We start from the raw sequence: 115343 nt of genomic DNA, 5'->3' as shown, positions 1-115343 counted from the left end.
GCCTCCAGATTGCTCGCCGTCTTGTCCTGCAAGATTGCCGTGGTAATCGCCCCGGAGAGCTTTTCGATTTCTTCCATCACTTTCGCGATGAACTGGTCAAGCGCCGCCTTTGCGTCCGCCTTGAACGCCCGCACGATTGAGTCGGTAAGTCCGTCCAGCTCCGTGTTTTTCAGACTGTAGGTAAGCCTGTTCATGTTTTTGTATTCCTCCTTGTTTTGTGCAATACCCGCCAGCGTCGTGGGAGCGCTGCGTATTTTGTGCAACCGTCGCCCGCTGTAGGTGAGCGCTGCACATTTTGTGCAAAGCCCGCCCGTGCCAACGGCGGCCTTGCATATGTTGTGCAGCCCCCGCCCGAAACGGGCAAGCCTTGCTTGTTTTGTGCAAACCAGCCCCCGCCGCAGGGAAGCCCTGCACATTTTGTGCAAGCACTGCCCGCACTGTGGCACGCCTGCACATTTTGTGCAGACACGCCGGTATTGTACGACATAAAGGCTGTGAAAAATCACATAAAAAACAATGAAATTTTCACAGGAAATGTGTGAAAATTTCACAGGTTTGAGGAGAAAGCGGTGTGAAAAGAAATCTTACATTTTTTTCGGGGCTGAAACTGGGCAAAAATTACATTTTTTCGGGGCTGAACTATCTGCCCCCTAGCTTCCGAAGCGCAGCATCAGCTCCTCGTGGTTCTTGCAGCCGGTCTTTGCGTAGATGCGGCTCAGGTAGTTTTCGAGCGAGCGCGGCACGATGTTCAGCGCCTTGGCTATCTTTTCGTTCGGCTCGCGCTCCAAAATCCGCTTAAAGATGTTCTGCTCCTGCTTGGTAAGCCCGTCGAACACCGTTCGGTAGGTAAGCAGCTGCGGAACAAGGCTCTGCTGCACGTAGCGCTCGCCTGCTAGAATGCGCTCGATTGCGGTTAGCAGCTCCGACTCGCTTGCGGATTTGGACACAAAGCCGTCCGCGCCATTTTCGAGCGCGAGCGTTACAATGCCGGGCTTTGCGTACATCGAGTACAGCAGAATCTTTGCGACGGGGGACTGTTCGCGTACTGTGCGGATAATGTCGATGCCGCTTTCTTCGCCCAAGAACAAGTCCAAAAGCACAAGGTCGGGAAACGGCTGCTGCTCGGAACGCTGGGCGAGTTTTGTAAGCGCTTCTTCCCGCGTGCACGCAGAGCCAGCGCACGAAAAGCCCGCTTGCGCCGAAAGCAGCTCCCGTATGCCTAAGTTTGTAAGCGTGTGGTCTTCAACCACGAAAAACGTGACCATGTTTTACCCCCCACTCTTATATAGTGGTTTGCACCAAATTTGGCATGAAAACGCTCACGAGCGTTCCTTCGCCGCGGGAAGACCGCACGGTAAGGAGCGCCCCAATCAGCTGTGCGCGGTTCTGCATCCCTTTCAGCCCGTAATGCTTGGTAAAGCCCGTCCGTGCGCGGGCGGTGTCGAACCCTACGCCGTCGTCGCTTATGAACAGGTAGAGTCCTTTTTCCTCGGCGGCGGTTTCGTTCCGCACGAGCACGGCAATCTCGGCGCTCTTTGAATGCTTTATGCTGTTGGTGCAGGCTTCCTGCGCGATTCGGTACAGGTGCAGCGCTTCGTCCGCCGTCAGAAAGGAAGCGTCCGTGCCGTCAATTATCGAAAGCCGCACGGAAACGCCGTTTTTTCCGTTACATTCGGCGCACAAGTCCTTGATGTTTTCGATGATGTCGTCCTTGGTGATGTCGGGCGGGGCAAGGTTGTAGCTTAACGAGCGCACCTCCAAAAGCGAGCCTTTGAGGAGCTGCGCAATCTCGGCAAGGTGATGCTGCGCGTCCTTGCGCTCGGAAAGCGAAAGGGCGTAGCGCACGTCCTGCGCAATCGTGTCGTGCAGCTCGCGCGAAATGCGGCTTCGCTCCTCTTCCTGCCCGCGAATCGTGTAGAAAAGGTACTCGTCCGACTCTTTAAGCTTTTTCAGCGTCGCAACAAATTTGATGATAGCTATCGCCAAAAGCACCCCGACGACAGGAAAGAGCACGTCAATGACAAGGAAAAACTGTATGTAGCTGTGCACCATCGCCTGCAGCGCGGCGATTTCGCTTGCGGGGTCTTGCATGGCGGCTACCTATTCTGCGAAATGCGCGAGGCAAGACGGTACACGCCGTAGCCTGCAAAGGTGGTGAGCAGGCGGTCGGTGAACGAAACGGGAATCTGCGCGAGGATGCACGCGGCAAGGAGATGGAATCGCTCGCGCACAAAGCTGTCGGTAAAGTGCTTGATAGGGTTCATCATGTCGGGCACGTTGTAATATTTTAGGTGAAAGAAGTCGATGACGCCGCTTACAATGATGGTGCAGGCAGAGGAAAGCATGGCAATCAGCACAAGGTAGAGCACTGTGACGAGCGGGCCGAGCGCAAAGTCGTCCTTGCGGCGGGCGATGAGCCAGGTGGAAAGCACGATGAGCACGCCGCAGATTGTGTAGAGCATGAAAATCGGGTCGAACGCGCCCTGCTCCAAAAACCAGAGCAGCGAGTTCACAAGGTTGTAGCTTACGGAAACGGCGAGCGCGGGGAAAAGCCCGCAGTAAAAAACGACCGCCACGGTAAAAATAGTGTCGAAAAAGAGCGGAATGTGCAGAGTGTGGTAAAAGACGTGCGCCGAAAGCATATTCAGCGCGACGGCGGCGGCGCAGATAAGCGCGGTGCGGGGGGGTTTGTTCATGCGGTAAGTATAGCAGATTGGCGCGGGCGCGAGTAGCGCAGGCACGGCGGCGGCACGGCGATGTGCCGCAAGGCGCGAGTCCCGCAGTATGCGAAACGGCGGCAGCGCGGAAAACACGCTTCCGCCGTGATGTCAATCACGCATTTGTGAATGTTCGGGTCGAACTGGGCGTTTATGTCCTCAAATACTCCGTTTACGCGCGGTGTCATCTGCTCCACCTCGTTCGAGTAGTTGTAGCCTGCGAGTGCGTAAGCCATCACTTTTTTGTTGCGGAGAGAGAGGATATTGAGAATCGTCTCCTTTTTGATTTCAGACTCCTCAGCCACGATTTCATCGGCGATGTCCTCGTCCTTCTTTGTTCCCGCGGGGACTACATCGGCGAGCTGGTCGCGGTCGTTGTCAGGGGTGAATGCGTTGGGGCGAAGCGTTATGCTCCAATTGAATTTTTTAGCCATAAAAAGCCCCCGCCACTCCACAATGGCAGAGGATTTTTATGAAACGCTCAAGGACAGAGCGTCAATCAGGCTTACGCTCTCTTCAAGTGGATTGCGAATCCGCCGACCTCTTTGTCGAGGTAGACGGCCTTGATCGGAGAGGCGTTCTCTTTGCCCATCCACTTCTCTGTTCCCTATTCCTCGCCGCGAGCCACCTTTATGGCGTGGGCGATGAACTGGTGCGTCGTCCAGTCATTGTCGAAGGGCTTGCCCTGCTCGCTGAAATAGTCGCGCAGCAAGTCCTTCTGGTTGCCGACCGCAAGAATCGGGTTCGAGTCCTTGCTGAACTCACCCTGCGCATAAAGCTCGAACGGATTTCCGGTGGATACATGATTTCTATCGACATTTTAAGAGAGTGTCGCACGGATTTGAGATTCCTAACGGAATCTCTTTTGAATGAAAACGAGGGATGATGAATTCGATTTCCATATGACAAAATCTAAATCAACCGTTTTTTCAGACAGAGCCTTTTCTCAATGCAAAAAACAACAACGGCAACCACCCCAATAAAGAGGAAGCCGCCGCGTTTGCCGAAATCGACGTGGGGCTTTTGCAATAAACGAGCTTATCGTTGAGCGAAATCGCCGCCTTATAACACAACGCGCCTTGCCACAAAAAAAAGCGGGTTGCCGTTTCAACAACCCGCTTGGCGTTACAGCCTGCCCTTATTTCCGCTTCCAGTCGTCGTGGGTGTCGGTGCTGACAGAGGTGTCAAACCTGCCGTTCCTCAGCTTTTCGGCGTAGTAGCGTTTGAACGTTACATCGTCGCTGTCGTCGCTGTAGACGAACTTGTGCCATACGCCCTTGTCGCGGTGGTTGTAGAGCACGATGTTGTCCTCGTCGCTTGCGATGTACGAGCCTGTGCCCGTGTCGCCGTCCGAGAACTTGACCGTTGCCGTGCCGTCCGCGCCGAACGTTATATCCGCCGTGAACTTGTCGCTCCACTTGCCGCTGAACGTCTTTCCGATGACCTCCGTTGCCTGCGCCGCGTTGAACTGCGCCCCCTCTTTGGGGCGCACAAAGCCCACCGAGCCGTCATCGTTGAAACCGTAGTATGCGCTGCCGTCGGGGAAGTAGGCGTAGCGGTACTTTTTGCCGTCGCGGGTTTCGGAATCGACCGTGTGGGCGGCGGTGTCTACCGTGTACAGCGCGTTGCCGTAGGCAAAACCATCTTTGGCGAACGGCACTTGGGTCTTGACGCTTATTTCGCCGCTTGACGAGTTCACGCTGTTGTATGTGAACGTCTGCCCCACGATAGCGTCTGCCTCGCTCGTGTACCAGCTGTCAAAGTTCTTCTGCGCCTTTTTTGCAAAGCGCGCCTCGCCGCCCATCGCATACTTGATGAGGAACACAAGCGCAAGACAGGCGAGAATGATGATTGCCCGCTTCTTTGCCTTGCGTGAGAAGAACTTTTCCTGCAATTTTTCGGAAGTGCTTTTCGGTCCCTCATACTTCTTGTTTTTCTTAGAGCGACCGCCTGACAAAGGGAGTTCTTTGAGCATATGGCAGCTCTGAAAAGAACCTGTGCCATCGTAGTAACCGCTAGAATAATCATCATTGAGTTTGGTGCTGCTCGGTACGGTAACTGAAGTCAACTTGTCGCAGTATTTGAACGCGCATATCCCTATTTCCTTGACGCCTTCCTCTATAACCAGCGTTTTAAGTTCATCGCAGGAATAGAACGCTTCCTTGCCGATTGTTTTTACGCTGCCCGGTATGGTAAGCGACCGCAAGTTCTTGCAGAAAGAGAACGCACGTTCGCCGATTGTGTTTATGCTCCCCGTGATTGAAAGCGTCTTAAGCTGCTCGCAGTAAGTGAACGCTTCCTCGCCGATTGTGTTTATGCTCCCCGTGATTGAAAGCGTTTTAAGTTCATCGTAGAAAGAGAACGCACGTTCGCCGATTGTGTTTATGTTGCCCGCTATGGTAAGGGATTCCAACGCCTTGCAGTTCGAAAACGCTTCCTCGCCGATTGTGTTTATGTTGCCCGCTATGGTAAGGGATTCCAACGCCTTGCAGTTCGAAAACGCATTTTCGCCGATTATTTCGACCGCGTTCCCCAAATCAATCTTCGCTATGTTATAGCAGTCTCTAAATGCTCTTTCGCCGATTTTCTTGACGCTGCCCGAAATGGAAACGGATTTCAGATTCTTACAGTCGTAGAACATCTCCCCGACGAGTTCCGTAACGCTGCCCGAAATGGAAACGGATTCCAACGCTTCACAGTGGGCGAAACAGCCGTCGCAAATACCTCTACTAGAACCGAACAGTCCGACTTTTCCTGTGATGGAAACGGATTTCAGATTCTTACATCCGGCGAACGCAGACCTGCTGATTTTCTCGATTTCCCCTGCTATGACGAGGCTTGAAAATCCGCATTTTTCGAACGCCTCATAGTCTATTTCTGAAACTTTTCCCCCAAGCGTGAGCGTACCGCCGTTGAAGCTTTCCTTAAAAGCCTTATTGCCGATTGTCTGCAAACTATCGGGCAGGGAAAGCTGGCCGCCATCCAAAGCCGTGCAGCCGCAAAACGCCTCTTCGCCGATTGTCTTAACCCCTTCGGGCAGCGTGACAGAGGTCAACGCCGTGCAGTTTTTGAATAAATATGAAGGGATGTGCTCAACGCCTTCTTTTACCACAAGCGTTTTCAGGTTCTTGCATTTGCCAAACGCATTTATGGCTATCTTTTCTATGCTGGCAGGAAGCGTAAGTTCGGTAAGCCCCGAATTGAAGAACGCGCCGTCGCCGAGAACATCAATCTTGCACAGCATATCGTCCACATTTTTGAGCTTGGCGCAGCCTCTGAACGCATCTTCGGGGAGTTCCCTGACCTTTATGCCGTCGGGAAAGTTGATTTCCTCAATGCCGCTGTCCATAAAGGCTTCCTTGCCGATTTTGCGCAGGCTCTTGGGGAAGTTGATGTCGTACAACGCGGCACAGCCCTCGAACGAGCCGTCGCCGATTGTCTCCAGCCCTTCGGGAAGCGTGACGGATTTGAGGTCGTTGTGGTTCAGGCACGCGCCGTCGCTGATGTCCTTGACATAATCAGGCACGACAAGGCGGGTCACGGCTTTTGACACTTCCACAATCGCGGTCTTGTCGGGGCTGTAGTACACGCCGTCTTCAAGAATGCACTTGGCAAGCTTTGCCTCGTGCGCCCGCCGCCTCGCCTCGCGAGCAGCCATTTGCTTTTCATGCTCAAGCTTGTCCTGCTGCGCAAGACGCGCCTGCCGCGCCGCCTCATACTGCGTGTCCGCCACGCGTTGAGCCGCTTCCGCAGCTTCCTTCTGTGCTTCCGACTCCCTCATCGCGGCTTCTTGCCTGGCTTGCACCTCTGCTATCGCGTTTTCGTGCCGGACTTCTTCCTGTTCCTCGGCATAGGCGCGTTCATTATACGCCTGGTTTGAACACGACTCGCTGCAGTATTTGCCGTAATTGTCGTACCAATACTGCTCGTCGTCAGACACATACTTGCCGCATTTCGCACATCTAAATCCCATATAAGTCTCCTTACGCGGTTTTCCCGCGCTATTTTACACTCTCTGCTCTACCTTAAAGATGTAGAGGAATTCGTTTTCGCCGCATTCATGGCTGAACAGGCGGGTGACGGAAATATCTTGCTCGAACGCAAATCTGCCGTCATCGGTCGCGCCATTGTAAAAGGTGCCGCAGCCGTCCTTGTCTTTGAGTTCCCGCACGGCTTTTGCGCTGATGACAGCCGTCGTTTCGCACTCCAAGGGCAGCGTTGCCACCGATTTTCCCCACTGGGTGTTTCCGCCTGAAAAGTAGTTTTTCATACGAGCTTCCGTCACATACACGAAAAGCCGCTCCTTGGCGGGGGAAGAAAGGCTCGCGAGGCGGTTCAAGTCCTTGTAGATTTTGCCCGCGTTGCGTGTTTTCGCTTCGCTGTCCGTGTTTTCGCCGAGTCTGTCATACTTGAACTCTATGGCGACCGGCTTTCTGCCGTCCTCCGGCTGTATCAGCGCGTCAAGCTCCAGATTTTTCCGGCTTTCCTCCTTGCCGAAAAAATGCCCCTCAAGCCAGAAATCGCTCGCCTTTAGGCCGCCTTTCTGCACCGCCGCGTCAAAAAAGAAGTAGCGGATGGTGTCCTCCGCCACGCGGAAGTCGCCGCCGCGCTTTTTCTGCTCGGCAAACCTTTTAGTAAGCGCGTCTGCGAATGTTTCGTACACTCCCGTAAAATCAATGCTCTCCATACAAAAAACTCCTTTGCGCGTTTTACGCCCGCGCATGGCGATATGTGTTGCCCTTAAATCAGCCGAACAGCCCGAACTTTACCATTCCGTCAGAACACTCCACGCCCTTTGCGGGAACGCCCTCGTGCCAGTCATCGCCTTTCTCCACGGCTTTCCATTCCTTTTTTGTGCCGCCGAATGTTATTGATGAAAGCGACTCGCAGTCCTTGAAAGCATCAATGCCGATTTCCTCAACGTCCGCAGGGATTACCACCGACGCAAGCGCCGTGCAGCCCCTGAACGCCCACAAGCCGATTTCCGTAACGCTTTCGGGAATAACCACGGAGGCAAGAGCCTTGCAGTCTCGGAACGTCCCTTCGTCAATTTCCGTAACACTTGCGGGAATAACCACAGAGGTAATTTTTTTGCACTCCCGGAACGCCCCCACACCGATAAACGTCACCCCCTCTGGTATAACCACCGACGCAAGTGCCGTGCAGCCCTCGAACGCATCCGCGCTGATTTCCGTAACGCTTGCGGGAATGACCACGGAGGCAAGTGCCTTGCACTCACTGAATGCATCCTGGTCGATGACCGTCACTCCCTCTGGAATAACTACAGAGGTAATTTTTTCGCAATTCTGGAACGCCCCCACATCGATATACGTCACCCCCTCGGGAATGATGACCACGCCTTCTGCCTCTCTATCGCATTTTTGAAGAACTCTTTGAACAGGAAGGACTTCTTCGTCGAGATGCTCAGAATACTCGTCCGTGTCCTCAATCGTGAGCCACTTGCTGCTGCCGTTGTCCTTTGGGGAACTTTCTTTTTGCGCTTCCGCTTTGGGTGCGCTCTCCGCTTTGGGGTCGGGAGTTGCCGCCGCACCCACTTTCGTGCCGCATTCAGGGCAGAACTTTGCGCCCGCCGCGAGTTTTGTGCCGCACTGTGCGCAGAACACCTCGCGCACAACCTTCGTTCCGCACTCCGCGCAGAACTTCGCGCTGTCAGCCAAGTCAGCGCCGCAATTTGTACATTTCATTGTAATCTCCTTTTGCCGTTCTCCTCGTCCATAAAAATGCTGTTTGTAATCGTATTAGCCATTGTGCTTACTCCTTTGCGCCTTCTGTCGCGCCGCCCTACAGCTGCACCTCGCCGTCCGCGCACTTCACCGCCGTCGCGGGACCGAAAGCGTGCCAGTCATCGCCTTTCTTCACGGCTTTCCATTCCTTTTTTGTGCCGCCGAATCTTATTGATGAAAGCGACTCGCATTCACAGAACGCCCTCTCGCCGATTTTCGCAACGCTGTCGGGAATTTCCATCGACGCAAGCGACGTGCACCCACCGAACGCCAATTTGCCGATTTCCGTAACGCTGTCGGGAATTTCCACCGACGCAAGTGCCTCGCAGCCGCTGAACGCCCCCTCGCCGATTTCCGTAACGCTTTCGGGAATAACCACGGAGGCAAGCGACGAGCAGCTATAGAACGCATAACCGCCGATTGCCGTAACGCCCTCTAGAATAACCACGGACGCAAGTGCAAAGCAGGCTTGGAACGCCCACTCGCCGATTTCCGTAACGCTTTCGGGAATTTCCACCGACGCAAGTGCCGTGCAGTCACTGAACGCATACGCGCCGATTTTCGTAACACCGTCGGGGATTTCCACGGAGGTAAGCGACTCGCAGTTAGCGAACGCCAATTTGCCGATTTCCGTAACGCTTGCGGGAATAACCACAGAGGTAATTTTTTTGCACTCCCGGAACGCCCCATCATAGATAAACGTCACCCCCTCGGGAATGATGACCACGCCTTCTGCCTCTCTATCGCATTTTTGAAGAACTCTCTGAACAGGAAGGACATACTTGCTCGTGTCCCTAATCGTGAGCCACTTGCTGCTGCCGTTGTCCTTTGGGGAACTTTCTTTTTGCACTTTGGGTGCGCTCTCCGCCGCCGCTTCTGCTTTGGGTGCGCTTTCCGCTTTGGGTTCGGAATTTGCCACCGCACCCACTTTCGTGCCGCATTCAGGGCAGAACTTTGCGCCCGCCGCGAGTTTTGTGCCGCACTGTGCGCAGAACACCTCGCGCACAACCTTTGTGCCACATTCGGCACAGAATTTCGCGTCGTCAGCAATCGACGCACCGCAATTTGTACATTTCATAAAACAATCTCCTTCTAGCCTAAAAGCCCGCACGGCTGTTGTATCTCTACGCGGATAAGCAGTCTATCTCTATGCGGATAGAGTCCTTATCCCTACCGAGATAGAGTGTCTATCCGTATGCAGATAGGGGTCGTATCCGCATACGGATTTGCTCCCAATCTCTACGCGACAGTCACCGACTTCTCGAAACTGCCTTTTTTCACGGTCTTTGTCGGATTGCCGTTCGTGTTAGACCTTGTGCGAACCTCAAGCGTGTAGCTTCCTGCCGCGGTGTCTTTTGGCAGAACGAAGAGAACCTTTGACGGCTTGTTTTCCACCACCTGCGTGCAGCGGATTTCGCCAGCCTCTCCGATGAAGAACACGCCCTGCTCGCTGTCCGCATTGTCGAACTTGAGCTTCGCGCCCGTAATCTCGATGACGCTCCCCGCCTTGAGGTTTCCGCTCTTGTCCTCCGCGTCCGCCAGAGTGTCGCGAACGCCCGTAATCCACGGAGCAGAAGCCGTTCCCTGCACCTTGGTCAGCTTCACTTTGCCCGCAGCTTCCTTCAAGACAGAGCCAGCAGTTGCATTGACCTTGAGCGTGTGGCGACGCAAATCGAAAACATCATCGCCGTTGTCGAACTTGCCCTGAATCGCAAGCGACGTGTTGAAAAGAGGCGTGTTTATCGCGTTGCCTTCCTCGGTGATAATCGCGCACTCCTCCTCGTAGGCGTTGATTGCCGCGAGCAGGTCGGTCTTCGTCATAGTGTTGCCACGCTTCAGAATGCGGTCGATAATCTCTTCTTTCGTGACGCTCTTCACGTCCTCAAGAGTCGCCAGCTTGTCGTTCGGGTCTTCCGTCAGCGGATTGTCCCTAAGCGAATACTTAGCCATATTGTTTTCTCCTCCAAAATTGATATAAAAAAGCCTATATCGTTACGACTAAAGTCATACCAATATAGGCTTTTATTTGAGAATTGATAAACTGAGTTGATATTTTTTACAAAGGAAACTATGCCTTCTTTGTTCTTTGTTCTTTGTTCTTTGTTCTTTGTTCTTTGTTCTTTGTTCTTTGTTCTTTGTTCTTTGTTCTTTGTTCTTTGTTCTTTGTTCTTTGTTCTTTGTTCTTTGTTCTTTGTTCTTTGTTCTTTGTTGAGATTGTGGATGCGGCGTTCTGCGTGTCAAGTACTTTTTTCATGCCGGAATTGTAGTGCGCCGAAGGCAAAGCGTCAAACAGAATCTCAGAAACACGTGCCGGCGAACGCCCGATACAACGCACAAAGCCTAGGACGCGCAAAGGCTCACGGGGCGCGCCACAAACAAGCCGAACTCGGAACGAGAAAATCCCCGCCAACACGCGCACCCCCACCGCCACGGTAGGCACGCGCCCCGCGCGTGCCGGCGAACGCCCGATACAACGCATAAAAGCCTAGGACGAGCAAAAGTCCACGGGGCGCGCGTGCCGGCGAACGCCCGATACAACGCATAAAGCAAAAGACGCGCAAAGGTCCACGGGGCGCGATTTTTTCCCGTCCTCCGTGGACTTTCCGATTGATTCCATTCTATAATTCCGCATCCTATTCTATATCAGAGGTTAAAAATGGCTCTCACACTTGCCGAGAAAATCATTCAGGAGCACATCGTTCCCGAAGCTTGTCCAAACATCGATTTCAGGAAGGGGAACCCCATCCCGCGCGGGGAGGACATCGCGCTGAAAATCGACCAGACGCTCACCCAGGACGCGACGGGTACGATGGCGTACCTCCAGTTCGAGACAATCGGGATTCCGCGCGTGAAGACGGAGCTTTCCGTCTCGTACATCGACCACAACACGCTCCAGACTGACTTCAAGAACATGGACGACCACCGCTACCTCCAGTCGGTCGCGGCGAAGTACGGGCTTTACTTCTCCCGCCCGGGCAACGGAATCTGCCACCAGGTCCATCTCGAATGCTTCGGCAAGCCGGGAAAGACGCTCCTCGGCTCTGACAGCCATACGCCCACGGGAGGCGGAATCGGAATGATAGCAATCGGCGCGGGCGGACTTGACGTCGCCGTGGCGATGGGCGGCGGAGCGTTCCACACGCCGATGCCGAAAATCTTCGGCGTGAAGCTGACAGGAAAGCTCAGGAAAGGCGTCGGCGCGAAGGACATCATCCTCGAAGTCCTAAGGCGCGAGACCGTCAAGGGCGGAACGGGCGCAATCTACGAGTATTTCGGCGACGGGGCCGCATCCCTCACAGTGCCGCAGCGCGCGACGATAACGAACATGGGCGCGGAGCTCGGGGCAACGTGCTCCATCTTCCCGTCCGACGAGAAGACGAAGAAATTCCTCGAGTCGATGGGACGCGGAGGCGACTGGACGCGGCAGGAGGCTGACGAGGGCGCTCAGTACGACAAGCTCATCGAAATCGACCTCGGCTCGCTCCACGCGCTTGCCGCCTGCCCGCACAACCCGGACGTCATCGACAGCGTGAAGAACCTCGCGGGAAAGAAGGTCACGCAGGTCGTCATCGGAAGCTGCACGAACTCGTCGCTCGACGACCTCGAAAGCGTCGCGGCAATCGTGAAGGGAAAGCACATCGCGCCGGGAGTCGAGGCGGGAATCGCGCCGGGAAGCCGCACGACGCTCCTGATGGCGAGCAAGGCGGGAATCCTCGGCGACCTCATCGAGGCGGGATTCCGCATACTCGAATCCGCCTGCGGCCCGTGCATCGGGCAGGGATTCGCGCCGAACTCGGAGGGCGTCACGCTCCGCACGTTCAACAGGAACTTCAAGGGCAGGAGCGGCACCGCGGACGCGAACGTCTACCTCGTCTCGCCGGAGACTGCCGCGGCAGCAGCGGTCACGGGCGTGTTCACCGAGGCGGAGACGATGGAATACGACGACCCCGCGTACGCAACGGGATTCCGAGTGTCCATGCTCGACGGCGAGGACGCGCGGCTGTCAAGCGCCGACGTGCTCAAGGCGGCGCAGGACCGCGGAATGGTAATCGCGCCGCTCGACGCCGACAAGGCGAAGGACGTGGAGATTCTCCGCGGGCCGAACATCAAGCCGTGCCCGCCGTGCCGCGAGTACAAGCCGAGCCTCTCACTCCCCGTGCGCCTCAAGGCGGCGGACAACGTCTCAACCGACGACATCATGCCGGCGGGCGCCAAGGTGCTCCCGCTCCGCTCGAACATCCCGGAAATCTCCAAGTTCACGCTCACGCGCCTCGACGAGACGTTCTACAAGAGGAGCGAGGAGGCTTCGTTCGCGGACTGCTGCGTGGTCGGCGGAGAGAACTACGGGCAGGGCTCAAGCCGCGAGCACGCCGCGCTCGGGCCGATGTACCTCGGAGTGCGCGCCGTCATCACGAAGAGCTTCGCGCGCATCCACAAGGCGAACCTCATCAACTACGGAATCATCCCGATGACGTTCAAGAACCCCGCGGACTACGACAAAATCGCGCAGGGCGACACGCTCGAGCTTGTGGACATAGACTCGTCGCTCAAGAACGGCACGCCGTTCCGCGTCGTCATCAACGGGAAGACGGAAATCGAGTGCGTTAACGACATCGCCGCGCGCTCCGCATCAATCCTCATGGCGGGCGGGCTTGCCGCATACACGAGGAAGGGCGGAAACTGACGGCATAAGCCGGGCAGCAAAACGGCCTCAAACGCGTTCTTGGGAAAATATTCGTTTGTAATGTCGCGTTTTTGATGTATAATTTAAGACGGTTTGAATGTTGGATGGCGAATCCGCGTTCAGACCGTCTTTTTATTTCATCGGAACCCTGTTGGGCGTATGCCAGCGGGAGCGGATTGCGGTGAATCATTCAAAAAAATGGAGAAGACAATAGAAAATGAACGTACACAACATAATGGAAGACATCGTTCTGCAGCATGTGAACACGATTTACGACTTGCTCAAGGAATCGAATTCCGCGTGGCTCTCGTGCGACTGCAAGAACTGCCGTCTTGACACGACAAGTTATGTGCTGAACAGGATTCCTCCAAAATACGTCGTATCGGGCAGGGGGCTGACGCACAGCCTGAACGCGCTCGAGAGCGACATGCAGCTCAAGGCGGACATAGACGCGCTCACGAACGAGGGAATACGGCTCATAAGCGAGACGAAAAGGCCGTTCCACTCGCTCCCGAGAAAGGACTGCGAGATGGAAAAAACCGAGATTCCGGTATTCAACTTCCCGACGTTCACGGGGACGGTCCTCGACGGGACGACGTTCGAGCCGATTGCTGGGGCAAGCGTCCTCCTAAAATGCAACGGAATGGAAGTCCAGATGGTCGACAAGACATGGGCGAACCCCGCGATGACGTACAAATCGACGAAGGGAACATACTCGTTCTGGATTAAGCCGTTCCAGACGAACACTGTCGGCGTGACGCAGAAATTCACCTTCTCGCTCGAAATATCGGCGGACGGATATACGCCGATAATCTACTCGTTCGACCTTTCGCTCACGAGCGAGAACCTCGTCAAGAACGAGCTGGACTCGACGTATTCGGTGAAGATAAAGGACATGGTGCTATTCCACGCCGACATCCAGAACGAAATGGAATGAAGCCTACAGGATTACAACGGCCCGCTTCGATATGAACCCCATATCCTCAAGGCTCCTTATCGTCCTGTAAACCGTAGCGCGTCCTATCCTGCATCCGCGCTCCCTGGCAAGGTAATAAAGCTCCTTGCAGGTGCAGCCAGGATTCATGAGGATGACGGAAATCAGCCTCTTGCGCTGCTCCGTCACACGTCCGCCGTTCACCTTGAACGCGTTCACAATCTCCACGAATTTCTCTTCCATAAAGCAAGCCTCCTTCCATACTTTTTGAATTTCATCCGGTATTTTCCGCCACAAAAGTTAGCATAAACTAACTTTTGTATCAAGAACGGGCGGAAAAAAACACAAGAAAACGCGCGGAAAAAGTTGACAAACGCAAAAAAATGCCTACATTCACAACGCATAACCGGAGGCTTGATATGGAAAAGAATTTCGAAACGGACGGCAAGGAAGGCGGAAAAAAGAGGCTCGGATGGAACGCGATGGATGAACTCTACTGCGCGTGCGAGGTTCTCAAAAATTCCGGGCTGGAGCCCATCAACACGGACGGAAAAAACGTCGAGGACGAGGACGAAGAATGCACGGCCGACATCTCCCCGCTCCGGCTGAGCAGGCTCCGCCGTATGAGGAAGGCCGAGGAGAAGCGCAGGGAGCTTTCCGCGACGTTCCCGGAAACGCTGGAAAGGCTCTCCGCCTATTTCGGGACGACTGAAATGCAGACGACCATCCTCTGCGCGTACATATCAAACTATTTCGAGGACGACTCAAACGGAAGCACGTTCGAGGAGATATCGCAGTTCTTCTCCTGCCAGACGATGAAGCTCCTCACCCACAAGGACGACATCGACGCGCTCATCGAAAAGAAGCTGCTCGTCGAGAACAAATCGATTGTACGGAGGCGGAGGCGGCGCGTTTTCCTCAGGGGCTCGAAGACGTTCACGGTCGCCGACAACGTCATCGACGCAATCCTCGCGAACGAGGAGATACAATTCGACCAGAGAAAAGACGACGAAGCCGAAAGCGAAATCGACTCGGTCGAATTCACGACGCAGGTCGCCGATATAACGGCGAGCAGAATCGACGAGGGGGAGTCGATAATGGTGATGCGCTCGAAGCTCAAGGCGCTCGAGGAGGACTATTCCGACAGCAGCTTCGTCCAGGACGCGCTGACGCTCCTGCCAGACTTCGACGACAGGATGATGCTCTACGTCGTCTGCGGCGACTCGATGGAATCCGACAAGGGGACGAGCCTCAACATCACGGTGCGCGACCTCTACGAGCCGAGCAGGAAATTCAAAATCGCGCGGAAATACCTCGACGAGGACACGCCGCTGTTCAAGAAGGGGCTCATCGAATTCTCGAAGAAGGGAAACATGAGCGACGCGACGATTGTCCCCACCGAAAAGGCGCTCAAGCTGCTCCTCGGGGAGGACGCGGTGCTGTTCGAGAAGAAGATGACGGGAATCGAGCTTGTCGAGCCGAAAAAAATCAAGGCGAAGAAGCTTTTCTACAGCGAGGAGAACGAGAAGGACATATCGCGACTCCGCCGCGCGCTTTCGAAGAAGACGTTCAAGATGATTCAGAAAAGGCTCGCCGAGCAGAACCTTCCGTCGGGCGTCGCCATCCTCCTTTACGGGGCGGCGGGAACGGGAAAGACGGAGAGCGTCAGGCAGATAGCGAAGGCAACGGGACGAGAGATTTACCACGTCGACATCTCGAACACGAAATCGTGCTGGTTCGGGGAAAGCGAGAAAATCGTGAAGAAAATCTTCAAGAACTACCGGTCGATGTGCGAGTCGCACAGGCACAACGGGAAGCCCGCACCGATACTCCTGTTCAACGAGGCGGACGCCGTCTTCTCGGAGCGGAAGAACCCGAAATCGTCAAACGTCGCGCAGACGGAGAACGCAATCCAGAACATCATCCTCGAGGAGCTCGAGACGCTAGACGGAATCCTCGTCGCGACGACGAACATGGCGGACAACCTCGACAGCGCGTTCGAGCGGCGGTTCCTCTTCAAGATAAAATTCGACAGGCCGGACGAGAACGCCAAGAAGAACATCTGGATGAGCAAGCTCGGCTGGCTCGACGAGGAGACGTGCCTCTCGTTCGCGCGGAAATTCGACCTTTCCGGCGGGGAAATCGACAACATATGCAGGAAAATCTCCATGGAGGAGGTGATAACGGGGGAGCGGCCGACAACGGCGCAGATAGAGGAATTCTGCAGGCGCGAAAAGCTCAGCCTGGCGGAAGGCGGGAACAGGATGGGCTTCTCGCTCTGAAAAAAACGCCGGAACCATGCGATTTTGGTTCCGGCGTTCCCGTCAGCGCAGCGCCTCGATGTTCGCCTGGCCGCCCTTCACGAACGGGAGGACCGTCTCGTAGCGGGAAATCCTGACGCGCACGAGGCATGGCCCATTCTCGGCGAACGCGCTCCGCGCCCATTCCCCGTCGCAGTCGGCATCGACGGCGCGGATTCCGAATCCCTCCGCGATTTTCACGAGGTCGGGGCGGTTGAGGAACGTGCTCGCGCTGTAGTTCCTGTCGAAAAGATACTCCTGCTGCTGCCTGACCATCCCGAGGCATCCGTTGTCGAGGACGATGACCGTGACGTCGAGGTTCAGCTCGCCGAGCGTCGCAAGCTCCTGTATGTTCATCATTATCGAGCCGTCGCCAGAGACGCAGACCACCCTTTTTCCCGGGGAAGCGAGGGACGCGCCAATCGCGGCGGGAAGCCCGAACCCCATCGTGCCGAGCGAGCCTGACGTGAGGAGCTGTCTCGGACGGCGGACGGGATAGAACTGGGCAGTCCACATCTGATGCTGTCCGACGTCCGTCGTCACGACAATATCATCCGCTCCGACCCCGAAAGCAGACGCGGCAGCCGGAATGTTCCGGATGAATTCCCGCGGGTTCCTGAACGAGCAGCCATCCTTGACGCCGCAGCCGCGCCTTCCGCAGCAGTCCGACTCGTCGCAGCTCATCGGGTGCGTAACCCCGTCGTCGCCCTTCATGCCGGCGCAGAGCGAGAGCCACGCGCGGCGCTCGTCGGAACGAAGGACGCCGGAAATCGCATCGTTAAGGCACGAGAAGGCGAAGGCGCAGTCCTCGACAAGCGAGCATCGCGACGGAAGAATCTTGTTCACCTCGGCGGCATCGATGTCTATGTGGAGAATCCGGGCGCCCGGGCAGAACTTCGACACAACGCCGGTCGCCCTGTCGTCGAAGCGGGCGCCCGCGGCGAGGACGACATCGGCATCGTGCATCGCCCTGTTCGCGGCGACGCTTCCGTGCATTCCGACCATGCCGAGGAAATTCTCCGACTCCACGGGAACGACGCCGATTCCCATAAGCGACGACACCACGGGCGCGTCATAGAGCGAGAGGAACGTCCGAATCTGCTCGGCGCTCCTCGGATTGTTCGCGCCGCCCCCGACATACAGGACGGGGCGCGACGCGGAGGAAAGGACGGACGCGAATTCCTCGATGACGGAAGAGACCTTGCTGTCGTCCGTCTTGAATTTTATGCCTTTGTGGTTTCGCGCGTACTCGTCGTAAATCCGCCTGAAGCAGGTGTCGAAATCATCGGGAACCTCGGCAAGCTCCGCCTGCACGTTCCGCGGGACGTCGACAAGGACAGGCCCGGGGCGGCCGCTTTCGGCGATGGCGAACGCGAGCGGGATTGCGTGGACAAGCTCCGAGGCGCTCTTCACCATCATAGAATGTTTCGTTATCGGGAATGAAAGCCCGAACGTGTCCGCCTCCTGGAACGCGTCCGTACCGATGAGGCTGAGGTTCACCTGCCCCGTTATCGCGACGACGGGAATCGAGTCGCACCGGGCATCGGCAATCGCCGTCAGCAGGTTCATCGCGCCGGGACCACTCGTCGCCATGCATACGGCGGCCTTTCCCGTGACGCGCGCCATCCCCTGCGCTATGAAACCGGCAGCCTGCTCCTGGCGCACGAGCACGTGGTTGATGCCGGAACGGGCAAGCTCATCGTAAAGAGGAAGAATCGAGCCGCCGGGAATTCCTGACACGGTGCCGATTCCGTTCTGCTTCAAAAGCCCGATTATTATCTCCGAGCCGGTAAGTCTTCTCAATTTTTCACCCCTGAAAACAAAGATTGGAACAGCCCGCAAGCGGGAACGCCAACCGAGCCGCAAGCGAGAGCCGTATTTTCAGATTCTACAAAATAACGTGACAAATTGGAACGGAATCAAAAAAAGGAAGCGCACAAAACGCGGGAGCGCCATCACTGGAAAAGGTCGATGTTGCGCCTGTTCCAGGTGAACGGGTTGTACTTCTCAAGCTCGGAAATCTCCTTCCAGCGGAAATTCACCTTGCTCGGCGGGAAAAGCGGCTTCGGAAGCGGGCGCCGGCGCGCGTTGTTCTCGTCCACGGCGGCGAGCAGCTCATCCCGCGTCCCCTCCCCCGGAACCTTCACGAGGTACGGCACCCCCAAAGCGCATATCGTCCTGTCGGAATCGAAAACCGCGCCCGACGGCATCGAGACGGTCTTCTCTATGTTGCGGATTTTCGTGCTCCGCCCCGTCGTGCATTGGTAGACGTCATTCCCGATTCTGAGGAATTTCCCTACGGAAAAAACGCTCTCCCCGTCGGAAAAGCTCGCGGCATCACCCGAGAATTCCATCCCGCTCTTCCAGTAGCGGAGCCTGTAGACATCCTCGCTCCCGTCAGCGCGTTTGTTGACGAAGAACGAGCGCACCTCCTTCTTGAACCGCGGCGGCGAAATCGTTATGCCGTCCGCATTCGAGGCGCACCGCCAGAATTCGCCGCGCTCCCCCTTCCCGTCCGTCCAGACGCCGCCGGAAGAGCCACCTTCAACGGGCGTGCTTACGAGAAAGTCGAGGTACAGCTTCCCGTCAATCACCGCGACGGGGACGACAGCCGATTCGCCGCGGAACGTTTTTCCGCTCCCGCCGGAAACCGACGGGTACGAGAGCGTAAGCTCGTAGACGCCTGCCGTTTTTGACGGATTCTCGAAAACGGTCCTGCATGAGACGGAAATATCCTCGGGAAGAGCAGATTCGGCGTCGTTCGTGTCCCTCGTCCGTATCTCGGAGAATCCGGCGCCCTCCGCGGCCCTGTCATCGTACCATCCGTAGAAAACCCTGAGCACGACGGCAAAATCGAACGAGCCGCCGTCACCATCCTCGAACATGACGAGCCTGTCGTCGCCCTGCCATATCCCGCCAAGGATGCCGCCCGAAAAAGCGAACGCATTCATAAATGCGAGCGCGAGCAGAAAAAACGTCCTTTTCATAGAAAGATTATCGGAATGCTCGGGGAGATTTTTCTATGAATTCTCAAAAACAAAAAACCGATAATGAAACCATGAAAAAATTACCATTTGTTTTGCTTTTGTTGCTCACGGCAGCATCCGCCACGTTCGCGGAGGAGCTGTTCAAGTCAAATGTCACCGCCTCATACTATGCTGATAAATTCCACGGCAAGAAAACGTCGAGCGGAGAGACCTTCAACATGTACGCATTCACGGCGGCGCACAAAACGCTTCCGTTCAACACAATCGTCAAAGTCACGAACCTGGAGAACGGCAAATCCGTCAACGTGCGCATAAACGACCGAGGGCCGTTCGCGGAGGGGCGCGAAATCGACGTCTCACGCGCCGCGGCCGAGAAGCTCAACATGCTCTCCACGGGAACCGCGCAGGTCTCCATCGAGATTGTCCAGCTCGGCGAGGCTGAGTCGACGGAGACGAGCGTCGCGCCTTCCGCACCTGCCGCGAGCAAGGCGCGCTTCGCCAACGCCCCGAACAAGAAGTGGGACATCCAGCTCGGCGCGTTCGCGAAGCGGGAGAACGCCGAGGCGCTCGGGCAGAAGCTCGTCGACGCGGGCTTCCAGAACGTCGTGTTCCAGAAGACGAGCCAGGTCACGCGCGTCGTCATAAAGGACATCGCGACGGCGAACGTCCAGGACGTCCTCACGGAGCTTGAGCGCAAGGGCTTCACGGACTACTTCGTGCGCGAGCGCAAGGCCGATTCGGTCGTCACGCCACCGTCGTCAAGCTCGGACACATCGGTCGACGCGAAATAAAAAGCATTCGGAAAAATGAGGGCCTGCTCTATTAGATGCAGGCCTTTCTTTTTTGCTTTGCCCGTGATAACACGGAGGAATCCTGTCATGCCGCAAAAAACTGCAACTTGCAGTAGATTGCGGACGGGGGAAGTTAGTCGAACAGCGACGGATTCAGCTTTTCCCACTCGTCCCAAGTGAGGTACCAGTCTGAGTCCGTGTCGTTTACAGGGCGGTAGTCGACGCCGAGCGACAAAAAGTGCTTGCGGGCGCAGAGGATTTTCCGCTTTTCGTTTGAGTGCCAGAGCTTGTCCAAATCTTCCGTTCCTTTTGTCTCGCGGACGGTCTTCTTTTTCTCGTGATTCGGCATTCGTAAAATCGCCCAGTCGGGGTTTGTAGTTCTGAATCATCTTGGGCATCCGGATTTTGTATTTCGGAGGGAACTTGAAATACAAAATCACATCGCCGTGGTTTTCTCCTGCCGTGTTCAAGCGTTCGACAAAGTGCCGCTCGACATTTGAATCGACCTGAACATAATCGTAGATGGTTCTGGATTCATCTGCCGGAACAAGTTCTTTTGACGGGAACTCTTTCTCTTCGGGGAAGAGCTCGTCTTTTTTGTCGTGGATGTCCATGTAGCCGCCGGTCGGGGTATATTCGATTTCTTCGACAATGTGGTTGGCAAGAACTTCTTTGAGCGTAGTGATGAATAGCCTTGAAAAACCTTCCGGGTTCTTGATGAATTCCATCTGGACTTTCTCATCGCATCTTTTGAAGATTTCGATGATTGTTTTTCGGGTCAAGTTTGTCGCGTCCGATGCGCGCTGGAAGAGATTGAACTTTGGAATGTCGATGTCTTCCAGTTCCTTTTCACTCGCCTTTTTGCCGCTGCCAGTCTGGGCTTCGAGCGTCCATTCGTCCCCAACAGTGAAAACATCATCGCCGTCGTCGAATTTGATTTTGGAATACTCAAGGTGTCTGGTGTTCAAATCGACCTTGCTCACTTTTATCCTCTTCAACACAGAATCTTCAGAACTCAACGACATTCCTTCTGAAAGCTGAATCGGGGATTTTTCTTCGTTGCCCTCTGTGTCTTCTTTTGAGAACAGGCAGTCTACCTTTCCGCTCGGCTGGAAAGCCGTGATTTCGATTTTATACTTTGTGCGGATGAATTTTCCGTGCGTTGTTACGATTTGAACGATTTCCTGGAATTTCAGCTTGTTGATTTCTTCGACAGCCTTGGCAATCAGTTTTTCCGTGTCGATTTTGATTGTGTAGTCCGTTTCCTGGCTCAGTTCGTTCCAGAGATTGTTGAAGTCAGCGGATTTGAACTTGTCGTTGCGTTTTGCCGTCTTGTTGTCGCGGGCGTTTCCAATCTGTTTCTTGGTGATGCCGTCAGCTTCGCCGTATTCAGTCTGCAATTTTTCCGCATACCGCTCGTAGCTTTCGTTTGCGATTACGGTGAGGACGTTCAAATCGTGGTTGTGGATGCGCTCGCCCTTCTGGTTCACAGGAAGTCGCAAACCACGTCCGATTGTCTGTCTGCGGTTGTTCTCTGTTGTAATTTCGCGTAAAGCGCAAATCTGGAAGACATTCGGATTGTCCCAGCCTTCTCTTAATGCAGAGTGCGCAAAGATGAAGCAGACTTTTTCTTTTAACGAAAGAAGCTGTTCCTTTTTCTTCATGATGAGGTTGTAGGCAGCCTTTTTCGCCTCTTCCAGATTTTTCTTTTCCGCTTCCTTCAATTTTTCGTTTTCATCGATTTCGAGAAGCTCTTCCTTTTTTGTTTTGGAATTCTTGTATGAAGCAAAATAGGCGGCGCGCACTTCTTCGGCTTTCAAATCTTTCCAGTCAGGGTCGCGTCCTTTGATTTTGTCGAATTCTTCGTCAAAAAGATTCTTGATTATCGGGTCGTCTCCCTCGTAGCTTGCGACCCTGTCCACGAAGAAGAGCGAAAGGACTTTCACGTCGCCGTAGCCTTCTCTCTGCAGCTTTCTCTTCTGCTTTAGATGCGCTTCGAGGGTGTTCCTTATCATCTCGCGGAAGACTTCTTTTTTTGTGAGGGAAGCGCAAGAAGTTTCGTTCACCGCATACGGAAGGCCGTTTGAAAGGACAACGCATTCCTTATTCTTGTCGCCGTCTTTTGGAACACAGCGGATGTCTTCAATATAGATTTCTTTGTAGGCGGGATTCTTCGTCGCTTTTTGGAGCTGGTCGCCCACGGAGAATTCCTTTTGCTCAAGCTTCAATCCTCCGCCGCTCATCACCTGCACTTCGAGGACGCATTTGATTTTCTTTGAGACATTGCTCACGCTCACGACTTTGATGTAGTCCTCTTGGGCGACACCGGACTGCACTTCGTCGGTTCCGTAGATTTCGATTCGCTTTACGAGATTTTTCTGCAGGGAATCGAACGAGCTCAAACGGTAGAGTTCGTTCGGTGAATCCTTGCCGGGCGTTGCGGAATAGCGGATGGCGCACAGGGGCCGCAGCGTTCTCAAAGCGGCGCGGCTCGTGTCGCTTGAGTAGTTCTGGGATTCGTCCAGAATCAGGATTGGGCGCGTCATCTGGATGTAGTTCACTGGAAGCAAATCGCTTCCGGGCAGTTTGTCCGTTGACTTGTAGATGTTGTTGGACGCTTTGTTGAAAGAGTCGATTGTCATCAGCAGAATCGAATTGTCGGTTAGGGAAGCGAAATTCTTGCAGATTTCCGGGTGGTTTCCGTCGTATTCGATGATTTTGCTCGGTACGGTTCCCGCGCTGAACATGTTCTGGAAGTGCTTCCGTGTTGCGCTGAATGTGTTCAGCACTCCTTCGTAGATTGCCACGCTCGGAACGATGATGATGAATTTCGTGAATCCGTATTCTTCATGCAGCTTGTAGATTGTTTTGAGGTAGACGTAGGTCTTTCCGGTTCCGGTCTCCATGTTGATTGTGAACTCGTCGTATTCATGGAAGTCGAATCCTTTTATCATGTCGCCGCTGTTCTTTTCCGCCAGCTCGGAAAGCCGCGCTTTGTCAGCCGGAAAAAACTTGCTCCGCACATTGTTCACGTTCTCCAAGAGTTCGTACGGCTCAAAAACTGTGTCCGTCTCGCAGTTGGGAACGCAATCGACTTCCTCCCCGTTCGTGAGGGAATAATCGACGCTCTCCCTCCTTGAAAGCCCCTCGAAAACACCGCAGACCGCATCCACCGCGTCCCTCTGGTAGTCCTGGTTGGGGTCAAACTGAATCTTTACAGTTGAGAATTGAGAATTGATAGTTGATGATTTGTTTTCCATTTCGCTCATATTTCTTCTTCCATAATTTTCAATTTTCCATTTTCAATTATCAATTACTTTAAGTTTTGAACTTTTAACGATGGAAGTCAGAATCTTGATGATTTCCGTGTTCTCTTCGTAAAGGTCTTTCACTTGCGTTTCTTTTACGATTTCGCTTTCTGTCAAAAGCTCAATCCAATATGCAGTTTCGTCCGCTTCCTTGAGTGCAATGCTCATTTTGCTGATGAAATCCGCCTTGCTTTGGGCATTCTTGCTCTCACGAACATTCGCCCCAATGCTCGTCCCGCTTCGCAAGACTTGTTTTGAAAGCACGAACTCTTTCTTTTCGTCACAGAGATATTTATAAAACTTCACAATCCGCACCGCAAAAGCCTTCGACTTCTCCTGAATCACACCTTTTTTAGTTGAGAATTGAGAGCTGACAGTTGATGATTTGTTTTCCATTTTGTTCATATTCCTCCTACATAATTCTCCCTTCTCCCTTCCCAATTTTCAATTCTTCATCCTCAATTCTCAATTTTCCACTCTCCATTTTCCATTATCTAAATCGTCTCAATCCTTCCTTTGTCCGAAAGCTGTAGTTTGAGCTGGTCGTCGATTGCGCTGTCCAGGCAGATGAACTTTTCTCCGTCGTCCAGATGCAGGTTCTTCGCCGTTTCCCCGCTGATTTTTTCGTCGAGGCAGACGAACATCGTTTTCTCTTCGTCCTGGTCCACAATCTTGAGGACTTCGTTCTGTGTGTATTCTGTGCATTTTGTGATTGCGGAGTCGAGCACGAAGCCGTGGCGCAGGCAGAGTTCCGTGATTACCGACGACTTCCTTTCTCTCCAGCCTTCCGTGAGAGGCTCCTTCTCCGCCTGCGCGAACAAGTCTTCGAGCGCCGACCTGTCCGTTCCGCTCACGTTCTCGAATTCCGTGAAATTGGACTTCGCGAGACGGTAGACTTTGAAACCAACGTCGATAGTTGAGAGTTGAGAATTGTCAGTGGAAAGTTGAGAGTTGACAGTTGATGATTCTTTTTTTGAACCGTCATTCTGAACTTGATTCAGAATCTGTTGACCAGCACGTCGAATTCTTTCTTTTCCGATTTCGCAGATGTTATAGGGCTTTTTTAGTTTTTCTAGAAGGTTTATTGCATTTTGGGCAACTTTTTTTGATTTTTCAGATTTTGAGCCATCAACTTCAATTTTAACTGGCAATTGAACCAGTATGAATTGTCGATTCATGTTTTGCGCAATATTTGCTAGAAAGACAGAATGAGCGGTTGTTCCCGAGCCTGAAAAGAAATCAAGAACAATATCATTGTCTTTAAGACCTGCAAATCCAATCATTCGTTGAATTATCTCTTCATCTTTTGGATTTTCAAATATTTTGTCGTCCATTAAGGTTGCTAGTCTCTTTGAAGCAGCCCTACCATCTTTATAAAAAACACTATAAGGAACTGAATATTCTCTATCCTTCAAATATGATTTTAAAGTTGGAACTCCATTTTCATCTTCTCCAAATTGAACACGACCTTGCTTTATCCATTCTTTCATGTTTTCTTCACTTGTAAGCCAACCGCGAGAAGGAACCTTGACGGGCTTGTTTGTTATGGGATGTAAAATTTCGTACTTAGGTCCGCCACCACCGGGCCATGAGATATTGTCAGGGAAAAAAATTCCTTTTTCATCAACATGATTATAATGTGCATGGTCTTTCGCAGGATGCCCGTTTGGTAAATTTTTATACCAATCTTTCAACCCTTTTTCAATTTTTTTTATATCTGTTCCATATTCTTTTTTCAGTTTTTCATATTCTGCATAAATATCGTCAAGACCATTTTTCTTTTCTCGCCAAATTATGTTATTTTCTGCTATATATGAACTACTTTTAAAATAGCAAAGAATATACTCATGAGAAACTGAAATATGCTTTGAGTCGTTTTTCCGTCCTGCCGACCATATCAAAGAACTTACAAAATTCCCTTCCCCGAACACATCATCGCAAAGCAATTTCAGATTTGCCTGCTCGTTGTCGTCAATCGAGATGAAAATCACGCCGTCATCCGTCAAAAGCTCCCTTGCCAGCTGCAACCTTGGGTACATCATGTTGAGCCATCTTCGGTGGAACTTTCCGCTGCTCTTTGGGTTGGCAACGAGCATTCTTCCCTCGTCGTCCATCTGTCCTGTAAAGCGAAGGTAGTCTTCCACAGGTTCCAGATAGTTATCGGGGTAGATGAAGTCGTTTCCTGTGTTGTAGGGCGGATCGATGTAAATCATCTTCACGCGGTTCTGGTAGCTCTTTTTGAGAGTCCGCAAGACTTCAAGGTTGTCGCCTTCGATGTAGATGTTGTGGGTGGTGTCCTCGTTTACGCCGTCGCCTTCCACAGGTTCAAGTGTTCCGGTCGCTTCTTTTCTGGCAAGCCTCTTCGCCTCGTTCTTTCCCGGCCAGTAGAGACCGTAGTAGCCGTCCTCTTCCGTTTCAAGTCCGCAGGCTTCTTTCAATGCCTCCACATTCAAGTTACCGTCACTGAAAAGTTCCGGGTAAAGCTGCTTCAACTTTTCAAACCGTTCGTCCTGGCAGTCTGCCCTGAGGTTCAATTTTTCTATCGCCATTTTCTTCTTCTCCTTACTGTTCCTGTAAATTGCCGTCGATGAAGTCTTCGTTTTCGTCTTTGAGCGGAAGCATGTACTCGAACATCTCTCCGCGTTTTTTGATTCCGTTAGCTTTTCTCACATATTCCGAGTAGCTGTCGCAGCTGAACCGGGCGTCGCAGTTGCGGCAGACGTGGACAGCAAAGGGATATTTAAAGCCCTTCTTCTTTTCTTCCAGCGTTTTTAGTGGTGGAGGGCTGAACTGGTGCGTCTCAATCTTTTCAACGACTTCGCCAAAACCCTGAATCATCCGGGCGACTTCCTCTTCCTCGTATCCGATTGGAATGAGTGGCTCCCATTTTTCCAGTTCCTTTTCCACCACAGGACTTTGCGAAAGACCGTTCTCTTCCATGTCTTTGATTGCGTTGGTCAAATCCTTTGGAAGCGGAGTCGCGATGATTGCGGTGTCGTCCACCCGGTTACCCATCAGGTTCTTCCAGATGTAGGCGTAGACATAGAGCTGCTCGCGGTATGGCTCAGTATCCGCCTTGATTCTCTCCGGGTCGTGCGTCTTCAGGTCGTAGAGAATCGTCCTGTCACTCTCTTCCACGATGTCCACAACGCCTTCAATACTGAAAGGAAGCGACAGGTTCGGAGTCTTCTGCTCCGGCAGCGTGAGCTTCACTTCGCTGTCGGTGATGCGTTCCATGAGGGCGCGGTTCTTCTTCCAGTAATAGAGCACTTGATTGAGAGCCTGCCGCCTCAATTTTCCGTCGATGGCGTGGCCGCCGTTCTCTTTTAGGTAATTGTAGTTCTCGTAGAATGCCCTCGTGATTTCCGCCGAGACTTCTTTCGGGTCGGCGTTCAGCATGTCGAAAACGTCTTCTTTTGTAACAGTCATCTTTTACATCCCCCTCGCCACGTTGAACATCTGCTGCAAATCGTCAATCGATTCATGGACGAGAGAGCCGAAGAACATCGTCTGGCTTCTGGACGGAACAAAACCGAATCTGTGGAAGACCATGTAGTTTCTGGGACAGTTCAGATACGGAAGATAATCCGCCGTGTAGCTGTAGATTTTCGGCATGGCATCGTCAGTTGGCTTTGCTTCTGGAATTGATTCAACTTCAAGGTCTTCCGGTTTTGAAAGCTTTGAGTTTTCGAACAATTGAACGAAACTCGTGTGGTTGTCTGCCCTTGCAGAGCCGTCTTTTTTTGTTTCCTGACAGATGACCATCAGGTTTTTCGCTCGGCTCAAGGCAACGTAGAACATTCGAAGGTTGTCGTAGTTGCTTATCATGTCCAACGGCTCTGCGTTCTCGCTTTTTCGGAGCTTTCGAACCAGTTTGTCCATTATGCGGGCGTCTCCGTCTTTCTTGTTCACGCTGCCCAAAACGACCATCGGGAATTCCAATCCCTTTGACTGGTGAATCGTGATGAACGGCACGCGGCCTTTTGGAAACGGGTCTTCTTCGTCTTCGTATTCCGTTTCGCCGCGGTTGAAGAGGGCGTAGAGGTAGCTGTCGAAGAAAATGTGGTTGAAAGACTCGCGCACAAAACTTCCTCCGCTCAAAATGGAAAGGTTGTTTTCCATGAACGTGGAAAGATACTGCGTTATCAATGCCAAGTTGTACATCGGGCCTTCGTCTTCTCCCGACTCCGCCTTCTTGAACATCTCTTTAAAATGGTCAAAGCATGTGAAGCGGTAGAACAAGTCGAGCACAGTCCAGTCCAGAGAACTGCATCGGGCAAGGACGTAGTTGACTGTGAGGGGCGTTCCTTCCTTCTTCTTCTGGATGATAAATTGATTCAGCCTTTTTCCGGTGAGGAGCCGTGCGACGGCCGTAGGAAGCCCCCTCGTCTTTGCCAGCTTCGCCGTTATTGCAGGTGTCGCCTCTGTTGTGCCGTCAAACGTTCCCCCGGAAGTTGCCTCTCCAGAGCCGACTCCGTAGAAGAATTGATTTTCGCTTGAGAGAGCGTCCAAAAGCATCTTGTACACTGCAAGGGAATTCTCTTTTTGTTTTTTGAGGTCATCGATGAATTTTTCAAGCAGCGGGTCGCCGTCAATCATCTTCTCCGCAAAATTTTCGCAGTTTGAAAGCCACACATGGAATTTTTCTTTGCGGTTCTTGTTCTTCTTGTCCTCATCGATTTCGTCAATCTTTGGCTCGAAGACCTTTATCATCAAGCCGAAAACTGCAAGACACTCTTCTGTATAAAGAAAGTTGTATGCGCGTGGAGCGTAATGCGGGATTCCGAGTGATTTCAACGCTTCGGCGAATTCTCGGACGCTCGTGTTTGCTTCTCCGTTCGACCTCAGGCTTGGAAAGAGAATCGCGCACTGGTTGTAGTCCGTAATCTTTCCCTTTGTCTTCATCTCTTTGATGAGATCCGCGACTTCTTCCGCCAGAGTCTTCTTGTTTCCACAAATGTGCACTACGGATGTTCCCGCGTCTTTGCTGTGGGCGACAATGTTCTTGTCCAAGCGGTAGCTCGTCTTCTTCTTTCCCGGCTTCCAGTCTCCGCCTTCGATGTAGTGGGTGTAAGTATCGACGATTTCTTTTCTGGAGCGGTAGTTGATGTTCAAGTCGATTCTCTTCGGTTCAACGCCCAGATAGTTTTTTGTCTTTTCTTCAAAGAAGACGAGATTCTCGACCGTCGCGCCGCGGAAGCGGTAAAGTGCCTGGTCGTCATCGCCCACGACGCAGATGTTGTGCGTCTTTTCCGCCAGTTTGAAGTAAATCATCTCCTGAATCGTGTTCGTGTCCTGATACTCGTCCACAACCACATACTTGATGTACTGTTCGATTGTCGTCGATTCGCAGAGATAGTCATAGGCCGCCTGCTGTAGAGTTGAAAAATCCACCCGAGCAGAGCCGTTCTCGCCCAGCATCTCCCTGTACTCCAGATACATTCTGAACATCGCCTGCTCAAGTTCGTCATCTGAATTCAGTTCTTCCGCCGCAAAATTTTCTTCTGTCAGTCTTCCGAAAAACGAAATCAGGTTTGCCGCACAGTCGGAGCGGGACCAGGTAACGCCATACGCAGTTGAAGAAAAATATCCGTTGATTCTGTGATACAAATCAGTTCCGCTTTCGCCCAACTGTCCCGCGGCCAAGATTCTTTCAAAATTGCTATGATTGTAGACAAAGAGGAACTGGTTCAAATCATCCATCAAAGCTAGAGCGCGCTGCCGTGTCCTTTTGGAATTCAAGTGCCTGTCGACAAGAAGTTTCTGGCAAAGAGAATGAAGCGTTCCGATGTACATCCTGCCCAAATCGTAAGGCTTTCCCGTATGTGTCGAAGCCAGCGACAAAAGACTCTGCAATCCCTGCTTCAATTGAAGGGCTGCCTTTTCCGTAAACGTCGCCAAAAAGATTTCTTCCGGCTTGATGTTGTGGAAGACTATCAGGTTCACAGTCCGCCACAGTATGACGCGTGTTTTGCCGGAACCCGGACCCGCCGTCAAAAACAGAGGACCTTCCAGCGTCATTATCGCGTCTTTTTGGCTTTCATTGGGTGTGAAGCCGTATTCTGTGAACAATGTTTCAATCGTAAAGTGCTCAGACACGTTTTGTCTCCAAAATGTGATAAAAATTACTAACTTTTTAATGCAAAAGATAACAGATTTTAATCATATCATAAAATTGGTAACTGTGAGTAATCAGATTGAAATTTTTCTCAATTAAAATAAGCGTATGAAAACATACGCGTCTGATTTTATATCTAACTTAATCTATTACCGTGAATTACGCGGCTATACGCAATCGGTTCTTGCAGGATTATGCGATAGAACAAAGGGAAATATCGGCGTCATCGAATCTGGAAAATCGGCTCCGTCGTTCGAGATGATTCTGAAAATCGCCGATGCTCTTGAAATCCACCCCGCCGACCTGTTCCTCCGCAACGCAAGTGCAACTCGTGACGATGTGCGAAAATTCTTCGACGAAGAACTTTCCGTAAAGATGAAGGAAATGGTTGAAAAGAAATTTCCTGTGGCGGAATGCGAGGAGTAAAAAGAGTATTTGCCGTGGGAAATCGGCCAGTTTACCCCATAGAGCTCGCCGCCGTTTTCTTTAAGCGCAAGGAGCTTGTTTTTTTCGATAATCTGATTTTTAGCGTCGGAAAATTCATTCGGGATTTTTCTTTGATTATTGGAAAGCCTATGTCCGGATTTCCGGTTCAATGTGACAAATCAAAGATTAGCAAAGTCTCGTAGCGGATGCCGTAAGTCTTCTTTGCGACCTTATTTTATTTACGGGCAATTTTTCCGCCTGAGAAAGCGCTTTGAAGCCTGAAAAAAGACGGGCATCGGTCTTTTCTGCCCTATAGCGCACGCATCCCCAAAAACAGCCACCACGAAAAAAAACGCGCCCAAAAAATCCCAAGCGGATTGACCGGGCGCGCATCAGTCAGTTCAAGTAAAATCTATTTATGATAGTGAGTGCCGCATTGCACAATTTTCGCATCAATCGGCCTCAATCAACTCATGTTCGGTAAGCCGCCCTTCCCTTGCCTGCCTTATCGAATCCCTGAGCCAAGCCTGATTTTCCTCGCTCCAAAACGGGTCAGAACGGGAGTCGTCAAGCGCGACATCGAACGGAATCCGCCTTTCCCTTATCACTTTCTTCGCAAAAATCTTGAACGCGCTTGTGATTGAGATTCCAAGCTGCTCGCATATTTCCTCAAGAGAACGCTTCTCTTCGCTGTCCATTCTGAAATTTATCATCGCCTGTGCCATATCATGTCCTTTTGCCTGCAAATATACGATTTTTGCCAGTGCCTGTAAAGCAAACATCTTATCACGCATATAAAAAACAGGCACGCGGCAAAAAAAACGCGCCCGAAAAAATCCCAAGCGGATTGACCGGGCGCGGCATTTTTCAACAAACTGCGAATTTCAGAACGAGAACTTGTCGATTTCCTTCGTGATGTTCTTGACGGAATCCTTGTTCCGCTCGGCCTTGTCCTTGACGATTTCCACAGTCTCGGAGAAGTTCCGTATCACGGCCTCGGATTCGTTCATCGATTCGGAGATTTTCCTTGAGAAATCGAAGACCTTATTCACGTTCTCCATCATGAGCTTTGAATATTCGGCCTGCTTCTGGACGAGCGTCGTCACGCTGTCAATCTGGCGGCTGATTTCGTCGGTGGCGTTCTTCGTCTGCTTGACGCTTTCAGACTGCATGTCCATCGACTCGGAGATTGTGGAGACGACATTCTTCTGCTGGTCGATTTCCTCCTCGATTTTTCCGAATATCTCCATCGTTGAAGCCATCGATTTTGAAGAGCTGTCCACGGCGTTCACGATTTCCGTTATCAAGTCCTTGATGTCCTTCGCGGATTTCGACGACGACTCGGCGAGCTTCCTGATTTCCTCGGCGACGACCGCGAATCCAGAACCGGCTTCTCCCGCATGGGCCGCCTCTATCGAAGCGTTCATGGCGAGGAGGTTCGTCTGGCTCGCAACTGTCTGGATTACCCTTATGACATCGCCCATCATCCTTGACTTCTCGCTCACGGTGTTGACGATGCTCATCGTCTTGTTCACTTCCTCGTTTCCCTGCTTTGAAATCTCGGAAAGCCTCAGGGAGCTGGACTCGGCCTTGTCTATCATCTCGTCGATTGAACGGAGGTTCTCGCTCGTCTTGTTCATGAGGCTGACGTTCACCTTCGCGGCATCGAATTCCTTCTTCACCGCCACGTCGATTTTGTCCGCGTCCGAAGAAAGATAGACGATTCCGTCCTTGAGCTGGGCCAGAATCTGCCCTTCCTCGTCGATTTCAGAATTGAGGTTCTTTATCGTGCTGAAAACCTGAGTGACGCCGGCCGCGGACGAATCGGCAACGTTCTTCAACTCGTTCGCGCCCACGTCCACGTTCGAGGCCTCGGACGTGAGGTTCTTCAAATGCACCTGCAGCAAGTCCATCAAGGCGTTTATCTCGCTCTCGACAACACCGAAGTCGTCGAAGGCACCTATCGAAAGCCGCTTCTGGATGTTTCCGGTCTCGGTGAGGGTCTTCACCTGGTCCACGGTTATCTCGAACCTCGCGCGGAGCTGCTTCAATATGAGAATGAGAAGCGGAAGCGTCATTCCAAGCGAAATCGTTATGGAAATCGCGGCGTTCGAGAAGAACTGTTCTGTAGAAAGTCCGTTGCGGACGGCTCCATAGCCTGAGCAGAATATGTGCCAGCCGGTCGCGAAAATGCAGGTCGCCACCGTCCTGAAAAGAGAGCTTGTGAAGGCGGAAGTCTTTATTCCGTCGGTGCTCGTGATTCCGAGTTTTGAAAGCTCGCTCCTGGCGCACGCGTTGAAGCAGTCCACCGCGTATTCCCTCGCCATGAACGCGTAGACCGAAGTGAGCACGAGCATGATGACCATCTCTGTCGTCGTGTAGTGGAGGATTCCGAGGCTGACCTTTATCAAGACCGAAAGTCCGTTCCCCGTGAAGAAGCCGAGCAGGAGCGAAACCGTGGAGATTCTGTTCACCACACGCATTATGGCGGCCGCCCTCGTTTTCTCTTCGAGAGTCAGCGGACGCTCCTCAACGTCCTTGAGCATTTTCATGAGGTGCTTCATCTTGCTGTAGACAAGAGCTACGATAATTATGGAGAGTCCCGCGGCAGGAATCAAAGTCGTGCCGATTCCTGAAATCCATTCCTGAAAAGAGCTTCCTTTTATCTGCATGATTTGCAGGTACGAAAGAAGCGGAATGCCGATTACTGTCGAAATGCAAAAGAATATTGAATAAAGCGAAAAAATGTTCATAGATTAATCATCTCATTTATTCACATTTTTTTACATAGAATGTAAATAATTTTTTCCGTCACGCTGAGCAAAAAGTGTCATGCTGAACTGTATTTCGGGTCAATCGCTATATCGGATTTGTAAAGTTTTTTGGTTCGACATTTTATTACCTCTTTATTCTATCACATTCTTCCAGAAAGAATTTTGCATATATCAGCCATATTCTTTGCTGCAGACATTGTATTTATTAGAGAAATCCAATTCTGCTTTTGCACAGGCGATAAAGTCATATCTTCTAAAATAGCTTGCTTCACAAGTTCAGCAGATGCTGTTTCTAAGCATTTGTTTGATATATATTTGTATAAGTCGGTCATAAGACTTCACTCCCTATTTATTCAGAATCTCTTCTGGAGATGCCACAGAATTGTTTTTTATGATATTCCTAATTTTTTCAACTTTTATATACTGATTAAGTATAAAATTATTAATAGATTTTTCGTTTGGCATATTCGCAATCAAATCTCTAAGAAATACTGTAGTAACAAATTGTAATTTTGAAATATAAAAATTAAGTAATGTTGTATCGTACGAAGCCTTATGAACTATCTGATTTCTTTGACGATATATCATAAGTAATTCATTTTTTATTGTAGGCTCAATCGCATTTATTGCATTTGTGAAAGTTTTATTGCTTTTGTAAAACTCAATAGTTTTATTTAGTTCTTCATTAAAGATACAATTGTCAGTACATTTTCCAAATTTATTCAAAAGATTGATGAAATCAAACAATGAAAACCCATTTTTTGAAGATGTTACAATATTTATTTCTTTTGAATCTTCTGCTGATAACAAAATTCGGGAAACTCTTCTCGAATTAACAACATTTACTGATGTAAAATAATGCTGAAAACTATCGTATATACTCCAGCCACATGAATAAAAATAGCGAAAAATAAGATAATGTTTCAAACAATCAGAAATTTTTGAGAATTTTGTTTTGTCTTCATTTTCCTTAGAAATTTTTATAGAGACTCCAGAAAAAACATTTTCTAAACTAATCCAAAGGTTTAATAGTTTTTCTTCCTGATTATCAGACTCAATTCCTTTTCTATAAAAGTGCAATGCATCTTTTATTGCCTTATTGTCTGAGCCTGAAATATTATCAAATAAGTTTTTATAGATAACCGAAACGTCTTTTTGGCTATTATTTCGTATTCTATCTATACTTAAATCATAAAGAGATTTTGTATCATTTGACCCAGAATGAGAAACAATGTTCATTGATTCATCACAAATAAAATATTCATCGGAAAAAATTTTATAATCAGCCTCTGTTCTGTATAAAAGTTTTAAGTAATCACAAATTTCGGAAACCTGTTTTTTTGCAATATTAACTCCAAATAAGGTATCCTTACAAAATACTTTCACAAGTACATTTGAACCTATTTCATAATTTGCATTATGAAAGCATTCTTCATTTGAAGTAAAACCTTTGAGTTTTTTAGATACAAGCGGATTATAAAATGTTACATCATCGAAGGTTTCTTCTTGCGAAAGGTGTAACCCACTAACATAAAAAACAACATATTGATATTTTTCTTTTTGTGTTAATATTTCAAAAAGCCGAGAAAGTCTATCATCAAAAGTTAGGTTTTCCATCTCATCTTTTAGAATTTTATTATGTTCCTCTGGATTTTTTATAACAGATTTGTATGGATATGATGTAACTAAATGCTTACCATTCGGATAATCAATTTCAGAATAGGACGAGAAAATCTTATCACACAAATTTGAAATTGTTTTTATTTCAAATTGCCTATATATAAATTCAAAAATAATAACTGCTGCGCTTTTTTTTATTTTTTCTTTATCTTTCTTATCAAAAATAACCTGTTTTGTTTTTCCTTCCAAATAAGATACGAATTCATCTTGCATAAATTTTTCTTTGATTTCATATGCGATTTTTAATAGAACATCTTTATTTGGATTTTTGAGTTCATTTACAAGCATATTCCATAAAGCCTGCAACTCCGCCGTGAATAAAAAATAAAAAGATTTATGTGTATTTGCAGATTCTTTAAAATAGTTCAAATGTTTAGAATTATCTTTCTCATTTATACTAAACTCTATAATTATTTCATTTATAAGAAAATGAGGAGAAGTTAATGTATCATAAATAGTTGGATTTGATAATTTTGAACAAAAATACTCCCAGCAATCTGTAAAGTAAATTAATTCCTCTGAAGGATTTTCAGAAATAAAAAAAGACCAATCTATCATTTCTCTTACCTCGCTAGCATAGTCTTTATCTGGCACAATTTTTGGTGGCGAATAAAAAAAGCATCATTAGCTTCTCTCAAAGTTGTATTATATCACGAATTTTAAGTATTTTTTATGGAGACTATTATGACATACGGCTATATCAGGGTTTCAAGCGACAAGCAAACGGTCGAAAATCAGCGGTTTGAAATCAACAAATTCTGCAAAAACGAGAACATTAATATTGATGACTGGATTGAAGAGACCATTAGTGGAACTAAAAATTATGATAAGCGAAAACTCGGAGAGCTTTTGAATAAAGTACAAAAGGATGACTTAATTATCTGTGCAGAACTTTCACGGCTTGGAAGGAATCTATTTATGATTATGGAAATTCTGCATATCTGTATGAATAAAGAATGTAAAGTCTGGACTATAAAAGACAATTACAGGCTCGGAGATGATATACAGAGCAAGGTTTTAGCGTTTGCATTCGGACTTAGTGCAGAAATTGAGCGAAATCTGATTAGCCAGCGAACAAAGGAAGCGTTGGCTTTGCGAAAGGCTCAAGGAATCCACATAGGGCGAATAAAAGGAAGTCACAACAAAAACAAGAAACTCACTTGCTATGAGGATATTATCCAAGAATTTTTGATTCTGGGAATTCCCAAAACTGAAATTGCACGAAAATTAAATATTGATAGAACGACATTGTGGCGTTTCTTAAAGATGGTGAAATAAACCGACCGAATGGCTGCAACGGGTTTGACATTGTGATTGGGAACCCGCCGTATATCAGACGAACTTCAATCAATGAAAACGATAAAAAGTATTATGACAGACAATATAAAAGTGCTACTAAGCAATATGATATGTACCTTTTGTTTATTGAGCAAGGAATGAATATTCTTAATAAAAAAGGGCATCTATGCTTTATAAATCCGATTCGTTTTTTTAATGCCGATTATGGTTTTGGTTGTAGAAAATTACTTGCAGAGAACTATACTTTAAAATATGTTTTGGATATTTCTCAACTTCCAGTTTTTCAAAATGCAATGACATATCCTTGTATTCTCCTTGTACAGAAAATAAAAGGAAGTGAAATTGTTTATCAGAAACTGCAAAATCTTTCTGAAATTGAAGATGTCCAATGTGTTAAAAAGATTTTTACAAACTATGCTGATATTTTGTCAGACCCAGATTTTAAATTCATAGTTGATGTAACGCAGGAACTTCGGTCTTTGATAAAGAAGATTAATTCTCATAGTGAGAACATCTCATCTTTGTTTGATATTGCCAGAGGGTTGCCGAATACAAAGGTAGATTTTGCTGGGAACAAATACAGAGCAGTAAAATCAACAAATGTCAGAAAATATTTTATTGAAGGTGAGCTGAAAACTATTAATACAGATTTTGCTGATATATTCAGTCAAGAAATGATTATTATGCCTCGCACTGTAGAATATCTGCAATCTATGATAAAGGAAAAAGATATTGTCTGCCTTGATAGAATTTATTATCTAATTCCAACTCAGAAAGTTAATTTGAAATTCGTATTGGGAATTTTGAATTCACGACTAACGAATTTTTGGTTTGAGTTTTATTACAAAACAACAAAAGTTCAAGGAAACTATTTTGATTTGAATGGAAATCAAATAGGTTCTATTCCTCTTCCGAACACAAGTGCAGAACAGCAAAAGCCAATCATCGACTTGGTGGACAAGATACTCGCTGCAAAGAAAGCGGACAGCACGGCGGACACAGCTGAGATGGAGCGGGAGATAGACGAGAAAGTCTATGCGCTCTATGGGCTAACGGCAGAAGAGATTGCGGTTGTGAAGGGGAAGACAGATTGTGCCCTTTAAAGCAGGCTGTGCCTATAGTATAATGAACACGGGAGGTTCGGCATGAGTGATATAGCATTTATGACAACAAGAAAAACATATTCATCATTTGAAAATATGGCGAGTATGTATGCTTCTCTTAATGCAGAAAAACAGAAAGAAGCGTATGATTTTATTTCTTTTTTGGTATCGCAAATGCCAACGAAGAAAAAAGCTTCGTCCCCGAAAGATTCCTATTCAAAAGGCTTTTTTGATTTATTTGGCAGTTGCACAGATGATTCGTTTGAAGAGCCTAAAGATTGCGTTGCAGAATTGAGAGAGGACGAACTGTTTTGAAATATTTTTTGGATACGAACGTTATAATCGACGCAATAAAAAATAAAAGTCCTTGCTTGAAACATCATTTTGAGGAAACTTATACAACCGATATTTTTGTTTCTTCAGTAGTTGTGGCAGAACTTGAGTTCGGGGCGGCACACAGCAATTATTATTCAAGAAACAAGGCTCTTTATGAACAGTTTATAAAGGATTTTACGATAGTTCCGTTTGAAAAGCGTTATTGTGAATCGTACGGAGAACTTAGACAGTATCTGACAAAATCTGGGCAAGTCATAGGTTGGAATGATATGCTCATTGCTGCAACAGCAATCGCAAATAGTGGAATTTTGGTTACGCACAATACGGCAGAATTTGAACGAATCCCTAATATTCAGCTAGAAGATTGGACAAAATGAATGGATGTGGGATTTATAGAGAAAAATGCAAGAAATATGAAGTAAAGGGGAATAGAATATCTTATGGAACAAAATTGCATGACTGTAAAATTTCCCAATGGGGAAGATGTTTTCTTTGATTATGGAAAACCTGTCGTCTTGCTTGGCGCAAATGGTGCAGGTAAAACCCGCTTTAGCGTAAGAATAGAAGAAATGAATGATTCTATGTTCAATAATTCGCAAATTGAGAGCGAAAAACTATTAGTACATAGAATCTCTGCTCAAAAATCATTGACCATTTCTAATAGTATTTCAATATTAGACAATGAAAGCGCAGAAAGAAATCTGTTTTATGGTAACTCAGATTCATATGTCCCTAAAAATGGTTTTAGATTTCAAGGGCATCCTGCAACTTATTTGCTAGATGATTATTCTAAGGCACTCTCACTTCTTTTTTCGAAAAAAAACTTGCAATTAGAAATTGCTCATGAGGAGGATCGGAAAGCTGTCGATGCACACAGAACAAGACCTGAACTTATTACTACTGTTGTAGAAAGGGCAACTAGTATTTGGAACGAAATCCTTCCACACAGAAAAATTGATTTATCAGGTAATGGAGTTCATGTAATTTATAATGAAAAAAAATATCACGGAAAAGAAATGAGTGACGGTGAGCGTGTAATGCTTTATATGATTTGTCAGGCTCTTGTTGTTCGTGAAAATAGTTTACTAATCATAGATGAACCAGAATTACATATTCATAAGGCTATTGTTAATAAACTCTGGACTCGATTGGAACAAGAAAGACCCGATTGTGTTTTTATGTATATCACTCATGATTTGCATTTTGCTTTAACTAGAAATGCAGATAAAGTACTATGGATAAAAGCTTTTGATGGAGAAAAATGGGATTATGAATTTATAAAAGCAAGCGACTATTCTGATATTCCTACTGAATTACTATATGAAATTATTGGAAGTCGTCAAAAAATTTTATTTGTTGAAGGTACAAAAGATAGTTATGATTCTGCATTATATCGTGAACTTTACAACGATTATTATGTTATTCCGTGTGGAAGTTGTCAAAATGTAATACGATTTGTAAAGTCGAAGAATGGATATGCAAATTTAAATTCAATCGATGTAAAAGGTGTAATCGACAGGGATTATCGACCTGAAAGAGAAATATCTGCATTAGAGCAAGATGGTATATATTGTCTAAATGTTGCTGAGGTGGAGAATCTTTTTGTTGTTCCAGAATTGCTCGATGTTATGGAATCGGTTTTGCTTGCTGAGGATGGAAGTGCGCGAAGTGCTAAAGAAAAAATAATTTCGCTATATAATTCTAACAAAGAAAATCAGATAGCCGCTTCTGTGAATCAAGAAATAAAACATCAACTATCTCTTTTTGATATAGGAACTAAAAAATATACTGCAAATGAAATTAAGCAGTATATAGATGAAAAATATTCGTTAGAAAAATTAGAAGCTGTTGTTAGTGAAAAAAGAGATTTGTTTGATAATGCTAGTACACTTGAAGAAATTTTACGAGTGTTTAATTTCAAAACTATTGCAAATAAAATTGTTGGAGAGTTCTTTGGCTTGAAAATAAAAGAAGATTATCCGAAACGTGTATTGCGTGCGCTTAGAAAAGATAAAGAGGCAGAGATACGTAAAGCAATAAAACCTTATATTCCTAATCTTACTATTTAAATTTCATTATAGATTGTAAAATTATGAATGAAAATTTCAAATATCGCCTCCACATTATCCAAAATCTGAAACTGACAGATTGGTTCTAACAGTCGCGGCGAAGAAGGCGGACAGCTCGGCGAACACGAGCGAGATGGAACACAAAATAGATGAACTTGTCTACAAGCTATATGGGCTAACACCTGAAGAAATTGCCATCGTTGAGGGAAGGTAAGTTATGGGCGCATTTTTTGACTCAAATTCATTTTCCGGAAGCCGAAAATGTAAGAGTGGAGTCTTTTTGTCTAAAAAACATAGGTGCGTTTCCCTATAGCTATGAGCAGTTTTCTCAATTTTATAACCAGACTAAAGACATGTTTTTTGAACATATATCTGTTCAGTTGTGCGAATGGTTTGGTGCTAATATGAGTGCTGTTCTTGGTGCTATTTTAGATAAACTTTCTACAAACTCCATTACAATAACGTCTGACAATTCTAAAATTATCGAAATTTTGCGGAAAAATACTTTTTTAGCAAATTATGGCTACCCAGTTTTTCCCGATACAAATCATACGACTATCAAATACTTGAAACTGAAAGCTTCGGATTCCCGCTATTTTGGTGATTATGTGATGAATGAATTACTTTCAAAGCAAGATTTCCCCAATATGAGCGAAGGACTTAAACAAAAGATATTTGAGTCAATATATGAAATTTTTGTAAATGCGCAAATGCACAGTCGGACGGAATTTATTTATACCTGCGGTCAATTTTTTCCTAACAAAAATGAAATAGAGTTTACCATTGTGGATTCAGGTATTGGATTTAAGAAAAAAATTGTTGAACAGTTCGGGCTTCCTGTAAATTCAATACAGGCAATCCGCTGGGCACTTGTAAACGGAAATACAACCAAGCAAGATGCGCCAGGCGGCATAGGTCTTGCTATATTGACAGATTTCATAAAAATGAACAAAGGAAAATTCCAGATTGTCAGTGACGATGGTTTCTATGAAGTTGGAGAAACGGTGTCTTCTAAAATTTTACAATATTCTTTTCCAGGAACGGTTGTGAATATGAAATTTCGAACAGATGACACAAACTCATACAGGCTTGATTCAGAGAATGATGATTTTGATATATTTTAAGGTGGTACAAATATGAAAGAAACTATAAAGAAAAGCGTTTATCAAATTGTAGGAAATTCTCTCTGCGTTGAGGCTGACGATGGACTGAAAGTGAGTGCGATTGTTTCCGAATTCATAAAGAACAAGCAGCCCATCGACCTTTCATTTCTCAATGTGCAGATGCTTACATCCGCATTCCTAAATACTGCGATAGGTATTCTTTACAGAGATTTTTCTGAAAATGATATAAAAGAGTATCTTTCTGTATCCGACATAGATGCTACGGATGCGGTGTTGTTAAAAAGAGTCGTTTCTACAGCAAAGATTTTTTATTCAGACCCAGACAGAATCAGAAATTCTTTGAAAGAAGTTTTGGAGGAGTCCAAATGAAAATGAGATACACAGCTTCAAGTATCCCAAGCCTGAAAAACAGAACCGTTTTCTTTGATGCAAACTCTCTCATATATATTTTCTGGCCGACAAGTCCTGATTCACAGGCTGTCACCGATTACGGCTCTATGCTGTCAACGCTGATAAAAAACAATGTAAATCTAGTGGTAAATGAAACGGTAATTTCTGAAATAATCAACAGAGTTATGAGACTTGAGTTTAATAAGTCTAATCTGCCAAGAGACCAGTTTAAGAAATATCGGAATTCTCCAGATGGTCAGTCTGTACAGGAAGATATTTATAAAATCATACAGAACCGTATTTTAAGCAGATTTCAAATTACTAATGAGTTATTCTCAAAAGAAGAATTGAATTCTGCTCTTACAGTATCAACCTTAGACTTCAACGACAAGTTGATTGAATTACTCTGCAAGAAAAAAGGTATGATCCTGTTAACGCATGATTTCGATTTTTCTTCGTCAGATGTTGATATTTTGAGCGCAAACAGCAAATTTCTGAACAGATAAAAAAAAGACCCGCCAATTTGAAGATGGTAGAAACATTAACCTTGGCGGGTTCTGTTGTCTGTACAGCATGAGGAAATCCGATTGCTGTCAATCCTTACTTTCCCTCCACAATCTTTATCTCATCTTCGGAAAGCCCGTACAACTGATACACAAGGCGGTCGATTTCTGCTTCTTCTTTGCTGGTGTCAGCCTGCGGATTGGCTTTTTTTGCGGCGAGGATTTTGTCTACCAAAGCGATGATGGGCTTTTGCTGGGCGGGTGTGGCAGCTGGAATCGGAATTTCTGATAAAGTTGTTTTATTATAGGCATAATATCCGCCTTGAAATGGAGAAGCATACTTATGAATAAACCATTCTAACAAAGTGGAATTCATTAATCCCAAATAATAAAGACTTTGTTTTTCATCCTTCAATATAATTGTATAACCACCTGCGGTTCCTCCCCCCACAAAGCAATAATCCCCATTTGTATCAAAGGTTAAAGACGAATGCAATGATAAAACCTGTGTTAGAATTTTTCTTTTAGGCATTAAAGCGATATTCTGATTTCTACTATAAGCATAGAAGTTTGTATCATCCATCCAGCCTTCCCTTAAAATCAAGGATTTTTTACAACTCATTAGATAATCAGCAACTTCTGGATCTATTTTTCTTATTTCCCTCAAAGAAAGTAATCTTACAGTATCATCATTTGTTAATTCATAAGGATAAATAATACAATAAGAGTTTGATGGAGTTGTATATCTATTAATTTCTTTTCCCTTCAAAAGAGGTTTGAATATTTTAGATTGCTTAAAGTTAAAAGTTTTATCAAGAAATTTAGAATAATATCCATTTTCATTTTTTTGCAAAACAAAAACCTTGTCCATACCGGTCACTAACCCTTGTGAAATATTCTTGGTAACGGTTGATAATCGTGGACCTTGTTCTTGAATTTTTTTGAAAACTTCTTGTTTTTTCTCATCTTCAAAAATCCATTTGTCAGTACTTAATCGATCAAAAGAAAAAACAGATAGGTCATTTACATCTGGTAAAGGTTTGTCTTGAGTTGCCAGATAATAGTTGAAAAATTTTTGAACAACCTTTTCTAGTTCAAAAATGCCGACATAATTTGTTGCATTTTCAAAAACTTGAATTAAATCGAAATCTATATATTTTTTTAAGCATCGATTCTTGTATATAAATTCTTTCAATAACTTTCCATATTCTGTGGTTATAAATTTTTTAGGCATTATATATGACATAAATCCATGTGTTTTTAATAAATTATAACCAAGTTCTGTAAAAATTATATATAAGTCATAATTCTTATATGCCACTGAATAATTATTGTTGTAATAATATGTAGCTTCCGCAGAAATATTTTGTTTCTTTACATACGGTGGATTCCCAATCACAATGTCAAACCCGTTGCGGTCATTCGGTCGGTTGAAAACGTCACCGAACCAAGTGTGCCAGAGGAAAAATTCGCTGTTCTCGTGCAAATCGAGTTCCGAAAGCGCATCAAACGATTCCCCGGAAAAATGGCGGTTCCTGAGCAAATCAAGGACGGAGGCTTTTATTGCATCGCGGATTGCACCCTTCTCTTCGTGCTTGTCGAAATACGAATTCAGATAGCCGAGCAGCGCCTTCACGTCATCCGTGTCGTCAAACAGATTGGGCGCGTCGTCGCTCCTGCACAAATTGCTCAAGTCTATTCCGTTGAAACTCTCAAGCAGGCTGTTTCCCTGCATGATTTTGTAGTCCAGGTTCGGGAGCGGAAGAGGCTCTTCCTCGTCAACGATAATCGCAAGCCAGAAACGCAGGCGGGCTATGTCCACCGCGCCTTTTTCGATGTCCACGCCGTAGATGTTGTTCTTGACGATGTGCTTCTTGAGGTCGGAGCGGCTCTTCGCGTTTCCTGTGAGGACTTGCGTGCATGACAAAAGCTCGTTCATCATTCCCATCGGGAACGCACCTGAGCCGACCGCCGGGTCGCAGATTTTCACGTCGAGCAGGGAATGAAGAAGCGTAGATTTTTCGCCCTCGTTGAATTGTGAAGAATCGTGACTAAGAACAAAGTTCCTGATTTTCGATTCTCCGCTCTCAATTTTCAACTTTTCGTTCAGATACGCAATCAGGCTCTCCCGGCACATGTACTGGACGATTTCTTTCGGTGTGTAGAATGCGCCCTTGTCCTTGTTGTCTTCAAGGAGGTTCTCGAAAATCTTTCCGAGCATTTCCGGGTCCACGCCGATTTCCTGGTCGTCGCCGTCGGTCTCGTCAATCGTGAAGTTGTACTGGTTGAAGAATGTGAGCAATTGTTCGAAATGCTCTTTCTTGAATTTGACTTTTTTCTTGTCGAGTTCGTCTTCCTCGAAAAGTCCGCCGTTCAGATACGGGATTCTGATTTTTGAGCCGTAAATAGTGCAAAGTTCTTCCGGCGCAATCGCTTTTTCGTCCCGCTTTTGATTCAAGCTCTTGAAGAACAGCGGTTCCAATGCTTTTTCCAAAAAGTCATTCTGCACGTCTTTGCTTGCGTTCCTGAAAAGGTTGTAGATGAAATTCTTGTCGCCGCTTCCCCATTCTGCGTTTTCCTGAACGCCAAGCCAGCCTTTCTTCTGCAAAAACTGAAGGAAGACCAATCGTCCCATCATTTTTTTCACAAAGTCGCGGACTTTCTTGTCGTCGCCCTCGAATGCTTCCCTGAACGCACCGGCAGCGTTTTTTATCTTTTCTTCAACAAACTTGCCGCCCTTTTTGACAAATCGTTTTCCGCTGATGTATTCGACGAGGTCGGCATAATGCTCGCGGTACTCGTCAAAGAATTCCTTGCTCAACGGCTCCACGCTGAACGCTTCAAGCAAGTCCTCGTCTTTTATTGTGGAAAGACCTTTGAGCGTTTCGAATCTTTCCGCGATAGTCCTGCAGGCGTGTTCCGTTCCGCAAAGATATGTGAAGCGTTTTGCGTCCGTGCTTTCCTTGAGTTTGTCGGCTCTGTGGCAGAAACTCACGCGCCATTCGCTTTTGTCGTCCGAAAAATGAAAGAAGATAATCGCGTTTGAGTCGTTCTCCATCATCTTGCGGACACAATTCTGAATTGTGACGCGGCTTCGCTTCAATGCGACGGAATCCTGCACTTCAACATCCGCAAACGCAATCGGGAAGCCTCCCCGAACTTGTGCGATTATGCTGAACGACTTTATCTGCTTCTTGTCGCCTTCGGTGATGTCGATTTCGTTTGAAAGAGTCGTGTCCTTCGCTTTCTTGAAAATCGGCTGAATCAGTTTTTCAAAAATCGCCTTTTTTCCCGGATATTCGCTTTCAAACAATGTTCTCAATTCGCCTTTTTCCATTTTTCAAATTCCTTTTATTTCACGATGAATTCTATTGCAACGTCGGCATTCGTATCAATAGAGCGGACTTGCGTAAACTTGTACAGATAATCGATGTCCAATTCAATGGACATATTTCCAAGACCCTCGTTTTCAAAATTCATTTCCAGAACTTTATTGATGATTCCGAAATTCTTGTCGCTTATTGAATTTGCAATCTCATCAAGCTTGTTTTCGTATTCCTCTGAAAGCCCCATTGAATACAGTTTCTTGATTTTGCCCGCGGCTTTTCTTATTTCGGCTTCTCCTTTCCTCAGTTTGCTCCTCATGGAAATAGTTGCGTTTTGTTTGTCAGCCGCATAACAATTCAAAACGGAAGTCTTGTACTTTTCGACAAGTTCATTATCGGCGTCAGTTTCCGCATTGTCTGAAAGCGGCTTCAATTTTTCAAAGAATTCAAGCTGGCTTGCATTTTTTGCGCTTCCGTCCTCAGCAGAAACATAAAGGAATGAATGCAGAAGATTGCCACTCTTGTCGGTTTCGTGCAATGCAGAGAATCCGGCTTTTTCATCAGACTCAACAGTGGTTACGATTTTTCCGGAAATTGCAGAAAGCCTTTCGTACTCGGAAGGATTGCTTTTCTTGAACTCGCGAAGCTCGGAAATGTACGGCATGATTGGAGTCTCCGTTTCATCCATCTCGTCGCGCACAACTTTGTCGAAGTGCTTCACTTCTTCCTCGGTCGAAAAAATCTGGCTGTCTTCCCCGAACAACTCGTGGAAAGACTGGAGCTTCACATAAGTCCTGTTCTTGAGGTTTATCTGTTTGTCTCCAAGTGTCGAAGGATAGAAGTTGTAGTTCCAGATTTTCTTTGCGTCAGTTCCGATACGGTTTATGCGGCCAAGACGCTGCATGAGCCGTGTCGCATTCCATGGCGAATCGTAATTCAGAATGGAATTTGCACGGTGAAGGTTTACGCCTTCTGCAAGAACGTCTGTTGTAATCAAAATCTGATAGTCGTCTTTTTTCTCTCCCTTGTAGTTTGCATCAAAATTTGCAGCAATTACATCTTTCATGTCATCTCTGTTTGCAGCAGTGATTGAAAGGACTTTGTAATCAGCCATTGAAATTTCACCCAATCTTTGCACAAGAGCCTTTTGCGTTGCTATGCATTCAGTAAAAATAACAAGCTTCTTGTTTTTATTCCTTGCAGGGTTCAAAAAATCAGAAGCAATCTTAAAAATAAATGTACTCATCTTTGGGTCGCTTGTCTGGACATCCCATTTTGAGCACAAGGAATTTATAAGCTCCAAATCATTCTTGAGTTTTTCAATATAATTCTCATAGAAATCCTTCCGCTTGTATTCTTGATTCGGTCCGTCTGTTTCACTGCCGGAATTGCGTTTGTTTGCCTTTTTCGCTTTTTGGGCAATAACATCAAGACAGTTTTCAAAGCTGCCGTTTTTAGCCATTGCCTCATCGCTTAATTCTTTATTTACATCAATGTCCGGGCAGATAAAAATGCGGTCTGCATCCCACATCTTTATCATGTTTTCGCTGTATCTGTGCAGATTGTGCAGGGATTCTTTAAATGCTGCCTGAGAACTTTCAAGGCGCTTTACCAAAAGCAGTTCCATAATCTGGGCAAGTCGCTGAGAAGTAGCGCTTACCGTTAAGTTGTTAACCTCGTGCTTTTTGCGCGCTTCTTTTGTTTTTAGGAATTCTATTGCCCTGTACCTGTAATAGCCGAGTGCGTCTTTGCCCGCAACTGCTCCAAAGTCTAAAACCGGTTCGCCGTCTTCGTCGCTGTCAACGTGGCTTACCTGCGGAGCAATTATATTGACTGTATCGTTGAACAATGCTCCAAGCTCTCCGCTCATCTCATACGGAATTGCAACCGGCTTTTGAATCTTAGGAAAAGTTAACCCCTGGCTGCTCATGTCATCAGCATAGAATTTTTCTATATCAGTTCTTGTCCTGCGGATTACCAGAGGCTCAACTATGCGTTTGCGGATATCTTCGCTGTCTTCGATAAGTTTTTCTTTGTCTGCGGCAAGTTCTTCTTTTGTTTTTGGAACTTTCTTGCCGTTTATTGTCTTGTCTTTTTTAATGCACTGCTCATAATTATTCTGCTTTTCCGCAAAATAGTTTTCGAGCTTTTTTCCATATTTTCCGAGCGTGTTCAATGTGCTTTCATTGTGGGCACGTTGGAAAAGATAAATCTGATTTCGTAAATCATAAGGCGCGTTGTTTTGTGGAGTCGCGGAAAGAAGCACGACATCCGGCTGAGGAGAGATTGAGCCTATCAAATCGTCAAGTTTCTGGTACATTCTAGTCGAGTTGTTTCTGAACCTGTGGCTTTCATCAACGACAATCATGCTGAATTCGTCTTTTCTGAAAAAAGAATCAAAGTCGTTTTCGGCTACAAATTCTTCGCTTTCGATTTTTTCATCCAGGCAGCCGATTGTTGTGAGAGTTATAAGCGGCTTGATTTTCTTTTCTGGGATTTCGTCCTTGTCAAAATATTCAATGGAATCAATCCAACTCTGCTTTATTGCGGGAGGAGTGATAATCAACACAGGATGCGAAAATCCGCTTTCAAGCAAATGCCTCTTTACTACCATGAGGGCGGTGAATGTCTTCCCCAATCCAACCACATCCGCAAGAATGAAGCCATGATGCTCTCTCAAAATCGCGAATCCCTGATTGACAGCTTCTTTTTGGTAAGTAAGCTGCTTGAAGTTTTTGTCATGCGGCATGTAATCGTCAGGCGTAATTTTCCCGTCAAAATTAATTATATCGCCAAACTGGTCAATCAATAACTTTAGATAGGTTTCGCGAGGCGAAAGGAATGTACAAGAGTCTATAACTGGCGGTAAGCTCGATTTTACAGGAACAGTTTTTCCAATTGGGGAACTGTTAAGTGCCAGTAAAAACTCTTTTGTCCAGTCTTCAGAGTTTTTCCATTTATCTTTGAACCATTCCAAATATCCCTTTGAATCAGGCATACTTGAAGATGAGGCGTTGATTACAAAGTCATTTGATTCTAGAAAATTCAATTCAGAATTTCCTTCAAGCCCCTTTTGAGTAAAGTTTGAACTGCCAATTATTGCATATAAACCATAGTCTTCCGTTTCCGCAAAAATCCAGCATTTAGAATGAAAGAATTGCGAAGTATCATCAGGATTATCAAAAATATGGATACAGAATTTCGGGTGTTCCCCATCGCAATAGTGTTTTAGTAATTTAACTGCAAGGTCATATTTTGGCTGTGGTTGCAATTCCGAAAGGCAAATTTTGATAGCATCACTCGTCTTTTTTAGGTCTTGCCTGTTTAATTCTTTCAATTGATAGGCAAAAACTGTCGGGTCTTTTCCGATAAGAAGTTTGATTGATTTACCATCTCGCTTGAGAAAGTCATCCAATTCCTCTGAAATCAGCATTGTCCCAGGAATATCCCAGAAACCAGTTGCAATAAGGATTTGGTTGACATCGCTCTCTTTTATTAGCTGCTTTATTTTTTCTACAACCTTAAAGTGTTCTGTATTATCAAGCAAAGTGCTTTTTATTTTCGCCATTTACGTCTCACCTTTCGCCTTTGTTGAGTTTTGCCAGAATATTAGTTGAAATCCCCGCCAGAGGGATTAAACCTGTTTCGTTCTTATGTCCCGTTACTTTATAACGAATCCAAAGATTGCTGTAATCAACTTGCATATTAGCGGAATATTATACCACCATCTCAATTTTTTAGAGTGAACAAAAATCACAGCTTCGAAAAACAGTTTGCATACGAGCGAAGCATCGGACAGAACAAGAATGCAAAAGAACGGCACTGTATCAAAAACGTACAAAAAACGCGCCGTTCTTTTTGAAATTCTCGGCGAGAAATTTTTAAAACTCGGCGTATTTTTTACCGATTCTCGGCATAAAATGGTAATTATTACCACTTATGCTTATTTTTGAACACTTCATCTTGACATATTGGTTAAGTTATTATAACTTATAGTCAACAAACAAGGAACAGGGGAGTTTCTGGAATGAGGGAATCAATGAGACGCAGAATCGAATTTGAGCTCAAACGCAATAATATGAGCCAGAAGGATTTAGCGACAAGGCTTGGAGTTTCAGAAGTTACGGTGAGCCGTTGGCTTAACGGTGAGCGTGACCCGTCTATAGAGACTTTGAACAGGATTGCTGATGAACTTGGTTGTGCGACTTCCGCTTTCTTTGTTACTGATGATGCAACGGACGAAAAAAAGGCTGCAGGAGAAAAAAACGGAATGAGTACCGGCCTAAAGGTCACATTCGGTGTAATCCTGGGGCTCGTAATTGCAGCAGTTGCGGCCGGTCTTCTTTCCAAAGACGAAAAAGACCAGCTCGTAGACATTCTTAAAAAAGATGACGGAGGTAACTGAACGTGAATCAACTGACCTTTGCAAAATCTTCGTCGAAGAAAAGCAAGGCTGAAAACTCAGAATGGAGGTGAACGGATGAACAATTTAAAAAATTCGTTTTCTTTTTCACTATCTGACAAAACAGATGAAAAAGGAACGTCAATCGAATTTTCAGGAACGTCTTCAGTTCTTGGAATCGCATTGATTGCTTTCGGACTTGCATATGTTTATGCAAGCGCGAAAAAAAGGGCCTTTTAATCAGTACCAGTGATTAAAAAGCCCTTCAAGCAAACAGCGAAAAACCGTTGCCGTACAGCCAATAACACTGTAACGGTTTTTCCTGTTTCTCTCAAGTTACCGTAAAGTCCGGCGTTGCCAAAAGCTTTCGGAACTTACTTTTACTTAACAAGGAGTCGCCTATGAAAGCGAAATACCTTGAGCAGGCGGCGATCGCCTTAACGTATCGCAAGGAAAAACAGTATGAAATACAGAGTCGTAAAGAGGATAAATCCTCTTAACAAGGATGAAGCAAAATTTTACGCTGCCCCGCAGTATATGGAAGAACTGACAGTAATGGACCTAGCAAAGGACATTTCTGATTCTTGCACGCTGAACATAACCGACGTTGAAGCCGTCCTTACATCGCTTGTAAGAAAACTTCCGCTGTATCTAAAAAACGGCTTCAAAATCCAGCTCGGAAATTTCGGCCGCGTAAAGCTTTCTTTCTCATCAAAAGGATGCGAAAAAGCCGAAGATGTGGACTCTTCAAGCATCACAAGCAAACGAATCTTGTTTACACCAAGTACAGAACTGAAAAGCGAAATAGAATCGGTTTCGTTTTCAAGAATGTAAGGCTGTAAAGTAAGTATGCACTGCCCCGCCTGAGTTGCAGGCGGGGCTTATCTGCATATGAAAATTCCCCGACCTTGTCTAGAATCAGCTGGTCTCCGATAGCCGCCGTATCTGCGCTCAGTTGCGAAGATTTTTTTGTGGCTATGCAGCATAAAATGAGGAACTCAGGAAAAGGACCAGGGCTATACCATCTCCTTAAACTGCGACGCATTTTCAGCCACATTCCATTTCGGATGGCTATCAGCCCGAACGCCGAGTTTCAGTAATGAAGTAATCCAGCGCCTCATAATCGAAAAAAAGGGGAAACGGTCATTTCGGCAAGCTCAATGGCCGTTTTCACTTTCGCCACATTTCCCGTCATGCGATTGCAGCCCGAGCCCGTGCGGTCGCTTCCTTTGTCAAATCCTTCACGATTTCGCTTGCGATAATAAGACCTGCCACGGAGGGGACGAACGCGTTGCTTCCGGGGATGTCGCGGCGCTCCGTGCATTTGTGCTTTGTTCCCGGCGGGCAGATGCAGTGAGTGCGGCAGCTGATTGCCATGTCCTCAATGGGACGGAGGACTTTTTCCGTTGAATAGACGACCTTCACGTCCTTGATTTTGCGTTTCTTGCATTCCTGCCTCATCACGCGGGCAAGCGGGCAGACCGAAGTCTGAGAGATGTCCGCGACCTTGAACTGTGTCGGATCCATTTTGTTCCCTGCTCCCATGCTGGAGATGATTTTCGTTCCGGCTTCCTTTGCCTGCTGAATCAGATTGATTTTCGCGGTGACCGTATCAACGGCATCGACGACATAATCATATTTCGTGAAATCGAACTGACCGCGGGTCTCTGGAAGGTAGAAGCACTTGTGGACGTTCACTTCGGCATTCGGGTTGATGTCGAGGATTCTCTCCCTCATCACGTCAACCTTGTATTTTCCGACGCTTGAGCGGGTGGCGATAATCTGCCGGTTCAGGTTCGTAAGGCAGACCTTGTCATCATCGATAATATCGATATGCTGAATCCCCGAGCGCACCAGCGCCTCGACCGTGAATCCGCCTACCCCGCCGATTCCAAAGACTGCGACGCGGGCATTGTTCAAAATCCCCATAGCCTCCTTTCCTACAATTAGTTCCGTTCTTGAAAACTGGTTCAACATCCTATTTCCTCGTGCCTTTCTCTCATTGCAAGGATACATTCCTGAATCACATCGCCCAGCTCGACGCCCATGAGCTGCGCGCCCGCCTTGATTACCTCACGGTTGCAGCCTGCCGCAAAATTGAGTGCCTTGAATTTCTTCGTTACGGACTTCACTTCCATGTCGGTCACGGATTTGCTCGGGCGCGCCATCGCACAGGCAAAAATCAGTCCGGTAAGCTCGTCAACCGTGTAAAGGACTTTTTCCATTATGTGCTCAGGCTTTACGTCCACCGTGATATTCCAGCCGTGGCTCTGGACCGCATGGACAAGCTGCGCGTCAATCTGGGGGTAATTCGTTTTTTCCGCGCTGAAGATTTCAAGGCATTTCGTGCAGTGGTTGTCTGGCGCGACCTCAAAATCGATGTCGTGGAGAATGCCCACGCTCTCCCAGTAATCGGGCGACTCGCCGTATTTCTGCGCGAAATAGCGCATCGCGACGCCGACTGTTCTGCAATGCCGGAGCAGCGTCTCGCCGTGGACATATTTCTGCAACAACTCAAAGGCAGTATCTGGACTCATCATATTTCCCCATCAAAAAGATGGGTTATCATAGCAAAAAAAATGCATTTTGTTCCACTGGCAGCGAGGCTGAACCTGCGCACCGGCGGTCGGAATGAGAAGAGCGGAGACAAAAAAAATGCCCGGCAGCCGGGAGAAGATTCGCTTCCCAACCGGCAGCCGGGCATTTCGTTTGCGTTTGATTAGTTGTTAACAGCCTCGACAGCGGCCTCTGCAGTCTCCTCAACAGCGGCTGTAACCTCGGCGGCAGCCTCTGTCGTCACGTTCTCAACGGCTCCCTCAACAGCAGCCTGAACTTCCTGCTTGGACTCCTCAGCGGCGGCCTTCGTAGCCTCTCCTGTTGATGAGCATGAAGCGAACGCGAACGCAGCCGCGACAACTGCCATAGAACAAGCGACAGCCTTGATTGATTTCATAAAAACCTCCAAAAGTTATGAAAAGTATATGTATTTTATAAAAAAAACATAAAAATGTCACCGATTGAGGAATAAACGCCGTCATTTGAAGAGGCTGTTGTATTCCTTCTCGTATTTTTTGACGATTTTGTGCCGCATGAGCTCCTGCTTCGCGTTCACCTCCTCGCCGATTTCGAACGACTTCTTGAGAAGGACGAACTTGAAAATGCGCTCGCACGTCCTGAATCCCGTCTTCGCGTTGTCGAGCGTGTCGATTTCGGTGCGGAAAAGATTCTGGATTTCGTTCGTCTCCAGAAGCGCCTCGTAGTTGTCGTAGAGGATGTTGTTCTCCTCCGCGTATGACAGGACGCTGTGCTGGTCGGGGACGATGAGCGCGCCGAGATAGCGCTTATCCTGACCGACGACGACAGTCCGCTCGATGTACGGGCTGGAGTTGACCGCCTTCTCGATGACCTGCGGCTCGATGTTCTCTCCGCCGAGGAGGACTATCGTATCCTTCGTGCGCCCGACAATCTTGAGCTCCTCGTCGTATGAAATCATCCCGAGGTCGCCCGTGTTGAGCCATCCCTCGGAATCGACGACCCCCTCGGTGAGGTCGGGGCGCTTGTAGTAGCCTTTCATGACCTGCCGTCCCCTGACCATGATTATACCGCGCCGCCCCGGCTTGAGCGGCTCGCCAGACTCGACCTTCCCGTCCTTCTCCGCGACAATCTTCACGTCGAACGAGGGGAACACCCAGCCGACGTTGTTGCTCCGCGGCTTCTTCGAGTTCCTCACGGAGATTACGGGAGCGCATTCCGTCATCCCGTACCCCTCAAGAAGGTTGAACCCTATCGCGTGGTAGAACGCCTCCGTCCCCGGCTGCAGCGCGCCGCCGCCGGAAATCACCGCGCGGAAATTCCCCCCGAAGCGGGCGCGGAGCTTCTTGTAGAGCGTCACCTCGCCTATCATGTGGAGCGGCCACAGGAGGACGAACGGGACGATGCCCCAGAGCACGTCGAGGACGCGCGGATACCAGCGGTAGCGGCACCGAAGCCCGAGCACGCGCTCCTTCATCTTGTAGTACATCTTCCCGACGATAATCGCGTTGTGGAAGAAAAACTGCTGCATCCCGCTCTGCTTCTTCACCTCGCGGAAAAGCCCCTGCGCAACCGCCTCGAAAAGGCGCGGGACGACGTTCATCCACTGCGGCTGAATCAGGTTCATGTCCTGGAGCATCACGGAGGCGATGGGCTTGGAGTACGCGAAACCGCCCTCAAGCGCGACGACCATGTAGCAGAACGCGCGCTCGAACGAATGCCAAATCGGAAGCACGGTGAGCCAGATGTCGCCCGGCTGCATGAGCCCCAAAACGGAATGCGCGACCTCGCACTGCGCGATGTAGTTGTCGTGGGTGAGCTGCACGCCCTTCGGCAGCCCCGTCGTCCCCGACGTGAAGATTATCGTCGCCACGTCGTCCGGGGAAATCTCGTCCATGCCGCGCTCTATCTCCAGCCACTCGTCGCGGGTCACGTTCACGCCCTCGCTTTCGAGGAAATGGTAGTTAACGACCTCGATGCCGCGCGCGCGCGCGTCCCTCACGACCGAGTCCTCGAAATAGTCGAAAAGGACGGCAGTCTTGAGGAGCGGCACTTCCTCAGCCTTTTCGAGAACCTTCTCAAGCTGCTTCGAATTCTCGAAGAAGCAGACGCGGCACTCGGCGAAGTTCAGGATGAAGCGCATCTCGACGCCCATGGAGTCGCACCCGCGCGGGACATCGACGGCGCCGAGCGAAAGGAGCGCGAAATCGGTGATGAGCCACTCGCGCCTGTTGTCCGCCATGAGCCCCACGTTGTCGCCCTTCTTTATCCCGAGCTTTCGGAAGCTCGACGCCATCTCGATTACGTGCTGGTACACCTGCGAGTAGCTGTACCTGACGAACACGCCGCTCTTGTTCTTCACCGCCTGAAGCGTGTGGTTCGGGACCTTCTTGATTTTCTCGCGGAACATGACGGGAATCGTCCGCCCGAGCGTCTTGTCCATCTTAGATTCGTCTATCATCTCGTTCTCCGTTTTTTATGGATGCGATTCGGAGAAAAATCCCGAACCCAAAATGACATTATTCACAAAAATGTCATTTTGACAATTATCGGAAATATGTCGCGGGAACGAAACAGAAAATCGCGCAAGATGAAAAAGCGGAAATCATGTAGAATGTGCGGACGAAAAGATGAAAACAGGAAGGTGACTGATATGACGCACACATTTTTGGGAAAAGTCGGCGAGCTCATGCTCAAAGGCTCGAACATAAGGACGTTCGAGCGCATTCTCCTCCAGAACGCGAAGGCGAGCCTCCAGTCCGTCGAGGCGGAGGTCACGCTCAGGGCGGGGCGGCTCTACGTGGAATGCCCGGACGAGTCGGTGGGGGCAGTCGAATGGATGCTCGACCACCTGCTCGGCATAACGGGATGGGCGGAGGCGTTCGTCGTGGAGAAGGACATCGGCGCGATACAAAAGGAAGTCGCCCGCCAGTGCGAGATTGCGAAGGCGAAGGGCGCGCGCACGTTCAAGACGGAGGCGAGGAGGACCGACAAGTCGTTCCCGCTCGACCACTACGAGATAATGAGGCAGGGTGCGGCGCTCGCGTTCGACTCGGGAATTCTCGGGGTGGACGTTCACAACCCGGACGTGCAGATAAACATCGAGATGCGCGAGAAATGCTTCGTCTATTCCGACTCGAACAGGACACGGCGCGGGCTTCCCGTCGGCGTCTCCGGAAAGGGGCTGCTGCTCCTCTCCGGCGGGCTCGACTCCCCCGTCGCGGGATACCGCATGATGAGGCGCGGGATGAGCGTCGACTCGTGCTACTTCCACGCCTACCCCTACACGAGCGACCAGGCGCGCGAGAAAGTCGAGAAGCTCGCGGAGACGATTGCCGGATACGGGATGCGGTCGCACCTCAACATAATCCCGTTCACCGACGTGCAGATGCAGATAAAGAAGAAGTCGCCGGAGAACATGACGACGCTCATGCTCCGGCTCTGCATGATGAAATGCGCGAACATGCTCGCGGAGAGAATCGGCGCTGACTGCATAATAACGGGGGAGAGCCTCGGTCAGGTCGCGAGCCAGACGATACAGAATATGGAATGCACCGAATCGTTCGCGGACTTCCCGCTCATCCGGCCGCTGGTGGGGCTCGACAAGGAGGAGATTGTGGCGACGGCGAACGAAATCGGGACGTACGAGACTTCGATTCTGCCGTACGAGGACTGCTGCGTCCTCTTCTCGCCCCGCCATCCAATTCTCCACGCGACAGTCGATGAGGCAAGGAAAGTCTACGAGTCGCTCGGAGTCGACGACATGATACGGGAGGCGTTCGAGAAGCGGACGGTGAAGCGGTACGAGTCGCGCTCCACCGTCGCCGGCGCGTTCGGAACGAAGGCGAACACGGACGAGCTTGCCGCCATCAACGGCTCGACATGCACGCAGTAAGCGGCGGATAGTTTTCCGGAATGCAAAAACAAAGGGGCTGCCCAATCACGTGGGCAGCCCCTTTTGTCATGCGCGAAAATGGTCAGTACTCGTACTTCACGCCGACGGAGAAATAGTGGTTCACCTCGTCGTGGAGCTGGTCTATCCACGCCTGCTTCTGCCGGCTCACCTCGGCGGCGACCTCTTCGAGCGAGGCGATTTCCTCTATCTTGTATTTCGTCCCGTTGTACGTGTACGTCCCGTCGAGATTGTCGGTGAAGCCGTCGAGCTTCCCGCCCGTGTAGACGTTCTCGCTCACGCCGGCGTTCCGTATGTATTCGAAGCTGTAGCCGAGCGTCAGCGAGAATTTCCCGCCCCGCGTCCTCGGCAGGTCGAGCTGCGCCGAAATTCCCGCCTGCGCCACGTACATCTTGTGGTCGCTCGTCATGAAGCCGAGGCAGTCCCACGCCTGGTTCACGTGCTCGCCGGAAGTCTTCCCGGAGAACATCTGGTGCATGAACGCCGTCCCGTTCGTGACGTAGCGCCCGGCATCGGCGAGGACGTAGCGCGCCGCGTCCTCCTCGTCGAACGCCTCCGCCGAATTCGCGTGGCGGATGAGCGACGTGGAGAGGTCGAGCGTGACGAGCTTGTGCGGCCTGAGCGTGGCGCGGAACGTGACCGCGTCGGAATTCGGGTCGAGGCTAGAGCCGATGCTCATGCCGTTGTTCGTGTAGTTCTGGTAGTTCATCGAGCTTCCGCTAACGGGGCCGTTCGTGTTCGCGTCGTATTCCCAATGCGAGTAGACGTACGGCATGACGCACGTGTAGTTTGCGCTGAACGACTTCATCGCCGACAGGAGCGGATAGTAGACGACACCCGACTGGAGCGCGAACCGGTATTTCGCGTCGAAGTTCAGCTTGACGAAATCGTTGACGGAATAGTCGTCCACGAAAAGGTCGGTCGCCCACACGAGACCGTCGACGGGCGTCACTTTGAGGAGAAGCCCCATCTGAAGGTTCGCGTCCGCGCCGCCGATGTTCTGCACCGCCATCATCGGCGCGGGAATCGTGTAGAGAAGGTTGAATCCCGGCCCGAAGACGATATTCTCGTAATAGGAGACCGAAAGCCAGTCGCGCGCGCGGAACTGGAGCGAGTGGAACGAAAGGAATTTCCCGCTCGAAAGGTTGTCGTAATCTTCGCTGTTGAGGTTGTTCGTCGCGCCGATCGACTCGAAAACCTGCGCGAAGCTGAAATTCCCCATCGTCGCGTTGAACGACATGTTCGTCGCGTGGTACGACGCCTCGTTGAGCGCGAGCCCCTGCCTGCGGAACGGCCCGAACCCGACGCGGCTTATTCCCGCCGCGGCGTAGACCGACTCGTTCCCGAACGAAAGCTGCGTGTTCCAGTCGGAATAGACGGAAAGCTTGCTCACCGTCGAGGCATCGTAAATGGAATCGTGGAGAATATACTGCGCGTACGGAAGGTAATTCTCATAATCGCTGTCCGTCACGGCATAAAACCCTACCGAATAGCCGAACCCGACGAGATTGTTGAACGGAATGTCGCCCGCGACCCTCGGGGCAGCGAACGCGTATCTGTTGACGGACGAATCCTTATCGTCGTCCTTCCGCTCCTCCGTCCTCTTCGCCCCGACTTCGACGTCCATCCCGACTTTCCACGGGCGCGAGAATATCCGCTCGAACTCCTCCTTCGCGAGCGCGGAATCGTATTCCCCGCCGTTCTCGATGACGTACTCGAGGATTCCCTTTATGACGGGAAGCGGGTACGGGCGGAGCTGCGGGAGCGGGCGCTCGGTAAGCCCGTGAAGCTCCCACCGCTGCGCGTTGTCGTAGAAACCGTCGTTCGGGTCGGCGGAGACCTGCGCGAAAAGCGGAAATGCCGCAAGGAGAATGGCGAGCGGCATGACAGCCATCTTTCTGAAATCAAACACTTTTTTCCTCCGGATTTTCAGTCCTCGTTATATGACATCGGGCGCGACGAGAAGAGGCCCGCGATGTTTATGTCCGCCGCGAACGCAATCTCGAATCCCTTTCTCGTCTCGCCCGATACGTTCCCGCTGTTGAGGACGTAGACGTACGCCGGCTGCGCCGTGAACGAGAGCCAGCGGTTCGCGCTGAACGTTCCCCTCAAAGAAAGCCTGTTCACGTATTCGGGGGTTCCGCTCGGGGATGTCAGCGCCTTGAGCGCCTCCCAGTCGTTGTACCCCTTCGACGGATACGCCCACTGCGACGAGTATTCGGGATGCTCCTCGCTCTCCGTGTCGAATTGCGTGCGCTGGCCGCCCCAAAGGAGCCTGCCCTCCGAGTCCCTCATTTTCTCGAACACGTTCGTCCCTGAAAGCTCGCCCCTCGCCATGAAAAGGTAGGAGAGGTTCACCGACCATTTTCCGGGAACCTCGTATCCGGCGTCGAGCTGCGCGGAAATCGTGTCCGGCCCGAACGGGGAGCCTATCCACTCGTAGAAAATCGCCTTGTCGCCCATGTTCTCGCTGTAGGTGCGGACCATGGACCAGTTCGGGCTTTCCTTTATGTAGAGGAACGGGTCTGCCCAGTATCCCTCGATGCCGAAGCGGAACCTTCCCCCGCTGACGGGAACGTAGAATTCCGTCCCGAGCTGCGCGCCGAGGCCGTTCGGCGTCGGGCTGTCGGGATAATTCGTCGTCTCGTACGGAGTCTGGTACTGCGTCATCGCGAAAAGACCGTAGACGCGAACATTCGGTACGGGGGCGTACTGCGCCTTTATGCCGAAATAATCGCAGGTGTGGCTCTCCGGGTCCCGCGCGTCAGGCTCGTACTCGCGCCACGCCGCCCATCCGTGGAGGACCGTCCACGGGTTCAGGTAGCGGAGCTCCATCGGCGCGTTGACGAGAAGCCCCTCGAGGAACGTCAGCTGTATCTTCCTGAGCACGCGGAGGTCAATCTGGTGCGCGTAGACGTATTTGTCCACGTTGAACTGCGACACCGTTCCCGTGTACTTGAAATTCGGCGCGTAGAATTCGAGCTCGGCGTAGGAGACGCCTGTAAGATGGTCGTCCCAGATTACGCTGCCCATCATCGTGTCGCCGACGGAGCGGGAGCCGCGCCCGAGCTGGAAGCCGAACCCGGTTTTTTCGGAAAGCATTTTTCCCGTACTGAAGTACGCCGTGTCCGGGAAGTTTATGTCGAAGTCGTCGGGCGAATAGAGAATGTTCGTGTAATTGTCATTGTGGAGGGACACTCCCTTGTTCTGCCCGAGGAACACATCCATGCTCATCGTCACGTAATCGGCGAGCGTAATCGTCGCGGGCATGTCGAGCATGGGCTTCCGGCTGTAGCGGTCGAACGTCCAGTCGATGTCGTCCTCCGATTTCCAGAATCCCTCGACGGACACGGACGGCTCAAGCCCGACGGAAAGCAAATCCGACGCGAACGAGAAATTCTCCGCGCCGAGATACTCCTCGATGAGGGAAAGCTGCCTCCTGCCGGAATCGCTCAGCTTCTCCTCGTCGACCTCGTCGATGTAGAGGCGCAGCTCCTGGATTGTCGCCGGCGCGCTGTCGGCAAAATTGACGATGCCGCTCTCAAGGCTAATCTCCTTGAGCGAGTCGTAAAGCCAATGCCCCGCAGGAACAAGCTCCTGCGCGCCCCTCTTTGCCGCGAACGCAGCATGCCCCGCAACGACTAGGGACAAGCCGGCGATAATCCTGCGCATTTTTGAAAGAAACATAGAAACTCCAAATAAAAAAAGATTGTCATGCCGAACGACTTTCGTAAGAAAGTTTGCTTCGGCATCTCTTGCATCAACCCCGTTCGGAATGACACTTCTCAAGCCAATCGGCTATTAAAGAAAAAAATCCCAAAAGAATACGGGGCTGTCCGAAAAGCTCCGTCATTCCAAATCCTGTTTTTGAATGACACCGTGCAGCGAACGTATCGGGCATCCCCTACTCAAGCTCCGAGCCGTCAGCATCGGCGAAGAGACGCCTGTCAGCGCCCTCCTCGATTTCGTTGCGAAGCTCCTCGTCGAAGAGGTCTATCTCCGGGCCGGGAACGGTGCCGCCGCCGATGCGGACAGCCTTCTCGTAGCAGTCGACGAGCCGCGGCGTCAGCGACGATATCCGCCACTTTCCGCCCCATTCGACCGCCTCGCGCGACTTTCTCTTCCGCAGATTCTGGTCGCGCAGGAGCGAGACGACCTTCGAGGCGAACATCGACACGTCGTCGGGAACCATGAACCCGCCGTTGTCGCCCTGCATGACGTCGACGGTTCCCATCTCCCCGATTGCGACGACGGGAAGCCCCGCGAGCATCGCCTCGACGGTGACGAGCCCCTGCGTCTCCGTCTTGCTCGGGAAGACGAACACATGGGAGAGCCGGTAAAAATACATGAGGTCCTCGCTCTTCATATATCCCGTGAAAGCGACGCTTCCCGAAAGCCCTCGCTTCTCCGACAGCTCCTCAAGCTCCTCGAGGAACGGGCCGCCTCCGACAAAAAGGAGCGCCGTCTTCGGCATGGACAGCCGGACAGTCTCGAGGACGTCGAAGAGGAACGGAAGGTTCTTCTCCTTGACAATCCTCCCGACGAAGAGAAGCAGCCTCTTTCCCTTGAGATGGGGGAATTTCTTGTAGAGGCGCGACGAAATCTGGAACGAGCGCGGGACGGAATACTTCACCTTGTCGTCGGGAATTCCGGTCGGAAGGATGTCGACGTCCTTCTCTATTCCGTACTCGCGGACGACCGACGCGATGCGCTTCGTCGGCGCGATTATCACGTCGGCGCGCTTGAGGTAGTATTTGACGACGCTCCGCCCGATTTTCCGGAGGCTGAATTTCGGAAGGAACGGGACGTAGTTCGCCAGATAATCCTCCCACATCGTATGGAAGGTGAAGACGAACGGCACGTTCCGGTGGTGGGCATACCACGCCCCGAAATAGCCGATTGTCCATTCCGAATTTATGTGGACGACATCCGGATGGAATTTGTCGAGCACTTTCTTTATGCGGTTGCATTTGTCGATTCTGACCATCCTGTCCTCTTTCGAGAAGTTGGTTCTTGTCGACGGAATCCGCACGACCTCGAACGGGGACATCTTGTCGCTCGATTTCTCGTCGAAGAACGAGCTGCGCTGCTGCTCCTCGGAATATTCAAGGCAGACGACCATAACGTCGTGTCCGAGCTTTGTCAAAGACTCAGCATAGGAACGGACTGATACCGCGACACCGTTTATCCGCGGAAAATACGCGTCCGTGAACATTGCGATTTTCATAAGGATTTCATTTTATAGGAATCGAAAAGAAAATGCGATAGAATAGGCCGTCCGGTTCCGCCTGCCGGGCTTTGCTGCCAGGAAAAACGAAACGAAGGCGGAAACAAAAAGGAAAGCAAATGCTCCATTCAGAGAAACTCCAGATATACGACATGCTCAAGAAAGCGTCGGACTCGTTCTACGGGTTCGGCTCGCCGTCGTTCCCGCCGGAACGCCCCGATTTCATCGACGACCCGTCGCCGGACGAATCCGGAAAAACGCAGGCCCCTCCCCCGCCGGAGATTGAGATAGCCGAGTCGGGCGCGCTCACCGACCTTGCCCGCCAGGTGGTGTCGTGCAGCCGCTGCGGGCTCTGCGCCCAGCGGAGGAACGCCGTCCCCGGAATGGGCGTTACGGAGCCGTTCGTCCTCGTCGTCGGCGAGGGGCCGGGAGAGCAGGAGGACGCGCGCGGGCTTCCGTTCGTGGGGCCGGCGGGGCAGCTCCTCGACAAGATGCTTGCGGCAATCTCGCTCTACCGCAACGCGAACTGCTTCATCACGAACATCGTCAAATGCCGTCCCCCGATGAACAGGACGCCGACGCCGGAGGAGGCAGCCGCCTGCATGCCGTTCCTCCGCGCGCAGGTGAAAATCCTCAAGCCCAAAGCAATCCTTGCGGCGGGAACGACGGCGATAAAGACGCTCCTCAACACGAAGACGGGGATAATGCGCCTCCACGGGAAGCTTTTCGAATTCGACGGGATTCCGCTCCTCGCCACATACCACCCGAGCCTCCTCCTGCGCTACAGCGACTACAAGCGCGCGGCGTGGGAGGATTTGAAAATCTTCCGCGCAAAGCTCCTCGAAATAAACCCCGAATACGCGAGCATAAAGAACGCGCCGTTCGGATTCCCCGAAGGAGGTGCCTGATTTATGGCGAAATACCTTGAGGTCGTGGTGAACAGGCCGCTCTTCCAGTCGTTCACGTACATGAACGCGAAGGCAACCGAGGGCGAGAGCCTTTTCGGGCGGCGTGTCGACATAACGTTCGGGAACTGCCGTGAGCGCGGGTTCGTCATATCGGAAAGCGACGCGCTTCCGGAGAACCTCGGCTACGACCCGCGGAAAATCAAGGCGATACGGAGGGCGATAGACAAAAGCCCCGTCTTCACGGAGGAGACCGTCGCCCTCGCGCGGTGGCTTTCGGAATACTACATCTGCTCGCTCGGCGAGGCGCTCTCTGTCATGGTTCCCGGGGGAAAGCGGGAGAGCGATTTCTGCGGGCTCGGGTTCGGCGACATGGACGGGCTTTCCGTCGGGGAGTCGGAGCTTTCGGAAGAGCAGCGCACCGCCGTCGACGGAATAATGGGCGGAGAAGAAGGGATAATGCACTACCTCTACGGGCCGACGGGAACGGGAAAGACGGAGGTTTTCCTGCGCGCCGCGGAGAAAGCGCTCGCGCTCGGGAAGGGCGTCATCTACCTCGTCCCAGAAATCGCGCTCACGCAGCAGGTCATAGAGGCGGTCGCGGCGAGGTTCGGGCAGGCGGCGGCAGTCCTCCACTCCGCGCTCACGCCGAGCCAGCGGCTCTCGGAATGGAACAGGATTCTTTCGGGGGAAGCGCGCATCGTAGTCGGGGCGAGAAGCGCCGTGTTCGCGCCCGTCCCAAAGCTCGGGCTTATCATCATCGACGAGGAGCACGACGGCTCTTACAAATCGGGCTCCGCACCCCGCTACCACGCGCGGCAGGTCGCCATGCACCGGTGCATCAGCGCTGGCATTCCGCTCGTGATGGGAAGCGCGACACCGAGCGTCGAGGCGTGGAAGCTGATGGACGACGGGAAAATCAGGCGGCACGTGCTTACGAGGAGGCTTGCCGGAGGCGCGATGCCGGAGATACGGTGCATCGACATGTCGAAGGAGGACGGAAGGCAGGGAAGCATCTCGGCGGAGCTGCAGTCGGAAATCGAGGCGACGCTCGCGGAAAAACGGCAGGCAATCCTGTTCCTCAACAGGCGCGGGTTCTCCCATTACTTCAGGTGCAACTCATGCGGATACGAGATGAAATGCCGGAACTGCTCCGTCTCGATGACGCTCCACAGGAAGGAGAAGCGGCTCCGCTGCCACTACTGCGGGTGGTCGGTGCCGCAGCCGCAGAAATGCCCCGAATGCGGCTCGCTCGACATCGGCTACTCGGGATTCGGGACGGAATTCATCGAGAACGAGGTGCGCGCGAAATTCCCCGCCGCACGGATAATCCGGCTCGACACGGACAGCATATCGCCGAAGGAGCTCCCCGCCGCGATAGACGGGTTCCGCAGGGGCGAATGGGACATAATGCTCGGGACGCAGATGGTCGCGAAGGGGCTGAACTTCCCGAACCTCAAGCTCGTCGGCGTCGTCCAGGCCGACACGGGGCTCCACATGCCCGACTTCCGCGCCGCCGAGCGGACGTTCGCGCTCATAACGCAGGTCGCGGGGCGCGCTGGGCGGTTCTTCCCGGACGGGAAAGTACTCGTGCAGACGTACAACCCGACGGCGCTTCCGATAGCGTGCGCGACAAGGGGAATGACGGAGCAGTTCTACGAAGAGGAAATAGAGACGCGTGAGATGACGGGATTCCCGCCGTTCTCCCGGATGGCGCAGCTCGTGTTCCGCTCGAAGTCGGAGGAGACGAGCGCGCGCATGGCGGACGAGGGGGGAAGCCTGCTCGGCGAAATACTCGACTCGATGAGACGGGCGGAGGGAATCCCCGAGGAGGCAAAAAAGGCGATGGAGATGACGGAGATTCTCGGCCCGTCGGAATGCCCGCTCGCAAAGATAAGCGAGAACTACAGGAACCAGATAATCCTCAGGGGGCCGAGCATAGCCGTCATACGGGAAATGGCGAGGAGGCTCCTGCTCGGCTACCGGATTCCGGGGAACGCATACATCGAATGCGACATCGACCCGGCAAGCGTCCTGTAGGAGACGCTCTTGTCAGACGTGCCGCCTGACTCCGGAAAACCCGACGCTCCAGAGGAAAAGCCCCGTCGCGGGAGCCGTCGGGCCTGCCCTTTTTCTGTCGCGGCTTTCGAGGACCTCGCGGAAATAATCGCCGTCCCTCCCAGCGCGCTCGAACGCGACGAGGCTTCCGGTCACGCTCCTGACCATCTTCCAGAGGAACGCGTTCGCCCTGATTTCGAAGACAATCCTCTCGCCGTTCGCTGGGTCGGGATAGAAGACGGCGTTCTCGATGAAGCGCATCGTCGAAAGGCTCTGGTCGCCGGCGGCAGCGAACGTCGCGCAGTCAATCTCTCCGCGAAGATGCGACGCCATCTCGTTGAGCACATGTATGTCCGGCATCCGGTGGAGTGCCCAGACGTAGCGAGTCTCGCTCGCGAGGGGGCTCGCGCCGCAGTGCAGGAAATAGCGGTACGTCCTGCTCGTGGCGGAGAACCGCGCGTTGAATTCCGCGCCGACCTCCCGGGCATCGTTGACGCGGACGTCGGGAGGGAGGAACGCGTTCAGGGCGGGAACATAGTTCTCGGGCTTCATCGAATCAATCGGCGAGAAGAAATTCGCCGCCTGCCCCGCGGCATGGACGCCGGAATCCGTACGCCCGCTTCCGTACAGCTTCGTCGGCTCCTTGTGGATTTTCGCGAGCGCGCACTCGACTGCCGCCTGGACTGTGCGCACGGGCTTCCCGCCGTCAGCGGTGTCCTGCCGCTGCCACCCGCAGAAATCGGTTCCGTCATACGAAAGGGTCAGAAGGATATTCCTCACGAATCCTCCCCTCCGTTCTCATCCTCGTCATCCTCGATGTCCGCCTCGATAGAGTTCGCGTCGTGAAGCTCCTTGTTCAGCTTGTCGTAAAGGTCGCGGGCATGGTTGAGGAGCGGCCCCGGCTTCTCCTTCGAGGACTTTCCGATTCCGAAAATACGCGCTATCGAGCGCTTGTTCTCCCCGAATTTCTTGAAGCGGAGGTTCATGTCATCCGTCTGGCCGTACTTGTACTCGAGTATCGCGTTCATGTAGATGATTCCGTTGTAGCCGTAATTGAAATCGACGTCCGGCCCGTACGAGCCGAGGTTCCCGACAGGCTCCGTCCCGTTCGTCTCGTTGACGAGCGTCTGCCCGTAGAAGAACAGCGCCTTCTTGTAGAACGACTGCGCGACGAAATCGTAATGGTAGCCGGGAATCTTCCGCTCAAGCTCGTTGCATATCCACGCGAGGCGGACGCTCAGCATGGCGCGCTTGAACGTCGGGGAATAGCCGATGTCCATCTTCTCGTAGGAGAGAATCGCCAGGTAATACATCGCAGCCCCGTCGAGCAGGTTGCGCGCGCGCTTGACGTCGTAATGCGGGAAAATCGCCTCGACCGCCTTCTTGCGGTTGTACTCGTCGTTGCGGAGCCGCTCAATCGACTTCTTGTCGTCCTTGAGCGCCTGAAAATCGCCCCACAGCAGGGACAGATGGCATCGCGGGCACGCGCCGACGGAGTAAATCAGCGGGAACACCTCGCCGTACCTCTGCGTCGGAACGTAGAGCCGGTGAAGCTCGTCCGTCAGGTCGCCGGCGCTCGTTCTTCCCTGAAAAAGCTCCTCCCTCTCGAATTCCTTGTTGCACACGGGGCAGATGAACTTCTTGTCCTTCGACCAGAACGAAATCTTCGCCGCCTTCTGAGGCTCTTCCTTCTTTTTTATGTACATTATTCCCCCTTGCGTTCGAGCACGACGAACGCCACAGCGTATTCCTTCTCATGCGAAAGCGAGACATGCAGCGCAAAATCCGCCCCCGCGATTTTCTCAACGATTTCCCGCGTCCTTCCGCCGAGCACGAACGACGGCTTCCCGAGAGAGTCCTTCACGATGCCGAAGTCGGAAAGCTCCATCCCCGAAAAACCCGTCCCGAGCGCCTTCGAAAGAGCCTCCTTCGCGGCAAATCTCGCCGCGTAATGCTCGCAGAGGCGCTGGACGCTCCCCGAACTTCCCCCGCACGGAAGAATCTCCGACGGATGGAAAAAGCGCGCAATCATGCCCGCATTCCCGACCCAACGCGAAAAGCGCGAGACCTGCGCGATGTCCGTTCCGATTCCTGCTATCATTGCGCGGAAGCCTCCCCCGCCTCATCGTTTGCCGGCTCCTCCGCCGATGATTTATTTTCGTCCGCCACGGGCTTCGTGTTGAACGTGACGGGCACTTTTTTCACGACCTCCCCCGTCAGGCTGAACTGCGGCGGCACCGTTATCGTCACGGGAACGTCGAACCGCCCCGCCCCCGAAACCTTCGAGCAGTCGGCGACGACCGTCCCCGGCGCGGGCACGAATTTCTCAACGTCGAGCATGTTCCCGTATATCGTGACGGGAATGCTGTCCGTCTGCGCGACGACATCGAGCGACGGAGGAACGTTCGCAAGCGAGACTTTCACGACGTCGATTTTCCGCGACACCTTCACCGGGACAATCTCGAATTTGACGCGGAAAACGTCCTCGGAGTAGGTGAACGAGAACGGCTTGTCGTTCAGCCCCGTGTCCGTTATGAAATCGCCGAGCGCGCCGTCAATCGACATCTTCTTCGTCTGGAACGACGACTTCGCGAGGACGAGCGAGCGGGCGCCCGTTATCTCCACCTGCGGAGGCTCCACCGACACGGACTTCAGCTCGTACCCGTCGGCGGGCTTCCCCGAATAAAGCGGCTCGACGGGGACGAACGCGCTCGCCTCCTCCTCAACCTCGAGCTTTATGTGGCTCGGCGAGCATTTCGTCTGGAGCGAGATTATCTCCATCGCCCGCGGAGTCAGCTCAAGCAGGACGGGAAAATCGCAGACGCCCTTCTTCGTCGCGAAGTCGAGGTTGAGGTACGCGGTGAAATCCTCCGCGCTGAGCTTCGACACATCCTGCGGGGAGCCGCGCACTATGACCTGCACGGTCTCCCGGTACGGGCCTGCCGCGACGATTCCGTTCGACGAGCGTATCTCAAGGTTCACGGAGAACGCGTCGTCGCGCAGCGTCTGCGTCCGGTAGACGTAATATATGAAACATGAGATGACGAAGCAGATGAGCAGGACGGGAACGTTCAGCTCCACCTTCTCCGTAAAAACGCGCTTAATTGACTGAAATGCTTTCATCGATTGTGTTCTCTATCGTCCTGTTCTTCTCAGACATGTCGAGGAGCTTGTTCAGCGTCGCCGAAAGCTGCTCCGTCGTGAGGTCATAATAGAAAGTCGAGTCGCACGCGATGCTCATCGCGCCGGTCTCCTCCGAAACGATGAGGACGACGGCGTCCGTCTGCTCGCTCATCCCGATTGCCGCGCGGTGCCTCGTGCCGAACGTCTTCTTTATGTCGAAGCGCTCCGACAGCGGGAGGAAGCATCCCGCGGCAATTATCTTCCCGTTGTCCACGATGCAGGCGGCGTCGTGGAGCGGAGTCTCGAACGAGAAAATCGTGACGAGGAGCGCCGACGAAATGTCCGCGTTGAGCATCGTCCCCGACTCGATGTAGTTGTCGAGCTTCGTCCCGCGCTGGAAGACGACGAGCATCCCCTTCTTCTTCTTCGAGAGCGTCTCCGCCGCGATGACGACGGCATCTGCATACGTGTGCTTGGAGCGCTGCGCGAACGGCCGCCAGTCGAACTGCCCCAGCTTGAGGATGAGCTTCCTTATCTCCGGCTGGAACACTATCGCAAGCCCGACGGCGAGCGCCGGTGCGACCTTTCCCAGAATCCACACGAGGACGTTCAGGCGCAGGACATACGCGAGCACGTACACGATGAGGATGAGGAACCCAGCGCGCACAATCTGCATCGCGTTCGTCTTCACGATTATCTGGTAGGCCGCGTAAAGGATTCCCGTCGTAACGAGGATGTCAACGACCGGCTCCAGCGCCCAGTAGACGCCCAGAAAACCTTCGACGACCCCCATTCACCTGCCCCCGAACCCGAGAGCGGCAAGAACCTTCAGCGAGTCGACTGCCTCCGCGACATCGTGCACGCGCACCATCGAAGCCCCGGACATAACGGCGACGGCATCGGCGGTCAGCGTCCCGGCAAGGCGCCCGCCCTCATCGCGCCCGGTGACGCGCCCGATGCACGACTTCCTCGACAGCGCCATGAGGACGCGGTACCGCCCGCCGCACAGCTCGCCGCATCTTGAAATCAGCGAGAAATTCGCCCGGTCGTCCTTCCCGAACCCGATTCCCGGATCGACGATTATATTCTCCGGCGCGATTCCGCGGGACTCGGCAAAGGCGCACCGAGCGGAAAGGTACGAATCGACCTCGGCGAACGCGTTCCCGTACGACGTGTCGTCCTGCATCGTCGACGGTATCCCCCTTTTGTGCATGAGGATTACGGGTATGTTCTTCTCCGCCGCGAAGTCGGCCAGAAGCGGCTCGTCCTCAAGCGCGGAGACGTCGTTCAGAATGTCGGCGCCCGCCTCGAACGCGGCCTTCATCACGGAAAGTTTCCTCGTGTCTATCGATATGGGGACGGACGAGACGCGCCTGAGCGCCTCCACGACGGGCACGACCCTGCGGATTTCCTCGTCGTCCGATATGTAGCCGCTTCCCGGGCGCGTAGATTCCCCGCCGACGTCGATTATGTCGGCCCCATCCTCCACGAGCGAAAGCGCGCGCCCAAGCCCGCCGCGGCTTTCCTTCCAGAACGAATCGGGCGTCGCATTCACGATGCCCATGACGAACGCCGGAAGGTCGGTCGAGACGCTCCTTCCGCCAGACAATTTCAACTCCATTCGCTACCCCCAACTATCATTCCAGCCGCACGCGCTATGTCTTTCGGGGACATGCCGCAATCGGCGCAAATCTGCTCACGTGTTCCCTGAGGAAGGAACCTGTCCGGGAACGCCATCACGCTGCTTCTGACCCCGGACGACGACGCGACCGACGAGAGAAATTCGCCGATTCCGCCGATGCGCACCCCATCCTCGACGAAAACGACGCCGTCGAATCCGGAAAGCACGTCCCGGAACGAGGCGACGTCGAACGGCTTGAGGAACCGGAGCGTGTAGATGTCCGCCCTGATTCCCGCCTGAAGGAGAATCCTCGCCGCCTGAAGGACCTCGCAGTACATGCCTCCGGTCGTGACGAGGAGCACCTTCCCGAACTGCCGCGGACGCTGCTCGCAGTCGAACTGGACGGAAAGGGACGGCTCGAATTCGTCGCACGGGACGAAGATGCCGCGACCGACGTTTCCCGAGTCGATTTTCGTCGAGAACGACGGAAGCTCCGACGGGCATGACGATTTCGGATACCGTATCATCACGGGGGCCTCCGCGCCGAACGCGTACTCGAGGCAGGCGCGCAGGTCCGCCGCGGAGGCGGGCGACATCATCACAAGGTTCGGCACGGGACGGAAAAGCGCTATGTCGAACAGCCCCTGGTGCGTCTCCCCGTCGCTCGGGACGACGCCCGCCCTGTCGAGGACGAGGACCGCGTGGACGCCCTGAATCGCGATGTCGTGTACGACCTGGTCGACGGCGCGCTGCATGAACGTCGAGTATATCGCGACGACGGGAACCATCCCCCCCCGCGCAAGCCCCGACGCGAACGTGACGGCATGCTCCTCCGCGATGCCGACGTCGAAAAACCGCTCCGGGAATTTCCTCGAGAACGCGTCGAGCCCCGTCCCCTTGCTCATGGCGGCAGTTATCGCGGCAATCCGGCTGTCGCGCGACGCGAACGACACGATATCGTTCGAGAAGCTTTCCGTGAAACTGAGGGAGTCGAATTTCTCCACGACGCCGTTCGTTATCTGGAACGGCCCCACGCCGTGGAAGCTTGCGGGGTCGTTCTCCGCGGGGCTGTACCCCTTTCCCTTCTTCGTGCGGACGTGGACGACGACGGGCTTGTCGAGCATGGCGGCTCGCCGGAACGCCTCCTCCATGCTGTCCATGTCGTGGCCGTCGAGAGGGCCGACGTACTCGAACCCCAAGTCGGTGAAGAAATTGACGCTCAGGCAGAACCCCTTTATGGCGCGCTTGAGGCGGAATATAAATTTCCCGAGGTGATGCTCCGAAAACGGAATCCTGTCCACAATCCCGTCTATGAAATACCTGAACCGCTGGTAACTCCGCGTCATAGTGAACATAGAAAGCGTCCGGGAAAGCGCGCCCGTGTTTGCGGAAATGGACATCTGGTTGTCGTTGAGGACGACGATGAGGTTTTTTGAAATCTGCCCCGCATGGCTCAATGCCTCGAACGCCATCCCGCCCGTAAGGGAACCGTCCCCTATGACGACGACGACCTTCCTGCCGCGGCTCTTCTCGTCGAGGTTCCACGCGGTAAGGAGCCCGAGCCCCTGCGAGATGGAGGTGGACGAGTGCCCGTTGTCGAAATAATCGTGGCAGCTCTCGCACCGCTTCGTGAACCCAGAAATCCCGCCATGAAGGCGCACCGACGGAAAGTCGCGGAACCGCCCCGTAAGGAGCTTGTGCGTGTAGCACTGGTGGCTCACATCGAATATTACGGCGTCGCGCGGGCTGTCAAACACGCGGTGAATCGCGATTGTCAGCTCGACACATCCGAGGTTGCTCGCAAGATGCCCCCCATTTCTTGCCAGAACCTCAATGATTTTCCTTCTGATTTCCCCGGCCAGCTCAGGCAGCCGCTCCTTCGGCAGTTTCTTCAAATCATCCGGGGAATTTATAGTAGAAAGAATCGTAAACGACCTCCGAAAACATCGAAACAAACATAAAAAAAGACCGCGTAGTTTTACAACTTTCGCGGTCTTCAACCGTCAGACATCAGACAAGAACTTACTTGCTCTTATGTCTGTTGCGTCTAAGCATCTTCTTACGCTTATGAGTTGCCATCTTCTGGCGCTTTCTTTTCTTTCCACAAGGCATTGGAAGGCTCTCCTTACTCTTTAGATTTTGGATTTGGTTATTATTATCGAAAGCGGAACCTTCGTCAATCGGACGAGGCGACGCATTTCATAGTAACCTGACTTTCAGCGGCTCTCAATCTGAGAGGCATTCTCGTAGCAGACCTTTGATGCGTTCGGCGCACCGAAAACCTGCCGTGCGGCGACCGACACCACCTTTCCCGAATTCCCGTTCTGCTCAAGCACGGGATCCTTCACCATCGCAAGCTGGAACGACCGTCTGCTGGCCGCTACCGTAGCCTCATAGACGTTGCCGGTGAATTTCACAAGTTGTTCCAAAGGAAAAATCATCATCGCTCTCCCTAAAAAATGTTTTTCGATTATAGCGATTTTTTATTGTCACCTCAAGAGAAAAACTCTAAATTTGTGCAATGCGCACCATTTCGACAAAAGCGACGGTGCTCCGCCTTCAGGTCAGGGGCGAGAGCAACTACATTGCGACCATTCTCACCCCCGAGGGGATTTCAAGCGCGACGCTTTACGGCGGGGCTAAGAGCCGCCTGCGCTCGCTCGTATCGCCGATGAACTCCGGGACGATGTACATGACGAGCGACGAGGCGCGGCACTCGGCGAAGATAAACGACTTCGACGTGAAGAGCTACCATCCGTCATTCAGGGAGAACCTTTTCAAAATGCTCGCCTCCTCGTTCGCGACGGAGCTGCTGATGAAGACGCACTGCGCAGGGAGCCCGGGCGACGCCTGGATTCTGTTCAACGGGTTCCTCGACGGAATGGAATTCTTCGACGAGCGGGAGGCGAGAATCGGGCTGGTGCGGTTCATGTGGAGGTACATCGACCTCCTCGGCGTAAGGCCCGACACGTCGTATTGCGCCGCCTGCGGGGAGGAGCTTTCGTCCGGCGATGGAAAAAACGCAAGCCATGCCTTATCATATAGCGTCATCTCAAACGGCTTCATCTGCCGCGGATGCGCTGAGGGCGGGAGCATCCCGCAATCGGACAGCGCGCTGCCGGTATCAGGCATGACGCTGCGCTACCTCGACTCCGTCGCGAGACTCTCGCCGCGGGAGGCGCGGGCGCTGCGCGAGCCGGAGGAAGTCTACAGGGAAGCGCAGGATTTGTGCATCGCGATACTCGAAAGCGTCTGCGGGACGAGCTTCACGACGCTCAGGACGTGCGCGGGAATTTTCTGACAAAAACAAAACGAACGGAACAAAAAACGGGAGGATTAAACAATGAGAGCAATCGACATCATCATGAAAAAGCGCGGCACCACAATCCGCGACAAGAACGGGGAAAAAACGCTCGCGGGAAGCACGAAGCTCACCGGCGAGGAAATCAGGTTCCTCATCGACAGCTACGTATCGGGAGCCCTCCCCGACTACCAGATGAGCGCGTTCCTCATGGCGGTTTATTTCAACGGCATGGATTTCGAGGAGACGGGCGCACTCACGGACGCGATGCTCCACTCCGGCGACGTCATAAACCTCCACGGCGACGGCGCCATCGAGGGGCTTGACGGCGAGGTCTTCGTGGACAAGCATTCGACGGGCGGCGTCGGGGACAAGATTTCGCTCCCGCTCGCGCCGATAGTCGCGTCATGCGGCGTGAAGGACCCGATGATGAGCGGGCGCGCGCTCGGTCACACGGGCGGAACGCTCGACAAGCTCGAGTCGATTGAGGGGAAGGACAGCGGGCGGTTCAACGTCTTCCTCAGCGAGGAGGAATTCAAGGCGGGAATCCGGAAGGACGGGTTCGCCATGATGGGGCAGACACCGAAAATCGTTCCCGCGGACAAGAAGATGTACGCGCTCAGGGATGTGACGGCGACAGTCGAGTCCGTCCCGCTCATCACGGCGTCAATTCTCTCGAAGAAGGTCGCCGAGGGCGCGGACGCGCTCGTTTTCGACGTGAAGTACGGCACGGGCGCGTTCATGAAAACGAAGAAGGACGCGGAGGAGCTTGCGGTCTCGCTCGTCAACACGGCGAAGGCGATGGAAAAGAAGGCGAGCGCGCTCATAACGAACATGAACACCCCGCTCGGGCGCACCGTCGGGAATTTCCTCGAGATAGAGGAGACCGTCGAATGCCTGCGCGGAAACGGGCCTGCCGACGTAATGGAGCTGACCTACCAGCTCGGCGCGGAGATGATTCTCCTCGCGGGGAAGGCGAAGACGCGCGATGAGGCGATCGAGATGGAGAAGGATGCCGTCTCGTCCGGCCGCGCGCTCGAACGGTTCCTCGCGAACGTCAGGACGCAGGGCGGGGACGCCGACAAACTCATGGCGCAAATCGGCACGCGGCGGTCACCATTCCGCGCGGAGGTAAGGGCAAAAGAGGACGGGTTCCTCTCGCTCGACGCGTTCAAGACGGGGCTTGCGGGAGTCTACCTCGGCGTCGGAAGGAACAAGGCGACCGACGACGTATGCTTCGACGCTGGAATCGTCATGCACAAAAAGACGGGCGCCGAGGTGAGGAAAGGCGAGCTCATCCTCGAAGTCTACGGGAAGGACGCGGAATGCCTCGCGCCCGCGGTCGCGCTCCTCGAGTCGGAGGCGATATCGTACAGCCCCGAAAAGCCGGAGGAAGACGAGCTCGTGTTCAAAATCATACAATAAAGGCGGGATTTCCATCCCGGAATCGACAAGGATGTCCGTTCCGCACGGGGCGGACTTAAACCAAGGATTTTTGCACAAATGAAAAACTGGAACAAGAAGCAGGTTCCGCGCGAGATTGTGGCGGGGCTGAACGCGAAGTACGGAATAGACGCGCTCACAGCCTCGATACTCGCCCGCCGCGGAATCACGGAGGGAAAGGACGTCCAATTCTTCATGGAGGACAACGAGCGGTTCATGCACAGCCCGTTCCTGTTCAAGAACATGGAGGAGGTCGTCGACAGGATATTGCAGGCAAAGGACGAGGGCGAGAAGGTCCTCATATTCGGTGACAGGGACGTTGACGGAATCACGTCGACGACGGTCCTGCACGACTTCCTCACGTCGCTCGGGATGGACGTCACATACAGGCTTCCGGCGGGCGCAGACCCGTACGGGCTGAACATGGGCGCCATAGACGACTTCGCGGCAGCCGTGGAGGAGGACTTCAAGCGCGGGAAAGGCGCGCTCATCATAACGGTCGACTGCGGAATCTCCAACGTCAGCGAGATATCGTACGCGACGGAAAAGGGAATGGAAGTCATCGTCCTCGACCACCACAACCCTCCGGAGGTTCTCCCCGAGCCGGCGATAATAATCGACCCGAAGTGCGAGGACTCGGGATACCCGTTCAAGGACATATCGGGCTGCGCCGTCGCGTACAAGGTCGTCAGCGCGCTCCGGTTCGCGCTCGCGGAGCCGATATACGGGATGGAAATCGCGCTGCTCGACGCGAACGTTACAGGCGGGGACTGCGTGGTGGACGTTATAAGGACGAAGAACCTCACGGAGAGGGGAACGTTCAGCGTACGCATACCGCAGGGAAAGTCGATTATGGAGACGGAGCTGCCGAACATTTTGCGGAACCAGCACATATACATCTGGGACAAGGCGAAATTCAGCGCGATATTCGGGACGGACAGCTTCAACTTCGCCGATTTCCGTGACGAGATTATGCGCGTCTGGCCCGAGCGCGGAAAGCTTTCCCTCCGGGAGCTGCGCGCGCGCTCGAAAATCGCGCTCTACAACCCGGAATTCGACTCGGACATCATGGGATTCTTCAACCTGTTCGTGACGTACCACAGCATCTCCGCGACAAAGAAATTCTCGAACGAGAACGAGCGAGACCTGCAGCTCGTCGCGCTCGCCGCCCTCGCGGACATCATGCCGCTCGTGGACGAGAACAGGATTTTCGTCAGGCGCGGAATCGCCTCGATAAACGCGGGCAACGCGCGCGAAGGGCTCCGGGAACTTCTAGCGCTCGCGGGGCTCCTGTCCGAGGGGCGGACAATCACCAGCACCGACCTTTCGTGGAACATAAACCCCGCGCTCAACGCGACGGGACGACTCGGGCAGCCGGAAATCGGGTTGGGGCTGCTCACCGAAAAGGAGAGCGACCGGCGCATCTCGATCGCGAACAGGATTATCGCAATGAACAACGAGCGCAAGCAGTTCGGCGCGGACGCGTGGGAATACGGGAACCCGAAGGCGCAGGAATCGATAGACGCGAACGGCGGAAAGCTCTGCGTCATCGTCGACGAGCGGATAAACCGCGGCGTCTCCGGCATTCTTGCGGGAAAGCTCGTCTCGGCATACAACGTCCCGGCGATGGCAATGACGTTCGTGGACGGGACGGCAATCGGCTCGATGAGGAGCTGCCGCTCGTTCGACGCGACGGCGTTCCTCGACGCGCTCGACAAGGAGGGCGCGAAGGACGGTAAGCCGGGGCTTTTCATAAGCCACGGCGGGCACGACTACGCGGCGGGGTTCAGCTTCGAGAAATCGAGGCTCGACGAATTCCTCTCCGCCGTCAAAAAATTCGTCCCGTCCATAAAGCTGTCAGACGACGACACCGAGACGTTCGACATAGACGCGGAGCTTCCGCAGCGCTACCTCGACACGGACGAATTCGACATTTTCACCGTCATCGACAGGTTCGAGCCGTACGGGGAGGAGAACGCCGGGCTGATTTTCATGAGCCGCTCGCTCCGGATATCGGACGCGAAGAAATTCGGCAAGCCCGAATCGCGCCATCTCAAGCTGACGTTCGACTGCGGAAGGACGAAATGGCCGGCGCTTCTGTGGAACGGCGCGGAATCGCTCGACAAGGATTTCTCCGTCGGCGACTGCGTGGACGTCATATACAACATCGAGCGGAATTTCTACAACGGGAACACGACGCCGCAGATGAAAATAATCGACATAAGGCGCGCGGGCGCATAAGGAGGAGACGATGAGGATGTCGGCAATACGATGGCTGTCATCGGCACTCGCTCTCGCGCTGGCGGTTCTGCCGGCCGGAGCGGAGACGGCGACGTTCCCCGCGCGGAGCGGAAGCGGCGCTGGCGTCACAGCATGGTGGCAGGGGAAAGTATGCCCAGGCGACGCCGTTTTCGTCAGGCTCGCGCTCGGGGAGAACGCGCCTTCCGGGAAAATCGGGGGGAGCCTGGAATTCGAGAAGGACGGAAAGAAAGTCGGCACTGCGGAATTCTACGAGGTTCCCGACTCCAGCGGCAGAGGAAGGCGGATGGCGCTTGCGGGCATCCCGCTCTCGTCGTATCTTTCGGCAGGAAAGGGAACGGCGACGGCGCGGCTTACTGCAGGCGGAGCGGAGATTCAGCCCGCGATGATGCCGATAGAAATCGTCGCGAAGGAATTCGTCAAGGAGACGATACAGCTCGACGCGGCGAACACGGCAATAAAGACGAACGACTCGGACGAGCGGTGGCGGCAGATAAGCAAGCTGAACAAAATACTCGGCACGCGGACGGACGCGGACGTATTCTCGCTCGCGCCGATGCTCCCGCCGACGGGCGCGACGAGAAGGACTTCTTTCTTCGCGGACAGGCGCATCTTCGCCTACTCCAACGGGAAATCATCCACGAGCCTCCACTACGGGATAGACTACGGAATCCCGACCGGAAGCAAGGTCCGTTCATGCGCGGCAGGAAAAGTCGTACTTGCCGAGATGAGGATAACGACGGGCTGGTCGATTGTAATCGAACACCTGCCGGGGCTCTACAGCCTCTACTACCACCTTTCGAAGATGGACGTCGGCGTCGGGGACATGGTTTCCGCCGGGCAGCAGATTGCGCTCTCGGGGGCGACGGGCCTTGCGACGGGACCGCACCTCCACTGGGAGATGCGGCTCAACATGGAGGCGGTCAGCCCCGACTTCTTCACGGGCGACTTCACATTCGAAGAAGCCGTAAGGAACCCGTAGAATCCGTCACGATATCGTACGTCTCCCCGGGAACGAGCGCCGACAGATTCATGACGCTCGTCTCCGAATAGCGCGAGCGGAATTTCGTAGACTGGAAATCGGCGAAGTATCCGAGCGCGCCGAGCGCGCGGCGGACGGGCCGAGGGTATTTCTCCGACACGAACGCGCAAATGCCGTCATACAGGTAGTAGCGTGCGAGCCTCGTCCCCTTGTAGACGCTCGTCTTCCCGAACTGCAGGTACTGCTCAGAATACACCCGCACGGGGAACTGGATTTTCTTCCCGCCGAAAGACGCGCTTGAGAATTCCACGCACAAATTCTGCCCCGACCACGAGCGGTCGAGCACGGCGAATTCGCGTCCGGAAGTGTCGACAAGAGCGACGCGCGCGCTCACCGTCTCGCGGCTCGTCCCGTATATGACAATCCGCATAATCGTCCGCGCGGAAAAATCCTGCACGACGGAGGCGGCGAAAAAGCAGCGAACGAACGTGAATATGTAGAACGCCCCGAACGCGAGGAACACTGCCAGCGCGAGCAGGGACGCGAACCGTACTTTTACGGTGGATTTCAGCATGACGGCTTCACGAGGCTCATGAACTCGTCCTCGTCTATCACGCTCACGCCGTATTTCGCCGCCTTCGCGTTCTTCGAAGAGCCGCTTTCCTTGTCGTTCGTCACGAGATACGACAAATCCTTCGTCACCGACGACTTGCACGAGCCTCCCGCCGCCTTCACGAGCGCCTCCGCCTCCGCGCGCTTCATCGAGCGGAGCTCCCCCGTAAAGCAGAACGACTTCCCGGAAAGGGGAAGCGGCGCGCCGAGCGAGCCGGAAATCTCTATCGTCCCGGACGAGACGAGCGATTCCATCTCCGCCCTGTTCTCCGAAAGCCCCTCGACGACCGCGTTCGCCATTATTTCGGCGAAACCGTGGACGGCAGAGAAATCGTCCGGAGACGCGGAAAGGAGGGAGTCGAGCGTCGGGAACCCGGCATCGACAAGTTTCCCGACGACCGTCTCGCCAACGCCCTCGATGTCGAACCCGGCGACGAAAGCCGGAAGCGACATTTTCCTGTGCGCCTGAATGGAGTCGAAAACCTTCCGCGCGCCGAGCGAATCCTTCTTCCCCACGGAATTTTCGTCAAGGAAATACGGCGTGAGCTTCTCGACGGAAAGCGAATAAATGTCGGAGACGGATTTCACGACGCCGTCGCGGAAAAGCGAGCGGATGAGCGTGTCGCCGAAATCGCGTATGTCAACCACGGAAATCCACTTCTGGAGCCGGTGGAGGACACGCTTCGGGCAGCCCTGGTTCGGGCAGAAAAGCCGCGTCCCCGCATCGACGAGCGGAGCGCCGCAAGAGGAGCACACGGACGGGAAAACAATCTCGCGGCATCCGTCCGAGGAACCGACCACGCCCTCAATTTTCGGGATTATCTCCCCGCGCTTGACGACGACGACGCGGCTTCCGATTTTAACTCCAAGACGCCTCATCGTGTCCGGGTTCGCGAGGCTCGCGCGCTGGACGGTCGTCCCGTTGAGCTGAACGCCGTCGAAAATACCGACAGGCGTGTACGTCGAGCCAGATTCGCTCCATTCGACGTCGCGAAGGACGGTCACCGCCTCCTCAAGCCCGAATTTGAACGCAATCTGTCTGTCCGGCCTCGTGCGCCTCGCATCCTCGAAATCGATGCGCCGCTCCTTCACCACAAGCCCGTCTATGTCGAATTCGAGCGAGGAGCGCATCTCCGAGACGCGCGCGCGATAAGCGATTACCGAATCGGCGTCGGGAAGAACCTCGAGGTGGACGACATCGAATCCGCACGAGGCGAGCCACTCTATCTTCCCGACCTCGTCAGAAAACGGATTGTCGGCGGGATTCCCCTCACCATCGGTCGCGAGCGCGTCGTATACGATGAGGTTCAGGTTCTCGCTTCCGGAACCGTCCTTCCGCTTCATGAGACCGTTGGCGGCGTTGCGGCAGTTCGCCTTGTCCGCGTACAGGGAGTCGTGCACGGAATGGCGCATTATGACCTCGCCACGGACAGCACCCGTAAAGGCGATTCTCTCCCCGTCCCTGCCGAAAAGCTCGGGGAGGACGCCGCCCATCTTCCGCGCGTTCTGCGTGATATCGTCGCCGATTGTCCCGTCGCCGCGGGTCACCGCCCTGACGAGCACGCCCGAATCGTACTGCAGCTCAAGGGACGCGCCGTCGAGCTTGTATTCGACGAGGTACTCGTCATATTTATGCGCCGATGCCCACTTGAGGAACTGCCCGTCCTCCGCCGCTTTCTCCTGGCTTCCCATCGGCATGCGGTGGTGCACCTTCGCGAACGAGCCGTTGTCCGCGCCGACGCGGGAGAAGACCGGATTCGACGGGTTGAGGGACTTCAGCTCGTCCCACAAAGCGTCGAATTCGGCGTCCGTTATCTCAGCCTCGCCGTTGTAATACGAATCCTGATACCGCTTAATCAGCCCCTCAAGCTCCAGTATCCGCCCCTCGATTCCGTCCTCGCCGAACAAGTCCATCGCTCACCTCCTCTCGAACATCAGCTCGCTGATTACGCGGTTCGCGTCGACGCCCTTCTGCTCGAACCGCGTCTCGGGCCGCCACTCCTGATGGGGGGCAAAGCCGTCGAACTTGTTCCGGAGTCCATCCGTAAGCGAAAGCTCCTCGAGCGCGAATTCCGCATACGGAAGCCAGTCCGTCACGAAATAGAGGTATCCGCCCGCCTTCATCTTCCTCGAAAGCAGCTCCGTTCTCGGCCGCTGGACGAGGCGCCTTTTGTGGTGGCGCTTCTTCGGCCACGGGTCCGCAAAGAAAATGTGGAACGCATCGACGCTGCCGTCGGCGACCATATCGGAGATGACTTCCATGGCGTCGTGCGCGATTATCCGAATGTTCTTGAGGTTCCGCTCCCTGATTTCGCCGAGGAGCTTGCCGATTCCGGGCTTGTGCACCTCGATTCCGAGATAGTTTATGTCGGGGTTGTTCTCCGCGATTATGGCGGTCGCCCGCCCCATCCCGAACCCGATTTCAATGACGACGGGATTGTCGTTCCCGAAAACCTTCCTGAAATCGAGAACGGAATCCTTGTCGTAGCCGATTCCCCACACGGGAAGCAGCTCCTCGTAGTCCTTCCTCTCGGCATTCGTAAAATGCCCCGCACGCAGGACGAACGTCCTCACCTCGCGGCGGAATCCATTTGCCGCGACCTCATCGTTTTTGTTGCTCTCGCTGTCCATCTTAAATAAGCTCCATCCATAAAAAAATACGCCCTGCCCGAATTCCGGCGGATACATGACTTGCATTTCCGTTCCTAATCCGCGCACGAAAACACATCGATGCCGAAAACATGCTTTCTTTTCGAAAAACATTCAGCATGGCAAACGCAAAACAAGCCCCCGGAACAGGTTGCCGCAAAATGCGCCGTCCGAGCGATTCTGAACGAGTCAGCCCTCTTTGTCCACTGCCGACGGCGGAAGAAGGCACACGACCTTGTTTCCCGCCGTAAAAAGAACCGTCCTCATCGAAACCGCCTGCTTGTAATCCCTCGTTATGTTCCTCGCGCTCGTCCAGTCGCCCTTCGCCTTCCCGAAAAAGACGAGCGAGCGGTCCTCCGCGTAGAGCGCGACGTACTCCGTCGTTTTTCCAAGGATGCCCCGAACGTCCGAATCGGTCGCCGAAAGGAGACGCTCGTCATAGGAGACGGTGAACGGGCGGCTCACCTCCCCGCCCGCATCGTCGGCATACGTCGCCTCGTACTTCCCGCGAGGAACCGGCTCGGGGATACGTGCGGGAGTACCGTCGGAACGGAACGATACAGGAGGAACGCGGAGATTCCGCTTGAAGACGAACGAATCCTTGTCCGTCAGATACGAATCAGGCTCGCCGACGAACCACTCAAGGGGAATCTCGCCCTCGCCGGCTATGCGCCTGACGGAAAAGGACGACGCGCGACGCGGGTTTCCGGAAATCCGCAGGAAAACGGAAAGCGACGCGCTCGGAAGGGCGCCCGCGGAAGCATAGTCGAGCACGAGCGACGGCTGAACCTCCGCGATTTCCGGCTCTGCGTCCGAGCACGAAAAAATCACCGGCGAGGACGCCACGACGGACGCGACACCGATGATTCTGAAAACGCTCCTGATTCCCGCCGCAAAAAGACGACGCGCCATCAGAAATTGAATATGAGGTTTATGACCGTCAAATCGTTCGACGAAAGCTGGTTCACTATGGACTCGAATTTGACGTTGACCTTCTTGCACGATTCGTCAAGGTACGAGAAGTACATCATTCCGAGCCCCTCCTCGCCGTCGGGAAGCTCGCGGTAGAAATCGACAATAGTGCGCTTCTTCGTGTCGGTCGCCATCTTGTCGGCGATGTTCTCCTTCATCTCCTGGAATTCGGCGCTCTTGTTGTAGAGGATTATCTGCAGCCTGCCCTGCTTCCCGATTGCAGTCGAGCCGCCGCCGAGCTTCCACGAGAGGGTGACGAGCTTGCCCTTCTTCTTAAGCTCCGCGAACAGCTTCTCGCGGATTTCCGGGTCGTAGAGCATGGCGTTCGTGTCCTCGACACCGTTGTAGAGCGTGTCCGCCGCCTTTTTCAGGTTGTTGTTCTCGCTGTTCGTGACGAGCTCCATTATGAGGAGCGAGATGTCGTCTGCGACGCGGGACTTTTCCATGTACTCCTGGAGAAGATGGCGTATCGCGATGTTTATCTTCTCGAAGCCGTCCTTCTGGAAGAAGAGCATTATGACGTACCAGTTCATGAGGCTGAGCCTGTCGAGGAATTTCTCGACCATGAGGAGGTACGTGTTGCGCTCCTGCGGGGAATAGTCGCGGTTGGAGACGATGGCCTCGCGGACCGGCTTGAGGATGACGTCCTTTATGAGCTTTATCCGGCTCCTGCCCTTCTCGATTATAGGGCGGAGCTGAGAAGAGGAACGCTTCGTGTTCTCGTCGATGAGGTTCTTCGGGTTCGCGCGGTTGTATTTCGCGACGCAATCGCATTTTATAATCTCTGCGTACAGGCTCCTGTCGAACTGCTTGTACAGAATCGAGAACACAATGAGCTTGGACAAATCCATGACGCTCTGCCGCACGGACACGAATTCCGCCATGGAAATCTCGATTTTCGAGATGAAGTCCTTCATTATCATGTTCTGGATTGTTTGCGGTGAAAACGGATTGAGCGAAATGCCAACCTCCTCAACATTGTCCGCAAGCCTGAAATGGGTAAGTTTCTTGTTGTTGCTGATAAAATAAGAAGTACCGTCCTCGGTCAGGATTACCTTCAACGGCAGTTCAAGGCTGAATTTTTTTCCCGTTTCCATTTTCACTCCGTTTTTTTTCTATTTTCTATTATAGAGCAAGCCCCTTGCGTTGTAAACAAACAAATTATATCCTAAAAACATGCGCTTTTCTCGCCTGATAACGCTTCTGCTCCTTGTCGCCGTATCGTCATTGCGGACTGCCGCCCGCTGCGAACCTGCATTATCGGGGCGGGCGCTTTCCGACAAGGTGCTCTCGATAATAGCGGAATGCGGCTTCGGCGGGAGGGCGGCGAAGGAGCCTCTCGCGAAGACGGGCCTGGACACGTTCGCGTACAACATAACGGTCGATTTCCCGAGGACAGAGGAGGCGGTGACGGGCGGCGGACGAAGCACGATGGTCGTCGACATCCGGCAGCGGGACATCCCGACGATTGCGGGCGAGTTCACAAGGCTTCTCAAGGACCTCGACGGGCGGAAAAGGAACGCGGACGTGAGGATTCTCTGCGCCGCCCTCGACGGCAACGGGGAGGCGGAAGGCGGAGAATACGGGACGGAGCGGTTCGCGTCGGAGGTCGACGACAACGACACGATGTTCGCGGTCGCGCTCGATTTCGGGGCGGGCGGAGCGGCGTCGATAAAAACGGGAAGCGTCGGCTCCGCATCCCCGTCGTGGCTCGCAAAGCTCGTGACTGACGCGATGAGGAAAGACGGCCAGGCCCCGGAACTCGAGCACCGGTTCCTCTCTCTGTACCGGCTCGGTCTTATCCGCGGAGAGAAGCGGATGGGCGAATTCATCAAATGGAACATCCCCGCGATAGAGGTCGCTCTCCAGGACGGAAAGCAGCTCGGTTTCATAGCGGAAATAGCGGAGTCGTTCGACGCGCGCGGGACGGAAGAATGGGACGTCCATTACCTGATAATCGACACGTCGACAAAATTCGGGACGCTCGTCATCGGGGAAAGCGCGATAATCACGCTCGCGATATCCGTCGCCGCGCTCAGCCTGCTCATGCTCTGCGGGCTTTCATTCCTCGGGAAGGCGGGCGCGCGGTACAAGCGGGAATTTCTCAAGGCGTGGTACATGATTCCGCTTACGCTCGCGCTCTCGTTCTCGTCCGTCATCCTCGGGCAGAAAGCCGCGGAGTCGGCGCGCCTCCTCCCGGGAATGAACCCGATCCACCTGATGTCCATAAAAATCTGCGCCTCGATACTCGTCATCTCAGCCTATTTCGCGGTTCTTGAGAAAATCCACCTCCCGATTGACGCCTTCATTTTCGGGTACATGATTTCGTTCGTCGCAATCCTGAACATATTCATTTTCAGCGCGATAGACATCCTTTTCTTCATCTCGTTCGGAATCGAATACATACTGATTTTCGCGTCGCGCCCGGCAAGGCGCTCCTTCTGGATAATGGTATGGCTTGCCGCGATGATGGCGCCGTTCGCGCCGTACATAGCATCGCTCATAGGCAGCGCGGAACGGGAGACGCTGGAGCGGGCGATATTCTGCACGCCCGCGGAGAACGTAATCCTCTCGCTCGCACTGTTCCCGATACACATGATGTGGCAGAAAATCCTCGTGCGCATAAACATCATTTCCGGAATGAGCCGCCACCCGACGCGGCGCACGGTCTGGAACGGAATCGCGCTCGTCCTGTTCCTTATTGCGGTCTTCGCGTTCTCGTCGAAAAAAGTCTCGGAGCGGTTCTACCGGGACACCGAAAAGCCCGCCACGATAATCGCCGACCGCGACAACAGGACGTTCTCGTTCAGCGTCGTCGAGGACACGTTCTGGGGGATGAGCACGAACCACATCGCCGTAAAATCGAAGGAGGACGCCGTACGATACCAGATTTCGATACGGAGCGACGGCGAGGAGGTCATCCCGATATACGAATCGACATACGGATACAAGATAACGGCGAAGGACGAAATCGCGTTCGTAATCCCGGACATGCCGCCTCGGTCGATAACGATTGATTACGCGTCATCGTCGGCGCTCTCGTCGTTCGTCACGGTCGAGGCGATATACGACTGCGGGGACGGCACGTTCAGGCGGGAAAGGAAAACGGTGCGCGTGCAGGGAAAGCGATGAGGAACGCGCGAAAAGCCCGTAAAATCATGGCCGCCGCCGCGGTGCTGCTCGGAGCCGCGCATTCCCGGGCGCATCCGGGCGAGGACGGCGGCGGAATTTCGTTCGACATCGGCTCGGAAGGCAAGACCGCCGAGATAAGCGTCGAGGGATTCTGGAAAAGCCTCGTCACGGGAAGCGGCTCGGTGACGTTCGGGTTCGGGACTGCGCCCGAGGCGGAGCTTTCCTCCCCCGCCCTTACGCAGGAAGTCGACCTCGACATGCACGCGCTCTACGACGGGCATTGGTTTTTCGACGCGTCGTTCGCGGACGGATTCGACAGGAACACCGTCTCGGCGGGATTCCGGGGCGACGGAGCAATCAAGGAAATAAAAGTATCGAACAGGGGCATCACATTCCCGGACACGTATTCGGTCAGCGAGACGGGGAACGGAATCGGCGGAGGCGCGAACGAGGCGCCGGGAATCATGGGGCATTTTGAGGGCGACGGATGGCGGGGGGACTTCGCGCTGAGGTACGAATTCGTCGAGGCGGAGACGGCCGACTGGTTCGGGATGAATTCCGCGGTGACGTCTAAGACCTCCCTCGAAAACTGGCTGACCGGAGCGTCGTTCACAATCCCGTCGGCTGGGCTTTCGTCGATGGTGGACGGCGTTTTCGTCGAGAGCGCGGACGGCGGAGAGAGCGGCAGCGACGGGCTTTCCTACAAAAAGCTCAGCGCCTCGCAGTTCGTCGTGTCGGCGCGTGAGAAACGGATGCTGATAGCGCGGGATGCCGGCGCGGGAAAGAAAAGCGGACGGTTCCCGGCAGTCGCGGTGTCGTTCAGGAACGGAGCGCTCGGCTCGGAACAAGCCGCAATCGAGGAATTCCTCGAAGAGACGGAGGAATGGTTCGGGCGGGACATATCGGGATTCTCGTTCGCGAAGACGGACGGAATCTCCGGCTACCTCGGCGAGATTGGCGGGACGACGGTTCTCTTCCTCCAGCGCCCGGACGGGTTCTCCCCGTTCTGGGACGCGTCGCGGTACGACCTTGGCACGACTCCGCCATCAGACGCGTTCGTCGCGTCGTCATCGACGGAGATTGCGGACACGTCGTTCGAGGCAGAGATTTCGGAGGACGACACGGGCGGAGAATTCTTCGACGAGGGGCACAGCTACGCGGACGTGTCGGCGAAGGACGGCGACGGGTCTACGGCTTCGGCGCGCTTCCCGCTCGCGCGGACGAACCCGGGCATATACCTCGGCTACGGGGACGCGCCCAATTCAGAGAACGACAACACGCTTCTGTCGCGGACGCTCAGCCCCGTGAAATCGCTTTCGATAGGGACATCGGCAATCGCGGGGACGGTCAGAGTCTACCGGAACGGAATCCTCGAGCATGGAGCAGAATTCGACGCGGACACGGGGACGATTTCGCTCCAGTCGCCCGTATCGGCAGGCGACAGAATCCATGCTGAATGGCTCGAAAATTCGGGGGACACCGACGAAGGCTCCGTGTCGTTCGGGGCGGGAATCGAGAAGGAATTCCTCCCGTTCCTCAAAGCAGACGTATCGGCGGCGGGACGGTGGACTTACGCGTACGGGAAGGAATACGCGGACGCGGACGGAGCGTCGGCCGGCTTCCTCGCGGCGGCGGCAGGGGCAGGAATCAGCACGGAGCATCTCAGGATACGGAATTCGGCGTCGCTCTCGCTCGTGGCGGAGAACACGACGGGAATCCTCCGCATTCTCGGGATGGACGACGACGAGAACGGCACGGAATACCTGGAAAAGGACGCGGCGCACGACATCCCGGAAGGGATTCTCCCTGTCATCGGCGGGGAGGAGCTCGACGAGTCGCTCAAGGGCGGCGGAGCCGGAAAGGCGCGCAAGGACGTGGGAATCTCGGGATACGCGGTTCCGCTCGAATTCGACTTCACCGGCTTCCCCGAGCAGATGGAGGACGGAAGCAGCGAATTCTGGGCGGCGGCGGCAGTCGAGCTTGAGGAGGCTTCGTCGCTCGCGTCATGCTCGTCGTTCCAAATCGCGCTGAAGAACGAGTCGGAGGGCGCGGACGGAATCGAAATATACCTCCAGCTCGGGGCGGAGGCGGCGGACTCGATTGACGAGGAATTCCCGTCGCTCATCCCCTCGTGGAGCATCTCCCGGCTGTGCGGGACGCTCGGCGAGGGCGAGGGATGGAAGGTCGCGACGGTCGCGCTGACGGACGAGGAGCGCGCGGGAATAGCCAGGACGGGACACCACGACGCGCGCATAATCGTCACGTCGAAAAAGCGCGTCTCGGGAACGATTCTCGTCGGCCCGTACGAGCTGCACGGCTCGCATTTCACGGCGGACACGGACGGCGACGCCAGAATCGCATCGGAGACGCGCACCGACGCATCGCTCAAATCCGCCCGCGTGTCCGACCTCAACCGCTCGACGAACAAAGTCCAGTCATTCTCCTGGGAATACGGCGGCGGAACGACCGACGAGGACGGCGCGGAGATACGGATAGCGCGCTACTTCGACGGAACGGACATATCGGGCTACAAGCGGGCAATCATATTCGCGAAAATCGCTCTCGAAGACGAGCGCGCGCTCGGGGAAAACGCGGGGGAAGGCGGGACGATGATGACGGTCTCGCTCGAGGACAGCGCGAAAAACACCGCGGCACGGTTCGCGCTGCCCCGCTCGTCATATGACACGCTCGGCGACGGCTGGCACGAATTCGCCGTAGACCTGGACAAAAGCTCGCTTTTTGTGGACGGCGAAAAGCTGGAGGGCGCGGAGGCGGAGGCGGACAAATCGGTCGTCCCGTCAAAAATCGCGATTTCGCTGACCCCGATTTCCGGGGACGGAACGAAAATCGCAGGAAGCGGAACGCTCATGATAGACGAGCTGCATCTCGACGGCGCCGAACCGCACCTCGAGGCGGCCGACAAGGCGCGGGCGGAATTCGAGGCGAAAGGAACCATCGCCAGCGCGGGCGGAACCGAGATTCTCGCCAACGCCTACACCTCGCTGTCGTCGGACTTATCGCTCTCATCGGACGGGGCGTCGGTCGGCGCGGGCGCGAAAGCAGGAATCGACATAACGGGCATACGGTTCGAGGCGGCGGCGGCAAAATCGCCGGGCGCAGGAAAAATAACGCAGGCATCCCACAAAATCGCCACCGTGTCCCCCCTGCTCGGCATAATCTCGGCAAGCGAATCGTTCTCGCTCGACTCGGAATCGCGCGCCTCATCGAAGGACGACTCGCTGTCGCTGAAAAAAGGCGCTATGAGCGCGGGGATTTCACTGTCATCATCGGCGGACACGATTGCGATGCGGCAAAATGCGTCGATGAAGGCGGAATTCGCGGGAAAATCGTCGTCGGTTTCGGCGGCGGCATCTCTTTCAGAAAAAACATCGGCGGCCTCAAGCGCGTTCAGGACGGCGGAGACCGGAAGCTACGCGTCCTCCTATTCCTCAGCAACGGCGATGCAGTTCTCCAAAGGAAGCGCCGGCGCCACGAGGAGGGACTTGTCGGCGTCTTTTTCCGCGCGGACGGGGCTGACGGCGGCGGGAATCGCCATACGCCCGGCTTTCTCCGCGTCGACAAAGGCCGTCCACAAATCGTCGTCGAAATTCTCGGACACGACCGCATCATCGATTTCGGTTCCGCTCTCGGCAGGGGCGCACACGCTCACGCTGTCCGCAAAGCACGAATTCGGGGGAACGGAGGAGGCGGACATGAAAGCGCACGCCGACGACGCCTCGCTCCTTGCGCGCGCGCTTTCGAGGAAGGCGGGGCTCATACCGCTCGTATCGCCCGCGGGCCTGTTTTCCCCCAGCGCGAAAAAAATCGTGTCCGGGGCAAAAAACGCGGGCGGGGAAATCACGGCGGCGTTCTACACGGCATCGTGCGTGCTCGGCTGGAAGCGGGCATTCTCGGCGACGGCGGAAAGCCTGCTGCTCCCGACAAGCGCGGAGATTTCCGTCACGAGGAACATCAGGGCGGAGGATTCGGAAAGCGACATCTACAAGGCGGGGCTGAAAATCGGGAATTCGTTCATGAACGCATTCGGGAAAAGCGGCCTCATCCCGATTTTCGGCTGGTATGAGCAGGACGAATTCCGCTCATCCCTCTCGCTCTCGGCAAAAATCCCGCGGGAAGACCCGGGAAGCGCATCATTTTCCGCGGCGGCATCGATACGGCCGAGCATACTGATAAACGGGACGGACTCGGTAAGCGCGGCGGCGGAGGGAAGCGCGGAGGGGCGCGACGACTGGAGCGTCTCGGTTTCCGCATCATGGAAGCGGCGGAGCGGGAAATCGCTCACGAAGGCAATCGCGTCGCTCCTGTTCAGAGGAGTCGCGGACGGAACGATACGGACGGAGAACACGAAGACAGACTCGCTCTCCTTCAAGGCGGGAAGCACGTCCCCGTCATCGTCCAAAAAAAGCCCCGTGAGGAAATACGCCGCCAGCTGCTCGCATTCCGTCGACACGAAAGTCGGAAAAAACATCACGATGCACACGTCGCTGGCGCTGTCATACGAATCGACATGGGGAACGAGCGCGACACTCGGCGCGAGCGCGACGGCGGGATTCACGCTCCGGTTCTAGGAAAAGGCGGAAAAGGATTTTACGGGAACCGTTCAGCATGAAAAAAAAGCCATGCCGTGCGGCATGGCTTCCCAAAATCGCGGCGGACTTTACTGCAGCGGGGCGAAATATCCCGTCTCGTCCCTTCCGCTCCTGTTCATGAGGTATGTTTCCACCTCGACGGGAAGGTACTTCCTGCCGAATTCGGTCTGAAGCGCCGACGTATACGAAAGCCGGTAAATCCCGGACGGAATCCCGACGATGTCGGACACGACGCCGGAAAGCCCCTGCGAGCGGTAGACATAATACTCGCCGCCCTCCGTGTTCTCCCGTATGAAGGCAATCTCATCGGCCGCGGACGCGTTCTCGAGGAGGATTGTCGCGAAAGATATCGAGTTGTTGTTGTAGTACGCCGTAAGGTCAGACAGGCTGTACTTCCCGAACGCGCCCTGCGTGACGTTCCCGCCGCCTATGAAAATGACGGCGCGCTTGCTTTCTGCGTTTATAAGCCCGTTCGCGGCAAGGCGGAGCGCGAGGTCGAGCGAGACGTTCTTCGAGACGGGTGTCTTCAGCGCGGCGCAGGTGAATTTCGCGACGCCGGCGGGAGCGCCCTCGTACTCGACCACAGGAACGGCGCCCGCGCTGACTATGCGGAGAACGCCGGAATCCATCGACGCGGCAATCTCGCGGACGGCCGTCTCCATCGCCTCGACCCCGGCATCTCCCGCCGAGTATTCGGAGCGGTCGAGGACGAGCGTTATGTCAGCGAATTCGTTCGCGTAGGCGGCACCCTCAAGCTTGAGGTCGGCGACGTTCGCGCCGTTCTCCGTCACGCGGAAATTCAGCCCCTTGAGACCGACGATGCTCTGCCGCCGCCTGTTCTCGACCTTCACGTCGAGCGTGACCTTCGGGAATTTGTCGGAATCGACGCGCTCAATCTGCACGAAAAGGCCGCCGACAAGCTCGCTCATCTTGCTCATCACGAACACCTCGTTCGAGGTGAAATCCGTCACGAGGATGTTCCCGTTGACGTCGGGCACGGCCGAAGTCACGCGCGACGGGGCATTTCCCGTGCTGACGTTCTCGAACAGCGCGCCCGTCTCGCAATCGACGGAGAAGACCCTGTTCCTGTCGCAGACGATGAGGTAGTTCCCCCACGCCTTCATCGATTCGGGAAGGACGAACGTCTTCTCCCGGCAAAGAAGCGATATGAAGTTCCCCGCGGTGTCGAACCGGTACACAGCGCCCGTGACGTTGTCGGCGACGTAAACGCTGCCCTTGACGACGGCGATTCCGGTAGGCCCCTTCAGCCCGGAGAACCCGCCCGTGCGGCTTTTCATGTCCCCGAAACTGAACAGCGGCTCGCCGTCCTTGTCGAACACATCGACGCGCGCGTTCCCGAAATCGGAGACGTATATGTTCCCGTCCTCGTCCTCCGCCATGTACTGCGGGCCAATCATCCCGCCGACGTCGCGCCCCTTGTGCCCGAACGAGCGGACGAACCTGCCGCCGGGGCTCAGCTCGGAAATTCTGTCGCCGGCGAATTCCGAGACGAGCAGGTTCCCGCCGGAAAGCCGTATCAAATCCATCGGCCTGTCGAAACCGTTAAGCGGCCCGCCCGTCCTCGTCACGACAAGTCCGTTCACGTCTATTCTGACAAGCTCGTTCGTGCCGTAGGCGAGAACCCACGCCGTGCCGTCGTCGTTCGGCAGGACGGAGACGGGCTGGCTGAAGACGAGCGTCTTCCCGTCGTCGCCGGCGATTCCGGAATAGCTTCCCGCCTCGGTATAGCGGACGGGCGAATCGTAGCGGTTGTCCGTGACGCGCCGCTCGCGCACGATGTCAATCCTGTTCTTGAGGAGAAGCCCGCCGTACCCCGAATCGGACGCGAACTGCCACTGCTGGAGGGCGGCGCCCTCGATTCCGGCCCGGTAATACGAGCGCCCGAGCCAGTCGAGGATGATGTTCTCCGCGGGAAGATACGAAAGCGCCTTCTCGAACTGCATGACCGCATCGTTGAACGCGCCCCGGTAGTACGCCTGGACGCCGCGCCGGAATTCCTGGTCGGCGAGCCCCGAAGCCGCGCTTCTCGCCCCCGTCTCCGAACGGCTCAGCGCCGCCTCGCTGCTGAACGCCCCGGACTGCGCCGCAAGGGAATGCGGAAAAAAAGCGCCGAGCGAAAGAGCGATTCCCGCAACGGCAATGTTCCTGATTACTGATGAATTTTTTTTATTTTCGCCTGCCATTTTTGATTGTTTCCTTCTCAACACCTGCTTCACCTCAGCTCCTGCGCCATCCGTATGTGGGCAGCAATCTCCTCGCTGTCGGGAAGGAGCGATTGCGCCTGGTTCAGATAGCGGAACGCGTCGTTCATGAGACCGAGCTTGAGGTAAACCCACCCGAGGGAATCCATGCACGCCGGAGACTGCGGCTCAAGGGAAAGCGCCTTCTTGCAGTACGACAGCGCCGCAGAAAGATCCCTGTTCTCGCTCGCAAGGACGTACCCCAAGCCGTTGAGCGCGGTCGCGTTGTTCGGGTCAATTTCTATCGCCTTCTTGTAATGCGCGATGCACGCGTCGGTGTCGCCGTCCTCCCACAGGAGAAACGCGAGCGACGAGTACACATGGGAAGGCTTGTAGCCCGTCTCAAGGAGCTTGTTCAGCTCGAACATCGCAAGCTTGTTCCTGCCGCTCATGACGTATATTATCGAAAGTATGTACCTGCACTGCAAAACCCTGCCGTTTTTCCGCTCGCCGCCATCATCAGAGGAACCGCCGGCGGTGACGACCTGCTCAAGATACAGCATAGCGTCGTCGAACCTCTTCAGCCGGGCGTAGCACAGCCCTATGTAATAGGCAAGCTCGATGTTGTCTATCGAGGCATCGTCAGGAAGCGACAGGAAGAACGTCAGCGCCCCATTGTAGTCGCGCTTGTTATAGAGGACGATTCCGTCGTGGAAAACTGTATTCTTTGTCATATCCCCACCCAAACAAATTCTGTTTCAGAATCCGAGAGAAGAGTCGTCGGCCGCAGAAGGCTCGGCAAAAATTCTCGTAACGGAAACGCGGAACGAACCGTCATCGGCAGGCTCCTTCGTCACGAAGAAATCCGCCGAATCGCGCGAGGCTCCGCTTCTCGCGGCAGTGCTTATCTCGCTCCCGACGAAAAACCCGTAGAACAAGTCCGGATTTTTTCCCGCGGGATCGGCCAGAATCCGAAACTGGTCCTTGTAATCCCTCACGGAAAGCGACGAGAACACCGCACCGCTATATTTATCGGAAGAACGGCCGTTGACGCTTACAAAAAGCTCGCCGGTGCAGAGCGATACGAGACGGGAAACGTTCTCCGCGCAGAACCGCGCCATGCCGGAAAAATCCCAATTCCCGTCATAGCTTTCGACGCTGAGCGCGATGCCGGGAATTCCGTAGAGGGTCGCCTGCCGTGCCGCGGCGCACGTGCCAGAATACACGACGTCGGTGCCGAGATTCGCGCCCTTGTTGATTCCCGAGACGACCGCATCGAACTTCACCCCATCAAAAAGGGACGAGCGCAGCCCGGCAATCACGCAGTCGACGGGGCTTCCCGAGCAGGAGAACCAGTTCTCCCGCCTACGCACGAATTTCATCGGCTTCGTCATCGTCAGGAGGCTCGAGACCGCGGACCTGTTCGAGTCCGGCGCCATAACGAACACGCTGATTCCATCAACCCGCGAAAGCGCGTCCGCAAGGGCGAGGAGCCCCTCCCCGTCTATACCGTCATCGTTTGTCAAAAGAATGTTCATTCCGTTCTCCATTTCCATCAGAAGCGCATGACGAACACGCCCGCCGACGGATGGACGGCGTAGCAGGATGTCTTGAATCCGAAAATTTTTGTGTACTCGTAAAGGCGTTCGTTGAATTCGGGGATGTTCTCGTCGTCGAGGACCGCGTAGAGGCACCTTCCGAACCCCTGCCCCGTTATGCGCCCGCAGCAGACGGGATTGTGGTTGCGGTCAGGCTTCGGATTTATCTCGACAAGGCGTTTCAGAATCCAGTCGATTTCCGGGCACGATATATCGTACAGCTCGGTCATCGCCTCGTGGCTCGCGTTGACGGAACGGGCAAAAGAGGCGTAGTCGTTCCGGGAAAGCGCGGAGCAGGCGTCCAGAACGCAGCGGTGCTCCGTCATGACTGCGTAGAGATGCCTCCGTATGTCCTCGGGCATAGACGAGAGGACGGCATTCACCTCGCTCCTGTCGTCCTCGTACGTCCATCCGCCGAGAACATCCGAGCGCTCTATCCGCAGAGACGCGAGCGCATCGTAATATTCGCCGCTCATGACGGACGACTCGTTCCAGACGGAGACGCGCGGAACCTTCGCATCGACGAGAAGCACGTTCTTCCCCTCGAAACCGACGCCCATTATGCCGAACGAAGACGACGAGAACGGGACTGATTTCGAATGGTCGGTGAGGACGAGCGCGCCCGGCTCGGAGAACATCGCCGTGACGTTCTCCGCGAAATGGTTCTCGTTTTTCTCCTTGAGGAATTCGACGTTGCCGCGGTCTATCGCGGCAAGAATCTCGGAATCGGAGCATTCGAGCGAAAGCAGGCTGTTTATCGCGTACGCGGCGCAGACTTTCATCGCGGTCGTTATCCCGAGCCCCGAAGACGGCTGAATCTCGGACGAGACGCAGAAATCCATTCCGGGAATATCCTCGATGCGCTCGATAACGTGCGCCGACACGAACCCGAATATCACGCATTTTATGGCGTTCGCCCATTTGTCCTCTTTGCGGAACCTCAGCGCGGACAGATTTATCTTCTTGCTCTCGCCGGTGTCCACATACTTGAACCTGAGGAGGTCGTCGCCGCGGACCGACGCGGAGACGCAGACGTAGCGGTCTATCGCCATCGAAAGCGTTTTCCCGCCGAAATACCACGTATGCTCACCCATAAGATGAAACCTTCCGGGAGCCACCGCCACGGCGACCTCACCGGTTCCGTACTCACCAGAATGAGCGGCGGCAACGCGGTTCGCAAGCGCGGACACCTTGGCGGAATTTCCGCCAGCAAAACCGGGCATCTTCCCCGCCCCACCCTGATTTTCGTCTTGACGTTCGAGAATCATTCCTTTATGCGCCCTTCTCCAAAGACATTCCGAGACATCATGGCTTCTCTTTGGGATTACTTGAAAGTTGCAATACCTATACAGGCATTGCACATCATTGCTTTTTTAAATACTAGTGAATAAAATGATATTATAATGTATTGGATTTTACAAGTTTTTTGTTCTCTTTTTTCGGCGCTCATGATATCGGCGGGAATCCCGAATGAGGTTCTGCCGTTCGGCTCGGCATCGCTCGGGCTCGTCTCGACAATTCCCCTATACATTGCAATAAGGAAATCAAGGACGCAGAAGGACGCGTTCATCATATGCTTCATAAACGCCGCGGCGGTCAACCTCATGTCGAGCTTCTGGCTGGGGAACTTCCACGGGTTCGCGATGTTCACGCTCGGCGCGTCGACAATCGGGACGGGGTTCGTCATGGCGTTCATATCGCAGGCGTTCTACCTTCCGGTGCTGCTCCAGGAAAACTGGACAGGCGGCAAGCTTTTTGCCAGCGCCGACGAGAACGCCCCCTGGATAACGCTCAGGACGCTCTGGTTCGCTTCCGTGTACACGATTTGGGAATGGTGCAAGTCGAGCGGATTCCTCGGATACCCGTGGGGAACGCTCTCGATGACGGCGTACACCGTCCCGTTCCTGACGCAGATAGCGGACATCACGGGAACATACGGCGTCACGTTTTTGATGGCGTTCTTCGCGGCCAGCTCCGGCGAGGCCCTCGTCCTCATGCAGAAATCGGCGCATATCGCGCGGCTCTCATCAAGGGGCGCGGCGGCACGGGCGTTCGAGACGTGCGCGGCGCTCTTCGCGCTGTCAGTCGCATACGGCGCGTTCGAGTACGCGAAGCCCCGGACGCAGACGAAGACGCTCAACGCGGTGCTCGTCCAGCAGAACGGAGACCCGTGGCTCAAGGGCGAGGCGAATTCGATACGCGTCTCGAAGGAACTGACGGAAAAGAAAATCGGCGAGATGAGGAGCGTCGGTGAGGAATGCGACCTCGTCGTGTGGAGCGAGGCGGTCCTCACGAAAAGGTTCCCGAACGCGCGCTTGTACTACGCCTCATTCCCGGAGGACGAGCCGCTCCTCGACTTCATAAAACGGATGGACACGCCGTTCGTCATCGGAGGTCCCGTCACGCTGAACCTGAAAAGGAGGCAGTACGGAAACTCCGCGCTGCTTTTCGACAGGCACGGCGACTACAAGGGCTCGTACCAGAAAATGCACCTCGTGCCGTTCGCGGAGCTTATTCCCGGCGTGCAGATTGAATTCGTGCGGAACATCATGAAAAGCATGGTCGGCTTCTCGTACGGATGGTATCCGGGAAAATGCGTGACGACGTTCGAGATTCCGATAAGCGGGAACGCGAAGGACACGCGGCTGCGGAAGACGATATCGATTGTAGAGGGCGCAGGCCCGGACGAGTACCCGGAAAAGCCGCGCGACTCCGTTGTTATTGCTACCCCGATTTGCTTCGACGACACGGCGGTGGAAGTATGCCGCGCGATGTTCCTCTCGGGGAGCGAGGTCTTCATAAACGTGACAAACGACGCCTGGTCGAGGACGGAATCGGCGGAAACGCAGCACGCCGTCGTCGCCCACTACCGCGCCATCGAATACAGGACGACGCTCGCGCGATGCACAAACGCGGGCTACACCGTCGTGTTCGGCCCGAACGGCAGGGATTTGTCCAACCTCCCGCTTTTCGTCGAGGACGCCCTCGCGGCACGAATTCCCGTGTTCGAGCGGCAGATTACCCTCTACGCACGGCTCGGCAACTGGCTCCCGAAAACGCTCGCCGCCCTTGTCCTCGCGTTCTCCGCGCTCGCACGATTCGGCAGGAAGACGAGGCTAATCGCAGCGCTAAAGGAAGGTTTCTGAATTTTCACTCCACAAAAACCAGAGATGCCCCGTATTGACAGAGGTTCCGATTGAAGATATGTTCGATTGTAAACTTAAAAACAATAGAAGAGAGTTTACAATTTTAAAATGAGACAGGAAAACAGCAAAAACAGAATCCTAAAATCGTGCTTCATCGCGCTTTTCGCCGCGATAATCTCAGTCGGCTGCGTGATGTCGATTCCGCTGCCCGGAGGCGTTCCGATATCGCTCCAGAATTTCTTCTGCATACTCGCGGGAGCGACATTGGGAGGCGCGTTCGGCCCGGCATCGGTGCTGATATGGATGGCGGCGGGCGCGGTCGGGATTCCCGTATTCGCAAACGCGCACGGGGGAATCGCAATCCTCGCGGGACCGACCGGCGGCTATATCTTCGGCTACCTGCTCGGCTCGCTCGCCGCGGGAATAGCGCTCGGCGTCCCGACGGAAAACGAGCGGAAGGGGCGGCTCGCCGTCATAAAAATCGCGGCAGCCGCATTCGTCGCATACGCAATCGTGTACGTCCCGGGAATTCCGTGGTTCATGCACGTCATGGCGGGAAAGGGAAAGCCGCAGACGTTTCAGGCGGCGCTGAAGCTCACGTTCATCCCGTTCATTCCCGGCGACCTGATAAAATTTGCAGTCACGATACCGCTCACGCTCCTCCTCCGCCCGATTGCCGCGCGGTACATATCGTCGTCCTCGAAAAGCGCGCGCGACGCGGAACGGGAGGCGCTCAGGGAGATGCGCGACGGGAAATCCGCGGTGTCGCTCAAGAACGTCACGAAGCTTTTCCCGGGCAGGGACGGCGGAAAGAAATACGAGGCGGCGCTCTACGACGTCAGCATGGAAATCGAAAAGGGAAGCGTCACCATCGTAGGCGGCGCGAACGGGAGCGGAAAAAGCGTCCTCATGCAGCTCATATCGGGGCTTATGGAGCCGACCGACGGCGAGATAACGACGATGTCGAAGCCGGGGCTCGTATTCCAGGAAGCCGCCACGCAGATTCTCGGCGACACGCCCCGGGAGGACGCGGCTGTCGGCCCGAGGAACGCGGGGGAGACAAAGGAGAGCGCCGCCCGAATCGCGGAAAACGCGCTCGCGGAGGTCAGGCTCCTCGACAAGGCGGACATCCCGGCGGAATTCCTAAGCGGCGGGGAAAAGAGGCGCCTTGCAGTCGCGTCGATAATCGCGATGAACCGGGACATACTCATCTTCGACGAGCCTTACGCGAACCTCGACTATCCAGGCGTACTCGACGTGAACAGGCTCATCGCGGAACTGCACGAAAAAGGCAGGACCGTAATCATACTGACCCACGAGCTTGAGAAATGCCTTGCGCTCGCCGACCACTTCGTCATCCTCAAGGAAGGGAAAGTCGTGTTCGACGGGAAGCCCGAGGACGCGCTCTCCCTCAACCTCGAGCAATGGTCGATACGGAACCCGCTCGCGAAATACGAGTCGGCATCCGACCTCGTATGGAGATGACGATGGAAGGCGCGAAATTCTTCCATTACAAGACGAAGCAGACGGTTCTCCACAAAATTCCGCCGCAGGCAAAACTCGCGCTCATGGTTATCCTCGCGCTGACGTCGTTCGCGCTTCCGGCAGAAGCGTGCCTCGCAGCCTACCCCGCCCTGATAATCGTCTCGGTCGCGCTGCTCGGGCTGACGCCGGCGGAGGCATTCTCCGACAACAAGCCGACAATCGCATACGCCGTCCTCCTCTACGCCGCGACCGCCGTCATGAACGCCGTCTCCGGGACAGGTTTTCCGGAAATGCTCGTCCCCGACGGCACGTATGTCCCGCTCCTTTCCCGGCTCGCGCTCTCGCTCGAAACGACGTCGATTTTTTACAGGACGACGAGCACGGGACAGTTCAGGGAGGGATTCGCCTCAATAGAGCGGAAACTGACAGGAAAAAAAGCGACGCCGGCATCGGACACGCTCGCGCTCGCGCTGTCGTTCATACCGCGGATAGCGACGTTCTGGAGCCGGATAGAGACCGCGTGGAAGGCGCGCGGCGGAGCGGATAGCATCGCGAAGCTGACGACGCTCGTCCCGCGCTTCCTCCAGGTCTCCCTGCGCGAAGGATACGAAAAATCACTTGCAATACAGAATCGACAACTGTAGAATTCCCCATCTGAAAAGAGGTGAATCATGAGATGCCCATACTGCGGGAAAATGGAAGACAAAGTGCTCGAATCGCGCACGATGTCGAACGGCGAGTCGATTAGAAGGCGGCGCGAATGCACGAGCTGCGGCTACCGCTTCACGAGCTACGAGAAGATAGAATACAAGCCACTCATGGTCGTCAAGAAGAACGGAAGGCGGCAGCCGTTCGACCGCACGAAAATCGAGAAGGGAATCGAGCGCGCGCTCGAGAAACGCCCCGTCCCGACGAACACGATAGAGACGCTCGTAAACGAGATTGAGGGAACCGCGATAATGCGCGCGAAATCGTCCAGGGAAATCGCGACGACGGAGCTGGGCGAGCTTGTTCTCGAGAAACTGAACGAGATAGACAAAGTTGCCTACATACGGTTCGCGTCGGTCTACAAGCACTTCGAGAACCTCGACGAATTCATAACCGAGGTGAAGAAAATCGACAAGAAACGCGAGTAGCATTCTTTTTCCGGCAGGGAATCCCGTCCCAGTTTCCTGCCGCCCGCCCCCTCCGCGCCGTGCGCTCCCCATTAAAACGAAAATTTATCCGGCTCATATTTCTTTTTAGAGAAACAGTGTTAGACTAACCTAAAAAAATATCAAAATAAAGCGGAGCAGCATATGTTCAGAACTTTAAAAAGCCGTTTCATAGCGGGCTTCACAGCCGTAATTTTCATTTCCATCATAGTGCTCTCGGTGCTAGCCGGGACATCCATAATAAGGACGGGCGAGGCTTTCGCGCGGATGCAGGGGCAGCCTGTCGTCAACAAAGCCGCGAAGCTCATCGACGGGGACAAATTCGAATCGCTCGCCTCCACCCTCGACGAAAGCGACCCGTTCTACGAGGAGACGAGGCTCCAGCTTCTTGACCTCAAGGAATCCGTCGAATGCCAGTACCTTTTCACGATGACGCGGAAATCGGGCACGACGTTCACCTACGTGATAGACGGAAGCTGCCCGCCGAGCGACAAGAAAAATTTCTCGGCGCTCGGCACCGAGGAGGACATAGAATCGTGGGGATACGCCCCGATAGACACGATTGAGCACGGCGTCGAGTCCTGCTCCGGGCTCGTGAACCAGGGCGAATGGGGCTGGAAGATAAGCACGTTCAAGGAAATACGGAATTCGCGCGGGCAGATAGTCGGTCTTGTCGGCGTTGATTTCGACGTCGAGTTCATAATCAGCACGATGCGGAAGGAGATAACGAGGATAACGCTGTTCGGCATTGCCTTCATGATTGCCGGAATCCTCGTCATATATCTATTCTCCGCTAGGATTTTCGGCGCGATACGAAAGATATCGTCGGAAATGGAGAAAATATCGCAGGGGACGGCGGACCTCACGTCACGGCTCCCGAGCCGAGGCCGCACGGAAATCGACACGCTCGCGGAAAACTGCAACAAGGTAATCGGAAGCCTCGAGCAGCTCGTGAAAAAACTGCAGAAGGAATCCGGAATCCTGAAGGAGACGGGGGCGATTCTCCACGAGAAGATGAAGAGCAGCATCGACAGCATAAACAGCACCGCAGACGGAATCGGGGCTATAGACGGAAGAATTTCGTCGCAGACGGACAGGATTTCGATAGTCGCGGACGGCGTCGGAATCGTCAAGGACGAAATCGCGAACCTCGACAAGCGCATCTCGGACCAGGTCTCCGCCATCTCGCAGTCGTCGTCAGCAATCGAGCAGATTTCCGCGAACATAGCATCGGTCAGCAAGACCGTCGACTCGATAACGACGGAATACGAGGCGCTCGTGACGGAGGCGAAGGAAGGCGGGAGGATACAGACGGAGGTCGGAGAGCAGATTGAGGGAATCGCCGTGCAGTCGCAGAGCCTCACGGAGGCGAACACCGCAATCGCGGCGATAGCCGAGCAGACGAACCTCCTCGCGATGAACGCCGCGATAGAGGCGGCGCACGCGGGCGAAATCGGAAAGGGATTCTCCGTCGTCGCGGACGAAATCAGGACGCTTGCGGAGACGAGCGCGACGCAGTCCGGTGAAATCAAGGCAATCATCGACAACGTGACGATGGCGATACACAAGATAGTCGAGTCGTCGCAGAAGTCGACGGCGGCGTTCGACACCGTCGGAAGGAAAATCGGGCAGATGGACGACATGATGCGCTCCATAAAGCACGGCATGGAGGAGGAGACCGCCGGTGTCGGGCAGATTCTGCAGATGATGGGGACACTCGACGAGACAACGAAATCCATAACGAGCGCGTCCGAGACGATGAAGCGGGAAAGCGGGCGCGTCTTCACCGAGATAGACAACCTGAAATCGATTGCAGACGAGACGAAGGAGCAGTCGAGCATAATCTCGATGCACATGAACGACATGAAGGACGCAGCCGCGGAAGCGAAGGACGCGAGCGGAAGGAACAAGGATGCCGCGGAAAGCGTCGTCGGGATGGTCACCGGATTCACCGTGAACTAGGTTCCGCATCGGAGACGCGCCGCCATGTAACCGGAACTGCTGGTGCGTCTCCATAATTTCTTTGAAAAAATCGCTTTTTTTTTTCAAAACCTGTTGACACAAAAAAAGCGATTCGGTATATTAACATCATCACTTGGGGGCATAGTCCAGCTGGTAGAACACCGGACTCATATTCCGTATGTCATAGGTTCAAATCCTATTGCCCCTACTTAGAGCCGATTGCAAGAAATATGCGATCGGCTCTATTTTTTTATGCTAAAAAAGGAGTTCCCAATGTTTGAAGCAGAAAAGTTCGGCTCACCCTTCAAGGGACGTTCGCTCCTCACCTGGCGAGACTACACGCCGGAGGAGATTCTCCAGATTCTGGACTACGCGTTCCTCGTAAAAAAGCAGGCGCGGGATGGCGAGGTTCACCAGCGTTTTCTCGGAAAGACGATCGCTCTCATCTTCGAGAAACGCTCCACAAGGACGCGCTCGTCATTCGAGACTGCATTCGGCGAGGAAGGCGGCCATCCGGTGTTCATGTCCACGCAGGACATCCAGCTCGGGGGAAAGGAGAGCGTGGAGGACACGGCGCGGGTTCTTGGCAGGATGTTCAGCGCAATCGAATTCAGGGGCTTCAGACAGGAACACGCGGAGATGCTCGCGAAATACTCGGGCGTCCCCGTCATAAACGGCTTGACAGATGAATACCACCCGACGCAGGCCCTCGCCGACGTGATGACGCTGAAAGAGCATTTCGGCACACTCAAAGGACTGAAATGGGCGTTCTGCGGAGACGGAAGGAACAACGTCGCGCGCTCGCTCATGGTGATTTCGGCAAAGCTCGGCATCGATTTCGCCATATACAGCCCGAAAGAGCTGTTCCCGCCAAAGGACATACAGGAAATATGCGAGCCGTTCGCGCGGGAGAGCGGAGCCAAAATAGAAATTTCCGATAAAATTTCGGTTGTAAAAGGCGCAGATTGCCTTTATACTGATGTATGGGTTTCGATGGGCGAGGAATCGCTCAAAGACGAAAGAACCCGCTTGCTTTCACCGTATCAGGTAAACGAGAGCCTCATGGCTGCGACAGGAAAGGCCGGCACGATATTCATGCACTGCCTCCCCGCCGTAAAGGGGCAGGAAGTTACCGAGGATGTATTCGAAAGTTCCTTCAGCAAAGTGTGGGATCAGGCGGAGAACCGGAAGCATACGATAAAGGCAATAATGCTTGCACTCATCCAATAGTTGCAGATGAATTGTGCAAAAAAAGGAGTTTTTGTATGAAAAAATCACTCATCGTTTCGGCACTGCTCTTTGCAGCGATGGCATTCTCAGCTTCTGCACAGGATTCAAAGAAGGAGCAGGAGTACAAGTATCCTTTTCAGGAAGCAAAAATCTCATACCACAACGTGACGGTCTATAAGGTTCTTGACCACAAGGACGCATACCTCGTCATGTACGCAAAAGGACACGGCTCGGTCGGAAGCGTATCCATTCCCAAAAAATGGTACGAGAAGGACGAGAGCAACCACGCAAAGCTCGCGTTCCGCCCGCTCCCGAAGGGAATGGCTCCATGGATGACGGTCGTAACAAAGGAAGGGTCCTTCAACCATGTCATCCTCACGATGCCGGTCTCCAGAATGAGCGCGTCATGGGGAGTTGCGGACAGCAACCTCGTTGTTTCCGACAAGGACAAGGACTCGCTCGAAATGGTTTACTAGGGATTGATTTCCCGAGCATCACGATGATGCGCCAAAGAGCCGCCGATAAACCGGTGGCTCTTATTTTTTTTCTACGCCTGAATTTCCGGCGGATGCATGGATTGCCGACGCGCGTCCGGAACCATCCGGCCGGCTTTTGGGAACATATATTTTTATCAGAATCAGGTCACTGCAATGAAAATCATCACAGACGAAAAAATCAATGAATTCCGGGCCTTCATCGGCAGCCATTCGTTCTTCTTCATCATCGGGCACAAGGAGCCGGACGGGGACGCAATATTCAGCTGCCTCGGAATGGCGGCCCTCCTCAAGAAGCTCGGCAAGGACGTCCAGCTTCTCTCCGCAGGCCCGTTCAAAAGGCACGAGATAAAGGACAAGGCGGGACTTTTCACCGACACGCCCCGCGCGCTATCGCAGAGCGAGCGGAAGTCGGCGGCAATCGTCGTGCTGGACTGCTCGGAGAGGTCGCGGTTCGGGGAGATAAACGGCGACCTTTCGGGGATAGACACGTACATCATAGACCACCACAAGACCGCGGACGCGAAGGAGAACTGCATAATAGACCCAACCTCCCCCGCCACCGCGTGCCTCGTGCAGCAGATTTACGAGAAGACGGTCGGCCCCGTGCCGCAGGACGTCGCGAAGGAGCTTTTCTTCGGGCTTTCGACGGACACGGGATTCTTCCGGTTCCTGAAAGAGGACTCGGCGGAAGTATTCCGGCAGGCCGCGCGTCTCGTGGAGGCGGGCGCGAACCCGAGGACGACGCACGACGAGATGGCAGGTGGCAAATCGCTCAGCACGAGGAAGCTTCTCGGCATCATGCTCGACCGCGCGGAGGCAAAATTCGGCGGAAAGCTCATCGTGACGTACGAGACGATGGACGACACGAAAAAGTTCGGGCAGGACGGCAGGGACTCGGACGCGCTGTACTCGCTCCTGCTCGCGATAGAGGGCGTCGAGGCGGTGCTGTTCGTCAGGCAGGACTCCGAGGACACCTGCACGGCAGGATTCCGCTCGAGGGACAAGGTCGACGTGAGCGCGATTGCGGCGAAATTCGGCGGCGGCGGGCACAAAAATGCGGCGGGGCTCAGCATCGAGGGCAAGCTCGGAAACGTGATACCGAAAATTTGCGCGGAATTCCAAAAAATTTTGTAAAAAAAACGGAATTTTTCGCGGGATAGAAGAAAACGGCGGGGAAAACCGCCGTTTTTTTTTGCCCGAAGAGGCTGAATCTTGTTGGATTTTGTTGGAAATTTTCAAAAATCGCCCCGTTTTGTTGGATTTTGTTGGAAATTTGCCAAACTGTTGGATTTTGTTGGATTTTCTTTCTGGAACTGTTGGATTTTGTTGGAAAAAGTGGAGATTTCGGGCATTTTTTCTCCAAAAACTCAAAAAATTCCACTCGGCACGGAACTTGCATGTGATTTCTTAACATTTCATGAAAAGGAGTATCACATGAAAAAAAACGGTTCCGAGAACATCGCGTCGATGTACAGGCGCGGTGAAATCAGCATGGACGAAGCGGAGAACAGGCTTTGGGCGGAAATGTACACGAACCCGAGCCGCTACGGCCTTGTCTCGCTCGACGAGGACGAGCTGAGCGACTTCCTCCTTTCGTTCAGGCCCCGGTTCAGGCGGATAATCGAAAGCTACGACGAAAGCGTCGCGGAATTCGAGACGTTCGCGAGGAACTGCGCGCTGTTCTTCAAGATGACGTGGAGGAAGAAGCAGCTCAAGATTGCGGCGGAGCGGCAGTCGCTCGAAAACGAGATACGCCACGACGCCGTCGAGTCGGTACGGCCGTTCGACGACACATCGAACCCCGCGGACATCGTTTCCGGCACGGCGGAGAGGCGGGTTGCGCGGCGCTCTTCCGTCAGGCGCAGGAAAATCGAGGAGGACGCAAGGACAACCGCGCTCGTGCTCGCAATGAAATCGTGCAGGGACGTTGACGACGAAGCGCTCGAGAAGCTCAGCGCGTTCACCGGAATCGGCGGCGGCGAGCTGCTGAAGATGATAGAGTCGCTCAAGTCATGCCCGGAGACGCGCACGGCACGCAACAGGCGCATGCTCATGGCGCGGCGGGACGAAACGTACTACAGGAAACGGAAATACGAGGCGGAGCTGGGCAGGCTCGACGAGAGCAGCCACGAGTACATGAGGCTCCGCGAAAGATACGAGCGACAGGAGCGCGCATGGCAGAAGGCGAACGAGAGCCTTGAGGATGGGAAAATCCCGACGCCGAAGAATTCCGACATAGCCCGCATCCTCGGAATAAAGCAGCGCAAAGTCTACTACTGCATCTCCCACGCGAAGGAGAAAGGCGTGATAGAGGACTACAGCGAGATTTTCAAGAAAGAATCGGAGGAGAACGACCCGAAGGACGAAAAAAGGTGAAAGTTTCGGCGAGATGAAGTATCATCGCACGCATGAAACTTTATCTCGCATCAGGAAACAAGCACAAGAAGCAGGAAATGCAGCAAATCCTTCCGGACCATGAAATCGTCATTCCGTCCGACGAGGGAATCGAATTCGATCCGGAAGAGACAGGCTCGACATTCCTCGAGAACAGCCTCATAAAGGCGCGGGCGCTGTGGGAAATAGTCCACGCGCCCGTCATTGCCGACGACTCCGGGATTTGCGTCACGGCACTCGGGGGAGCTCCAGGAATCTACACGTCGAGGTACGCGGGGCCGGAGTTCATGCGCGGACGCCCAGACGGGAAGAAAATCCCGCAGGACGAGCAGAACAGGCTCCTCATCGAGCAGCTCAACGCGACAGGCTCGGCCGACAGGTCGTGCCACTACGCATGCGCGGCCGTCCTCATGATGTCGCCGGACAGATTCTTCGCGGCGCAGGAGACATTCGAGGGGGAGCTCGTCGCGTCAATCGACAAGCAGGCGGGAAGCGGCGGATTCGGATACGACCCGATTGTCTACCTCCCCGAATTCGGCATGACGGTCGCGGAAATTCCTGCCGAGGAAAAGCACAAACGCTCGCACAGAGGCAAGGCGACACGGGCAATCGCCGAATTTGTAAAAAATATAAAAAAAAGTTGATTTTTTTTAAAAATTCTTCTAAAGTTTAATCAACAACGTTCCGAGAACGCTGTTCCGAATGGTTATATTCAAATCAACTTCGTCGAAGCTTTTTGAATAAATCGTTCACAATAAAAGGAGACAGATGTAGCCTTGTAATACATTAGTTTCCTTTTACAAAAAAACGGACAGAAAGGATTCTGTCCATGACATTTCCACGGAGGAAAAAACTATGGTTATCAACCACAACATGTCAGCAATGTATTCTAGCCGCCAGCTCGGAGTCAACCACCTGAACCTTACGAAGGATCAGGAGAAGCTCTCGTCAGGAGAGAAAATCAACCGCGCTGGAGACGACGCTTCTGGACTCGCAGTCTCAGAGAAGATGCGCAGCCAGATTCGCGGCTTGAACAAGGCTTCACAGAACGCGCAGAACGGAATCAGCTTCATCCAGACGACAGAGGGCTACCTCCAGGAGACAACTGACATCGTTCAGAGAATCCGCGAGCTCGCTGTCCAGTCTTCGAACGGAATCTACTCCGACGAGGACAGGATGCAGATTCAGGTCGAGGTTTCTGCCCTTGTAGCAGAAGTTGACCGCATCGCTTCACAGGCGCAGTTCAACGGAATGAACATGCTGACAGGACGCTTTGCTCAGGCAGAAGGCGAGAACTCAGTGTCAGGTTCTATGTGGTTCCACATCGGTGCGAACATGGACCAGAGGGTTCAGGTTTTCATCGGTACAATGACCGCTGCTGCCCTCGGAATGAAAGACGTTGCCGGCGAGGAGATTCTCAGCCTCTCAACTCCGGAGACTGCGAACCGCGCAATCGGAACGCTCGACGAGAGCCTCAAGAAAATCAACAAGCAGCGCGCTGACCTCGGTGCATACCAGAACCGCCTCGAGTACACGGTTAAGGGTGTCGACATCGCGGCAGAGAACCTCCAGGCTTCAGAATCACGCATCCGCGACACCGATATGGCGAAGCAGGTTGTCGAGTTCACGAAGAACCAGGTTCTCACACAGGCTGGAACTGCCATGCTCGCGCAGGCTAACAACCAGTCTCAGACAGTTCTCTCATTGCTCAGGTAATCTGGCAGCGGGAGCAGCTTGAAATAAAGCCGATTGGATGAAATCCATCTGATCGGCTTTTTCTTGAGAAAATAAAAATCAGACTATACCTCCGCGGATTTGAACGCGGATTTGTTCTTTGAAATGTTTTTCATGATTGTATCGTGACGGCAGGAACGGTCGTTGTCAAAAACGAGAGCGACAGTTTCTGCCGCAAGGGGTCAAATCGCCGAACGGAAGGCGCAGAATCTGTTCGATGCCCGCACGGTCAGACGGTACGGCAAGATGCCGCACTCGTATTTCATGGAGGACAAAATTATGGTTATCAATCACAACATGAGCTCAATGTTCGCGAACAGAACTCTCGGCATCAGCAACGAGGCTCTTAAAGGCGACGTTGAGAAACTCAGTTCAGGTCAGCGCATCAACAAGGCTGGCGACGACGCTTCCGGGCTTGCAGTATCTGAGAAGATGCGCAGCCAGATTCGCGGACTCAATCAGGCGAACAGGAACATCCAGAACGGTGTCTCTTTCATCCAGACGACGGAAGGATACCTTCAGGAGACCCAGGACATTCTCCAGAGAGTCCGTGAGCTTGCGGTTCAGTCAGCCAACGGAATCTACTCTGACGAGGACCGAATGCAGATTCAGGTGGAGGTCTCTGCACTTGTTTCAGAAGTTGACCGGATAGCTTCACAGGCACAGTTCAACGGAATGAACATTTTGACAGGTTCCTTCGCAAAAGACTCTTCATCGGGACGCGTGATGCAGTTCCAGATTGGCGCCAACATGGACCAGAACGCTCGTGTATATATCGGCACGATGACGGCTCAGGCTCTTGGGCTCAAGGGTTCAGAAGGTACCGACGAGCAGATAACTTTGTCTACTCCCGAGTCTTCAAATATGGCAATAGGAACCGTGGACAACGCGCTCATGACTGTATCAAAGCAGCGCGCTGACCTCGGTGCATACCAGAACCGCTTCGAGCTTGCTTCCAACGGAGTCGCAATCGCGGCGGAGAACATCCAGGCAGCCGAATCGCGCATCCGCGATACGGATATGGCCTCACAGATGGTCGAATACACGAAAAACCAGATTCTTACACAGTCTGGTACGGCGATGCTCGCACAGGCCAACAGCCAGTCACAGAACGTGCTCGCATTGCTCAGGTAGTTCAGCAATTGCATAACTAAAAAAAATCGCGACCGAATGAGAGACAACTGGATGTCGTCTTTTTGAAGGAAGCGTAGAAGAAAGAGGTGCGCCCCTCTTTCTTCTTTTATTTTTTTTGTGGAGGTGAACCATGAATATCATAAATCCGAATTTCGCCGCTCACGGCCGAATCACAAAGCCGGCTTCAGGAAAACCACATGTCGTTCCCCTACCCAACCCCATGGCGAGCGCTGAGCAGGTCGTGCAGAAACTAAAAAAAAACATCGCCGAAACGAAAGAAAATATAAAGCAAATCCAAAAAGTTTCTGATATTATACTTGGAAGAAAAACGCAATTTTCTGTCGATCAGGAATCAGGAAAAGTCATCGTGGCTATTGTTGATCCTCAGACAAATCAAGTTATAAAGGAGATTCCCTCCGCCGAGGAATTGCGGATGAAAGCGAAACTCAGGAGCATCGCGGAAAATTCAGTCACCGGGACGATTGTGAACCTGAAGATATAAGCGGCGCATCTCGCATCATCCTGTCCTCCGCTGAGAAAAAGCTATATGGCTGACATTTCAGTTCCAGGATTCAGTGACAAATACAAGACGAAAGACTATATCGAAGCCCTGATGCAGAAGGAGCGCATTCCGCTCAACCGCGAGCAGGACAAGCTCGACGGCTACAAGGAGCAGCAGGGCGCGTGGCGGGAAATGAACCAGAAGATGACTTCGCTGCGCACAAGCTCAAAGACGCTATATTCTTTCGAGAATCCGTTCAACAACAAGCTCGCGACATCATCGGACGAGGCCGCGATAACCGCCGAGGCCGGCAGGGAAGCCGAGTACGACTCCATCAAGATAGACGTCCTCAAGGAGGCCACCGCCGACCGCTTTCTTTCCATGGAACTGGAAAAGACGTCCCAAGTCCCGAAGGGAAAATACACGTTCGAGGTCGCCGACAAGGCGATTTCATTCAACTGGAAAGGCGGGAAGCTCTCCGATTTCATAACGTCGCTAAACAAAAGAAGCGCGAACACGATAAAGGCATCGCTTATCGGAACGAGCGGGAACAAGCACGCGCTCCTCATCGAGTCGCTGAAGACGGGAAACGAGAACAACCTCATATTCAAGGACGACGCACTATCATACGCGCTCAAAAACAAAATAATAGAAAAAAGCCGCAAGGACATCCAGGAATTCGGGAACGACACCGAGTATTTCGAGAATCCTCAGATTGAGGAGGTGGTTCCGGAGAACGACCAGGAGGGAATGCCGAAGTTCAAGAAGAAGACCGTCGCGATAAACGAGGCGCTCGGAAAGGACGGGGAGCCCTCCCCCGCGGACAACAGGACGATAATTCCTCCGCGAAAAGGATTCACGGTTCCGGTCGACCCGAGCGTGTTCGACGTCGAGAGCAACAGGATTGACTTCTCGTTCAAGACGAACGAAGTCGAGGACATAACCGGGGAGCTGAACGACAAGCGCACCACGCGTCCGGAATTCAAGGAGGTCGGGACGGCAAGCTTCGCCGAAATCACCATAAAAAACGAACCGAGCGACACGCTCCTCCCCCCCGTTCCCGAGAAGATGCTCGAACCGGTATCGGACGCGGCGGACTTCTACGTGCACAATGCGGACGGAACGGAAACGAAGCTCGACACCGACAGCCCGTCAATCGCCGTCGACCCGATAACGAACGAGAAGACCATATCGATTGCCGTCCGCGATTTCCCCGACATGGACTCAATCGTCGTGAGGAACAGGAACACGGGCGCGGAAATATCGATGTCCTCGTATTCCGTCTACGACGAGAAGAAGAACCTCGACTACACGCCGATAAATCCCGTCAGCACCGCCGGGGACGCAACGATAAAATACAACGGAATCACGATAAGCCGTCCGACGAACAAAATCGACGACGTTATACCGCACGTGACGCTGAACGTGAAGCAGCCGACGGAGAAAACCGCGACGATAGACATCGCGCCGGACAAGGAATCGGCGAAGGACGCGCTCATCGACTTCGTGGGAAGCTACAACCAGGTAATCGCAGAGATGAACATCCTGAGCGAGAACAAGCCGGAAATCGTCTCGGAGCTCGACTATCTTTCAAGCGACGAGAAGGAGGCCGCCGAAAAGAAGCTCGGGATGTTCCAGGGAGATTTCTCGCTGACAAACGGAAAGGCAACGCTGCGCTCAATCGTCAACGCGAACTACCCGTGGGGCGACGACGCGACCATAACGATGCTGTCGCAAATCGGAATCTCAAGCCGCGCCTCGGGGAACGGCGGCGGGTACAACGCGGCGCAAATGCGCGGGTACCTCGAGATTGACGAGAAAAAGCTCGACTCGTCGATTGAGAACAACCTTGAGCAGATAAAGAACATATTCGGATACGACAAGGACGGAGACCTCATAATCGATTCCGGGATAGCGTTCAACATGGACAAGCAGCTTTCCTCATGGGTCCAGAGCGGCGGCATAATCGCGACGAAGAACAACGGACTCGAGCAACGGATAAAATCGTCGGAGACGGCGATAAAGAAACTCGAGGATCAGCTTGCGACGAAGGAATCCAAGCTACGGCAAAAATACGGGCAGATGGAAGGAACCTTGAACAGCCTCAACGCCCAATCAAACACGCTGAACAGTTTTACAAACACTAACAAAGATTGATAGAGGGAAAATCCGAAAAGCCCTTATGTTATAAGGGGTTTCGGTGCGATACCTGACAACAGATTCGCCATAAAAAGACTAAAAATAATTCAGGGGCAACGATTGGGGAAACAAAACCACCACGACACCCCTGATTCAGGGGCTTTTTTATGGCAAGACCGAAAAACCCGCGCCCGTATAGAATCATCCAAAAGGCGGGCAAAAAGAATTTATACATCCAATTCCGAAACGAAATCACGGGGAAATTCGACATTTCGAAAAGCGCGGGGACAACAGACCGCGCAATAGCTGAGCGCAAGGCAATTGAAATGCTTACGCGCAAGAATTCGGAAGAAACGACCGCCCCGAAAACGCTTGCAATCTTGGAAGCCATACGAAGCGCGGACGATTTGACGGCGAAAGATTGCGCGGCAATATGCGACGAACTGAAAAGGCGCGGGCTTTTGGCTTGTTACACGCCGAAAGAATCCCGCGCGGCTGTTTGCGCCTATGATTTTCTAGTAAACGCATGGTCTGATAAGGCGGGCGCGTTCCTGATGGACAGGCGCGGCGGCGGCGTGTACGAAACAACCCGCCGTCAAAACTTGGCATACGTCAAAAAATATTGGCGTGAATGGCTAGGCGAAAAAATGCTAGGCGAAATCACGCGCGCCGATTGGACGGAATTTCTATCTAAAATTTCGGGGCTAGATAAGGCAACGGGAACAAAACAGGCAATAAGGCTTGCGGCGGCTGAGGTTTTCCGATGGGCGTTCAAAGAAGGAATCACGGAATCGGATTTTTCCGCGAAGACGCTGAGAATCCCGAAAGACGACAAGCCGCGCGAAATCTTGCGCCCCGAAACGGTGCAAGCGCTGTTTACGTCCGAATGGGAAACGCCCGCGCACAAGCTCGGAAACCTTATCGCGTGCGTGACGGGAATGAGAATCGGCGAAATCCTTGCGCTCAGGGGGTGCGACATCGGGAACGGCGTTCTTTATGTCAGGCACTCATACAACCGAACGAACGGGCTGAAAACGACGAAGACGGGAAAAACGCGCGTCGTTTCGTTCCCCTTCCCCGCGCTTGCTCAGGCGATGATAGAGCATTGCAAGGAAAACCCGTTCTACACGGGCGCGGAATCGTTCGTGTTTTGGTCTATCCATCGGAACGGAAGCCCCGAAAGTCCCGCCAATTTCTTGCTTTCATTGCGGACACAACTAGAGCGAATCGGATTCGGCAAGGACGCGGCGGCGCGGTATACGTTCCACGCTTGGCGGCATTACTTCACGACATACATGAACGGGCGCGTCGATGTTTCGGTTCTTTCGCGGAATAACGGGCATAGCGTCGCGATGATAAACGACCGTTACGGGAATCATCAACGCGTGGACGACATGGCGAGACTTGCGGAAGCTCAGGCGGAACTTTTTGGCGGCTTCGTCGAGGGCGGGCGGGCTTCGCTTCCGTCGTCCCGCTGACGTTTTCGGCGGGGGTGTTGCACGGTATCCAAAAACGCGAAAAACGGGCTATAACGCGTTCGGGACGGATAACGACACGCGAAACGCGTTCCGAACGATTCTAGCCCCCTTCTCGACGGTCTGAGGGGTATTTTCTAGGGCTGTCTGAACGGGTGTTTTTCGGGGCAAATCCGACATTCGGAAAAATGCGCGTTTTCCAACTATGCTAGGCGGGCGGATAGTTTTTTTTGTATTTGCATTTTGTTATGCATTTTTTTTATTTTTTTTATAGACTGTCAAAGACATAACATTTATTTAAATGCCTTGACTTGACAATTTTTTTTCATTGGATTTACAATGAGATAATCAAATCTAGGGGGCTATGTTTTTTGTATCAATGCCCCCGTTTATAAAAGGGTCTTGAGGCAAAACTCATAGACCCTTTTTTTATTAGGGGGTGCGATTGAACGCAATCGAAACTCAGGGCGGGCGCGAATATCTGACGCGCTCAGAGGTTGCGGAATTGTTCGGCGTGAACGTTCGGACAATTATCAGGTCTGACATGCCGTTCGTCCGATTCGGGCGGGCGGTGCGGTATTCCCGCGCGGCTGTAAAGGCTTGGGCGGAAGGGGGCGGAATGAAAACGAAAGAAAACGCCCGTTGAAATAATTGGCGTTATCTCAACGGGCTAATATTGCCATAGAAGGGCAAAATTATTATCAATATAAAAAATAATACCCTTCTATTTAGGCAAAATCAACACATTAACACGAAAAAAAAGCTCAAAAAACCGTGTTTTCGGGAAACGCGGGGGTTTTCTGTCCCTAGCCCCGAAACGCGGGGGCTTTTTCACATTTTGCGCCGCACCATTTTGCGGCGGGGGATAATTATGATTTTGCAAAAAATTTGCGATGAAATCTCAAACCGAATTAAAAGGATTTCTTTCGGGGCTGTCTCGGTGACGGTCACAATCCACGGCGGGCGCGTTGTCGGTATTGAATATCAGACATCGGAAAAAGTGCGCATTACAACAAGCTCACAAGATGAAAAGAAGGGGGCGCGGAATGATTGAGTTTCCGATTCGCCCTTATTCATTTCAGGAATTCAGGCTTTATTCAATCACCCGCGCGTGTTTAGTGGGCGCGAAGGGTAACACGGTGCGCGGCTTTCCGTCAACGCTTTCTAAAGACAGTCGAGACAAAACAGTAAAAGCGGGAACGCCGTTCATAGAGTTCAGGGATTTGAGCAAAGGTTACCGCGAAGGAATCGACGAATCCGAGGGCGGCAAATATACGCACGCCATCGGCGGCGGGACATGCGGGCGCGTGAAGCTCGACGGCAAGAAAAGCAAGCCGAAATCGATGTTCTTCAAGTTCCGATTTTCGCCGCTGAATCCGAATAGGGCGTTTGCCGAATACATGCCGCGAACGAACGAAGAACGGAACGCGGGCATAAAAACGGCTGAGCGCGACGCGGTGCTTATCGAAGTCGCGGGCGAAATTATCCGCGTGTGGTTCTTTCGGGGGCTTGGCGCGTATTCCGCCGAATTGTTTTCGCAATGGGAAGCGGGGCGGCTGTGTACGGCTGTTTCCGACGGAACAATAGCCGTTTGACCCCGTTTCGGCTCGGGGGCGTTCGCGGGCGTTCATCATCGGAATTTCTGTAATATGCTTTCTAGGGGGTGCAAATTTTGACCCCCTGAGGATTTTTCGAGGGCGTGCGCGGACGTGGTTTCCGTCGGAATTTCTGTAATATGCTTTCTGAGGGGTGCAAATTTTGACCCCCTTTTTATACATAGCCCTTTTTTAACGTGTGAATAAACAAAAACATGATAGACAACATCGAGATTTATTTTGATGAAAACGCGCTCGGCGGATGGAAGCCAAACGCGAACATGAAGACAACGGCGCGGGGTGCGCGGTGGTTCGGAAGTATACGAAACATGAAATTTGAGCCGCGATTGCACGGCGGGGAAGTCGTCGAAATGCGCGTTTGCGGAAGCCTTGCGAAGTTCTACAGGGGCGAAAACTTTTCGGCGTTGACGTGTCCCGAAATAAGGGACGCGCTCGAAGTCCTTGCGGCTGTTTCGGGGCTTAACATCGGCGCGGGCGTTCTATGCTCAGTTGAAATCGGTTGCTCGATTCCGTTGCGGGGCGCGGTTTCTTCGTACCTCAGTTTGTTCGGCAACGCGGGCGGGCTTTATCGGCGTTCAAACATCTACAACCAAACGGGGACACTTGAAACAGTGCTTTATTTCTTGCGTTCGGGGCTGAATGACTTCAAGCTGTATGACAAGACGGCGGAAGCTAAGGCGGGCGGCGGCGACATCCCCGAGATTTGGCGCGGGGACGTTTTGCGGGCGGAATATAGGCTCAGGAAACGCGCGGCAATAAAGACGCGGTTTAAGCGGGATTTGTCACCGCTAGACCTTAACGACGCGGCTGTTTTCGGGGAACTTAAACGGCTTTTTTTTGAGTTTTACGCGAACATTCAGAAACGCGGGCGGCTGTCATATATCGACACCACGGAAGCGAAGACACCGAAAGACGTTGACACGCTAGCGTTTTCGTATTTCGTGCAAAATGCCCCCGATGATTTGGCGCGGGTCATCGAAGCCCTGAAAAGCAATTCCGACGAAAACACCGTGAAGCGGCTCAGGAAAAAAGTTCGGGATGTTTCGACGGGCGCGGCGTGTTCGATTGTGTCCGCCAATATTTCGGAATTGGACGCTTTCATAGCGCAAAAATGCGGAATGTGAAAAGAACGGGGACGGGAAACCGCCCCCTTTTCATTGTCTCGGGGCATTTCGAGGGGCAACAAAACGGGCGCGCCTTCGTTGTCACTGTCTGACATTTCGTGTCGTTTTCGGTCTTGAATTGTGCGTTTTCCTACTTTAGAATTGTCTTCAAAAGTCTTTTTATGTATCCCCAATCACTTTTACACGGACGTTTTACAAACCAGAACAAACAGTAGTATAATGGTTGTGTTCTGAATCGGCATATAACTGCGGAATCAGCGCGTCCGCTTCACAAAAAAAGCAGAAGGACGACATTTCAACGGCATCCTGAGCGGCAAAGCCTTGCGAGGGTTGCAAAAACCGGAGATTTTCCCCGGCACGACGTAGAGGTTTTCTATAATTATGGAAGTTTTCATCAATTCACAGAAGATAGATGTCACGCTCGAAAACGAGAAGACTGTAGGAGATGTTCTCAAGGCATTTGAGTCGGAATTCGAGGCAAACAACGCGACGACGACAGGAATAACCGTAAACGGAACGGAAGTTGTCCCTGACAATTTCGAAGAGTGCTTGGGAACGCCCATTTCGGACGGGACGAGAATCGAAATATCGATGATTATGCTGTCCGACGTGAAATCGGAATTCAAAAGGGAATTTTTCAGCTGCTCGGCGCTCGCGGAAAAGATAAAGGACATTTCCGTGAATTTCCAGAGCGGGAAGGACAAGGAGGCAAACGCCCTCATCGCGGAAGTCGCCTCTCTGATAGACGAATTCTGCAGGACGGCGCGGCTCGCGGCTTATTTCCCCGACGAATTCAGCAATTTCATCGCCGACGGAATCGAGACGGATGACGGGAACAAGACTGTCGGGGATTTCTTCCAGGATTTCATGCCGATACTCAGCGACTTCGAGCAGGCTGTCGAGTCAGGCGACACGGTTCTCATCGGGGATCTCGCGGAATACGAGATAAGCCCGCGGCTTTCGGCAATAGCGAAAACCCTCAATACGCTCGGAAACTAATCCGACACATTAGACAGGAGAATTTATGGGTTCATTTTTCGGGTCAAATTCCGGTTCAACGATTCAGGCAAGAGGAGAGGTCAACGTACTCGGATACGCAATCCTCATCGTCGTCATAGTGCTCGTGCTGGCGGCGATTTTCTTCATATCGAAATACATTCTCTCGTACAAGAATTCGCCGCAATATGTCGAGCGGCAGAAAAGACGTCCGACGTCGGTCTCCGACATAAACCAGATTGCGAAGGAGGCCCAGCTTTCGAAAGAGGAAAAGAACATCCTCATGGAAATAACGAAAGTGAAGCGCACGCCGAACATACTCTACCTTGTCCAAGATCATGATGAGCTTGAGTCGCTCATGAAGGAACAGTTCAAAAAACTGGACGTCATCGGCGACGAGGAGAAAAAAGTCAGCCTGTTCACGTTGCGGAAGAAGCTCGTAAAGACATACAAGAAGACCATCATCCTGAAAAACACGAAAAGCGTCGAGACGGGCACGACGCTGACGTTCACGCTCACGAAGGGATTCCACCACAAGCTGGAGATACTCGAGAACACGCCGGACGGGATGATACTTTCCGTTCCGCAGAGCATGGAGCAGA

At 53.1% G+C, this 115343-nt stretch carries 97 protein-coding genes and 1 tRNA gene (2 of these 98 cut by a window edge); 49 read left to right on the top strand and 49 right to left on the bottom strand.

Going from position 1 to position 115343, the window contains the following annotated elements; translation table 11 throughout:
• From TRESADRAFT_RS13225 to TRESADRAFT_RS13205, 5 genes are all read right to left on the bottom strand, one after another.
• Window positions 1–194, bottom strand: partial view of a DUF6261 family protein gene (locus tag TRESADRAFT_RS13225; RefSeq protein ID WP_040843266.1) — the 5' portion only. It extends 502 nt beyond the left edge of the window; only the first 194 of its 696 coding nucleotides appear in the window; it begins with the start codon at window positions 192–194; its stop codon lies beyond the left edge, outside the window.
• Window positions 195–650: 456 nt separating this feature from the next.
• Entirely contained in the window at window positions 651–1265 is a 615-nt protein-coding gene (locus tag TRESADRAFT_RS13220; protein WP_002706332.1) for a response regulator transcription factor, read from the bottom strand.
• Between the two features lie 16 nt (window positions 1266–1281).
• Complete coding sequence (locus TRESADRAFT_RS13215; protein WP_002706331.1) at window positions 1282–2091, bottom strand: sensor histidine kinase; 810 nt, start codon at window positions 2089–2091, stop codon at window positions 1282–1284.
• A 5-nt stretch (window positions 2092–2096) separates the two neighbouring features.
• Window positions 2097–2696 (bottom strand): hypothetical protein, encoded by a 600-nt coding sequence (locus TRESADRAFT_RS13210; RefSeq protein ID WP_002706330.1) that lies wholly within the window; start codon window positions 2694–2696, stop codon window positions 2097–2099.
• The gene (locus TRESADRAFT_RS13205; protein ID WP_002706329.1) at window positions 2693–3151 is read right to left on the bottom strand and encodes a DNA-binding domain-containing protein; all 459 of its coding nucleotides are present in this window, start codon (window positions 3149–3151) and stop codon (window positions 2693–2695) included. Before TRESADRAFT_RS13205 ends, TRESADRAFT_RS13210 begins: the two co-directional genes overlap by 4 nt.
• A 38-nt stretch (window positions 3152–3189) precedes the next feature.
• Here TRESADRAFT_RS13205 and TRESADRAFT_RS16340 point away from each other — a divergent pair, with 38 nt between their 5' ends.
• Window positions 3190–3603 (top strand): hypothetical protein, encoded by a 414-nt coding sequence (locus TRESADRAFT_RS16340; protein ID WP_040843157.1) that lies wholly within the window; start codon window positions 3190–3192, stop codon window positions 3601–3603.
• Between the two features lie 252 nt (window positions 3604–3855).
• Here the strand turns inward: TRESADRAFT_RS16340 and TRESADRAFT_RS13195 are convergent, their stop codons facing one another.
• From TRESADRAFT_RS13195 to TRESADRAFT_RS16335, 6 genes are all read right to left on the bottom strand, one after another.
• Complete coding sequence (locus tag TRESADRAFT_RS13195) at window positions 3856–6690, bottom strand: leucine-rich repeat domain-containing protein (RefSeq protein ID WP_002706328.1); 2835 nt, start codon at window positions 6688–6690, stop codon at window positions 3856–3858.
• 33 nt (window positions 6691–6723) lie between these two features.
• The gene (locus TRESADRAFT_RS13190; RefSeq protein ID WP_002706327.1) at window positions 6724–7404 is read right to left on the bottom strand and encodes a hypothetical protein; all 681 of its coding nucleotides are present in this window, start codon (window positions 7402–7404) and stop codon (window positions 6724–6726) included.
• A gap of 58 nt (window positions 7405–7462) precedes the next feature.
• Window positions 7463–8422: a leucine-rich repeat protein gene (locus TRESADRAFT_RS15420; RefSeq protein WP_002706325.1), complete on the bottom strand. Its 960-nt coding sequence runs from the start codon at window positions 8420–8422 to the stop codon at window positions 7463–7465.
• Window positions 8423–8519: 97 nt separating this feature from the next.
• A complete protein-coding gene (locus TRESADRAFT_RS15415) occupies window positions 8520–9539 on the bottom strand; it encodes a leucine-rich repeat protein (RefSeq protein ID WP_002706323.1) in 1020 nt (339 codons plus the stop codon).
• A gap of 161 nt (window positions 9540–9700) precedes the next feature.
• The gene (locus TRESADRAFT_RS13175; RefSeq protein ID WP_002706322.1) at window positions 9701–10411 is read right to left on the bottom strand and encodes a DNA-binding domain-containing protein; all 711 of its coding nucleotides are present in this window, start codon (window positions 10409–10411) and stop codon (window positions 9701–9703) included.
• 118 nt (window positions 10412–10529) lie between these two features.
• A complete protein-coding gene (locus tag TRESADRAFT_RS16335) occupies window positions 10530–10715 on the bottom strand; it encodes a hypothetical protein (protein ID WP_050985102.1) in 186 nt (61 codons plus the stop codon).
• Between the two features lie 402 nt (window positions 10716–11117).
• Between TRESADRAFT_RS16335 and TRESADRAFT_RS13165 the strand changes: the two genes are divergently transcribed.
• A complete protein-coding gene (locus TRESADRAFT_RS13165) occupies window positions 11118–13145 on the top strand; it encodes an aconitate hydratase (RefSeq protein ID WP_002706321.1) in 2028 nt (675 codons plus the stop codon).
• 217 nt (window positions 13146–13362) lie between these two features.
• Window positions 13363–14082 (top strand): late competence development ComFB family protein, encoded by a 720-nt coding sequence (locus TRESADRAFT_RS13160; RefSeq protein ID WP_002706320.1) that lies wholly within the window; start codon window positions 13363–13365, stop codon window positions 14080–14082.
• Window positions 14083–14085: 3 nt separating this feature from the next.
• Here TRESADRAFT_RS13160 and TRESADRAFT_RS13155 read toward each other — a convergent pair whose 3' ends face one another.
• The gene (locus TRESADRAFT_RS13155; protein WP_002706319.1) at window positions 14086–14322 is read right to left on the bottom strand and encodes a transcriptional repressor; all 237 of its coding nucleotides are present in this window, start codon (window positions 14320–14322) and stop codon (window positions 14086–14088) included.
• 176 nt (window positions 14323–14498) lie between these two features.
• Between TRESADRAFT_RS13155 and TRESADRAFT_RS15410 the strand changes: the two genes are divergently transcribed.
• Window positions 14499–16361 (top strand): ATP-binding protein, encoded by a 1863-nt coding sequence (locus tag TRESADRAFT_RS15410; RefSeq protein ID WP_002706318.1) that lies wholly within the window; start codon window positions 14499–14501, stop codon window positions 16359–16361.
• Window positions 16362–16403: 42 nt separating this feature from the next.
• Here TRESADRAFT_RS15410 and ilvB read toward each other — a convergent pair whose 3' ends face one another.
• Entirely contained in the window at window positions 16404–18182 is a 1779-nt protein-coding gene (ilvB, locus tag TRESADRAFT_RS13145; protein ID WP_002706317.1) for a biosynthetic-type acetolactate synthase large subunit, read from the bottom strand.
• Window positions 18183–18334: 152 nt separating this feature from the next.
• Window positions 18335–19366 (bottom strand): hypothetical protein, encoded by a 1032-nt coding sequence (locus tag TRESADRAFT_RS13140; protein ID WP_002706316.1) that lies wholly within the window; start codon window positions 19364–19366, stop codon window positions 18335–18337.
• A 71-nt stretch (window positions 19367–19437) separates the two neighbouring features.
• On the opposite strand from TRESADRAFT_RS13140, the gene TRESADRAFT_RS16845 reads away from it, so the two are divergent.
• Window positions 19438–20157 carry a septal ring lytic transglycosylase RlpA family protein gene (locus TRESADRAFT_RS16845; RefSeq protein WP_141607416.1) on the top strand — a complete coding sequence of 240 codons (720 nt, stop codon included), beginning with the start codon at window positions 19438–19440 and terminating at the stop codon, window positions 20155–20157.
• Here TRESADRAFT_RS16845 and TRESADRAFT_RS13130 read toward each other — a convergent pair.
• The 5 genes from TRESADRAFT_RS13130 to TRESADRAFT_RS13110 all read right to left on the bottom strand — a co-directional run bounded on the left by TRESADRAFT_RS13130 (window position 20076) and on the right by TRESADRAFT_RS13110 (window position 29564).
• Complete coding sequence (locus TRESADRAFT_RS13130) at window positions 20076–23426, bottom strand: DEAD/DEAH box helicase family protein (RefSeq protein ID WP_002706314.1); 3351 nt, start codon at window positions 23424–23426, stop codon at window positions 20076–20078. The genes TRESADRAFT_RS16845 and TRESADRAFT_RS13130 overlap by 82 nt on opposite strands.
• Window positions 23427–23459: 33 nt before the next feature.
• Window positions 23460–23861 (bottom strand): four helix bundle protein, encoded by a 402-nt coding sequence (locus TRESADRAFT_RS13125; protein WP_141607414.1) that lies wholly within the window; start codon window positions 23859–23861, stop codon window positions 23460–23462.
• Between the two features lie 98 nt (window positions 23862–23959).
• The gene (locus TRESADRAFT_RS13120) at window positions 23960–26014 is read right to left on the bottom strand and encodes a site-specific DNA-methyltransferase (RefSeq protein ID WP_002706311.1); all 2055 of its coding nucleotides are present in this window, start codon (window positions 26012–26014) and stop codon (window positions 23960–23962) included.
• A gap of 13 nt (window positions 26015–26027) precedes the next feature.
• Entirely contained in the window at window positions 26028–26894 is an 867-nt protein-coding gene (locus tag TRESADRAFT_RS13115; protein WP_002706310.1) for a PD-(D/E)XK nuclease family protein, read from the bottom strand.
• Window positions 26895–26897: 3 nt separating this feature from the next.
• Entirely contained in the window at window positions 26898–29564 is a 2667-nt protein-coding gene (locus TRESADRAFT_RS13110) for a UvrD-helicase domain-containing protein (RefSeq protein ID WP_002706309.1), read from the bottom strand.
• Between the two features lie 127 nt (window positions 29565–29691).
• Between TRESADRAFT_RS13110 and TRESADRAFT_RS15780 the strand changes: the two genes are divergently transcribed.
• Window positions 29692–30009: a helix-turn-helix domain-containing protein gene (locus TRESADRAFT_RS15780; protein ID WP_002706308.1), complete on the top strand. Its 318-nt coding sequence runs from the start codon at window positions 29692–29694 to the stop codon at window positions 30007–30009.
• Between the two features lie 452 nt (window positions 30010–30461).
• Here the strand turns inward: TRESADRAFT_RS15780 and TRESADRAFT_RS13100 are convergent, their stop codons facing one another.
• The 4 genes from TRESADRAFT_RS13100 to TRESADRAFT_RS13090 form a co-directional block, all read right to left on the bottom strand.
• Complete coding sequence (locus tag TRESADRAFT_RS13100) at window positions 30462–30734, bottom strand: type II toxin-antitoxin system RelB/DinJ family antitoxin (RefSeq protein WP_002706307.1); 273 nt, start codon at window positions 30732–30734, stop codon at window positions 30462–30464.
• 159 nt (window positions 30735–30893) lie between these two features.
• Entirely contained in the window at window positions 30894–32762 is a 1869-nt protein-coding gene (locus TRESADRAFT_RS13095) for a methyl-accepting chemotaxis protein (RefSeq protein WP_002706306.1), read from the bottom strand.
• Window positions 32763–32923: 161 nt separating this feature from the next.
• Window positions 32924–33115, bottom strand: a complete 192-nt coding sequence (locus tag TRESADRAFT_RS16110; RefSeq protein ID WP_141607412.1) for a hypothetical protein — start codon at window positions 33113–33115, stop codon at window positions 32924–32926.
• A 13-nt stretch (window positions 33116–33128) separates the two neighbouring features.
• Window positions 33129–35057, bottom strand: a complete 1929-nt coding sequence (locus tag TRESADRAFT_RS13090; protein WP_141607410.1) for a hypothetical protein — start codon at window positions 35055–35057, stop codon at window positions 33129–33131.
• Between the two features lie 90 nt (window positions 35058–35147).
• Between TRESADRAFT_RS13090 and TRESADRAFT_RS13085 the strand changes: the two genes are divergently transcribed.
• From TRESADRAFT_RS13085 to TRESADRAFT_RS13050, 9 genes are all read left to right on the top strand, one after another.
• Complete coding sequence (locus tag TRESADRAFT_RS13085; protein WP_002706304.1) at window positions 35148–35741, top strand: master DNA invertase Mpi family serine-type recombinase; 594 nt, start codon at window positions 35148–35150, stop codon at window positions 35739–35741.
• Window positions 35714–36865, top strand: a complete 1152-nt coding sequence (locus TRESADRAFT_RS13080) for an Eco57I restriction-modification methylase domain-containing protein (RefSeq protein WP_040843151.1) — start codon at window positions 35714–35716, stop codon at window positions 36863–36865. The genes TRESADRAFT_RS13085 and TRESADRAFT_RS13080 overlap by 28 nt, the downstream gene beginning before the upstream one ends.
• Window positions 36866–36907: 42 nt before the next feature.
• Window positions 36908–37180, top strand: coding sequence for a hypothetical protein (locus TRESADRAFT_RS13075; RefSeq protein ID WP_040843150.1), 273 nt, complete (start codon window positions 36908–36910; stop codon window positions 37178–37180).
• On the top strand, window positions 37177–37578 hold the full coding sequence (gene vapC, locus TRESADRAFT_RS13070) for a type II toxin-antitoxin system tRNA(fMet)-specific endonuclease VapC (RefSeq protein ID WP_040843148.1): 402 nt from the start codon (window positions 37177–37179) through the stop codon (window positions 37576–37578). Before TRESADRAFT_RS13075 ends, vapC begins: the two co-directional genes overlap by 4 nt.
• 63 nt (window positions 37579–37641) lie before the next feature.
• The gene (locus tag TRESADRAFT_RS13065; protein WP_081478575.1) at window positions 37642–39270 is read left to right on the top strand and encodes a DUF4435 domain-containing protein; all 1629 of its coding nucleotides are present in this window, start codon (window positions 37642–37644) and stop codon (window positions 39268–39270) included.
• Between the two features lie 79 nt (window positions 39271–39349).
• Window positions 39350–39484 carry a hypothetical protein gene (locus TRESADRAFT_RS16720; protein ID WP_281054627.1) on the top strand — a complete coding sequence of 45 codons (135 nt, stop codon included), beginning with the start codon at window positions 39350–39352 and terminating at the stop codon, window positions 39482–39484.
• Window positions 39471–40394, top strand: coding sequence for an ATP-binding protein (locus tag TRESADRAFT_RS13060; RefSeq protein WP_217169725.1), 924 nt, complete (start codon window positions 39471–39473; stop codon window positions 40392–40394). The genes TRESADRAFT_RS16720 and TRESADRAFT_RS13060 overlap by 14 nt, the downstream gene beginning before the upstream one ends.
• A gap of 12 nt (window positions 40395–40406) precedes the next feature.
• Window positions 40407–40763, top strand: coding sequence for an STAS-like domain-containing protein (locus tag TRESADRAFT_RS13055; protein ID WP_002706300.1), 357 nt, complete (start codon window positions 40407–40409; stop codon window positions 40761–40763).
• Window positions 40760–41290: a PIN domain-containing protein gene (locus tag TRESADRAFT_RS13050; RefSeq protein WP_002706299.1), complete on the top strand. Its 531-nt coding sequence runs from the start codon at window positions 40760–40762 to the stop codon at window positions 41288–41290. Before TRESADRAFT_RS13055 ends, TRESADRAFT_RS13050 begins: the two co-directional genes overlap by 4 nt.
• 94 nt (window positions 41291–41384) lie before the next feature.
• Here TRESADRAFT_RS13050 and TRESADRAFT_RS13045 read toward each other — a convergent pair whose 3' ends face one another.
• A complete protein-coding gene (locus TRESADRAFT_RS13045; RefSeq protein WP_002706298.1) occupies window positions 41385–44624 on the bottom strand; it encodes an Eco57I restriction-modification methylase domain-containing protein in 3240 nt (1079 codons plus the stop codon).
• Window positions 44625–44638: 14 nt separating this feature from the next.
• Window positions 44639–48181 (bottom strand): helicase-related protein, encoded by a 3543-nt coding sequence (locus tag TRESADRAFT_RS13040; protein WP_002706297.1) that lies wholly within the window; start codon window positions 48179–48181, stop codon window positions 44639–44641.
• A 459-nt stretch (window positions 48182–48640) separates the two neighbouring features.
• Between TRESADRAFT_RS13040 and TRESADRAFT_RS13035 the strand changes: the two genes are divergently transcribed.
• The 3 genes from TRESADRAFT_RS13035 to TRESADRAFT_RS13030 all read left to right on the top strand — a co-directional run bounded on the left by TRESADRAFT_RS13035 (window position 48641) and on the right by TRESADRAFT_RS13030 (window position 49849).
• A complete protein-coding gene (locus tag TRESADRAFT_RS13035; protein ID WP_002706295.1) occupies window positions 48641–49018 on the top strand; it encodes a helix-turn-helix transcriptional regulator in 378 nt (125 codons plus the stop codon).
• Between the two features lie 75 nt (window positions 49019–49093).
• The gene (locus TRESADRAFT_RS16330) at window positions 49094–49255 is read left to right on the top strand and encodes a hypothetical protein (RefSeq protein WP_002706293.1); all 162 of its coding nucleotides are present in this window, start codon (window positions 49094–49096) and stop codon (window positions 49253–49255) included.
• A 222-nt stretch (window positions 49256–49477) separates the two neighbouring features.
• Window positions 49478–49849, top strand: coding sequence for an HU family DNA-binding protein (locus tag TRESADRAFT_RS13030; protein ID WP_002706291.1), 372 nt, complete (start codon window positions 49478–49480; stop codon window positions 49847–49849).
• A gap of 357 nt (window positions 49850–50206) precedes the next feature.
• Here the strand turns inward: TRESADRAFT_RS13030 and TRESADRAFT_RS13025 are convergent, their stop codons facing one another.
• The 4 genes from TRESADRAFT_RS13025 to TRESADRAFT_RS13010 all read right to left on the bottom strand — a co-directional run bounded on the left by TRESADRAFT_RS13025 (window position 50207) and on the right by TRESADRAFT_RS13010 (window position 54008).
• A complete protein-coding gene (locus tag TRESADRAFT_RS13025) occupies window positions 50207–50944 on the bottom strand; it encodes a tRNA threonylcarbamoyladenosine dehydratase (RefSeq protein ID WP_002706290.1) in 738 nt (245 codons plus the stop codon).
• A gap of 41 nt (window positions 50945–50985) precedes the next feature.
• The gene (locus TRESADRAFT_RS13020) at window positions 50986–51555 is read right to left on the bottom strand and encodes a hydrolase (protein ID WP_217169722.1); all 570 of its coding nucleotides are present in this window, start codon (window positions 51553–51555) and stop codon (window positions 50986–50988) included.
• Between the two features lie 179 nt (window positions 51556–51734).
• On the bottom strand, window positions 51735–51968 hold the full coding sequence (locus tag TRESADRAFT_RS13015) for a hypothetical protein (RefSeq protein WP_002706288.1): 234 nt from the start codon (window positions 51966–51968) through the stop codon (window positions 51735–51737).
• An 81-nt stretch (window positions 51969–52049) separates the two neighbouring features.
• Window positions 52050–54008, bottom strand: coding sequence for an AMP-dependent synthetase/ligase (locus TRESADRAFT_RS13010; protein ID WP_002706287.1), 1959 nt, complete (start codon window positions 54006–54008; stop codon window positions 52050–52052).
• Between the two features lie 192 nt (window positions 54009–54200).
• On the opposite strand from TRESADRAFT_RS13010, the gene thiI reads away from it, so the two are divergent.
• Window positions 54201–55442 carry a tRNA uracil 4-sulfurtransferase ThiI gene (gene thiI / locus TRESADRAFT_RS13005; protein WP_002706286.1) on the top strand — a complete coding sequence of 414 codons (1242 nt, stop codon included), beginning with the start codon at window positions 54201–54203 and terminating at the stop codon, window positions 55440–55442.
• Window positions 55443–55524: 82 nt separating this feature from the next.
• On the opposite strand, the gene TRESADRAFT_RS13000 is transcribed toward thiI, so the two are convergent.
• The 3 genes from TRESADRAFT_RS13000 to TRESADRAFT_RS12990 all read right to left on the bottom strand — a co-directional run bounded on the left by TRESADRAFT_RS13000 (window position 55525) and on the right by TRESADRAFT_RS12990 (window position 60687).
• Window positions 55525–57372 carry a hypothetical protein gene (locus tag TRESADRAFT_RS13000; RefSeq protein WP_002706285.1) on the bottom strand — a complete coding sequence of 616 codons (1848 nt, stop codon included), beginning with the start codon at window positions 57370–57372 and terminating at the stop codon, window positions 55525–55527.
• Window positions 57373–57389: 17 nt separating this feature from the next.
• Window positions 57390–59147, bottom strand: a complete 1758-nt coding sequence (locus TRESADRAFT_RS12995) for a hypothetical protein (protein WP_002706284.1) — start codon at window positions 59145–59147, stop codon at window positions 57390–57392.
• A gap of 217 nt (window positions 59148–59364) precedes the next feature.
• Window positions 59365–60687, bottom strand: coding sequence for a glycosyltransferase (locus TRESADRAFT_RS12990; RefSeq protein WP_002706282.1), 1323 nt, complete (start codon window positions 60685–60687; stop codon window positions 59365–59367).
• A 119-nt stretch (window positions 60688–60806) separates the two neighbouring features.
• Here TRESADRAFT_RS12990 and TRESADRAFT_RS12985 point away from each other — a divergent pair, with 119 nt between their 5' ends.
• Complete coding sequence (locus tag TRESADRAFT_RS12985; RefSeq protein WP_002706281.1) at window positions 60807–61595, top strand: uracil-DNA glycosylase; 789 nt, start codon at window positions 60807–60809, stop codon at window positions 61593–61595.
• Window positions 61596–61598: 3 nt separating this feature from the next.
• The gene (gene priA / locus TRESADRAFT_RS12980) at window positions 61599–63632 is read left to right on the top strand and encodes a replication restart helicase PriA (RefSeq protein WP_002706279.1); all 2034 of its coding nucleotides are present in this window, start codon (window positions 61599–61601) and stop codon (window positions 63630–63632) included.
• A 12-nt stretch (window positions 63633–63644) separates the two neighbouring features.
• Here the strand turns inward: priA and truA are convergent, their stop codons facing one another.
• The 8 genes from truA to TRESADRAFT_RS12940 all read right to left on the bottom strand — a co-directional run bounded on the left by truA (window position 63645) and on the right by TRESADRAFT_RS12940 (window position 70835).
• The gene (gene truA, locus TRESADRAFT_RS12975) at window positions 63645–64430 is read right to left on the bottom strand and encodes a tRNA pseudouridine(38-40) synthase TruA (RefSeq protein WP_002706278.1); all 786 of its coding nucleotides are present in this window, start codon (window positions 64428–64430) and stop codon (window positions 63645–63647) included.
• Complete coding sequence (locus TRESADRAFT_RS12970; protein ID WP_002706277.1) at window positions 64427–65356, bottom strand: DUF2225 domain-containing protein; 930 nt, start codon at window positions 65354–65356, stop codon at window positions 64427–64429. The genes truA and TRESADRAFT_RS12970 overlap by 4 nt, the downstream gene beginning before the upstream one ends.
• Complete coding sequence (gene acpS, locus TRESADRAFT_RS12965) at window positions 65356–65751, bottom strand: holo-ACP synthase (protein ID WP_002706276.1); 396 nt, start codon at window positions 65749–65751, stop codon at window positions 65356–65358. The genes TRESADRAFT_RS12970 and acpS overlap by 1 nt, the downstream gene beginning before the upstream one ends.
• On the bottom strand, window positions 65748–66773 hold the full coding sequence (locus tag TRESADRAFT_RS12960; RefSeq protein WP_002706275.1) for a CdaR family protein: 1026 nt from the start codon (window positions 66771–66773) through the stop codon (window positions 65748–65750). The genes acpS and TRESADRAFT_RS12960 overlap by 4 nt, the downstream gene beginning before the upstream one ends.
• Window positions 66751–67566: a diadenylate cyclase CdaA gene (gene cdaA / locus TRESADRAFT_RS12955; protein WP_002706274.1), complete on the bottom strand. Its 816-nt coding sequence runs from the start codon at window positions 67564–67566 to the stop codon at window positions 66751–66753. Before cdaA ends, TRESADRAFT_RS12960 begins: the two co-directional genes overlap by 23 nt.
• The gene (gene folP, locus TRESADRAFT_RS12950) at window positions 67567–68394 is read right to left on the bottom strand and encodes a dihydropteroate synthase (RefSeq protein WP_002706273.1); all 828 of its coding nucleotides are present in this window, start codon (window positions 68392–68394) and stop codon (window positions 67567–67569) included.
• Window positions 68385–70349, bottom strand: a complete 1965-nt coding sequence (dxs, locus tag TRESADRAFT_RS12945) for a 1-deoxy-D-xylulose-5-phosphate synthase (protein ID WP_040843143.1) — start codon at window positions 70347–70349, stop codon at window positions 68385–68387. The genes folP and dxs overlap by 10 nt, the downstream gene beginning before the upstream one ends.
• Before the next feature lie 261 nt (window positions 70350–70610).
• A complete protein-coding gene (locus TRESADRAFT_RS12940) occupies window positions 70611–70835 on the bottom strand; it encodes a DNA-directed RNA polymerase subunit omega (RefSeq protein ID WP_002706271.1) in 225 nt (74 codons plus the stop codon).
• An 80-nt stretch (window positions 70836–70915) separates the two neighbouring features.
• Between TRESADRAFT_RS12940 and recO the strand changes: the two genes are divergently transcribed.
• The 4 genes from recO (at window position 70916) to TRESADRAFT_RS12920 (ending at window position 76379) form a co-directional block, all read left to right on the top strand.
• On the top strand, window positions 70916–71695 hold the full coding sequence (recO, locus tag TRESADRAFT_RS12935; RefSeq protein ID WP_002706269.1) for a DNA repair protein RecO: 780 nt from the start codon (window positions 70916–70918) through the stop codon (window positions 71693–71695).
• Between the two features lie 42 nt (window positions 71696–71737).
• Entirely contained in the window at window positions 71738–73120 is a 1383-nt protein-coding gene (locus TRESADRAFT_RS12930) for a thymidine phosphorylase (protein ID WP_002706267.1), read from the top strand.
• A 78-nt stretch (window positions 73121–73198) separates the two neighbouring features.
• The gene (gene recJ / locus TRESADRAFT_RS12925) at window positions 73199–75379 is read left to right on the top strand and encodes a single-stranded-DNA-specific exonuclease RecJ (RefSeq protein WP_002706265.1); all 2181 of its coding nucleotides are present in this window, start codon (window positions 73199–73201) and stop codon (window positions 75377–75379) included.
• A 10-nt stretch (window positions 75380–75389) separates the two neighbouring features.
• Entirely contained in the window at window positions 75390–76379 is a 990-nt protein-coding gene (locus tag TRESADRAFT_RS12920; RefSeq protein ID WP_002706264.1) for a M23 family metallopeptidase, read from the top strand.
• On the opposite strand, the gene TRESADRAFT_RS12915 is transcribed toward TRESADRAFT_RS12920, so the two are convergent.
• The 5 genes from TRESADRAFT_RS12915 to TRESADRAFT_RS12895 form a co-directional block, all read right to left on the bottom strand.
• Window positions 76348–76953 carry a hypothetical protein gene (locus TRESADRAFT_RS12915; protein ID WP_002706263.1) on the bottom strand — a complete coding sequence of 202 codons (606 nt, stop codon included), beginning with the start codon at window positions 76951–76953 and terminating at the stop codon, window positions 76348–76350. The genes TRESADRAFT_RS12920 and TRESADRAFT_RS12915 overlap by 32 nt on opposite strands.
• A complete protein-coding gene (gene ligA, locus TRESADRAFT_RS12910) occupies window positions 76947–78905 on the bottom strand; it encodes an NAD-dependent DNA ligase LigA (RefSeq protein WP_002706262.1) in 1959 nt (652 codons plus the stop codon). Before ligA ends, TRESADRAFT_RS12915 begins: the two co-directional genes overlap by 7 nt.
• Before the next feature lie 3 nt (window positions 78906–78908).
• On the bottom strand, window positions 78909–79622 hold the full coding sequence (gene trmB / locus TRESADRAFT_RS12905; RefSeq protein WP_040843140.1) for a tRNA (guanosine(46)-N7)-methyltransferase TrmB: 714 nt from the start codon (window positions 79620–79622) through the stop codon (window positions 78909–78911).
• Between the two features lie 207 nt (window positions 79623–79829).
• Window positions 79830–80552, bottom strand: coding sequence for a hypothetical protein (locus TRESADRAFT_RS12900; RefSeq protein ID WP_002706260.1), 723 nt, complete (start codon window positions 80550–80552; stop codon window positions 79830–79832).
• Entirely contained in the window at window positions 80552–81709 is a 1158-nt protein-coding gene (locus TRESADRAFT_RS12895) for a DUF8084 family protein (protein WP_002706259.1), read from the bottom strand. Before TRESADRAFT_RS12895 ends, TRESADRAFT_RS12900 begins: the two co-directional genes overlap by 1 nt.
• 79 nt (window positions 81710–81788) lie before the next feature.
• On the opposite strand from TRESADRAFT_RS12895, the gene TRESADRAFT_RS12890 reads away from it, so the two are divergent.
• Window positions 81789–83744 (top strand): hypothetical protein, encoded by a 1956-nt coding sequence (locus TRESADRAFT_RS12890; protein ID WP_002706258.1) that lies wholly within the window; start codon window positions 81789–81791, stop codon window positions 83742–83744.
• Window positions 83741–88333, top strand: coding sequence for a hypothetical protein (locus TRESADRAFT_RS12885; protein ID WP_002706256.1), 4593 nt, complete (start codon window positions 83741–83743; stop codon window positions 88331–88333). The genes TRESADRAFT_RS12890 and TRESADRAFT_RS12885 overlap by 4 nt, the downstream gene beginning before the upstream one ends.
• Before the next feature lie 89 nt (window positions 88334–88422).
• Here the strand turns inward: TRESADRAFT_RS12885 and TRESADRAFT_RS12880 are convergent, their stop codons facing one another.
• The 4 genes from TRESADRAFT_RS12880 to TRESADRAFT_RS12865 are packed head-to-tail and all read right to left on the bottom strand — an operon-like array spanning window position 88423 to window position 93421.
• The gene (locus tag TRESADRAFT_RS12880) at window positions 88423–90558 is read right to left on the bottom strand and encodes an NHL repeat-containing protein (protein WP_002706254.1); all 2136 of its coding nucleotides are present in this window, start codon (window positions 90556–90558) and stop codon (window positions 88423–88425) included.
• A gap of 29 nt (window positions 90559–90587) precedes the next feature.
• Window positions 90588–91289, bottom strand: coding sequence for a tetratricopeptide repeat protein (locus TRESADRAFT_RS12875; RefSeq protein WP_002706253.1), 702 nt, complete (start codon window positions 91287–91289; stop codon window positions 90588–90590).
• A 24-nt stretch (window positions 91290–91313) separates the two neighbouring features.
• Window positions 91314–92093, bottom strand: coding sequence for a 5'/3'-nucleotidase SurE (locus TRESADRAFT_RS12870; protein WP_040843235.1), 780 nt, complete (start codon window positions 92091–92093; stop codon window positions 91314–91316).
• 17 nt (window positions 92094–92110) lie between these two features.
• Window positions 92111–93421, bottom strand: coding sequence for a galactokinase (locus TRESADRAFT_RS12865; RefSeq protein ID WP_141607408.1), 1311 nt, complete (start codon window positions 93419–93421; stop codon window positions 92111–92113).
• A gap of 135 nt (window positions 93422–93556) precedes the next feature.
• Between TRESADRAFT_RS12865 and lnt the strand changes: the two genes are divergently transcribed.
• From lnt to TRESADRAFT_RS12760, 22 genes are all read left to right on the top strand, one after another.
• Window positions 93557–95299: an apolipoprotein N-acyltransferase gene (gene lnt, locus TRESADRAFT_RS12860; RefSeq protein ID WP_002706250.1), complete on the top strand. Its 1743-nt coding sequence runs from the start codon at window positions 93557–93559 to the stop codon at window positions 95297–95299.
• Window positions 95300–95407: 108 nt separating this feature from the next.
• Window positions 95408–96784 carry a biotin transporter BioY gene (locus TRESADRAFT_RS15770; RefSeq protein WP_002706249.1) on the top strand — a complete coding sequence of 459 codons (1377 nt, stop codon included), beginning with the start codon at window positions 95408–95410 and terminating at the stop codon, window positions 96782–96784.
• 2 nt (window positions 96785–96786) lie between these two features.
• Complete coding sequence (locus TRESADRAFT_RS12850; protein WP_002706248.1) at window positions 96787–97428, top strand: CbiQ family ECF transporter T component; 642 nt, start codon at window positions 96787–96789, stop codon at window positions 97426–97428.
• A gap of 27 nt (window positions 97429–97455) precedes the next feature.
• Entirely contained in the window at window positions 97456–97920 is a 465-nt protein-coding gene (gene nrdR / locus TRESADRAFT_RS12845; RefSeq protein ID WP_002706247.1) for a transcriptional regulator NrdR, read from the top strand.
• A 162-nt stretch (window positions 97921–98082) separates the two neighbouring features.
• Entirely contained in the window at window positions 98083–99900 is a 1818-nt protein-coding gene (locus TRESADRAFT_RS12840; RefSeq protein ID WP_002706245.1) for a methyl-accepting chemotaxis protein, read from the top strand.
• 135 nt (window positions 99901–100035) lie between these two features.
• A tRNA-Met gene (locus TRESADRAFT_RS12835) sits at window positions 100036–100108 on the top strand.
• A 65-nt stretch (window positions 100109–100173) separates the two neighbouring features.
• Window positions 100174–101130 carry an ornithine carbamoyltransferase gene (gene argF, locus TRESADRAFT_RS12830; protein WP_002706244.1) on the top strand — a complete coding sequence of 319 codons (957 nt, stop codon included), beginning with the start codon at window positions 100174–100176 and terminating at the stop codon, window positions 101128–101130.
• Window positions 101131–101165: 35 nt separating this feature from the next.
• Window positions 101166–101606 (top strand): hypothetical protein, encoded by a 441-nt coding sequence (locus tag TRESADRAFT_RS12825; RefSeq protein ID WP_002706243.1) that lies wholly within the window; start codon window positions 101166–101168, stop codon window positions 101604–101606.
• 174 nt (window positions 101607–101780) lie between these two features.
• Window positions 101781–102761 carry a DHH family phosphoesterase gene (locus tag TRESADRAFT_RS12820; protein WP_002706242.1) on the top strand — a complete coding sequence of 327 codons (981 nt, stop codon included), beginning with the start codon at window positions 101781–101783 and terminating at the stop codon, window positions 102759–102761.
• Window positions 102762–103061: 300 nt separating this feature from the next.
• The gene (locus tag TRESADRAFT_RS12815) at window positions 103062–104003 is read left to right on the top strand and encodes a hypothetical protein (protein ID WP_002706241.1); all 942 of its coding nucleotides are present in this window, start codon (window positions 103062–103064) and stop codon (window positions 104001–104003) included.
• Window positions 104004–104035: 32 nt separating this feature from the next.
• Entirely contained in the window at window positions 104036–104665 is a 630-nt protein-coding gene (locus TRESADRAFT_RS12810; RefSeq protein ID WP_002706240.1) for a non-canonical purine NTP pyrophosphatase, read from the top strand.
• Window positions 104666–104876: 211 nt separating this feature from the next.
• On the top strand, window positions 104877–105737 hold the full coding sequence (locus tag TRESADRAFT_RS12805) for a flagellin N-terminal helical domain-containing protein (protein ID WP_002706239.1): 861 nt from the start codon (window positions 104877–104879) through the stop codon (window positions 105735–105737).
• Window positions 105738–106034: 297 nt separating this feature from the next.
• Window positions 106035–106889: a flagellin N-terminal helical domain-containing protein gene (locus TRESADRAFT_RS12800; protein WP_002706238.1), complete on the top strand. Its 855-nt coding sequence runs from the start codon at window positions 106035–106037 to the stop codon at window positions 106887–106889.
• A gap of 130 nt (window positions 106890–107019) precedes the next feature.
• The gene (locus TRESADRAFT_RS12795) at window positions 107020–107391 is read left to right on the top strand and encodes a flagellar protein FlaG (protein ID WP_002706237.1); all 372 of its coding nucleotides are present in this window, start codon (window positions 107020–107022) and stop codon (window positions 107389–107391) included.
• A gap of 45 nt (window positions 107392–107436) precedes the next feature.
• Window positions 107437–109548 carry a flagellar filament capping protein FliD gene (fliD, locus tag TRESADRAFT_RS12790; protein ID WP_002706236.1) on the top strand — a complete coding sequence of 704 codons (2112 nt, stop codon included), beginning with the start codon at window positions 107437–107439 and terminating at the stop codon, window positions 109546–109548.
• Between the two features lie 149 nt (window positions 109549–109697).
• The gene (locus tag TRESADRAFT_RS12785) at window positions 109698–111008 is read left to right on the top strand and encodes a tyrosine-type recombinase/integrase (protein ID WP_002706235.1); all 1311 of its coding nucleotides are present in this window, start codon (window positions 109698–109700) and stop codon (window positions 111006–111008) included.
• A gap of 442 nt (window positions 111009–111450) precedes the next feature.
• Window positions 111451–111651: a helix-turn-helix domain-containing protein gene (locus TRESADRAFT_RS12780; RefSeq protein WP_040843135.1), complete on the top strand. Its 201-nt coding sequence runs from the start codon at window positions 111451–111453 to the stop codon at window positions 111649–111651.
• Window positions 111652–111876: 225 nt separating this feature from the next.
• Window positions 111877–112059: a DUF2292 domain-containing protein gene (locus TRESADRAFT_RS15765; protein WP_081478573.1), complete on the top strand. Its 183-nt coding sequence runs from the start codon at window positions 111877–111879 to the stop codon at window positions 112057–112059.
• Entirely contained in the window at window positions 112052–112600 is a 549-nt protein-coding gene (locus tag TRESADRAFT_RS12775) for a hypothetical protein (protein WP_002706233.1), read from the top strand. The genes TRESADRAFT_RS15765 and TRESADRAFT_RS12775 overlap by 8 nt, the downstream gene beginning before the upstream one ends.
• Window positions 112601–112815: 215 nt before the next feature.
• Window positions 112816–113745 (top strand): hypothetical protein, encoded by a 930-nt coding sequence (locus TRESADRAFT_RS12770; protein WP_002706231.1) that lies wholly within the window; start codon window positions 112816–112818, stop codon window positions 113743–113745.
• Between the two features lie 381 nt (window positions 113746–114126).
• On the top strand, window positions 114127–114744 hold the full coding sequence (locus TRESADRAFT_RS12765; RefSeq protein WP_002706230.1) for a hypothetical protein: 618 nt from the start codon (window positions 114127–114129) through the stop codon (window positions 114742–114744).
• 25 nt (window positions 114745–114769) lie between these two features.
• Window positions 114770–115343 carry the 5' portion of a PilZ domain-containing protein gene (locus TRESADRAFT_RS12760; RefSeq protein ID WP_002706229.1) on the top strand. Its footprint extends 518 nt past the window's final position, so the window shows 574 of its 1092 coding nt (coding positions 1–574); the start codon lies at window positions 114770–114772; its stop codon lies beyond the right edge, outside the window.

Origin of the sequence: Treponema saccharophilum DSM 2985 (assembly GCF_000255555.1) — a bacterium.
In the GTDB taxonomy this organism is placed as follows: domain Bacteria; phylum Spirochaetota; class Spirochaetia; order Treponematales; family Treponemataceae; genus Treponema_D; species Treponema_D saccharophilum.
Note: the sequence above shows the minus strand (reverse complement) of the source record. Positions and strands in the feature narration are given on the sequence as shown.

What these genes read in the sequence shown, in the direction of transcription:
- TRESADRAFT_RS13220 (WP_002706332.1), bottom strand. Translation starts at nt 1,265, where the DNA reads ATGGTCACGTTTTTCGTGGTTGAAGACCACACGCTTACAAACTTAGGC.
- TRESADRAFT_RS13215 (WP_002706331.1), bottom strand. Translation starts at nt 2,091, where the DNA reads ATGCAAGACCCCGCAAGCGAAATCGCCGCGCTGCAGGCGATGGTGCAC.
- TRESADRAFT_RS13210 (WP_002706330.1), bottom strand. Translation starts at nt 2,696, where the DNA reads ATGAACAAACCCCCCCGCACCGCGCTTATCTGCGCCGCCGCCGTCGCG.
- TRESADRAFT_RS13205 (WP_002706329.1), bottom strand. Translation starts at nt 3,151, where the DNA reads ATGGCTAAAAAATTCAATTGGAGCATAACGCTTCGCCCCAACGCATTC.
- TRESADRAFT_RS16340 (WP_040843157.1), top strand. Translation starts at nt 3,190, where the DNA reads ATGAAACGCTCAAGGACAGAGCGTCAATCAGGCTTACGCTCTCTTCAA.
- TRESADRAFT_RS13195 (WP_002706328.1), bottom strand. Translation starts at nt 6,690, where the DNA reads ATGGGATTTAGATGTGCGAAATGCGGCAAGTATGTGTCTGACGACGAG.
- TRESADRAFT_RS13190 (WP_002706327.1), bottom strand. Translation starts at nt 7,404, where the DNA reads ATGGAGAGCATTGATTTTACGGGAGTGTACGAAACATTCGCAGACGCG.
- TRESADRAFT_RS15420 (WP_002706325.1), bottom strand. Translation starts at nt 8,422, where the DNA reads ATGAAATGTACAAATTGCGGCGCTGACTTGGCTGACAGCGCGAAGTTC.
- TRESADRAFT_RS15415 (WP_002706323.1), bottom strand. Translation starts at nt 9,539, where the DNA reads ATGAAATGTACAAATTGCGGTGCGTCGATTGCTGACGACGCGAAATTC.
- TRESADRAFT_RS13175 (WP_002706322.1), bottom strand. Translation starts at nt 10,411, where the DNA reads ATGGCTAAGTATTCGCTTAGGGACAATCCGCTGACGGAAGACCCGAAC.
- TRESADRAFT_RS16335 (WP_050985102.1), bottom strand. Translation starts at nt 10,715, where the DNA reads ATGAAAAAAGTACTTGACACGCAGAACGCCGCATCCACAATCTCAACA.
- TRESADRAFT_RS13165 (WP_002706321.1), top strand. Translation starts at nt 11,118, where the DNA reads ATGGCTCTCACACTTGCCGAGAAAATCATTCAGGAGCACATCGTTCCC.
- TRESADRAFT_RS13160 (WP_002706320.1), top strand. Translation starts at nt 13,363, where the DNA reads ATGAACGTACACAACATAATGGAAGACATCGTTCTGCAGCATGTGAAC.
- TRESADRAFT_RS13155 (WP_002706319.1), bottom strand. Translation starts at nt 14,322, where the DNA reads ATGGAAGAGAAATTCGTGGAGATTGTGAACGCGTTCAAGGTGAACGGC.
- TRESADRAFT_RS15410 (WP_002706318.1), top strand. Translation starts at nt 14,499, where the DNA reads ATGGAAAAGAATTTCGAAACGGACGGCAAGGAAGGCGGAAAAAAGAGG.
- TRESADRAFT_RS13140 (WP_002706316.1), bottom strand. Translation starts at nt 19,366, where the DNA reads ATGAAAAGGACGTTTTTTCTGCTCGCGCTCGCATTTATGAATGCGTTC.
- TRESADRAFT_RS16845 (WP_141607416.1), top strand. Translation starts at nt 19,438, where the DNA reads ATGAAAAAATTACCATTTGTTTTGCTTTTGTTGCTCACGGCAGCATCC.
- TRESADRAFT_RS13130 (WP_002706314.1), bottom strand. Translation starts at nt 23,426, where the DNA reads ATGAGCGAAATGGAAAACAAATCATCAACTATCAATTCTCAATTCTCA.
- TRESADRAFT_RS13125 (WP_141607414.1), bottom strand. Translation starts at nt 23,861, where the DNA reads ATGGAAAACAAATCATCAACTGTCAGCTCTCAATTCTCAACTAAAAAA.
- TRESADRAFT_RS13120 (WP_002706311.1), bottom strand. Translation starts at nt 26,014, where the DNA reads ATGGCGATAGAAAAATTGAACCTCAGGGCAGACTGCCAGGACGAACGG.
- TRESADRAFT_RS13115 (WP_002706310.1), bottom strand. Translation starts at nt 26,894, where the DNA reads ATGACTGTTACAAAAGAAGACGTTTTCGACATGCTGAACGCCGACCCG.
- TRESADRAFT_RS15780 (WP_002706308.1), top strand. Translation starts at nt 29,692, where the DNA reads ATGAAAACATACGCGTCTGATTTTATATCTAACTTAATCTATTACCGT.
- TRESADRAFT_RS13100 (WP_002706307.1), bottom strand. Translation starts at nt 30,734, where the DNA reads ATGGCACAGGCGATGATAAATTTCAGAATGGACAGCGAAGAGAAGCGT.
- TRESADRAFT_RS13095 (WP_002706306.1), bottom strand. Translation starts at nt 32,762, where the DNA reads ATGAACATTTTTTCGCTTTATTCAATATTCTTTTGCATTTCGACAGTA.
- TRESADRAFT_RS16110 (WP_141607412.1), bottom strand. Translation starts at nt 33,115, where the DNA reads ATGACCGACTTATACAAATATATATCAAACAAATGCTTAGAAACAGCA.
- TRESADRAFT_RS13085 (WP_002706304.1), top strand. Translation starts at nt 35,148, where the DNA reads ATGACATACGGCTATATCAGGGTTTCAAGCGACAAGCAAACGGTCGAA.
- TRESADRAFT_RS13075 (WP_040843150.1), top strand. Translation starts at nt 36,908, where the DNA reads ATGAGTGATATAGCATTTATGACAACAAGAAAAACATATTCATCATTT.
- TRESADRAFT_RS13065 (WP_081478575.1), top strand. Translation starts at nt 37,642, where the DNA reads ATGGAACAAAATTGCATGACTGTAAAATTTCCCAATGGGGAAGATGTT.
- TRESADRAFT_RS13055 (WP_002706300.1), top strand. Translation starts at nt 40,407, where the DNA reads ATGAAAGAAACTATAAAGAAAAGCGTTTATCAAATTGTAGGAAATTCT.
- TRESADRAFT_RS13050 (WP_002706299.1), top strand. Translation starts at nt 40,760, where the DNA reads ATGAAAATGAGATACACAGCTTCAAGTATCCCAAGCCTGAAAAACAGA.
- TRESADRAFT_RS13045 (WP_002706298.1), bottom strand. Translation starts at nt 44,624, where the DNA reads ATGGAAAAAGGCGAATTGAGAACATTGTTTGAAAGCGAATATCCGGGA.
- TRESADRAFT_RS13040 (WP_002706297.1), bottom strand. Translation starts at nt 48,181, where the DNA reads ATGGCGAAAATAAAAAGCACTTTGCTTGATAATACAGAACACTTTAAG.
- TRESADRAFT_RS13035 (WP_002706295.1), top strand. Translation starts at nt 48,641, where the DNA reads ATGAGGGAATCAATGAGACGCAGAATCGAATTTGAGCTCAAACGCAAT.
- TRESADRAFT_RS16330 (WP_002706293.1), top strand. Translation starts at nt 49,094, where the DNA reads ATGAACAATTTAAAAAATTCGTTTTCTTTTTCACTATCTGACAAAACA.
- TRESADRAFT_RS13030 (WP_002706291.1), top strand. Translation starts at nt 49,478, where the DNA reads ATGAAATACAGAGTCGTAAAGAGGATAAATCCTCTTAACAAGGATGAA.
- TRESADRAFT_RS13025 (WP_002706290.1), bottom strand. Translation starts at nt 50,944, where the DNA reads ATGGGGATTTTGAACAATGCCCGCGTCGCAGTCTTTGGAATCGGCGGG.
- TRESADRAFT_RS13020 (WP_217169722.1), bottom strand. Translation starts at nt 51,555, where the DNA reads ATGATGAGTCCAGATACTGCCTTTGAGTTGTTGCAGAAATATGTCCAC.
- TRESADRAFT_RS13015 (WP_002706288.1), bottom strand. Translation starts at nt 51,968, where the DNA reads ATGAAATCAATCAAGGCTGTCGCTTGTTCTATGGCAGTTGTCGCGGCT.
- TRESADRAFT_RS13010 (WP_002706287.1), bottom strand. Translation starts at nt 54,008, where the DNA reads ATGATAGACGAATCTAAGATGGACAAGACGCTCGGGCGGACGATTCCC.
- thiI (WP_002706286.1), top strand. Translation starts at nt 54,201, where the DNA reads ATGACGCACACATTTTTGGGAAAAGTCGGCGAGCTCATGCTCAAAGGC.
- TRESADRAFT_RS12995 (WP_002706284.1), bottom strand. Translation starts at nt 59,147, where the DNA reads ATGTTTCTTTCAAAAATGCGCAGGATTATCGCCGGCTTGTCCCTAGTC.
- TRESADRAFT_RS12990 (WP_002706282.1), bottom strand. Translation starts at nt 60,687, where the DNA reads ATGAAAATCGCAATGTTCACGGACGCGTATTTTCCGCGGATAAACGGT.
- TRESADRAFT_RS12985 (WP_002706281.1), top strand. Translation starts at nt 60,807, where the DNA reads ATGCTCCATTCAGAGAAACTCCAGATATACGACATGCTCAAGAAAGCG.
- priA (WP_002706279.1), top strand. Translation starts at nt 61,599, where the DNA reads ATGGCGAAATACCTTGAGGTCGTGGTGAACAGGCCGCTCTTCCAGTCG.
- TRESADRAFT_RS12970 (WP_002706277.1), bottom strand. Translation starts at nt 65,356, where the DNA reads ATGTACATAAAAAAGAAGGAAGAGCCTCAGAAGGCGGCGAAGATTTCG.
- acpS (WP_002706276.1), bottom strand. Translation starts at nt 65,751, where the DNA reads ATGATAGCAGGAATCGGAACGGACATCGCGCAGGTCTCGCGCTTTTCG.
- TRESADRAFT_RS12960 (WP_002706275.1), bottom strand. Translation starts at nt 66,773, where the DNA reads ATGAAAGCATTTCAGTCAATTAAGCGCGTTTTTACGGAGAAGGTGGAG.
- cdaA (WP_002706274.1), bottom strand. Translation starts at nt 67,566, where the DNA reads ATGGGGGTCGTCGAAGGTTTTCTGGGCGTCTACTGGGCGCTGGAGCCG.
- folP (WP_002706273.1), bottom strand. Translation starts at nt 68,394, where the DNA reads ATGGAGTTGAAATTGTCTGGCGGAAGGAGCGTCTCGACCGACCTTCCG.
- TRESADRAFT_RS12940 (WP_002706271.1), bottom strand. Translation starts at nt 70,835, where the DNA reads ATGATTTTTCCTTTGGAACAACTTGTGAAATTCACCGGCAACGTCTAT.
- recO (WP_002706269.1), top strand. Translation starts at nt 70,916, where the DNA reads ATGCGCACCATTTCGACAAAAGCGACGGTGCTCCGCCTTCAGGTCAGG.
- TRESADRAFT_RS12930 (WP_002706267.1), top strand. Translation starts at nt 71,738, where the DNA reads ATGAGAGCAATCGACATCATCATGAAAAAGCGCGGCACCACAATCCGC.
- recJ (WP_002706265.1), top strand. Translation starts at nt 73,199, where the DNA reads ATGAAAAACTGGAACAAGAAGCAGGTTCCGCGCGAGATTGTGGCGGGG.
- TRESADRAFT_RS12920 (WP_002706264.1), top strand. Translation starts at nt 75,390, where the DNA reads ATGAGGATGTCGGCAATACGATGGCTGTCATCGGCACTCGCTCTCGCG.
- TRESADRAFT_RS12915 (WP_002706263.1), bottom strand. Translation starts at nt 76,953, where the DNA reads ATGCTGAAATCCACCGTAAAAGTACGGTTCGCGTCCCTGCTCGCGCTG.
- ligA (WP_002706262.1), bottom strand. Translation starts at nt 78,905, where the DNA reads ATGGACTTGTTCGGCGAGGACGGAATCGAGGGGCGGATACTGGAGCTT.
- trmB (WP_040843140.1), bottom strand. Translation starts at nt 79,622, where the DNA reads ATGGACAGCGAGAGCAACAAAAACGATGAGGTCGCGGCAAATGGATTC.
- TRESADRAFT_RS12900 (WP_002706260.1), bottom strand. Translation starts at nt 80,552, where the DNA reads ATGGCGCGTCGTCTTTTTGCGGCGGGAATCAGGAGCGTTTTCAGAATC.
- TRESADRAFT_RS12895 (WP_002706259.1), bottom strand. Translation starts at nt 81,709, where the DNA reads ATGGAAACGGGAAAAAAATTCAGCCTTGAACTGCCGTTGAAGGTAATC.
- TRESADRAFT_RS12890 (WP_002706258.1), top strand. Translation starts at nt 81,789, where the DNA reads ATGCGCTTTTCTCGCCTGATAACGCTTCTGCTCCTTGTCGCCGTATCG.
- TRESADRAFT_RS12885 (WP_002706256.1), top strand. Translation starts at nt 83,741, where the DNA reads ATGAGGAACGCGCGAAAAGCCCGTAAAATCATGGCCGCCGCCGCGGTG.
- TRESADRAFT_RS12880 (WP_002706254.1), bottom strand. Translation starts at nt 90,558, where the DNA reads ATGGCAGGCGAAAATAAAAAAAATTCATCAGTAATCAGGAACATTGCC.
- TRESADRAFT_RS12875 (WP_002706253.1), bottom strand. Translation starts at nt 91,289, where the DNA reads ATGACAAAGAATACAGTTTTCCACGACGGAATCGTCCTCTATAACAAG.
- TRESADRAFT_RS12870 (WP_040843235.1), bottom strand. Translation starts at nt 92,093, where the DNA reads ATGAACATTCTTTTGACAAACGATGACGGTATAGACGGGGAGGGGCTC.
- TRESADRAFT_RS12865 (WP_141607408.1), bottom strand. Translation starts at nt 93,421, where the DNA reads ATGATTCTCGAACGTCAAGACGAAAATCAGGGTGGGGCGGGGAAGATG.
- lnt (WP_002706250.1), top strand. Translation starts at nt 93,557, where the DNA reads ATGTATTGGATTTTACAAGTTTTTTGTTCTCTTTTTTCGGCGCTCATG.
- TRESADRAFT_RS15770 (WP_002706249.1), top strand. Translation starts at nt 95,408, where the DNA reads ATGAGACAGGAAAACAGCAAAAACAGAATCCTAAAATCGTGCTTCATC.
- TRESADRAFT_RS12850 (WP_002706248.1), top strand. Translation starts at nt 96,787, where the DNA reads ATGGAAGGCGCGAAATTCTTCCATTACAAGACGAAGCAGACGGTTCTC.
- nrdR (WP_002706247.1), top strand. Translation starts at nt 97,456, where the DNA reads ATGAGATGCCCATACTGCGGGAAAATGGAAGACAAAGTGCTCGAATCG.
- TRESADRAFT_RS12840 (WP_002706245.1), top strand. Translation starts at nt 98,083, where the DNA reads ATGTTCAGAACTTTAAAAAGCCGTTTCATAGCGGGCTTCACAGCCGTA.
- argF (WP_002706244.1), top strand. Translation starts at nt 100,174, where the DNA reads ATGTTTGAAGCAGAAAAGTTCGGCTCACCCTTCAAGGGACGTTCGCTC.
- TRESADRAFT_RS12825 (WP_002706243.1), top strand. Translation starts at nt 101,166, where the DNA reads ATGAAAAAATCACTCATCGTTTCGGCACTGCTCTTTGCAGCGATGGCA.
- TRESADRAFT_RS12820 (WP_002706242.1), top strand. Translation starts at nt 101,781, where the DNA reads ATGAAAATCATCACAGACGAAAAAATCAATGAATTCCGGGCCTTCATC.
- TRESADRAFT_RS12815 (WP_002706241.1), top strand. Translation starts at nt 103,062, where the DNA reads ATGAAAAAAAACGGTTCCGAGAACATCGCGTCGATGTACAGGCGCGGT.
- TRESADRAFT_RS12810 (WP_002706240.1), top strand. Translation starts at nt 104,036, where the DNA reads ATGAAACTTTATCTCGCATCAGGAAACAAGCACAAGAAGCAGGAAATG.
- TRESADRAFT_RS12805 (WP_002706239.1), top strand. Translation starts at nt 104,877, where the DNA reads ATGGTTATCAACCACAACATGTCAGCAATGTATTCTAGCCGCCAGCTC.
- TRESADRAFT_RS12800 (WP_002706238.1), top strand. Translation starts at nt 106,035, where the DNA reads ATGGTTATCAATCACAACATGAGCTCAATGTTCGCGAACAGAACTCTC.
- TRESADRAFT_RS12795 (WP_002706237.1), top strand. Translation starts at nt 107,020, where the DNA reads ATGAATATCATAAATCCGAATTTCGCCGCTCACGGCCGAATCACAAAG.
- fliD (WP_002706236.1), top strand. Translation starts at nt 107,437, where the DNA reads ATGGCTGACATTTCAGTTCCAGGATTCAGTGACAAATACAAGACGAAA.
- TRESADRAFT_RS12785 (WP_002706235.1), top strand. Translation starts at nt 109,698, where the DNA reads ATGGCAAGACCGAAAAACCCGCGCCCGTATAGAATCATCCAAAAGGCG.
- TRESADRAFT_RS15765 (WP_081478573.1), top strand. Translation starts at nt 111,877, where the DNA reads ATGATTTTGCAAAAAATTTGCGATGAAATCTCAAACCGAATTAAAAGG.
- TRESADRAFT_RS12775 (WP_002706233.1), top strand. Translation starts at nt 112,052, where the DNA reads ATGATTGAGTTTCCGATTCGCCCTTATTCATTTCAGGAATTCAGGCTT.
- TRESADRAFT_RS12770 (WP_002706231.1), top strand. Translation starts at nt 112,816, where the DNA reads ATGATAGACAACATCGAGATTTATTTTGATGAAAACGCGCTCGGCGGA.
- TRESADRAFT_RS12765 (WP_002706230.1), top strand. Translation starts at nt 114,127, where the DNA reads ATGGAAGTTTTCATCAATTCACAGAAGATAGATGTCACGCTCGAAAAC.